Annotated in this window: 99 protein-coding genes, 1 tRNA gene and 1 riboswitch (1 of these 101 cut by a window edge); of the genes, 40 read left to right on the top strand and 60 right to left on the bottom strand. The window is 66.6% G+C overall.

Going from position 1 to position 93,246, the window contains the following annotated elements; translation table 11 throughout:
• Positions 1-168: 168 nt before the first annotated feature.
• Together zapE and MTBLM5_RS17880 are read right to left on the bottom strand one after the other, a co-directional pair.
• On the bottom strand, positions 169-1,329 hold the full coding sequence (zapE, locus tag MTBLM5_RS17885; RefSeq protein WP_173977402.1) for a cell division protein ZapE: 1,161 nt from the start codon (positions 1,327-1,329) through the stop codon (positions 169-171).
• Between the two features lie 242 nt (positions 1,330-1,571).
• The gene (locus MTBLM5_RS17880) at positions 1,572-2,504 is read right to left on the bottom strand and encodes an exopolyphosphatase (RefSeq protein WP_173977401.1); all 933 of its coding nucleotides are present in this window, start codon (positions 2,502-2,504) and stop codon (positions 1,572-1,574) included.
• A 149-nt stretch (positions 2,505-2,653) separates the two neighbouring features.
• Here MTBLM5_RS17880 and MTBLM5_RS17875 point away from each other — a divergent pair, with 149 nt between their 5' ends.
• Positions 2,654-3,256 carry a hypothetical protein gene (locus MTBLM5_RS17875; protein ID WP_173977400.1) on the top strand — a complete coding sequence of 201 codons (603 nt, stop codon included), beginning with the start codon at positions 2,654-2,656 and terminating at the stop codon, positions 3,254-3,256.
• Positions 3,257-3,334: 78 nt separating this feature from the next.
• On the opposite strand, the gene MTBLM5_RS17870 is transcribed toward MTBLM5_RS17875, so the two are convergent.
• The 8 genes from MTBLM5_RS17870 to MTBLM5_RS17835 form a co-directional block, all read right to left on the bottom strand.
• Positions 3,335-4,117 (bottom strand): succinate dehydrogenase iron-sulfur subunit, encoded by a 783-nt coding sequence (locus MTBLM5_RS17870; protein ID WP_173977399.1) that lies wholly within the window; start codon positions 4,115-4,117, stop codon positions 3,335-3,337.
• 24 nt (positions 4,118-4,141) lie between these two features.
• Positions 4,142-5,926: a succinate dehydrogenase flavoprotein subunit gene (sdhA, locus tag MTBLM5_RS17865; protein WP_173977398.1), complete on the bottom strand. Its 1,785-nt coding sequence runs from the start codon at positions 5,924-5,926 to the stop codon at positions 4,142-4,144.
• A gap of 6 nt (positions 5,927-5,932) precedes the next feature.
• Positions 5,933-6,313: a succinate dehydrogenase, hydrophobic membrane anchor protein gene (sdhD, locus tag MTBLM5_RS17860; RefSeq protein ID WP_173977397.1), complete on the bottom strand. Its 381-nt coding sequence runs from the start codon at positions 6,311-6,313 to the stop codon at positions 5,933-5,935.
• Between the two features lie 13 nt (positions 6,314-6,326).
• A complete protein-coding gene (gene sdhC, locus MTBLM5_RS17855; protein ID WP_173977396.1) occupies positions 6,327-6,698 on the bottom strand; it encodes a succinate dehydrogenase, cytochrome b556 subunit in 372 nt (123 codons plus the stop codon).
• Positions 6,699-6,848: 150 nt separating this feature from the next.
• Positions 6,849-7,457: a DUF3226 domain-containing protein gene (locus tag MTBLM5_RS17850; RefSeq protein ID WP_173977395.1), complete on the bottom strand. Its 609-nt coding sequence runs from the start codon at positions 7,455-7,457 to the stop codon at positions 6,849-6,851.
• The gene (locus MTBLM5_RS17845) at positions 7,457-8,473 is read right to left on the bottom strand and encodes an ATP/GTP-binding protein (RefSeq protein ID WP_173977394.1); all 1,017 of its coding nucleotides are present in this window, start codon (positions 8,471-8,473) and stop codon (positions 7,457-7,459) included. The genes MTBLM5_RS17850 and MTBLM5_RS17845 overlap by 1 nt, the downstream gene beginning before the upstream one ends.
• A gap of 183 nt (positions 8,474-8,656) precedes the next feature.
• Entirely contained in the window at positions 8,657-9,712 is a 1,056-nt protein-coding gene (locus tag MTBLM5_RS17840; protein WP_173977393.1) for a MaoC family dehydratase, read from the bottom strand.
• A gap of 108 nt (positions 9,713-9,820) precedes the next feature.
• A complete protein-coding gene (locus tag MTBLM5_RS17835) occupies positions 9,821-10,708 on the bottom strand; it encodes a CoA ester lyase (protein ID WP_173977392.1) in 888 nt (295 codons plus the stop codon).
• Positions 10,709-10,805: 97 nt separating this feature from the next.
• Between MTBLM5_RS17835 and pdxY the strand changes: the two genes are divergently transcribed.
• Positions 10,806-11,642 carry a pyridoxal kinase PdxY gene (gene pdxY / locus MTBLM5_RS17830; protein WP_173977391.1) on the top strand — a complete coding sequence of 279 codons (837 nt, stop codon included), beginning with the start codon at positions 10,806-10,808 and terminating at the stop codon, positions 11,640-11,642.
• A gap of 111 nt (positions 11,643-11,753) precedes the next feature.
• Positions 11,754-12,377: a LysE family translocator gene (locus MTBLM5_RS17825; RefSeq protein ID WP_173977390.1), complete on the top strand. Its 624-nt coding sequence runs from the start codon at positions 11,754-11,756 to the stop codon at positions 12,375-12,377.
• 52 nt (positions 12,378-12,429) lie between these two features.
• Here MTBLM5_RS17825 and MTBLM5_RS17820 read toward each other — a convergent pair whose 3' ends face one another.
• The 11 genes from MTBLM5_RS17820 to MTBLM5_RS17770 form a co-directional block, all read right to left on the bottom strand.
• A complete protein-coding gene (locus MTBLM5_RS17820) occupies positions 12,430-12,861 on the bottom strand; it encodes a GNAT family N-acetyltransferase (RefSeq protein ID WP_173977389.1) in 432 nt (143 codons plus the stop codon).
• Positions 12,858-13,544, bottom strand: coding sequence for a polysaccharide deacetylase family protein (locus MTBLM5_RS17815; RefSeq protein WP_173977388.1), 687 nt, complete (start codon positions 13,542-13,544; stop codon positions 12,858-12,860). Before MTBLM5_RS17815 ends, MTBLM5_RS17820 begins: the two co-directional genes overlap by 4 nt.
• Positions 13,525-14,196, bottom strand: a complete 672-nt coding sequence (locus MTBLM5_RS17810; RefSeq protein ID WP_173977387.1) for a glutathione S-transferase family protein — start codon at positions 14,194-14,196, stop codon at positions 13,525-13,527. Before MTBLM5_RS17810 ends, MTBLM5_RS17815 begins: the two co-directional genes overlap by 20 nt.
• Before the next feature lie 16 nt (positions 14,197-14,212).
• The gene (ptsN, locus tag MTBLM5_RS17805) at positions 14,213-14,677 is read right to left on the bottom strand and encodes a PTS IIA-like nitrogen regulatory protein PtsN (protein ID WP_173977386.1); all 465 of its coding nucleotides are present in this window, start codon (positions 14,675-14,677) and stop codon (positions 14,213-14,215) included.
• 132 nt (positions 14,678-14,809) lie between these two features.
• Positions 14,810-16,303 (bottom strand): RNA polymerase factor sigma-54, encoded by a 1,494-nt coding sequence (gene rpoN, locus MTBLM5_RS17800; protein WP_173977385.1) that lies wholly within the window; start codon positions 16,301-16,303, stop codon positions 14,810-14,812.
• A gap of 15 nt (positions 16,304-16,318) precedes the next feature.
• Positions 16,319-17,113, bottom strand: a complete 795-nt coding sequence (lptB, locus tag MTBLM5_RS17795; protein WP_173977384.1) for an LPS export ABC transporter ATP-binding protein — start codon at positions 17,111-17,113, stop codon at positions 16,319-16,321.
• Positions 17,110-17,991 (bottom strand): LptA/OstA family protein, encoded by an 882-nt coding sequence (locus MTBLM5_RS17790; RefSeq protein ID WP_173977383.1) that lies wholly within the window; start codon positions 17,989-17,991, stop codon positions 17,110-17,112. Before MTBLM5_RS17790 ends, lptB begins: the two co-directional genes overlap by 4 nt.
• Positions 17,988-18,653 (bottom strand): LPS export ABC transporter periplasmic protein LptC, encoded by a 666-nt coding sequence (gene lptC / locus MTBLM5_RS17785; RefSeq protein ID WP_173977382.1) that lies wholly within the window; start codon positions 18,651-18,653, stop codon positions 17,988-17,990. The genes MTBLM5_RS17790 and lptC overlap by 4 nt, the downstream gene beginning before the upstream one ends.
• A 9-nt stretch (positions 18,654-18,662) precedes the next feature.
• Positions 18,663-19,646 (bottom strand): SIS domain-containing protein, encoded by a 984-nt coding sequence (locus MTBLM5_RS17780; protein ID WP_173977381.1) that lies wholly within the window; start codon positions 19,644-19,646, stop codon positions 18,663-18,665.
• Between the two features lie 251 nt (positions 19,647-19,897).
• Positions 19,898-20,512: a ribonuclease D gene (locus MTBLM5_RS17775; protein ID WP_173977380.1), complete on the bottom strand. Its 615-nt coding sequence runs from the start codon at positions 20,510-20,512 to the stop codon at positions 19,898-19,900.
• Between the two features lie 89 nt (positions 20,513-20,601).
• A tRNA-Leu gene (locus MTBLM5_RS17770) sits at positions 20,602-20,688 on the bottom strand.
• Positions 20,689-20,865: 177 nt separating this feature from the next.
• Here MTBLM5_RS17770 and MTBLM5_RS17765 point away from each other — a divergent pair.
• Positions 20,866-21,855: a complex I NDUFA9 subunit family protein gene (locus MTBLM5_RS17765; RefSeq protein ID WP_173977379.1), complete on the top strand. Its 990-nt coding sequence runs from the start codon at positions 20,866-20,868 to the stop codon at positions 21,853-21,855.
• 181 nt (positions 21,856-22,036) lie between these two features.
• On the opposite strand, the gene MTBLM5_RS17760 is transcribed toward MTBLM5_RS17765, so the two are convergent.
• The 3 genes from MTBLM5_RS17760 to MTBLM5_RS17750 all read right to left on the bottom strand — a co-directional run bounded on the left by MTBLM5_RS17760 (position 22,037) and on the right by MTBLM5_RS17750 (position 23,827).
• Entirely contained in the window at positions 22,037-22,360 is a 324-nt protein-coding gene (locus MTBLM5_RS17760) for a YbjQ family protein (protein WP_173977378.1), read from the bottom strand.
• Positions 22,361-22,370: 10 nt separating this feature from the next.
• Complete coding sequence (locus MTBLM5_RS17755; protein ID WP_173977377.1) at positions 22,371-22,604, bottom strand: hypothetical protein; 234 nt, start codon at positions 22,602-22,604, stop codon at positions 22,371-22,373.
• Between the two features lie 65 nt (positions 22,605-22,669).
• Positions 22,670-23,827 carry a DNA polymerase IV gene (locus tag MTBLM5_RS17750; protein WP_173977376.1) on the bottom strand — a complete coding sequence of 386 codons (1,158 nt, stop codon included), beginning with the start codon at positions 23,825-23,827 and terminating at the stop codon, positions 22,670-22,672.
• Between the two features lie 40 nt (positions 23,828-23,867).
• Here MTBLM5_RS17750 and MTBLM5_RS17745 point away from each other — a divergent pair, with 40 nt between their 5' ends.
• The 3 genes from MTBLM5_RS17745 to recR all read left to right on the top strand — a co-directional run bounded on the left by MTBLM5_RS17745 (position 23,868) and on the right by recR (position 26,720).
• Positions 23,868-25,628 carry a DNA polymerase III subunit gamma/tau gene (locus MTBLM5_RS17745; protein ID WP_173977375.1) on the top strand — a complete coding sequence of 587 codons (1,761 nt, stop codon included), beginning with the start codon at positions 23,868-23,870 and terminating at the stop codon, positions 25,626-25,628.
• A complete protein-coding gene (locus MTBLM5_RS17740; RefSeq protein ID WP_068501715.1) occupies positions 25,625-25,948 on the top strand; it encodes a YbaB/EbfC family nucleoid-associated protein in 324 nt (107 codons plus the stop codon). The genes MTBLM5_RS17745 and MTBLM5_RS17740 overlap by 4 nt, the downstream gene beginning before the upstream one ends.
• A 175-nt stretch (positions 25,949-26,123) precedes the next feature.
• The gene (recR, locus tag MTBLM5_RS17735; protein ID WP_173977374.1) at positions 26,124-26,720 is read left to right on the top strand and encodes a recombination mediator RecR; all 597 of its coding nucleotides are present in this window, start codon (positions 26,124-26,126) and stop codon (positions 26,718-26,720) included.
• Positions 26,721-26,874: 154 nt separating this feature from the next.
• On the opposite strand, the gene pgk is transcribed toward recR, so the two are convergent.
• Positions 26,875-28,098 carry a phosphoglycerate kinase gene (gene pgk, locus MTBLM5_RS17730; RefSeq protein ID WP_173977373.1) on the bottom strand — a complete coding sequence of 408 codons (1,224 nt, stop codon included), beginning with the start codon at positions 28,096-28,098 and terminating at the stop codon, positions 26,875-26,877.
• A gap of 80 nt (positions 28,099-28,178) precedes the next feature.
• Positions 28,179-29,180, bottom strand: a complete 1,002-nt coding sequence (gap, locus tag MTBLM5_RS17725; protein ID WP_068501724.1) for a type I glyceraldehyde-3-phosphate dehydrogenase — start codon at positions 29,178-29,180, stop codon at positions 28,179-28,181.
• A gap of 523 nt (positions 29,181-29,703) precedes the next feature.
• On the opposite strand from gap, the gene MTBLM5_RS17720 reads away from it, so the two are divergent.
• A complete protein-coding gene (locus MTBLM5_RS17720) occupies positions 29,704-30,354 on the top strand; it encodes a response regulator transcription factor (RefSeq protein WP_173977372.1) in 651 nt (216 codons plus the stop codon).
• 51 nt (positions 30,355-30,405) lie between these two features.
• Complete coding sequence (locus MTBLM5_RS17715; RefSeq protein ID WP_173977371.1) at positions 30,406-33,096, top strand: cation-transporting P-type ATPase; 2,691 nt, start codon at positions 30,406-30,408, stop codon at positions 33,094-33,096.
• A gap of 109 nt (positions 33,097-33,205) precedes the next feature.
• Here MTBLM5_RS17715 and MTBLM5_RS17710 read toward each other — a convergent pair whose 3' ends face one another.
• The 10 genes from MTBLM5_RS17710 to MTBLM5_RS17665 all read right to left on the bottom strand — a co-directional run bounded on the left by MTBLM5_RS17710 (position 33,206) and on the right by MTBLM5_RS17665 (position 42,379).
• Positions 33,206-33,703, bottom strand: a complete 498-nt coding sequence (locus tag MTBLM5_RS17710; RefSeq protein WP_173977370.1) for a hypothetical protein — start codon at positions 33,701-33,703, stop codon at positions 33,206-33,208.
• Positions 33,704-33,802: 99 nt separating this feature from the next.
• Positions 33,803-35,194, bottom strand: a complete 1,392-nt coding sequence (gene ahcY / locus MTBLM5_RS17705) for an adenosylhomocysteinase (RefSeq protein WP_068501737.1) — start codon at positions 35,192-35,194, stop codon at positions 33,803-33,805.
• 87 nt (positions 35,195-35,281) lie between these two features.
• On the bottom strand, positions 35,282-37,084 hold the full coding sequence (gene ptsP, locus MTBLM5_RS17700; RefSeq protein ID WP_173977369.1) for a phosphoenolpyruvate--protein phosphotransferase: 1,803 nt from the start codon (positions 37,082-37,084) through the stop codon (positions 35,282-35,284).
• Between the two features lie 27 nt (positions 37,085-37,111).
• Positions 37,112-37,399 (bottom strand): HPr family phosphocarrier protein, encoded by a 288-nt coding sequence (locus tag MTBLM5_RS17695; protein ID WP_173977368.1) that lies wholly within the window; start codon positions 37,397-37,399, stop codon positions 37,112-37,114.
• Positions 37,396-37,803, bottom strand: a complete 408-nt coding sequence (locus MTBLM5_RS17690) for a PTS sugar transporter subunit IIA (RefSeq protein ID WP_173977367.1) — start codon at positions 37,801-37,803, stop codon at positions 37,396-37,398. Before MTBLM5_RS17690 ends, MTBLM5_RS17695 begins: the two co-directional genes overlap by 4 nt.
• 13 nt (positions 37,804-37,816) lie before the next feature.
• Entirely contained in the window at positions 37,817-38,728 is a 912-nt protein-coding gene (rapZ, locus tag MTBLM5_RS17685; protein ID WP_173977366.1) for an RNase adapter RapZ, read from the bottom strand.
• Complete coding sequence (locus MTBLM5_RS17680; RefSeq protein WP_173977365.1) at positions 38,728-39,159, bottom strand: HPr kinase/phosphorylase; 432 nt, start codon at positions 39,157-39,159, stop codon at positions 38,728-38,730. The genes rapZ and MTBLM5_RS17680 overlap by 1 nt, the downstream gene beginning before the upstream one ends.
• 39 nt (positions 39,160-39,198) lie before the next feature.
• Complete coding sequence (locus MTBLM5_RS17675; protein ID WP_173977364.1) at positions 39,199-39,690, bottom strand: hypothetical protein; 492 nt, start codon at positions 39,688-39,690, stop codon at positions 39,199-39,201.
• A gap of 384 nt (positions 39,691-40,074) precedes the next feature.
• Positions 40,075-41,691, bottom strand: a complete 1,617-nt coding sequence (locus tag MTBLM5_RS17670) for a stimulus-sensing domain-containing protein (protein ID WP_254431119.1) — start codon at positions 41,689-41,691, stop codon at positions 40,075-40,077.
• Entirely contained in the window at positions 41,681-42,379 is a 699-nt protein-coding gene (locus MTBLM5_RS17665; RefSeq protein ID WP_173977362.1) for a response regulator transcription factor, read from the bottom strand. The genes MTBLM5_RS17670 and MTBLM5_RS17665 overlap by 11 nt, the downstream gene beginning before the upstream one ends.
• 91 nt (positions 42,380-42,470) lie before the next feature.
• Positions 42,471-42,709: riboswitch (cobalamin riboswitch) on the top strand.
• Positions 42,710-42,803: 94 nt separating this feature from the next.
• Between MTBLM5_RS17665 and MTBLM5_RS17660 the strand changes: the two genes are divergently transcribed.
• The 5 genes from MTBLM5_RS17660 (at position 42,804) to MTBLM5_RS17640 (ending at position 45,666) form a co-directional block, all read left to right on the top strand.
• Positions 42,804-43,442 carry an energy-coupling factor ABC transporter permease gene (locus MTBLM5_RS17660; RefSeq protein ID WP_254431118.1) on the top strand — a complete coding sequence of 213 codons (639 nt, stop codon included), beginning with the start codon at positions 42,804-42,806 and terminating at the stop codon, positions 43,440-43,442.
• Entirely contained in the window at positions 43,439-43,711 is a 273-nt protein-coding gene (locus tag MTBLM5_RS17655) for an energy-coupling factor ABC transporter substrate-binding protein (protein ID WP_173977360.1), read from the top strand. Before MTBLM5_RS17660 ends, MTBLM5_RS17655 begins: the two co-directional genes overlap by 4 nt.
• Positions 43,708-44,433 (top strand): cobalt ECF transporter T component CbiQ, encoded by a 726-nt coding sequence (gene cbiQ, locus MTBLM5_RS17650; RefSeq protein WP_173977359.1) that lies wholly within the window; start codon positions 43,708-43,710, stop codon positions 44,431-44,433. The genes MTBLM5_RS17655 and cbiQ overlap by 4 nt, the downstream gene beginning before the upstream one ends.
• A complete protein-coding gene (locus MTBLM5_RS17645) occupies positions 44,427-45,263 on the top strand; it encodes an energy-coupling factor ABC transporter ATP-binding protein (protein ID WP_173977358.1) in 837 nt (278 codons plus the stop codon). The genes cbiQ and MTBLM5_RS17645 overlap by 7 nt, the downstream gene beginning before the upstream one ends.
• A gap of 118 nt (positions 45,264-45,381) precedes the next feature.
• Entirely contained in the window at positions 45,382-45,666 is a 285-nt protein-coding gene (locus tag MTBLM5_RS17640; protein WP_173977357.1) for a hypothetical protein, read from the top strand.
• Between the two features lie 84 nt (positions 45,667-45,750).
• On the opposite strand, the gene MTBLM5_RS17635 is transcribed toward MTBLM5_RS17640, so the two are convergent.
• Positions 45,751-46,323: a copper chaperone PCu(A)C gene (locus tag MTBLM5_RS17635; RefSeq protein ID WP_173977356.1), complete on the bottom strand. Its 573-nt coding sequence runs from the start codon at positions 46,321-46,323 to the stop codon at positions 45,751-45,753.
• A 46-nt stretch (positions 46,324-46,369) separates the two neighbouring features.
• On the opposite strand from MTBLM5_RS17635, the gene MTBLM5_RS17630 reads away from it, so the two are divergent.
• Together MTBLM5_RS17630 and MTBLM5_RS17625 are read left to right on the top strand one after the other, a co-directional pair.
• Positions 46,370-47,038 (top strand): HugZ family protein, encoded by a 669-nt coding sequence (locus MTBLM5_RS17630; RefSeq protein WP_173977355.1) that lies wholly within the window; start codon positions 46,370-46,372, stop codon positions 47,036-47,038.
• 193 nt (positions 47,039-47,231) lie between these two features.
• On the top strand, positions 47,232-49,076 hold the full coding sequence (locus MTBLM5_RS17625) for a phosphoenolpyruvate carboxykinase (GTP) (RefSeq protein ID WP_173977354.1): 1,845 nt from the start codon (positions 47,232-47,234) through the stop codon (positions 49,074-49,076).
• Positions 49,077-49,125: 49 nt separating this feature from the next.
• Here the strand turns inward: MTBLM5_RS17625 and MTBLM5_RS17620 are convergent, their stop codons facing one another.
• Entirely contained in the window at positions 49,126-49,413 is a 288-nt protein-coding gene (locus MTBLM5_RS17620; RefSeq protein WP_173977353.1) for an ATPase inhibitor subunit zeta, read from the bottom strand.
• Between the two features lie 147 nt (positions 49,414-49,560).
• Here MTBLM5_RS17620 and lepA point away from each other — a divergent pair, with 147 nt between their 5' ends.
• Positions 49,561-51,363 (top strand): translation elongation factor 4, encoded by a 1,803-nt coding sequence (gene lepA, locus MTBLM5_RS17615; protein ID WP_173977352.1) that lies wholly within the window; start codon positions 49,561-49,563, stop codon positions 51,361-51,363.
• A 301-nt stretch (positions 51,364-51,664) separates the two neighbouring features.
• On the opposite strand, the gene MTBLM5_RS17610 is transcribed toward lepA, so the two are convergent.
• The 6 genes from MTBLM5_RS17610 to MTBLM5_RS17585 all read right to left on the bottom strand — a co-directional run bounded on the left by MTBLM5_RS17610 (position 51,665) and on the right by MTBLM5_RS17585 (position 58,348).
• Complete coding sequence (locus tag MTBLM5_RS17610; protein ID WP_173977351.1) at positions 51,665-52,222, bottom strand: hypothetical protein; 558 nt, start codon at positions 52,220-52,222, stop codon at positions 51,665-51,667.
• 44 nt (positions 52,223-52,266) lie between these two features.
• Positions 52,267-52,953, bottom strand: coding sequence for a c-type cytochrome (locus MTBLM5_RS17605; protein WP_173977350.1), 687 nt, complete (start codon positions 52,951-52,953; stop codon positions 52,267-52,269).
• Between the two features lie 274 nt (positions 52,954-53,227).
• A complete protein-coding gene (locus MTBLM5_RS17600; RefSeq protein ID WP_173977349.1) occupies positions 53,228-54,070 on the bottom strand; it encodes a dimethyl sulfoxide reductase anchor subunit in 843 nt (280 codons plus the stop codon).
• Positions 54,067-54,720, bottom strand: coding sequence for a 4Fe-4S dicluster domain-containing protein (locus MTBLM5_RS17595; protein ID WP_173977348.1), 654 nt, complete (start codon positions 54,718-54,720; stop codon positions 54,067-54,069). The genes MTBLM5_RS17600 and MTBLM5_RS17595 overlap by 4 nt, the downstream gene beginning before the upstream one ends.
• Positions 54,717-55,589, bottom strand: coding sequence for a formate dehydrogenase accessory sulfurtransferase FdhD (gene fdhD / locus MTBLM5_RS17590; RefSeq protein WP_173977347.1), 873 nt, complete (start codon positions 55,587-55,589; stop codon positions 54,717-54,719). Before fdhD ends, MTBLM5_RS17595 begins: the two co-directional genes overlap by 4 nt.
• Positions 55,586-58,348 (bottom strand): molybdopterin-dependent oxidoreductase, encoded by a 2,763-nt coding sequence (locus MTBLM5_RS17585; RefSeq protein WP_173977346.1) that lies wholly within the window; start codon positions 58,346-58,348, stop codon positions 55,586-55,588. Before MTBLM5_RS17585 ends, fdhD begins: the two co-directional genes overlap by 4 nt.
• A 318-nt stretch (positions 58,349-58,666) precedes the next feature.
• Here MTBLM5_RS17585 and paaX point away from each other — a divergent pair, with 318 nt between their 5' ends.
• Genes paaX through MTBLM5_RS17570 form a run of 3 tightly spaced genes read left to right on the top strand, consistent with a single transcriptional unit; the run spans position 58,667 to position 60,552 of the window.
• Positions 58,667-59,587, top strand: a complete 921-nt coding sequence (gene paaX, locus MTBLM5_RS17580) for a phenylacetic acid degradation operon negative regulatory protein PaaX (protein WP_173977345.1) — start codon at positions 58,667-58,669, stop codon at positions 59,585-59,587.
• Positions 59,588-59,598: 11 nt separating this feature from the next.
• Positions 59,599-60,081, top strand: coding sequence for a DUF2478 domain-containing protein (locus tag MTBLM5_RS17575; RefSeq protein ID WP_173977344.1), 483 nt, complete (start codon positions 59,599-59,601; stop codon positions 60,079-60,081).
• 3 nt (positions 60,082-60,084) lie between these two features.
• Positions 60,085-60,552: a GNAT family N-acetyltransferase gene (locus MTBLM5_RS17570; RefSeq protein ID WP_173977343.1), complete on the top strand. Its 468-nt coding sequence runs from the start codon at positions 60,085-60,087 to the stop codon at positions 60,550-60,552.
• 15 nt (positions 60,553-60,567) lie between these two features.
• On the opposite strand, the gene MTBLM5_RS17565 is transcribed toward MTBLM5_RS17570, so the two are convergent.
• The 15 genes from MTBLM5_RS17565 to MTBLM5_RS17495 form a co-directional block, all read right to left on the bottom strand.
• A complete protein-coding gene (locus MTBLM5_RS17565; protein ID WP_173977342.1) occupies positions 60,568-61,140 on the bottom strand; it encodes a peroxidase-related enzyme in 573 nt (190 codons plus the stop codon).
• 1 nt (position 61,141) lies between these two features.
• Positions 61,142-61,600: a PaaI family thioesterase gene (locus MTBLM5_RS17560; protein ID WP_173977341.1), complete on the bottom strand. Its 459-nt coding sequence runs from the start codon at positions 61,598-61,600 to the stop codon at positions 61,142-61,144.
• 3 nt (positions 61,601-61,603) lie between these two features.
• Positions 61,604-62,422: a universal stress protein gene (locus MTBLM5_RS17555; protein WP_173977340.1), complete on the bottom strand. Its 819-nt coding sequence runs from the start codon at positions 62,420-62,422 to the stop codon at positions 61,604-61,606.
• 14 nt (positions 62,423-62,436) lie between these two features.
• Positions 62,437-63,576, bottom strand: a complete 1,140-nt coding sequence (locus MTBLM5_RS17550; protein WP_173977339.1) for an acyl-CoA dehydrogenase family protein — start codon at positions 63,574-63,576, stop codon at positions 62,437-62,439.
• Positions 63,573-64,760, bottom strand: a complete 1,188-nt coding sequence (locus tag MTBLM5_RS17545) for an acetyl-CoA C-acetyltransferase (protein WP_173977338.1) — start codon at positions 64,758-64,760, stop codon at positions 63,573-63,575. Before MTBLM5_RS17545 ends, MTBLM5_RS17550 begins: the two co-directional genes overlap by 4 nt.
• 12 nt (positions 64,761-64,772) lie before the next feature.
• Positions 64,773-66,269 carry an aldehyde dehydrogenase family protein gene (locus tag MTBLM5_RS17540; protein ID WP_173977337.1) on the bottom strand — a complete coding sequence of 499 codons (1,497 nt, stop codon included), beginning with the start codon at positions 66,267-66,269 and terminating at the stop codon, positions 64,773-64,775.
• Between the two features lie 13 nt (positions 66,270-66,282).
• The gene (locus tag MTBLM5_RS17535; RefSeq protein WP_173977336.1) at positions 66,283-67,506 is read right to left on the bottom strand and encodes a phenylacetate--CoA ligase family protein; all 1,224 of its coding nucleotides are present in this window, start codon (positions 67,504-67,506) and stop codon (positions 66,283-66,285) included.
• A complete protein-coding gene (locus MTBLM5_RS17530) occupies positions 67,506-68,330 on the bottom strand; it encodes an ABC transporter ATP-binding protein (RefSeq protein ID WP_173977335.1) in 825 nt (274 codons plus the stop codon). Before MTBLM5_RS17530 ends, MTBLM5_RS17535 begins: the two co-directional genes overlap by 1 nt.
• Positions 68,331-68,398: 68 nt before the next feature.
• Complete coding sequence (locus tag MTBLM5_RS17525) at positions 68,399-69,628, bottom strand: ABC transporter substrate-binding protein (RefSeq protein ID WP_173977334.1); 1,230 nt, start codon at positions 69,626-69,628, stop codon at positions 68,399-68,401.
• Between the two features lie 65 nt (positions 69,629-69,693).
• Positions 69,694-70,767, bottom strand: a complete 1,074-nt coding sequence (locus tag MTBLM5_RS17520) for a branched-chain amino acid ABC transporter permease (protein WP_173977333.1) — start codon at positions 70,765-70,767, stop codon at positions 69,694-69,696.
• A 4-nt stretch (positions 70,768-70,771) separates the two neighbouring features.
• Positions 70,772-71,665 (bottom strand): branched-chain amino acid ABC transporter permease, encoded by an 894-nt coding sequence (locus tag MTBLM5_RS17515; protein ID WP_068500370.1) that lies wholly within the window; start codon positions 71,663-71,665, stop codon positions 70,772-70,774.
• An 11-nt stretch (positions 71,666-71,676) separates the two neighbouring features.
• Positions 71,677-73,608 carry a long-chain fatty acid--CoA ligase gene (locus tag MTBLM5_RS17510; RefSeq protein WP_173977332.1) on the bottom strand — a complete coding sequence of 644 codons (1,932 nt, stop codon included), beginning with the start codon at positions 73,606-73,608 and terminating at the stop codon, positions 71,677-71,679.
• Positions 73,609-73,617: 9 nt separating this feature from the next.
• Positions 73,618-74,412 (bottom strand): ABC transporter ATP-binding protein, encoded by a 795-nt coding sequence (locus MTBLM5_RS17505; protein WP_173977331.1) that lies wholly within the window; start codon positions 74,410-74,412, stop codon positions 73,618-73,620.
• On the bottom strand, positions 74,412-75,302 hold the full coding sequence (mmsB, locus tag MTBLM5_RS17500; RefSeq protein ID WP_173977330.1) for a 3-hydroxyisobutyrate dehydrogenase: 891 nt from the start codon (positions 75,300-75,302) through the stop codon (positions 74,412-74,414). Before mmsB ends, MTBLM5_RS17505 begins: the two co-directional genes overlap by 1 nt.
• Positions 75,303-75,322: 20 nt before the next feature.
• Positions 75,323-76,462: an isobutyryl-CoA dehydrogenase gene (locus MTBLM5_RS17495; RefSeq protein WP_173977329.1), complete on the bottom strand. Its 1,140-nt coding sequence runs from the start codon at positions 76,460-76,462 to the stop codon at positions 75,323-75,325.
• A 265-nt stretch (positions 76,463-76,727) separates the two neighbouring features.
• On the opposite strand from MTBLM5_RS17495, the gene MTBLM5_RS17490 reads away from it, so the two are divergent.
• The 4 genes from MTBLM5_RS17490 (at position 76,728) to MTBLM5_RS17475 (ending at position 80,824) form a co-directional block, all read left to right on the top strand.
• Positions 76,728-77,387 (top strand): GntR family transcriptional regulator, encoded by a 660-nt coding sequence (locus MTBLM5_RS17490; protein WP_068500353.1) that lies wholly within the window; start codon positions 76,728-76,730, stop codon positions 77,385-77,387.
• 104 nt (positions 77,388-77,491) lie between these two features.
• Positions 77,492-79,030, top strand: coding sequence for a malonyl-CoA synthase (locus tag MTBLM5_RS17485; RefSeq protein ID WP_173977328.1), 1,539 nt, complete (start codon positions 77,492-77,494; stop codon positions 79,028-79,030).
• Positions 79,027-80,049: an enoyl-CoA hydratase/isomerase family protein gene (locus tag MTBLM5_RS17480; RefSeq protein WP_173977327.1), complete on the top strand. Its 1,023-nt coding sequence runs from the start codon at positions 79,027-79,029 to the stop codon at positions 80,047-80,049. The genes MTBLM5_RS17485 and MTBLM5_RS17480 overlap by 4 nt, the downstream gene beginning before the upstream one ends.
• A 13-nt stretch (positions 80,050-80,062) precedes the next feature.
• The gene (locus MTBLM5_RS17475; protein ID WP_173977326.1) at positions 80,063-80,824 is read left to right on the top strand and encodes an SDR family NAD(P)-dependent oxidoreductase; all 762 of its coding nucleotides are present in this window, start codon (positions 80,063-80,065) and stop codon (positions 80,822-80,824) included.
• Here the strand turns inward: MTBLM5_RS17475 and MTBLM5_RS17470 are convergent.
• Positions 80,821-83,259 (bottom strand): helicase-related protein, encoded by a 2,439-nt coding sequence (locus tag MTBLM5_RS17470; protein WP_173977325.1) that lies wholly within the window; start codon positions 83,257-83,259, stop codon positions 80,821-80,823. The two genes, MTBLM5_RS17475 and MTBLM5_RS17470, sit on opposite strands and share 4 nt — an antisense overlap.
• Before the next feature lie 123 nt (positions 83,260-83,382).
• Between MTBLM5_RS17470 and MTBLM5_RS17465 the strand changes: the two genes are divergently transcribed.
• The 16 genes from MTBLM5_RS17465 to rlmH form a co-directional block, all read left to right on the top strand.
• Entirely contained in the window at positions 83,383-84,108 is a 726-nt protein-coding gene (locus tag MTBLM5_RS17465; RefSeq protein ID WP_217425057.1) for a Bax inhibitor-1/YccA family protein, read from the top strand.
• Positions 84,109-84,183: 75 nt separating this feature from the next.
• The gene (locus tag MTBLM5_RS17460) at positions 84,184-84,846 is read left to right on the top strand and encodes a hypothetical protein (RefSeq protein ID WP_173977323.1); all 663 of its coding nucleotides are present in this window, start codon (positions 84,184-84,186) and stop codon (positions 84,844-84,846) included.
• Between the two features lie 84 nt (positions 84,847-84,930).
• Positions 84,931-85,182, top strand: coding sequence for a DUF1178 family protein (locus MTBLM5_RS17455; RefSeq protein WP_173977322.1), 252 nt, complete (start codon positions 84,931-84,933; stop codon positions 85,180-85,182).
• 1 nt (position 85,183) lies between these two features.
• Entirely contained in the window at positions 85,184-85,792 is a 609-nt protein-coding gene (gene queE, locus MTBLM5_RS17450; protein WP_173977321.1) for a 7-carboxy-7-deazaguanine synthase, read from the top strand.
• Between the two features lie 2 nt (positions 85,793-85,794).
• Positions 85,795-86,325 (top strand): 6-carboxytetrahydropterin synthase, encoded by a 531-nt coding sequence (locus MTBLM5_RS17445; RefSeq protein WP_173977320.1) that lies wholly within the window; start codon positions 85,795-85,797, stop codon positions 86,323-86,325.
• Positions 86,326-86,391: 66 nt separating this feature from the next.
• Positions 86,392-86,898 carry a hypothetical protein gene (locus MTBLM5_RS17440; RefSeq protein ID WP_173977319.1) on the top strand — a complete coding sequence of 169 codons (507 nt, stop codon included), beginning with the start codon at positions 86,392-86,394 and terminating at the stop codon, positions 86,896-86,898.
• A 107-nt stretch (positions 86,899-87,005) separates the two neighbouring features.
• Positions 87,006-87,461, top strand: a complete 456-nt coding sequence (locus MTBLM5_RS17435) for a GAF domain-containing protein (protein WP_173977318.1) — start codon at positions 87,006-87,008, stop codon at positions 87,459-87,461.
• A 94-nt stretch (positions 87,462-87,555) separates the two neighbouring features.
• Positions 87,556-87,858 carry a 50S ribosomal protein L21 gene (gene rplU / locus MTBLM5_RS17430; RefSeq protein WP_068500316.1) on the top strand — a complete coding sequence of 101 codons (303 nt, stop codon included), beginning with the start codon at positions 87,556-87,558 and terminating at the stop codon, positions 87,856-87,858.
• Between the two features lie 23 nt (positions 87,859-87,881).
• The gene (gene rpmA, locus MTBLM5_RS17425) at positions 87,882-88,148 is read left to right on the top strand and encodes a 50S ribosomal protein L27 (protein WP_068500313.1); all 267 of its coding nucleotides are present in this window, start codon (positions 87,882-87,884) and stop codon (positions 88,146-88,148) included.
• Positions 88,149-88,308: 160 nt separating this feature from the next.
• Positions 88,309-89,523, top strand: a complete 1,215-nt coding sequence (gene obgE / locus MTBLM5_RS17420; protein ID WP_173977317.1) for a GTPase ObgE — start codon at positions 88,309-88,311, stop codon at positions 89,521-89,523.
• Positions 89,489-90,619 carry a glutamate 5-kinase gene (proB, locus tag MTBLM5_RS17415; protein WP_173977316.1) on the top strand — a complete coding sequence of 377 codons (1,131 nt, stop codon included), beginning with the start codon at positions 89,489-89,491 and terminating at the stop codon, positions 90,617-90,619. The genes obgE and proB overlap by 35 nt, the downstream gene beginning before the upstream one ends.
• A gap of 14 nt (positions 90,620-90,633) precedes the next feature.
• A complete protein-coding gene (locus MTBLM5_RS17410) occupies positions 90,634-90,801 on the top strand; it encodes a type II toxin-antitoxin system CcdA family antitoxin (RefSeq protein ID WP_254431117.1) in 168 nt (55 codons plus the stop codon).
• Between the two features lie 16 nt (positions 90,802-90,817).
• Positions 90,818-92,080, top strand: a complete 1,263-nt coding sequence (locus MTBLM5_RS17405) for a glutamate-5-semialdehyde dehydrogenase (protein ID WP_173977314.1) — start codon at positions 90,818-90,820, stop codon at positions 92,078-92,080.
• Positions 92,077-92,691: a nicotinate-nucleotide adenylyltransferase gene (locus tag MTBLM5_RS17400; RefSeq protein WP_173977313.1), complete on the top strand. Its 615-nt coding sequence runs from the start codon at positions 92,077-92,079 to the stop codon at positions 92,689-92,691. The genes MTBLM5_RS17405 and MTBLM5_RS17400 overlap by 4 nt, the downstream gene beginning before the upstream one ends.
• Positions 92,682-93,101, top strand: coding sequence for a ribosome silencing factor (rsfS, locus tag MTBLM5_RS17395; RefSeq protein WP_173977312.1), 420 nt, complete (start codon positions 92,682-92,684; stop codon positions 93,099-93,101). The genes MTBLM5_RS17400 and rsfS overlap by 10 nt, the downstream gene beginning before the upstream one ends.
• On the top strand, positions 93,098-93,246 hold the start of the coding sequence (rlmH, locus tag MTBLM5_RS17390; RefSeq protein WP_173977311.1) for a 23S rRNA (pseudouridine(1915)-N(3))-methyltransferase RlmH. 310 nt of this gene lie beyond the right edge of the window; only the first 149 of its 459 coding nucleotides appear in the window; its start codon is at positions 93,098-93,100; the stop codon falls past the right edge of the window. Before rsfS ends, rlmH begins: the two co-directional genes overlap by 4 nt.

Here is a 93,246-nt window from a genome sequence, read left to right as displayed (position 1 = left end):
TCTAGACGGCGCCGCGGGGATGCCCGGATCAAGTCCGGGCATGACGAAAAGGGGCGTTCGGGGTGCCTGATTGGTGTTTTTCCGCGGCCTGCGAAATCAGCCCGGCGGCGCTTGAGCCGGCCCGGCACGGGCATGCGCTTCGCGCCAAATTCCCGGCACGGGCAAGCGTCACGCCAAATGCTGCTTCAGCACGTAATCTTCCGCCTGCATCTCCATCAGGCGCGACACCGTGCGTTGGAACTCGAAGGCGCCGATGCCGGTGGGGTACAGCGTCTCGGGCGGGGCCTCGGCCGAGCAGATCAGGGTGACCTTCTTCTCGTACAGGGCGTCAACCAGGGTGACGAAGCGCCGGGCCTGGTCCTTGTTCTCGGGACCCAGCAGCGGGATGTCGGACAGGACCAGGGTGTGGTAGCGCGCCGCCAGTTCCAGATAGTCCGACGGACCCAGTGCGGTGGCGCATAATTGCGCGAACGAAAAGCGGGCGACGCCGACGGCGGCCAGCGGCACGCGGACCTGGCGACCGTTGACGTCGATGCTGTGCGGCATCGGGGTGGCGCCCTCGGTCAGGCGGGAAAAGGCCAGTTCCAGGGCCATGTCGGCTTCGTCGTTCAGCGGGCTGTGATAGACCTGCAGCCCGCGCTTGCGGCCCAGCCGGTAGTCGCGTTCCGAATTCAGTTCCAGAAGGTCCAGCTGCTGCTCGATCAGGCCGATGAAGGGCAGGAAGCGTTCGCGCTGCAGGCCGTCCTTATAGAGGTCCTTGGGCGCGCGGTTCGAGGTGATCACCACCACCACGCCGTCATCCATCAGGCACTGGAACAGCCGGCCGACGATCATGGCGTCGGCGATGTCGGTGACCTGCAATTCATCCAGGCACAAGAGCCAGGCTTCCGAGGCGATGGTGCGGGCCAGCTTGGGGATCGGGTCGCTTTCCTTGCGGTGCGCCGCCTGGCGCCAGCGATGGATCTCGGCGTGGATGTCGCGCATGAATTCGTGGAAGTGGACCCGCTTCTTGGCGGCGATGTCGGCGGCCTCGTAGAACAGGTCCATCATCATCGATTTGCCGCGGCCGACCTCGCCGAAGATGTAAAGGCCGTGGCGGGGCGTGGTGCCGACCGCATCGCCCGGCGTCCAGTCCAGCATCGCCTTGGTGGTCTTGCCGCCCAGGCCGAATCGCGCCAGCCAGCCGCTTTCACCCTGGGACGGGCGATAGCGGGCCAGGGCGTTGTGCAGGCTTTGCAGCTTCTCGATCGCCAGTTCCTGCGCCGGATCGGGGCGCAGCTCACCGGCGTTCAGCCGCTCGCGGTAGACGAACAGAGGGCCTTTGCTCATGGCGGCGCAACATAAACGAAACAGGGGCGCGGGAAAAGCGCCTGTGGTTCATGCGCGAGGCGCGCCCGTGCCGGGTTATGCGCGAGGCGCTGCCCGTGCCGGGCCGGCTCAGACACGTTTGGCGCGAGGCGCTGCCCGTGCCGGGCCGGCTCAGACGCCGCCGGGCTTAAGGGTGGGGGCGCGCCCGGAGCCGGAGCGGCGATCAAGCCACCCGGCACGGGCGCGCCATCGGCAGAACCCAATTACCCGTCGGCGTTCAGCTTGCCGACGACTTCCTTCAGCGAATCCTGCCACGTGGCATTCTCGACCTGGCAGGTGCCGGCCTTTTCGTGACCGCCGCCGCCATAGGTCAGGCACAGGGCGCCGACATTGGTCTTCGAGGTGCGGTTGACGATGGAATGGCCGATGGCGAACACGGTGTTCTGCTGCTTCAGGCCCCACATCACGTGGATCGAGATGTTGCACTGCGGATAGAGCGCATAGATCATGAAGCGGTTGCAGGCCCAGATGGTTTCCTCGTCCTTGAGGTTGAGGACCACCACGTTGCCATAGACGGTCGAGCAGCGCTTGATCTGGTCCTTGGCCTTTTCCTCGTGCTCGAAGAACAGGTCGGTGCGCTCCTTGACGTCGGGCAGGGCCAGGATGTCGTCGATGGTGTGGTTGCGGCAATAGTCGATGAGATTCATCATCAACTGGTAGTTCGAGATGCGGAACTCGCGGAAGCGGCCCAGGCCGGTGCGGGCGTCCATGATGTAGTTCAGCACGGTCCAGCCGGTCGGCGAGATGATGTCGTCCAGCGAATACTGGGCGCTGTCGGCCTTGTCGACCTCTTCCATCATCTTGTCCCAGGCCGCCGGGAAGCGCACGGCGCCGCCGTAATAATCATAGACCACCCGGGCCGCCGACGGTGCGTCGGGGTGGATGATGTGATTGTCCTTCTTGCCGACGCGGATGGTCTCGGACAGATGGTGGTCGAAGGCGATGTGGACGCCCTCGACATACGGCAGGTTGGTGGTGATGTCGTTGGGGCCGATATCGATGACGCCGTCCTGCATATCCTTGGGATGCACGAATTTGATGTCGTCGATGATATCCAACTGCTTCAGCAGCACGGCGCACACCAGGCCGTCGAAATCGCTGCGAGTCACCAGGCGAAATTTCTTGTTCTCGGACATACTGGCCTCCTACCCACCCGAACCAAGGACGGCAATCTTATATGTGGAATTGAGTTCCGACAACGGGCCTTCACTTGATGCCGCTTTCGGATTGCAGGTCGCTGGGTTAAACAATTGGGATCGCGTCGCCGGTTTGTCGAGGGTTGGTCATGATTCGCCGTAGCTTGCTGTCGCTGGTCCTGCTGCTGGGCGGCTGTGCCGAGTCCGTTTTCGTCAACCAACCGATCGAGGTCCGCATCGACAAGGACGAAGACAAGGTCGCCAAGCACGGCCTGGTCGAGGTCTGCTACGCCAACGACACGCCGTGGAGCGAGGTCCAGGGCCTGGCCGATGAGGAATGCGGTCGTTTGGGCTGGCAGGCCACCCTTTACAAGTCGCTGAAATGGCAATGCCGGATGTCGGCCCCGCATATCGCGACCTTCCAATGTTTCGTTCCCGGCTTCGTCGACAAGAGCGGCCTGCCGATCAACCCCGCCAACAAGAAGGCCTTCCTGGCCTGGAAGAAGGCGCAAGCGGACAAGTCCGCCAAGACGGCGTCGTCGCCTGATGTCGCCGCACCCCAGGGAACCGCCCCCACCCCCGTCCCCATGATGGTGCCGTCGTCGCGGCCGCTCAGCCCCGCCGACATCGCCGGCAAGCCGGAATGGCCGGTGGCGCCGCTGAATGTCGCGCCGGCACCGGTCCAGGGCGCCTATCCGACCAACGGCTTCACCCTGACGCCCAAGGGCTGGGGTGAGCATTTCGAGGACTGATCGCCGTCGGTCCAGCCCAAAAGAAAAACGCGGACGGGTCGCCCCGTCCGCGCTGCAAGAAAGACCGGAAAGAACCGGTTAGACGCTGCGTTCCAGCAGCTTTTGCTTGATCGACCCGATGGCCTTGGCCGGGTTCAGGCCCTTGGGGCAGGTCCGGGTGCAGTTCATGATGGTGTGGCAGCGATAAAGCTTGAACGAGTCTTCCAACGCGTCCAGACGCTCGCCGGTCATCTCGTCGCGGCTATCGTGAATCCAGCGGGCCGCTTGCAGCAGCACGGCCGGGCCGAGATAGCGGTCGCCGTTCCACCAATAGCTGGGGCAGCTGGTCTGGCAGCAGAAGCACAAGATGCATTCCCACAGGCCGTCGAGCTTTTCGCGCTCTTCCGGCGATTGCAGGCGCTCGCCATCGGGCGGCGTCGGCGATTGGGTCTGCATCCACGGCTTGACCGAGGCCAACTGGGCATAAGGCAGGGTCAGGTCGGGGATCAGATCCTTGACCACCGGCATGTGCGGCAGCGGATAGATCGCCGCCTCGCCCTTGATGTCCTCGATGGGCTTCAGGCAGGCCAGCGTGTTGGTGCCATCGATGTTCATGGCGCACGAACCGCAGATGCCTTCACGGCACGAGCGGCGGAAGGTCAGGCTCGAGTCGATCTCGTTCTTGATCTTCAGCAGGGCGTCCAGGACCATCGGTCCGCAGGCATCCAGATCGATCTCGTAGGAATCCAGCCGCGGGTTGGCGCCCGAGTCGGGATCATAGCGATAGATCTTGAACACCTTGACGTTCTTGGCGCCGGCCGGGGCCTTGTGGCTCTTGCCGGGCTGAACGCGGGAATTGGCGGGCAGGGCGAATTCGACCATGGTTTTCTCTCCTTCCCCCGTGCCTTAGTACACGCGCTTCTGCGGCTTGATGTACTCGACTTCGTCGGTCAGGGTGTAGGTGTGGACCGGACGATAATCCAGGCTCACCTTGCCGTCCTTGACCAATGCCAGCGAGTGCTTCTGCCAGTTGACGTCGTCACGCTCGGGATAATCCTCGTGGGCGTGGGCACCGCGCGATTCGTGGCGGGCTTCGGCCGACACGATGGTCGCCAGCGCGCAATCCATCAGGTTCTCGAGCTCCAGGGCCTCGACCAGATCCGAGTTCCACACGGTGGAACGGTCGTTGATCTTGATCTGCGGCAGGGTCGAGGCGACCTGATCCATCTTGGCGCAGCCTTCGGCCAGCGACTTCGAGGTGCGGAACACCGCGGCGTCCATCTGCATGGTGCGCTGCATGGCGTTGCGGATCTCGCTGGTATGCATCGAGCCGTTGGCGTTGCGCAGACGATCGAAGCGCGACACCGCCAGATCGCCGCCATCCTTGGGCAGCGGCTTGTGAGCGGTCCCGGGCTTCAGGGTCTCGGCGGCGCGCAGCGCGGCGGCACGGCCGAACACCACGATGTCCAAGAGCGAGTTGGTGCCCAAGCGGTTGGCGCCGTGCACCGACACGCAGGCCGCCTCGCCGATGGCCATCAGGCCGGGCACGGTGGCGTCGGGGTCGGCGGCGGTCGGACGCAGGACCTCGCCATGGACGTTGGTGGGGATGCCGCCCATGTTGTAGTGCACGGTCGGCAGCACCGGGATCGGCTGCTTGGTGACATCGACGCCGGCGAAGATCTTCGCGGTTTCCGAGATGCCGGGCAGCCGCAGCTCCAGGGTCTCGGGCGGCAGGTGGTCGAGGTGCAGGAAGATGTGGTCCTTGTCCTTGCCCACGCCCCGTCCCTCGCGGATTTCCATGGTCATGGCGCGGCTGACGACGTCGCGGCTGGCCAGGTCCTTGGCGGTGGGGGCGTAACGCTCCATGAAGCGCTCGCCGGCCGAGTTGTAAAGGATGCCGCCTTCACCGCGGGCACCCTCGGTGATCAGGCAGCCCGAACCGTAGATGCCGGTCGGGTGGAACTGCACGAATTCCATGTCCTGCAGCGGCAGGCCGGCGCGGGCGACCATGCCGTGGCCGTCGCCGGTGCAGGTGTGCGCCGAGGTGCACGAGAAGAAGGCGCGGCCATAGCCGCCCGAGGCCAGCACCACCTTATGGGCGCGGAAGCGGTGCAGGCTGCCGTCGTCCAGGTTCCAGGCCACCACGCCGCGGCACGAGCCGTCCGCGTCCATGATCAGGTCCAGGGCGAAATATTCGACGAAGAATTCGCACGAATGCTTCAAGGACTGCGAATACAGCGTGTGCAGGATGGCGTGGCCGGTACGGTCGGCGGCGGCGCAGGCGCGCTGCACCGGCTTCTCGCCGTAATTCGACATGTGGCCGCCGAACGGACGCTGATAGATCTTGCCCTCGGGCGTGCGCGAGAAGGGCACGCCGAAATGCTCGAGTTCGTGCACGGCCGGCACCGCCTCGCGGCACATATATTCGATGGCGTCTTGGTCGCCCAGCCAGTCCGACCCCTTGACGGTGTCGTACATGTGCCACTTCCAGTTATCCTCGGCCATGTTGCCAAGGCTGGCGCCGATACCGCCCTGGGCGGCGACGGTGTGCGAGCGGGTGGGGAAAACCTTGGTGATGCAGGCGGTCTTGAAGCCCGCCATGCCCATGCCCATGGTGGCGCGCAGGCCGGCGCCACCGGCGCCGACGACAACCACGTCGTAGGTATGGTCGATGATCTTGTAGGCAGCCATGTGGGTCTAGCCTCCGACGGCGACTTTGAGGATCGACACCGTCATCCCGACGGCGAGAATGGCCCCGATCAGCTTGGTGGCGATCAGGCCGACGACTTTCTTGGCTTCGCAGGCGACATAGTCCTCGATGACCATCGAGAGGCCCAGCACCGCGTGATAGACGGTCAGCAGCAGCGTGACGATCATCAGCGCGGCATGCGAGCCCTGGCCCATCCACGCCTTGAAGGCGGCATAGTCCATGCCGGCCAGGCCCTTGACCGAGACGACGAACCACAGGGACAGCGGGATCAGGCCGACCGAGGTGACGATGATGCCCCAATGATGGGCCAGACCGTTCTTGGCGGAACCAAGGCCGCGGGCGCGGCCGATGGGGGAACGCAAGGTCATGGTCATTCCTCCCTTAAATGATCCAGGCCAGCACGGTCAGGATGGCGGTGGCGCCCAGCGCGATCCGGGCCGACAGATAGGCCTTGTCCAGCTCGAAGCCGCGGCCGGTGTCCCAGATCAGGTGACGGATGCCGTGGCAGAGATGGAAGAACAAAGCGACGGTGAAGCCGAACAGGAACAGCTTGCCGAAGAAGCCGCCGATGATGCCTTGAGCGGCGGCGAAGCCTTCCGGGCCCGAGGCGGCGGCGCACAGCCACCAAGCCAGTCCGAGCAGGCCGATCACCAGGCCGACGCCGGTGATACGATGGGTGATGGACATCAGCGCCAGCAAGGGCAGGCGATAGATCTGCAGATGCGGCGACAGCGGCCGGTTGCGCGTGGTCATGGCGAAATGCCCCCGAAAGTCCTGGTGCGGGTGGAACCCGGTTTGCGGCAATGCGGCAAGTGTTTAGACCTTGGCGCAGCCAGAGTCAACCACCCGAAGCCACACTTTCTGGCAGGGCGGGCTACCCGTGCCCTGCCCGGGCGGGTGGGCTCAGCCGAACAGGCGGCGCAGCCAGTCGGCGAAGATCGTGGCCTGCGGGCAGTCGGGGTCGAGGAAGCGCTTGGTCACCGCCTGGCCCATCGGGCGGCCCGGTTCGTCCTGCCAGGCCAGCCAGGTATGGATGGTGGCCTTGGCGGCAAGGGACGCCGTGAATTTGTCGAGGCCGACGACGGCGGCTTCGGCTCGTGGATAGAGGGCATCGCCCGCCGGAACCATGAAGGCGACGAAATCTTCCAGGATGCCGGTGGTGCGATTGTCGGGCATCAGCCACACGCCGATGCGCGGACGGCCCGGGGTGTCGATGATGGTGCCGTCGGGGTCGGGCTGCGGTGGCAGCGCGATTCCCGCCTTGGCGCAGGCATCGGCCAGCGACTGCCAACGGGCCGAGTGGTCCTGGTCGGCATCGACGACGATGCCGACAACGGCTCTGCCAGGCTCCTGAATGCGGACGGGGATGTTCTCGCGCAATAGGTCGTATCCGCCTTCCGCTCTGACGAAGGCAGGGATGCCGAGCCGATTAAGAAACGCCACCCCGACGCCCTGATCGTCCGGCCCTTCGACGATCAGCAGTCTCGCTTCGTTCCTGGGCGGGGCGGCCATCAGCGAACCTCGATGCCATTGCGAGCAGCGGTCGCCAGTAATTCTTCGCCGTAGCGAACGACCCGCATGCCCGCCACATCTCTTTCCAAACGAAACAGCTCGCGCTCGTTCGCCATCGTGCTTGCTTCCGCGAAGCCGGCGATACAATCCCAGGAATGAGTTGTTGCAAACACCTGGAAGTCCAGCTGATGCGCCCAATGCGCTAGAAACAGCCAGACATCGGACATACGGTCACGGTAAAGGCCAGATTCGATCTCATCGACCAAGAACACGCCCCCTTGTGCGCTGAGCGCGGCGATACCGAGGCCAAACAGTCGGCTCGCACCTTCTCCAAGACGTCCCAAGGGAACGGGCGACGGCGAATCCTTCAATTTCACGATTGGCTCGCCAGCTCGGCCAAGAGACACACGCTCAATTCCGGGAGAGAACTGGCGAAGCATTTCCTCCAGAACCGCTTCCTTGTCGGTTAGTGCGACCTCATACCAGAGTTCTATGGCGAGGTCATCGGCAAGCCCTGACGGAAGGAGGAATATCCCTCCATCGCGCCTTTCCTTGAACCGCCCGCGGGACCGGTCGGTGATGGCGGCGGGCAGCCGCCTGCCCATCATTTTGTGGTTATCGCGAATGGCTTTGTAAGCAATCCGGCCTTCCGAAAATTGCGAAAAATCCACGGTAATATCGAGTGTAGAGCCGTTAGCTGAGCCCTGGAGCGCCGTCAGCCAGCATTCTGCGATGGCAGATTGCTCATCCAGTGTGCCTGCAAACGAAGCCAGGGGGGATGTCATCCAGTCTCGGGATTGGGCCGAGCGCCACTTTTCGGGGGAGTGCTCGCCTCGATGCTTGAGAATATCCAGCAGAGCTTCGACATCGCCGTCATTCACCAGCAGCCACACCGCCTCCAGCAGCGCCGACTTGCCGACGCCGTTGTCGCCGACGATCAGGTTGAAGCGCTTCAGTCCTTCGACCTTGAAGTCGCGGAACTGGCGATAGTTCTGGATGTGCAGGCCGGTCAGCATGGCGGGCGTCCGGGTTGGGATTGCCCGCGAGTATGGCGGCAAGGCGCCCGCCCGTCAAACCGATGGGCAAAGGGATCGAACCACAGAGACACAGAGGCACAGAGGGTTCGCGCCAGGCTGCGCCGTCACATTCTGGCGCGGCCTCTCTGTGCCTCTGTGGTGATCCCTTTTCCTTTACCCTTCCTACCCCCGACGCGGCATCAGCACCGTATAGTCGAAATCCAGCACCACGGCCGGATCGTCCTTGCCGTCCTCGCCCTTCAGGGTGAAGGCCGCGGCCGGCTGGTTCTTCAGGGCGACCAGGCGCAACCGCAGGGCGCCGACATCCTTGCGGCCGGGGATGTCCAGCTTCTCCAGCACTTCCGACCAGGCATAGATGGTGTCGCCGGCGAAGGTGGGGTTGACGTGGCGGCCGCCATTGATGGCGACAACCTTGAAGGCGTTGGCCAGGCCGTTGAACGACAGGGCCCGCGCGATCGAGATGATGTGGCCGCCATAGATCAGGCGCCGGCCGAAGCGGCCCTGGCCCTCGGTGTGCTGGTTGAAATGGACCTTGGCGGTGTTCTGCCACAGGCGGGTGGCCATCATGTGCTCGGCTTCCTCGATGGTGGTGCCGTCCACATGGTCGATCTTCTCGCCCACCTGGTAATCGTCCCACAGATAGGGGCTGCCGGCGGCGACCACATCATAACCAGCGGTGGTCAGGCCGTTCGGGATGACCAGATCGGACGCCGCCACCGAGCCGGGCAGGTCCGGCACCTTTTGCTCAGGCACCACGGCGTCGGTGTCGCGCTTACGCACCATCACCCAGCGGACGTAATCGACGACCATCTCGGCCCGTTGGTTGGTGCCGGTCGAGCGCACATAGACCACGCCGGTCTGCTTGTTGGAATTCTCCTTCAGGCCGATGACGGTGGAGGCGGTGGAAATGGTGTCGCCGGGGAACACCGGCACGCCGAAGCGGCCGCCGGCATAGCCCAGGTTGGCCACGGCATTCAGGGAAACGTCGGGCACGGTCTTGCCGAAGGCGACGTGGAAGGCGGCCAGATCGTCCAGCGGCGCGGCCTGCAGGCCCATCTTGCGGGCGAACTCGGCCGAGGAATTGAAGGCGAAGCGCGGGCCGTAAAGGGCGGTGTAAAGGGCGATGTCGCCCTCGGTCACCGTGCGCGGCGTGGCGTGGCGGATTTCCTGGCCGATGCGGAAATCCTCGAAGAAATTGCCGGAATTGGTCTTGGTCATGACATTCCTCGAAAAAATTGAACCACAGAGGCACAGAGGCACAGAGGGGGCTTTCAGCCGGCCGGCGGCACAGCCTCTCTGTGCCTCTGTGCCTCTGTGGTGAATTTCCTACGTCGAAAGCCCGGCTTCCAGCGCGGCGATCTGGTCGGACAACGCCACGATGCGCCGGGCGTTCTCGACATGCAGGTTCTCGATCAGCTTGCCCTCGACCACCACCACGCCCTTGCCGTCCTTGGCGGCTTCGGCATGGGCGGCGATGATGGTCTTGGACCAGGTGATCTCACGATCCGACGGCGCGAACACCCGGTTGGCCGTCTCGATGGTCTTGGGGTGGATCAGGGTCTTGCCGTCGAAGCCCAGTTCCAGGCCCTGCTGGCAATGGGCCTCGAAGCCTTCATCGTCGTTCAGGTCCAGATAGACCCCGTCCAGCGCGGCCAGGCCCCAGGCGCGGGCCGCCAGCAGGCACAGGCCCAGGCTGGTGATCATCGGCAGGCGCAGGGGCGTGTGGGCGCAATGCAGGTCCTTGGCCAGGTCCGAGGTGCCCATGACGAAGCCGCCCATGCGGGGCGTCGAACCTGCGATTTCCTCGGCCTTCAGCATGCCGCGCGGGGTTTCCATCATGCACCAGATGGCCATGTCGGCGGGCGCGCCGTTGGCGACCATCAGCGCCTCGACCTGGCGGACCATGTCGGCGCTTTCGACCTTGGGGATCAAGATGCCGTGGGCGCCGCAGGTGGCCGCCGCCGCGACGTCGGCCGCGCCCCACGGCGTGGCCAGGCCGTTGACGCGCACCAACAGCTCGCGCCCGCCATAGCCGCCGGCCTTGACCGCGTCGCACACCTGTTGGCGGGCGACGTCCTTGGCGTCGGGCGACACCGCGTCCTCCAGGTCGAGGATCAGGCCGTCGGCGGCCAGCGTGCGGGCCTTTTCCAGGGCGCGGGCGTTGGAACCCGGCATGTACAGCACAGAGCGGCGGGGGCGGGCGACGGTCGCCATGGTCATTTCCTCCGAATGGGTGGGTGGCGAACCTAGCAATTTGCCTTAGGATAGGCAAGTTGCAGCGCAACAAATGAATCAAACGACCGGGTTTCGCATGACGATTCTTTCGTTCCAGTCGGCGGTGGCGGCCGGCCATGTCGGCCATTCGGCCTCGTGTTTTCCCTTGCAGCGCCTGGGACACGAGGTGATCGCCGTCGATACCGTGCAGTTCTCGAACCATCCCGGCCATGGCAGCTTCACCGGCCAGGCCCATTCGCCCGCCCATGTGGCCGAGTTGGTCGATGGCTTGCGGGCCGGCGGCTTCCTGGATGATTGCCGCGCCGTGCTGTCGGGCTATCTGGGTGAGCCGGGCACCGCCGACGTGGTGCTGAAGGCCGCCCGCGCTCGCCGAAACGGCGCACTTTATCTGTGCGACCCGGTGATGGGCGATGACGGCAAGGTCTATGTCCAGCCCGGGCTGGTGGAATTGTTCGAGCGCGCCCTGGTCGCGGCGGCCGACATCGTCACCCCCAACCGCTTCGAGCTGGAAATCCTGACCGGATTGCCGGCCGCCACGCCGGCCCAGGCGGTGGTGGCGGCAAGGCTGTTGCTGGCCAAGGGGCCGCGTCTGGTGGTGGTGACCGGGCTGAAGCTGGGCGACGGGGTCGGCTGCCTGGCGGTCGAGGCCGACGCCGCCTGGGCGGTGGTGACGCCGTGGCTGGATTTCCAGCCGCCGATCCACGGCACCGGCGACCTGTTGTCGGCCCTGTTGCTGGCCGCCCTGCTGGACGGCACCCCCATCCCGGCGGCGCTGGTCCGGGCCATGGCCCAGCTTTTCGGCGTGCTGGCCGAGACCCATCGGCTGGGTCGGCGCGAACTGGCGGTGGTGGCGGCGCAGGACCTGCTGGTGGCGCCGGTCCACGAATTCACCGCCCTTGCCGTGGCTTTGTGATTCTGCTTAATACCAGCGGTCAATAGGATTGACCGCTGCAAGCCCCTTTGCCTGAGCGCCCGCTTCCGCGGGCTTGGGCCCCGCCCCCTTTCCTGACCGGGACCCCGTCCGGTGGATGATCTGTTCCTTTTCCTGCGCGGCATCGTCATCGGCTTCGCCGTTGCCGCCCCGATCGGTCCGGTCGGGCTGATGTGCATCCGCAAGGCGCTGGGCGACGGCCGGGCGGCGGCGTGGGCGGCCGGGCTGGGCGCGGCGCTGGCCGACACCATCTTCGGCGGCATCGTCGGGCTGGGCCTGGGGGTGGTGGCGCAGTTCCTGGACCAGTTCACCAACGGATTGAAGCTGGTGGGTGGGCTGTTCATGCTGGCCCTTGGCGTCAATGCCTGGCGGGCGGCGGCCCACGAATTGGACGGGGTGCCCGGCAAGGGGCCGGGCCTGGTCAAGGATTTCCTGTCGACCTTCGCCATCACCATGACCAATCCCGGCACCATCCTGGGGGTGATGGGGGTGTTCGCCGCCTTCGGCACCGACGCCAGCCCGAAGGGCCCGTTCCAGGCGGTGGTGCTGATCGCCGGCGTCGGCTGCGGCTCGGCCCTGTGGTGGGCGGTGCTGACGGAAATGACCATCGCCGCCCGGGCTCGCTTCACGCCGGAACGCATGCGGCTGTTCAACCACATCTCGGGCGCGGCCTTGATGGCGTTCGGCGTGGCGGCGTTGCTCAGCCTGATTTTTTAGAGCGCGCCCGTCCCGGGCGGGCTCAAGCGCCGCTCGGGCTTTGGTCGGGCCATCACGGGTGGGCCCGCCTGAGCAGGATCTCGGTTTCGCCGGCGGTGACCAGGCCGGGCAGCGGAGCCACCTCGACGAAGCCCAGGCGGGCATAGAAGGCGCGGGCGGCCTTGTTGAAATCCGACACGCAGGCCCACAGATTGGCGCCGCCCAATGTTTCCGCCCATTCGACCAGGGCCCGGCCGATTCCTTGGCCCTGAGCGTCGGGCAGCACCGCCAGCAATTCGATGGAGGGCCCGCGAAGCCACGGCGAGCGCACGGCGATCACGCCCTTGCCCGGCACGGTCATGCGGGTCAGGGTCGGGTCGGGACGGTCCAGGTAATCGGCCAGCGCCAAGGGGTTGTAGCCCAGCCGCCGCCACGGATCGAGGCCGATCAGAAGGGCGGCGAAATGGTCGGGCTCGGCACCGGTCAGCGGTCGGATGGTGGTCATTTCAGCACCTCGTCCAGGCGGGCAAAGGAAAATCCGCGGCGCTTCAGCTCGGCCACCATCGCCGGCAGCGCCGCCGCGGTGGCCGGCGCCCGGCCGTTGATGTGGAAGATCAGCACGTCGCCGGGTCGGGTCTTGGACAGCACCCAGCCGGTCAGCCGCTCGGGCGTCAGGTCGCGGGCCGGATCGCCCGATTCCCAGCTCCAATGGACCGTGGTCAGCCCATGACCCTCGACCGCCGCCAGCGCCCTGGCATCGTAATGGCCGCCGGGGAAACGGAAGAAGCGGGGCTTGCGCCCGCTCACGCTCTCGATGGCGGCGTCGGTGTCGGCCAGTTGGGTGGCGATGGCGGCCGGGTCCAAATGTTCCAGGTGGCGCGGATGGTCCCAGGAATGGTTCTCGATCTCGATCAGGCCGGCGCGGGAAAGCTGGCCCAGCCGGTCGGCGTTGCGCTTGGCGAACAGGCCGGTGACGAACAAGGTGGCGGGGATGTGCTGGGCTTCCAGGAAGGCAGCGATCTTTTCGTCCAGCCAGGCCGGCTGGCCCTTGGCCTCGCAGCCATCGAAGGTCAGTGCGATGACCTTGGCGGGCTGTGCCGGCAGATGGGTGACGATGTCGGCGCGGACCGGCGCCGTCGCCGCCAGACCGGCCAGCAGGGCGAGGGTCCTAGAAATCCAGGTCGGCATAATGCCGGGGCGGCGGAACGCCGGGCAGGTGGTCGGCCAGCAGGGCGCGGAAGGACGGGCGCGACTTGACGCGGGCGTACCAATCCTTGGCGCCGTGGTGGCGGTCCCACGGCACGTCGCCGATATAATCGATGCAGGACAGCTGCGCGGCGGCGGCGATGTCGGCCATGGACAGGCTGGACCCGGCCAGGAAGGAATGGCGCTCGGTCAGCCAGCCGATATAGTCCAGATGCTCGTGGATGGCGGAAAAGGCGGCGCGGATGGCGCGCGAATCCGGCTCGGCCCGGCTTTGCGACAGGCGCTTGATGACCTTCTCGCCCAGCAGGCCGCGGGTGACCTCGTGGTGGAACTTGGCATCGAACCAGCCGACCAGGCGGCGCACCTCGGCCCGGGCCATCGGCTCGGCCGGCAAAAGCGGCGGCTCGCGGAAGGTTTCGTCAAGATACTCGCAGATGGCGGTGGAATCGGCGAGTGCGGTGCCGCCTTCCTCGACCAGCACCGGAACCTCGGCCGCCGGGTTCAGCGCGGTGAATTCGGGGCGGCATTCCCATGGCCGTTCGACATGCTCGTCGAATTCCAGCTTCTTCTCGGCCAGGACCAGGCGGACCTTGCGCGAGAACGGGCAGAGAGGGTGGTGGTAAAGGCTCCGCATCAGGCCGGCTTCGCCTTCAGGCGGCGCGGCTGGCGGGCGATTCGGTCAACAGCGCGTACAGGCCTTCGGCCTTGTCGGTGCCGCGCAGCTTCTCGCACACGCCTTTGTCGCGCAGCAGGCGCGACACCCGGGCCAGGGCCTTCAGATGGTCGGCGCCGGCCGATTCCGGGGCCAGCAGCAGGAAGATCAGATCGACCGGCTGCTCGTCGATGGAGTCGAAATTGATCGGGCGCTCCAGGCGGGCGAACAGGCCGTGCAGCTTGGTCAGGCTGGACAGCTTGCCGTGCGGGATGGCGATGCCGTTACCGACGCCGGTGGTGCCCAGGCGCTCGCGCTCCAGCAGGACGTCGAACACCGCCCGCTCGTGCAGACCGGTCAGCTCGGCGGCCTTTTTCGCCAGATCCTGCAGCGCCTGCTTCTTCGAGGTCGCGCGCAAGTTGGGAATGACGGCCGCCGGCGAAATCAGATCGGCAATGTCCATGGAAACCTACCCTCACCTTGCGATGCTGGCCCTTGCCTTGCGGTCCCGGCCAGGCCCTTGCGTGAGACCGCCCCTAAGGCGCGCGCGTCGGACCATAGGCCCGCCGCCCGGCCAAAGTCAAGTGACCCGGAATCAGCCGCCCAGCGCCTTCTCTCGCCGCCGTTGCACCGATGACGGGATGTTCATGCCTTCGCGATATTTTGCCACCGTGCGCCGGGCGATGTCGATTCCTTCGCCTTTCAGGATCTCGACCAGGCGGTCGTCGGACAGCACGTCACGACCCTCGGCATCGATCAGGCTCTTGATGCGGTGGCGCACCGATTCGGCCGAATGGGCGTCGCCGCCGTCGGCCGAGCCGATGGCCTGGGTGAAGAAATATTTCAGCTCGTAGATACCGCGCGGCGTGGCGATGTACTTGTTGGAGGTCACCCGGCTGACGGTGCTTTCGTGCATCGAGATGGCGCCGGCGATGTCGCGCAGCACCAAGGGCTTCAGATGCTGCACGCCCAGGCGGAAGAAGGCATCTTGCTGGCGGACCAGTTCGGTGGCGACCTTCAAGATGGTGGTGGCGCGCTGGTGCAGCGACTTCACCAGCCAGTTGGCCGACTGATAGCGTTCCGACAGATAGGTCTTTTCCTCGCGGCTCAGGGAATGGCCCGAGACCTTGGCGTAATAGCGCGAATTGACCAGGACGCGGGGCAAGGTGTCGGAATTCAGTTCGACCAGCCAGGCGCCGTCGGGGGTGCGGCGCATCAGCACGTCGGGGACCACGGTGTGGGTGACGGCGTGGTCGAAGCGCAGGGCCGGCTTGGGGTCCAACGCCTTGATCTCGCCGATCATCTCGGCCAGATCCTCGGAATCGATGCCGCACACCTTGATCAGTCCGGCCATGTCGCGCCGGGCCAGCATTTCCAAATTGTCCAGCAGCGCGGCCATCGCCGGGTCAAGGCGGTTCTTCTCGATCAATTGCAGCGCCAGGCATTCCTTGAGCGAGCGGGCGAAGATGCCGGCGGGGTCGAAACGCTGCACCCGTTTCAGCACCGCTTCCACCGTCTCGATCGGGCAATCCAGCTTGGCGGCGATTTCGGCGATGTCGCCGGAAAGATAGCCGGTCTCGTCCAGCATCTCGATCAGGTGCAGGCCGATCAGGCGGTCGGCGGGGTCGGCGATGTCCATGTTGAGCTGGGCGACCAGATGGTCGCGCAGCGAGATGGACTCGGCCATCATCTGGTCGAAATTGGTGTCGCCATCGTCGAAATCGTGACGCCCGCCCGAGGCGCTCCACTGGCCGAAGGCCTCGGAATCCGGCTGATCCGAGGCACTGTCGTTGTTGTAGAGGTTGTCGTAATCGACATCCATCGAGTCCTCGGCCGAACCGGCGGTCTGGCCGTCCAGCATCGGCTCGGGCTCGGAGGTCGGCGCCGCCTGTTCGGGCTCGGGGGCGTCGGGGGTGTCGGCGCGGTCGGAATCCTCGCGCTCCAGCAGCGGATTGCGCTCGAGCTCCTGGTCGATGAAGGCGTCCAGTTCCATGTTCGACAATTGCAGCAGCTTGATCGCTTGCTGCAATTGCGGCGTCATCACCAGGGACTGGCTTTGCCGAAGATCCAGACGGGGGCCAAGAGCCATCGGGGGCGGGGCTCCTTACAGGCTGAAACGTTCGCCGAGATAGACGCGGCGCACGCCTTCGTGCGCGACGATCTCGGCGGGGCGGCCCTCCATCAGGACGTGGCCGTCATGCAAGATATAGGCGCGGTCGATCAGATCCAGGGTCTCGCGCACATTGTGGTCGGTGATCAACACGCCGATGCCGCGATCCTTGAGGTGGCCGACCAGATCGCGGATGTCCGACACCGCGATGGGGTCGATGCCGGCCAACGGTTCGTCCAGCAAGATGAAATGCGGCTTGGACGCCAGGGCGCGGGCGATTTCGACGCGGCGGCGCTCGCCGCCCGACAGCGCCATGGCCGGAGCCCGGCGCAGATGCTCGATGCCGAACTCGGCCAGCAGGGATTCCAGCCGGGCCTCGCGCTCGGACCGGTCGGGCTCGACCACTTCCAGCACCGCCATGATGTTGCCCTCGACCGTCAGCCCGCGAAAGATCGAGGCCTCCTGCGGCAGATAGCCGATGCCCAGCCGGGCGCGGCGATACATCGGCAGGTCGGTGATGTCGTGGCCGTCCAGCAGGATCTGGCCCTGGTCGGGATTGATCAGGCCGGTGATGCAATAAAAGCAGGTGGTCTTGCCGGCGCCGTTGGGGCCCAGCAGGCCGACCGCCTCGCCACGCTGCACCGAGACCGAGACGTCGGCCAGCACGGTTCGGCGCTTGAAGCTTTTGCCGATGCCGCGGGCGACCAGGCCTTGATGGTCGGCGACCAGGCGCGGGCCGGGCGAGTGTCCGGTTCCAAGCGTCGGTTCGGCCGGTTCGATCGAGTTCATGGCGCGCCCTTTTCGGTCTTGTCGCCGGATTTCGCTCCGGGGCCGCGGAAGATGGCGCGGCGTTCCTTGGTGTCCTTCTTGTCCGGCGTGAAGGTGCCGCTGACGCGGCCCTCGCCCTGCCCCCCCGGCCCGGTGCCGAACAGTTTGCTGATTCCGCTATTCAGGTTGACGTGGGCGTACTCGCCGTTCAGCTCGTTGCCGGCCCTGACGATCCTAACCGAACCGGCGACGGTGGCGACACCGGTTTCCAGATTGTAGTCGCCGCGCTCGCCGAACACCTGTTCCTGCGGGGTGGTCAAGACGACGCTGCGATAGGCGTCGGCGCGGCGCATTTCAAGGTCGCCCTTGGGGTTCTCCTTGAAGTGCGAGGTCAGCACCTCGGCCTGGATCTGCTTGCCCTTCTGGGTGGCGACGGCGTCGCCGCGGGCGACGGCCATCTTCTCTTTTTCCCAATATTCGATGGTTTCCTTGGCGGTCACGGTATCGGTGGGGGTGACCAGATGGGCCGGTTGGCCGCGCAACACGAAGATCGCCTTGTCCAGGTCATAGGTCGCCTTGGTGCCGGTGGCAGTTTCGGTCGGCGTGGCGATGGTGACGTTGCCGTCGGCATCCAGGCGCCAGATTTCGTCGCCGCTGGCGCCCTTGCGATAATAGGCGGTCAGGGTGTCGGCGGTCACCGTCACCCGTCCGCGCACCGCCTTGGCGTTGGTCCGCGCGATCACCCGTTGGGCCTCGCTGATCCATTCGATGCCGCCGTCGGCATAGACCTGGATTTCTTCGTTGTTGTTGCGGCTGAGATTGAATCCCTGCGCCCATGCCGGGGCCACGCCCATCATCCAGGCCGCCAAGGCCAGTCCCGCCCGCGTTGCCCCGTTCATTTCCGCCTGGCCCCCTTCATCTGCAACACCGATCGCCCGGTCAGGTCGATCTGCCGGCCGCCTTCCCCGATCCTGAAGCCCGAACCGGACAATCGTCCGTTCGGCCCCAACCCGGTCACCGGGGCGTTGCCCTCGACCACCGAACTGTCGAGATGGACTCGTGCCGCCTCGGTATGCAACTCGTTGCCCTGGTCCTGGTACAAATTGACCTCGCCTTCCAGGTCGAGAATCTTTTCCGCCTGATAGTAGATTCCCAACTTGGCCTCGACATAGACGTTGGCGCCCGACCGCGTCATGAAGTCCGCCTTGGGATTGTCCAAGATGATGATCCCGCTGCGGGCACTGTCTTCCGTCGCCCGGTCGGCGGTCAGGGTATAAGGCCGGTTGGTGTTGTCCAGCCCCTGATAGCGGGCGTTGACCATCGACAGGGCGTCGACGGCGGTGGGCTTCAGGGCGGCGAAGCCGATCTGGAAGCTTTCGACGTCGCGCATCAATTTCGGCCACACCATCACCAGGGTCAGCAACACAAGGGTCGTGGCGGGCAGCGCCACTTTCATGACGTTGACGAACCGCGAATAGCGGCGATGCGCCGGCCCCTTCACCGGATGGACCTTGCCGCGAAGGGTGGGGGGTATCAGATCGGATTCGGCCCGAAGATCCATGATCGGCGCCTAAACCACCCCGGCGCGCAGCAGGTCGTGGACATGCAGCACACCCTGCGGCCGTCCGCCCTCGACCACGAACAGGCTGGTGATGGATTTCTCGTTCAGCACCCGCAGCGCTTCCGCCGCCAGCAGGTTGGGGGCGATGGTCTTGGGGCTTCGGGTCATCACCTGGCCGGCGGTGGCGGTCAGCAATTGGCCGCTCATGTGGCGGCGCAGGTCGCCGTCGGTGACGATGCCGGCCAGACGGCCGTCGGAATCGATGACCCCGGCGCAGCCCAGGCTTTTGGTGGTCATCACCAGCAAGGTCTCGGCCATGGGGGTGTCGAGCCCGACCAGCGGCATGGCGTCGCCGCCATGCATCAGGTCGGCGACCTTCAGCAGCCGGCGGCCCAATTGACCGCCCGGATGGAAGACGCGGAAATCGGCGGCCGAGAAGTTCTTGCGCTCCAGCAACGCGACGGCCAGCGCATCGCCCAGGGCCAGCATCATGGTGGTCGAGGTGGTGGGCGCCAGGCCGTTGGGGCAGGCCTCGGGGATCGGCGGCAGGATCAGGGCGACGTCGCTGGACTGGGCCAGGGCGCTGTCGGCCCGCGAGGTGATGCCGATCAGGCTGATGGCGAAGCGCCGCGTGAAGGCGATGATGTCGGACAGCTCGGGCGTTTCGCCGGAATTGGACAGGGCGATGACGGCGTCGTCCTTGGTGATCATGCCCAGGTCGCCGTGGCTGGCTTCGGCCGGATGGACGAAGAAGGCCGGAGTGCCGGTTGATGCCAAGGTGGCGGCGATCTTGCGCCCGACATGGCCGGATTTGCCCATGCCCGACACCACCACCCGGCCCGACGCGCCCGCCAGCGCGTCGCAGGCGGCGACGAACGGAGCCCCCAGCGAATCGCCCAGGGCGGCCAGGGCTTGGGCTTCGGTGTCAAGAACGCGGCGGGCGGCGGCGATATCGGCGGGCGCGGCGGTGCCGTCGCGAAGCACGATGGTCATGGGCGGTCTGGTCCAACTTGCAAGCGGCGCGCCAAATGCCGGCGCGGGATCATCACTATACGAATCCCGCCGTCCAGCGGAAGGTAAATCCGCATGCCGGGTGCCGATTTCAGGGGGGGGTTATGCCTTTGGCGCGCCCGGTCCCGGGCGGCTCAATCGCCGCTCGGGCTTTTTGGTGTGGTGCCATGGTCTGGCACCACACAAAGCCCGGCGGCGTCTGAGCCGGCCCGGCACGGGCAGCGCCTCGCGCATTAATGCGCGAAGATATCTTCCTCGTCCCAGCCGGCCAGGTCCAGGTCGGCGCGCGCCGGCAGGAAGGCGAAGCAGGCCTCGGCCAGCTCGCGACGGCCTTCGCGGTCCATCAGGGCTTCCAGCTTGGCCTTCAGCTGGTGCAGGTACAAGACGTCGGACGCGGCATAGGCCAACTGGTCGGCGTTCAACTCGGCCGCGCCCCAGTCCGAGGTCTGCTGCTGCTTCGACAGCTCGATTCCCAACAGGTCGCGGCACAAATCCTTCAGGCCGTGGCGGTCGGTGTTGGTGCGCACCAGCCTGGATGCGATCTTGGTGCAGAAGGCCGGCGCGCATTGGACGCCGAAATGGCGGCGGATCATCGCCAGGTCGAAGCGGCCGAAATGGAACAGCTTGACCACCGCCGGGTCGGCGAACAGCCGGACCAGATTGGGCGAGTTGCCGTATTCCGGCTTGGGGAAATGAACGACGTGGGCATTGCCGTCGCCGGCCGACAGCTGGACCACGCACAGGCGGTCGCGCACCAGCGACAGGCCCATGGTTTCGGTGTCGATAGCGACGACCGGGCCCAGGTCAAGGCCGTCCGGAAGGTCGCCGACGTGATAGGTGATGGACATGCGAACGGCCCCTCCAGGTTGTCCCTGAGGAGCCGTTTGCAAAGGGCCCCTCGGGGGGCGATCCCAAGTCTTGGTTACTTGGGAAGTGATGGTGCCCAGGAGAAGACTCGAACTTCCACGACATCGCTGCCACACGGACCTGAACCGTGCGCGTCTACCAATTCCGCCACCTGGGCAGGTGGTCAGCGAGGGTTGCCCCCGCGCCGAGGTCGAGAGGGATATCCGAGCCGATGTCCGCTGTCAACCGACTTTTTCCGATGTTTTCGTCGAAGGCGGCCTAGCGGGTGCTGACGGTTGCGCCAAGGCCCGGAAACGAATAGCCTTTGCCCAATCATAATCCAGGGGAGGTCGGCATGAACCGGCGCGTGGTCACGGTCTTCGGCGGTTCGGGTTTCATCGGGCGCCAGGTGGTGCGCAAATTGGCGGCCACCGGCTGGATCGTCCGCGCCGCCGTGCGCGATCCGGTGGCGGCGGCCTTTCTGAAGCCGATGGGCGATCCCGGCCAGGTCAACCCGGTCATGGCCGACGTCACCAAGCCGGCCAGTGTCGCCGCCGCATTGGCCGGCGCCGACGCGGTGGTCAATCTGGTCGGTATTTTGTACGAGTCGGGCAAGCGGACCTTCGACGCGGTCCACCGCCAGGGCGCCGCCAACGTCGCCGAGGCGGCCAAGGCGGCCGGAATCACGGCCATCGTCCATATGTCGGCCCTGGGGGCCGACAAGTCTTCCGCCTCGGCCTATGCCCGCAGCAAGGCCGCCGGCGAGGAAGCGGTGCAGGCTGTCTTCCCCACCGTCACCATCGTCCGTCCCTCGGTGGTGTTCGGCCCCGACGACGATTTCTTCAACCGTTTCGCCCGGCTGGCGCAAATCTCGCCGGTGCTGCCGGTCTTTACCGGCGACGGCTTCTCGGCGCGCTGCACCGAGGATGGCTGTCAGGTCGATTGGTTCGGCTCGGGCGGGCCGACCTTCCAGCCGGTCTATGTCGGCGACGTCGCCGAGGCGATCGTGCGTCCTCTGAACGATGCCCGGCTGGCCGGGCGGGTCTATGAACTGGGCGGGCCGCGCCGCTATACCCTGAAAGAGGTCATGGATCTGGTCAACGAACAGACCGAGCGCGAGCGTCTGGTGGTGCCGCTGCCCTTCGCGGTCGGCGCCGTGCAGGCCGCCTTGTTCAGCCTGCTGCCGATCGCGCCGCCCTTGACCAAGGACCAGCTGATCTTGATGCGCTCGGACAATGTGGTGCGGGGCGGCAAGCCCGGCCTGGCCGAGCTGGGGGTGGTGCCGGTGTCGTGCGAAAGCGTGCTGCCGGGCTATATGGGGCGCTATCGGCCGACCGCCGGATAGGGGGACGTGCCGTAGCGCTGCGCCATAAAGCCCGGCGGCGTCTGAGCCGGCCCGGCACGGGCAGCGCCTCGCGCCAAATACGTCTGAGCCGGCCCGGCACGGGCAGCGCTTCGCGCCAAATACGTCTGAGCCGGCCCGGCACGGGCAGCGCTTCGCGCATAAACCAGCGCTTCGCGCCACATCACCCCAATTTTACGGCGGTGCCGTTGACGCTGACCATCAGCAGGGTCTTGCTGTCGCCGCCGATCACCTCGTAATCCAGGTCCACCCCGATCACCGCGTCGGCCCCCAGGGCGCGGGCGCGCTCGACCATGTCGGCCAGGGCCAGGTCCTTGCCCTCTTGCAGCACCTTCTCGTACGAGGCCGCCCGGCCGCCGACCACGTCGCGCACCGAGGCGAACAGGTCCTTGAAGATGTTGGTGCCCAGCACCGCGTCGCCCGACACGATGCCGAGATACTGGCCGACGGACTTGCCATCGACGGAATCGGTGGTGGTGACGATCATGTCGTGGTCCTTATCCTTGCACGCCGCTGCTGATCGGGGTGAAGCAATCGGGGTCGAACAGCATCGACACCGCCACCGTCATCGCGCGGGCGCCGTTCTTCTCGACCATGCGGACATGGCGCGGAATGTCGGGATACTCGAACACGCGTTCGACCACCCATTCGCCGCCATAGGTGCCGGCCTTGCGGAAGATGTCACCGGGGGCAACGTCGTCGCCGCGGGCGCGGCGGCCAAAAAGGCTCATCGGGGTGTCTCTTATTCTAATGGCTCTATAGCCCGTCATACGCGCCTTGTGCGTGAATGTCGAGATCAGCCGAACAGATCAGGCGGATCGGCCTCGGACGGCGGGGCCAGGTCGGTGACGCCCACGCCGATCAGGCGAAAGGCGCGCCCGTCGGTCTCGCGCGCCAGAAGCGGGCGGGCGGCGGCGGCGATCACCTCGGCCCGCTGGGTCGGCGCCGGCAGCTTGTGGTTGCGGGTCAGCACCTTGAAATCCGCCGTCTTCAACTTCATGACCAGGGTGGACCCGGCCACCTGATCGCGCACCAGGCGGGCGGCGACCTTGGCGGCCAGCAGGTCCAGCGCCTGGGCCAGCGGGGCGAAATCGCGGACGTCCCTGGCGAAGGTGGTCTCGCGCGAGACGCTTTTGGCCGGGCGGTCGGGGGTGATGGCCCGGCTGTCCTCGCCCCGGGCCATCTGATGAAGGGCGCGGCCGAAGCGGCCGAAGCGGGCGATCAGGTCGGCCTCGGACGCTTCTTGCAGGTCGGCGATGGTGGAAAAGCCGGCCGCTTCCAGGCGGGCTGCGGTGGCGCGGCCGACGCCGAACAAGGTTGACACCGGCAGGGGCGCCAGCTGGCCGGCAGCCTCGGCGCGGCCGATGACGGTGAAGCCCCTTGGCTTGTTGCGGTCGCTGGCCAGCTTGGCCAGGAACTTGTTGGCCGACAGCCCGACCGAGATGGTGATGCCGACCCGGGTTTCGACCGCGCGCGCCAGCCGGGCCAGCAAGATGGCCGCCGGCTTGTCGACCAAGCGCACGCCCGGCGACAGGTCCAGATAGGCCTCGTCCAGGGACAAGGGCTCGAAGATCGGCGTCGCCTTGGCCAGCAAGTCCCGGATCTGGGCCGAGACCTGGGCGTACTTGGCGATGTCGGGGGGGATGACCACCGCGTGGGGGCACAGTTCCAGGGCCTTGAACATCGGCATGGCCGAACGCGGGCCGAATTTGCGGGCGACGTAGCAGGCGGTGGTGACCACGCCGCGCCCGCCGGGATGGCCGACGATCACCGGCCGGTCGGCCAGTTCGGGGCGGTCGCGCTTTTCCACCGAGGCGTAGAAGGCGTCGCAATCCATGTGGGCGACGGTCAGGTCGAACAATTCGGGATGGCCGACCACCCGGGCCGATCCGCAGCGCGGGCAATCGGCTCCGGACTTGAACGGCTTGCAGCAATCAAGGCACAGACTCGGCATGGTTTGATCATACCCGATTTCCTCTATATTCTCTGGCCCCATGACCGAAGCCGTCGAAGCCACCCCCTATCGCGTCCTGGCCCGCAAATACCGGCCGACCGATTTTTCCACCCTGATCGGGCAGGACGCGCTGGTGCGCACGCTGACCAACGCCATCGGCTCGGGCCGGCTGGCGCACGCCTTCGTGCTGACCGGAGTGCGGGGTGTGGGCAAGACGACGACGGCGCGCATCATCGCCCGCGCGCTCAATTGCGTCGGCCCCGATGGCCAGGGCGGCCCGACCATCGCGCCCTGCGGCGTGTGCGAACATTGCCGCGCCATCGCCGAGGACCGCCATGTCGATATCCTGGAGATGGACGCGGCGTCCAGGACGGGTGTCAACGACATCCGCGAGATCATCGAAGGCGTGCGCTATCGGCCGACCTCGGCGCGCTTCAAGGTCTACATCATCGACGAGGTGCACATGCTGTCGACGGCGGCGTTCAACGCGCTGCTGAAGACCCTCGAGGAACCGCCCGAGCATGTGAAGTTCGTCTTCGCCACCACCGAGATCCGCAAGATCCCCATCACGGTCCTGTCGCGCTGCCAGCGTTTCGACCTGCGCCGGGTCGAGGCATCGGTGCTGTCCGCCCATTTCGCCGGTATCGCCGAAAAGGAAGGGGCCGAGATCGAGCCCGAGGCGCTGGCCCTGATCGCGCGCGCCGCCGACGGATCGGTGCGCGACGGATTGTCGCTGCTGGACCAGGCCATCAGTCACGGCGCCGGCAAGGTCGGGCAGGCGCAGGTGCGCGACATGCTGGGTCTGGCCGACCGTGTGCGCGTGTTCGACCTGTTCGAGGTGGTGATGAAGGGGCAGATCGCTCCGGCGCTGGACCTGCTGGCCGAGCAATATGCCCTGGGTGCCGATCCGGCGGTGGTGCTGCAGGACCTGCTGGAGCTGACCCACTGGCTGACCCGGCTGAAGCTGGCCCCCGACGCCGAATTCGGCAATATCGCCGAGGCCGAGCGGGTCCGCGGCGCCGAGATGGCCAAGGGCCTGGGCATGGCCCATCTGGCCCGGGCCTGGCAGATGCTGCTGAAGGGCCTGCAGGAAACCCGCAGCGCGCCGCACCCGTTGCAGGCCGCCGAGATGGCCCTGGTCCGCCTGGCCTATGCCGCCGACCTGCCGACCCCGGCCGAGGCGATCGAACAGATGCGCAGCCAGCCACCGGCTCCGCGCGGTCCGTCGGGCGGCGGTGGTGGCGGTGCTCCGATCCCGTCGGCGGCCGACCGGGTGGCGACCCAGATGATCCCGTCGGGCAGCGGTGGTGGACCCTCGGCCGCCCTGCAACTGGCTCCGGCCCCGGTGGCCCAGACCGTGGCGCTGCCGGTGATGCCGGCCAGCTTCGCCGAGGTGGCGCAATTGTTCTCGGAACGGCGCGAGGGCTCGTTGGCGGTGGCGCTGCGCCGCCAGGTCAATCTGGTGCGCTTCGAGGCCGGCCGCATCGAGCTGCGCCCGCACGCCAACGCGCCATCGGACCTGTTGCCCAAGGTGTCGCGCCTGTTGACCGAATGGACCGGCCGGCGCTGGACCGTCACCGTCAACGCCACCGACCCGGCCGAGGCCACCTTGTCCGAGCAGGAGGCCCAGGCCGAGACCCGCCGGCGCGAGGATGCCGCCAACCACCCGCTGATCCGGGCGGTGATGCAAGCCTTTCCCGGAGCCATCATCGAAGCGGTGCGTGATATCGCCGCCGACGAACCCGACGAGGCCGAACTGGCCTTCGATTCCGATCTCACCCCAGCAGACGAGGAAGCATGAAGAACCTTGGCAACCTGATGAAGCAGGCCCAGCAGATGCAGACCAAGATGGCCGAGATGCAGGCCAAGCTGGCCGAGATGGAGGTCAGCGGCGCTGCCGGTGGCGGCATGCTGCGGGTCACCTTGAACGGCAAGTTCGAGCTGAAGGGCATCAAGATCGACAAGGCTTTGGTCGATCCCAACGACGTCGAGGTGCTGGAAGACCTGATCGTCGCCGCCTTCAACGACGCCAAGGTCAAGGCCGAGGCGGCGATGAACGAGGAAATGGCCAAGGTCACCGGCGGCCTGAACCTGCCGCCCGGCATCAAGCTGCCGTTTTAGGGCCGAAGGCCGCCCGTGGCCGGGCCCGCTCACACGCCGCGGGGCTTCAAGCTGCCGTTTTAAGAGTACGCATTCCCGTCATGCCCGGACGTGATCCGGGCATCCATGTGCTGTTTGGACCCCCGGATCAAGTCCGGGGGTGACGCAACGAAGGATGTCAGGAGCCTTTGTCGCCATGGTCGGACCCGAGATCGAACGGCTGATCGCGCTTCTGGCCCGCCTGCCCGGCCTGGGGCCGCGTTCGGCCCGCCGCGCCGCCCTGGCCCTGGTCGAGCGCAAGGACAGCCTGCTCGACCCCTTGGCGCGCGCGCTGGCCCAGGTGGCGCATACCGTCAAGACCTGCCCGATCTGCGGCAATTTCGACAGTTGCGAGCCCTGCGCCATCTGCGCCGATCCCACCCGCGACGAAAGCCAATTATGCGTGGTCGCCGATGTCGGCAGCCTGTGGGCGATGGAGCGGACCGGCGCCTTCAAAGGGCGCTATCACGTTTTGGGCGGCCTGTTGTCGGCGCTGGACGGAGTAGGCCCCGACGATCTGGCCATCGAGTCTTTGCGTGCCCGCGCCGCCTCGGGCAGGTTCGCCGAGATTATCCTGGCCCTGCCGGCCACCGTCGAGGCCCAGACCACTGCCCATTTCGTCCAGGACCGGCTGGCGGCCAGCGGCGCGCGCCTGTCGGCGCTGGCCCAGGGCGTGCCGGTCGGCGGCGAGTTGGATTATCTGGATGACGGCACACTGAGCGCCGCCCTGAAGGCCAGGCGGACGCTGTCATAAAAAAACGGGGCGCAGATGGCGCCCCGTTTCTGGTTTCCTCTTTCTTCGTCACCCTCGGGCTTGACCCGAGGGTCCATACTGCCGAAGGCGGTTTCGAACCATGGATGCCCGGGTCAAGCCCGGGCATGACGGAAAGGGGGAAGCGACAGCCCGATCAGCAATGGCCGCCACCGCAGCCGCAGCCGCCCGAGGCCTTGATCTCCAGGGCGGCGACGCCCGGCAGGGTCTTGCCTTCCAGCCATTCCAGGAACGCGCCGCCGGCGGTCGAGACGTACGAGAACTTGTCCTCGACGCCGGCCGCCGCCAGGGCGGCCACGGTGTCGCCGCCGCCGGCCACGGTCAGAAGCTTGCCCTGGGCGGTGCGCTGGGCCGCCGCCTGGGCCACCGCGTTGGTGGCGGCATCGAACGGCTTGATCTCGAAGGCGCCCATCGGGCCGTTCCACACCAGCGTCTTGCAGCCGCCGATGCGGTCGATGATGGCCTCGGCCGAGGCCGGACCGGCATCCAGGATCATCATGTCGTCGGGAACGGCGTTGATGCTGACCACCTTGTTGGGGGCGTTCTCGGCGAATTCGGTGGCGACCACCACGTCGACCGGCAGGACGATGTGGCAGTGCGCGGCCTTGGCCTTCTCGATGATCTCGCGGGCGGTGTCGGCCATTTCCTTTTCACACAAGGACTTGCCGACGCTCTTGCCCTGGGCGAACAGGAAGGTGTTGGCCATGCCGCCGCCGATGATCAGGTAATCGACGCGCGACACCAGATTGCCCAGCAGGTCCAGCTTGGTCGACACCTTGGCGCCGCCGACCACCGCCGCTACCGGCTTTTCCGGCGAACCCAGGGCCTTGGCCAGGGCTTCCAGCTCGGCCTGCATCAGGCGGCCGGCGGCAGAGGGCAGCAGACGGGCCAAGGCCTCGGTCGAGGCATGGGCGCGGTGGGCGGTCGAGAAGGCGTCGTTGACATAGATGTCGCCCAGGCCGGCCAGGGTCTTGGCGAAGGCCGGGTCGTTCTTTTCTTCCTCGGGGTGGAAGCGGACGTTTTCCAGCAGCAGGGTGTCGCCGTCCTTCATGGCGGCGATGGCCGCCTCGGCGGCCGGGCCGATGCAATCGTCGGCCCAGGCGACGGGCTTGCCGACGGCCTTGGCCAGCGGCTCCAGCAGCAGCTTCTGCGAATACTTGGCCTCGACCCCCTTGGGGCGGCCGAAATGGGTCAGGATGATGACCTTGGCGCCCTTGGCGGCCAGCTCGGTCAGCGTCGCCGCCGAACGGTCGATACGGGTGGTGTCGGTGACCTTGCCGTCCTTGGCCGGCACGTTGAGGTCGGCGCGGACCAGAACCCGCTTACCCTTGACGTCCAGCGCATCGATGGTGCGGAACATGGCGTTTTCCCCCTGATGATTCTTGGAATGAAAAAGGGCCGGGCGGGCAGTCGCCGCCCGGCCCCCCCGAAGACAGATGCTCAGCCCTTGGCGATGTGGGTCAGGAACCGCAGCATGTTGCAGGTGTAGCCGTATTCGTTGTCGTACCAGGTGACGACCTTGACGAAGGTGCTGTCCAGGGCGATGCCGGCATCGGCGTCGAAGATCGACGGCATGTTGCAGCCGACGAAATCGGTGGCGACCACCTTGTCCTCGGTATAGCCCAGCACGCCCTTCAGTTCGCCTTCCGACGCCTTCTTCATGGCGGCGCAGATTTCCTCGTACTTGGCGTCCTTGTTCAGCTCGACGGTCAGGTCGACCACCGAGACGTCCGAGGTCGGCACGCGGAAGGCCATACCGGTCAGCTTCTTGTTCAGCTCGGGCAGCACCTTGCCGACGGCCTTGGCGGCGCCGGTCGAGGAGGGGATGATGTTTTCCAGGATGCCGCGGCCGCCGCGCCAATCCTTCGAGGACGGGCCATCGACGGTCTTCTGGGTGGCGGTGGCGGCGTGGACGGTGGTCATCAGGCCGCGCTTGATACCCCAATTGTCGTTCAGCACCTTGGCCACCGGGGCCAGGCAGTTGGTGGTGCACGACGCGGCCGAGACGATCTTTTCCCCGGCATACTTGGTGTGGTTGACGCCATAGACGAACATCGGGGTGTCGTCCTTCGAGGGCGCGCTCATCAGCACCTTCTTGGCGCCGGCCTTCAGATGCTTTTCGGCCGAGGCGGCGTCCAGGAACAGGCCGGTCGATTCGATCACCACATCGACGTCCAGCTCGCCCCACTTCAGGTTGGCGGGGTCACGCTCGGCCGACAGCAGGACCGGCTTGTTGTTGACCGACAGAATGTTGCCGTCGACCTCGATGTTGCCGTTGAAGCGGCCATGCACCGAATCGTACTTCAGCATGTAAGCGAGGTATTCGGGATCGAGCAGGTCGTTGATGCCGACGATCTCGATCTGGGGAAATTCCTTCGCGACGGCGCGGAACACCATGCGGCCGATGCGGCCGAAGCCGTTGATGGCGACGCGAACAGTCATAGTTACCTCCACTTCGGTACGATACGGATGAATCAGGTGGCAGGACCCCACCCCAAGCTGTCCCGGTGGTGCGGTCCACTGGGCTGCGGGTGGGGCGCGTTGGCGTGCCGCCAGCCGAATTCGAACGGGCAACCATATCGCACATCAGGCCCGCGGAATCCAGTCCAGAAAGCACCAAAACCCGCCGGAAAAGCGTGAAAAATCATTACCTTTTCTTCATCCCACCCTGGGGGGTGAAGGGGCGGTACCCGATGCGGCGGGGTCGGTTGGGAAAACGGGTCGGATGGTCTTGTCCACCATCACCCTACCCAGTCAGGTGGCAGGCCTTAAGATTGGTCCGACCAGCGGCCTTTGCTTTGCGAAGGGCGGTCATATATCGTGATAAGGACAAAGGTACGGCCAGGCCTACAAACCTATTGCGTAGGGACATGCCGCGTCGATTGGAGGATAAGCGTTGCCGACATTGACGCATGAGCCGGGGGTCGGGGTGCTCGGTGGCCAATGCCGGTCATGTGGGGACGCCATGAAGATACTGATTGCCGATGACCACGAACTGTTTCGGGATGGCTTGCGCCATGTCCTGGGGCAATTGGGTGAGCAACTGACCATCGTCGAGGCCTGCGATTATGGCGATCTGTTCGCCGTCGCGCGCGGCGGTGCCGACTTCGACCTCGTCTTGCTCGACCTCACCATGCCCGGCGCCGAATGGGCCGAGGGGCTGCGCCAGGTCAAGGAGATCCTGCCCGGCACGCCGATCATCGTGCTGTCGGCCGCCGACGATCGCCGCCATGTTCTGCAGGCGGTCAACATGGGGGCGCAGGGCTTCATTCCCAAAAGTTCGCCCAGCCGGGTGATGCTGTCGGCGCTGCGCCTGGTGCTGTCGGGCGGCGTCTACCTGCCGCCGGCCTTGATCGAGCCGCAGGGGTCGGGCAGCGATTCCTTCAACCCGGTCGCCACCGAACAGGCGATTTCGTTCCTGACTCCGCGTCAGCGCGAAGTGCTGGCGCTGCTGGGCCAGGGCAAGTCGAACAAGGAAATCGCCCGCTCGCTGGAACTGGCGGAAGGCACCGTCAAGCTGCACGTCACCGCCATCTTGAAGGCCTTGGGGGTCAACAACCGCACGCGGGCGGTGGTCGCCGCCTCGCAGATGGGCCTCAACGAAACCGAGGTCTGACCCGCGTTCTTGCCGGGTTGAACCCACCCGAGATGGGCTTATCTTGGTCGGATGAGCCCAAGGATTTCCCCATCCGGCGACCGTCGCCAGCCCTGGCACGTCCTGTCCGTACAGGATGCCTGCCTGCGCCTGGATGCCGACATCGGGGCCGGACTGTCGGCGCCCGAGGCGCAAGCCCGGCTGGACCGCTTCGGCGCCAACCGGCTGCCCGAGCCGCCGCCCCGGCCGCTGTGGAAAATGGTGGTCAGCCAGTTCACCAGCCTGCTGGTGCTGGTGCTGCTGGTGGCCGGTGCGCTGGCCGGCTTCGTCGGCGACACCACCGACATGCTGGTGATCTTCGGGGTGATCCTGTTCAACGGCGCCCTGGGGTTTTATCAGGAATTCCGCGCCGAGAAGGCTCTGGACGCCTTGAAGGCGATGCTGCCGGCCCTGTGCCGGGTGCGGCGCGACGGCACCAAGCAGGAGGTGCCGGCCGCCCAGCTGGTGCCCGGCGACGTGGTGCTGCTGGAAGCCGGCGACCGCATCCCCGCCGACGGCCGGCTGGCGGTGGCCCATCAACTGGAAATCGATGAATCCTCGCTGACCGGCGAATCGCTGGCGGTGGCCAAGCAATTGGATGCGCTGTCCGACCACGATCTGCCCCTGGCCGAGCGCACCAACCTGGCCCACATGAACAGTGTGGTCACCCGCGGGCGCGGCGAGATGGTGGTGGCCGCCACCGGGGCCGCGACCGAAATGGGCCGCATCGCCGGCATGCTGCAGGCGGCCGGCGACGAAACCACCCCCTTGCAACAGCGCCTGGACCAACTGGGCCGGCGCCTGGCCCTGCTGGCCGGGCTGGTGGTGGCCTTGTATCTGGCGCTGGGGCTGATGCGCGGCGAGCCGGTCGCCCAATTGGTGCTGACCGCCATCGCCCTGGCGGTGGCCGCCATCCCCGAGGGTCTGCCGGCGGTGGTGACGGTGACGCTGGCCATCGGCATGGTGCGCATGGCCCGGAAGGGGGCCATCGTCAAGCGGCTGGCGGCGGTCGAGACCCTGGGCTCGACCACGGTGATCTGTTCCGACAAGACCGGCACCTTGACCATGAACCAGATGACGGCGGTGGCCGGCTGGGCCGCCGGCCGGCGTTTCGTCGTCGATGGCGAGGGGTATGGCCGCGAGGGCGCGGTGCGCCCGGCCGACGATGGCGGCCCGCTTCCCGATCTCGCCCCCCATCTGGCCGCCGCCCGTCTGTGCACCGAATCAATGCTGGCCGATGACGGCCAGGGCGGCCGGATGGTGGTGGGCGACGCCACCGAGGGCGCGCTGCTGGTGCTGGCCGACAAGGCCCATGCCCTTCAGGATTGGCCGCGCCTGGCGGAAGTGCCGTTCGATTCGGCGCGCAAGTTCATGGTCAGCGTGCACCGCTTGCCCGATGGCGGCCTGCGGCTGCTGGTCAAGGGCGCGCCCGACGTGGTGCTGGGCCTGTGCCGGGCAGTGCGGCTGGAAGGCGGCGAGCATGTCCTGGACCGCGAGCGGGCCGATCAGGTGGCGCGCGAGAACGAGGCGATGGCCGCCAAGGCGCTGAGGGTGCTGGCCCTGGCCGAGGCGGAGGTGGACGAAACCGCCCTGGCCGACCCGCTGGCTGCCGCGCGGGACCTGACCCTGACCGCGCTGATCGGCCTGCTGGACCCGCCGCGACCGGGTGCGCGGGCGGCGGTGGCGGCGTGCCGGACGGCGGGGATTGCCGTCAAGATGATCACCGGCGACCACCGGGTGACGGCGGCGGCCATCGGCCGCGCCTTGGGCCTGGACGGCGAGGTGGTGACCGGGGCCGAACTGGACCGCATGGACGATGCCGAACTGGCCGGGCGGATCGACGATATCGCGGTGTTCGCCCGCGTCGCCCCGGAACACAAGGTCCGCATCGTCGAGGCCCTTCGGGCGCGCGGCCATGTCGCCGCCATGACCGGCGACGGCGTCAACGACGCCGCCTCGCTGAAGGCGGCGCATATCGGGGTGGCGATGGGCCGCACCGGCTCGGACGTGACGCGCGAGGCGGCGACCATGGTGCTGACCGACGACGATTTCTCGACGGTGGTGGGCGCCGTGCGCGAGGGACGCACCATCACCGACAATATCGTCAAGTTCGTGCGCTTCCAGCTCTCGACCAATATCGGCGCCTTGCTGACTGTGCTGGCGGCGCCGATCATCGGCCTGGCCAGCCCGTTCCATCCGATCCAGATCCTGTGGGTCAACATCATCATGGACGGCCCGCCGGCTTTGGCCTTGTCGTTCGACCCGGCGCGGCCGGGCCTGATGGAGGAACCGCCCAAGGCCCAGGGCGAGGCGATCTTGTCGGTGCGCCGGCTGCTGAAGCTGGCCCTTTACGGCACCACCATGGCGGTGGGCACCTTGGCCGTGTTCGCCTGGGGCTTAAGCACGGGCGACGAGACCCAGGCCCGCACCCTGGCCTTCACCACCTTCGTCCTGTTCCAGTTCTTCAACGTCTTCAACGCCCGGGTCGGTCACGAATCGGCGCTGGGCCCGCAGATGTTCGCCAATGCCAAATTGTGGGTCGCCCTGGCCGGCGTGATCGCCCTGCAGGCGGCGGCGGTGCATTGGGGGCCGGCCCAGGCGATCTTCCACACCTCGGACCTGTCGGCGCTGCAATGGGGGGTTGCGGTGGCGGTGGCCTCGATGGTGCTGGTGCTGGACGAGGCGCGCAAGGCGATCGGGCGGTTTATACCAACCGGCCAATGAATTGGCCGGTTGTATCGCCCCTCGCCGGGCGCCCGCATCCGCGGGCTTGGCCGCCGCCGCAATGGCGGCAGGATACCGGCCAACAAGTCACATCAAAGGTTGGCCGGTATTACTTCGTGATCGGTCGGTTCAGTTCGCGGCGCACCAGGGTCAGGGTCTCGTCCAGACGTGGGCGGATGGCCGCCTGCAGGTCGGGGGTGAAGGCGCCCGGCTGCTCGGCATTCAGGAAAAGGAAGCCGCCGACCTCGTGCAAGCCCGGCACGGCGGCGGTCAGGCTGGAGCGGATGCCGGCCTCCAGCAAGGCCTGGACATGGCGGGCGCGGCTGTCGCCGACCTGGGCGATGTCGTGGATGATCCGGTACCGACCGCTGCGGGTGCCAAGGTCCAGTCCGGGCAGGTCGGACAGCGGCAGGTCCAGGCGGTCGAGATAGGGGCAGGCACGGCCGGCGAAGGCTGCCGACCACACCGTTTCGGTCGGCGGATGGTATCCCACCACCGCCGCACGGACCAGGCAATCGCCGCCGGGAACGGCGCGCACCCGCCGCAACGCCGTCTCGAGAAGCCAGGTCAGCCGGCTACTCGTCCCGATTTCCAGTGCGGCAGCCATCCGCGTCTCCCATCCTGCCCACCTCTTAACCTAGGCACCGGCCGGTCATAAGAAAAGCCCCCCGGCGGTGACCGGGGGGCTTCTTCACATCAGCCGAACTTAGTAGCGGTAGGTGTCGGGCTTGAACGGGCCTTCGACCGCGACGCCGATATACTCGGACTGCTTGGCGTTCAGCTTGGTCAGCGTGGCGCCCAGCTTGGCCAGGTGCAATGCTGCGACCTTCTCGTCCAGATGCTTGGGCAGCACATAGACCTTCTTCTCGTACTTGCCGGGATTGCAGAAGATGTCCATCTGGGCCAGCACCTGGTTGGTGAAGCTGGCGCTCATCACGAAGCTGGGATGGCCGGTGGCGCAGCCCAGATTGACCAGACGGCCCTCGGCCAGCAGCAAGATGCGGTTGCCGCCGGGGAACTTGATCTCGTCGACCTGCGGCTTGATGTTGGTCCACTGGAAGTTCTTCAGGCCGGCGACCTGGATCTCGCTGTCGAAGTGGCCGATGTTGCAGACGATGGCCCGGTCCTTCATCGCCCGCATGTGATCGACGGTGATGACGTCGACATTGCCGGTGGTGGTGACGAAGATGTCGCCGCGGGGCGCGGCCTCTTCCATGGTCAGGACCTCATAGCCTTCCATGCAGGCCTGCAGGGCGCAGATCGGGTCGATCTCGGTGACGATGACGCGGCAGCCCTGGCTGGCCAGGCTTTCGGCCGAGCCCTTGCCGACATCGCCGAAGCCGGCGACCACGGCGACCTTGCCGGCCAGCATGACGTCGGTGGCGCGGCGGATGCCGTCGACCAGGCTTTCACGGCAGCCATACTTGTTGTCGAACTTCGACTTGGTCACCGAATCGTTGACGTTGATGGCCGGCCACAGCAGGGTGCCCTTCTTCTCCATCTCGTACAGACGATGGACGCCGGTGGTGGTTTCCTCGGTCACGCCGCGGATGGCGGCGCCGTTGCGGGAATACCAGGTCTTGTCGGTTTCCAGCTTCTTCTTGATGGAGGCGAACAGGACTTCCTCTTCCTCGCAGGTGGGGTTGGCCAGGACCGACAGGTCCTTTTCCGCCCGCATGCCCAGATGGATCAGCAGCGTGGCGTCGCCGCCATCATCCAGGATCATGTTGGGGCAGCCGCCATCGGCCCAGTCGAAGATGCGGTGGGTGTAGTCCCAATATTCTTCCAGGCTCTCGCCCTTGATGGCGAAGACCGGGGTGCCGGCGGCGGCGATGGCGGCGGCGGCATGGTCCTGGGTCGAGAAGATGTTGCAAGACGCCCAGCGCACGTCGGCGCCCAGGGCCTTCAGGGTCTCGATCAGCACGCCGGTCTGAATGGTCATGTGCAGGGAACCGGCGATGCGGGCGCCCTTCAGCGGCTGGCTGGGGCCGAATTCGGCGCGGGTGGCCATCAGGCCGGGCATCTCGCTCTCGGCGATGTCCAGTTCCTTGCGGCCCCAATCGGCCAAAGCGATGTCGGCGACGACGTAATCGGTCATGGGAAAACGACCCTTCCAGCGGGAGTGTGACTGGACGGCGTTGTAGCAGGGCCGAACGGCGATTGCAAGGGTGATATAAAGATATCTTTATGTCGGCATGAGGGCGGCCGAGGCCCGGTCGGCCGCTCCGTCGGCGGACGAGAACCCGTCCACCAGGCCGGCGATGCGGGCGGCGTCGCTTTGTTCCATCACCAGGCGGGCCATGCGGCTGGCGGCCGAAAGGTCCAGTCCGCGCACGCGCTGCTTGACCACGGCGATGTTGGTGGCCGACATCGACAGGTCGCGGATGCCCAAGCCCAGCAGCAAGGCGGTATAGCGCGGATCGCCCGCCACCTCGCCGCACACCGCCACCGGGATCCGGGCGCGTTTGGCGGCTTCGGTGGTGAACTGGATCAGCCGCAGCACCGCCGGATGCAGCGGGTTGTAAAGGCTGGCGACCGCTTCATCGGCGCGGTCGATGGCCAGGGTGTACTGGGTCAGGTCGTTGGTGCCGATCGAGAAGAAATCGGAATTGAAGGCCAGCGCGTCGGCCCCCAGCGCCGCGCCCGGCACCTCGATCATCACGCCCAGCGGCGGCAGCGGGTCGGCCATCGCCACGCCGGCCCGCTTCAGGCGGCGGACCACCTTTTCCAGGGTGGCTCGCACCGCCTGGATCTCCTCGACGGTGGCGACCATCGGCACCAGGATACGCACCCGCCCGAAGGCCGAAGCCCGCAGGATCGCCGCCAGTTGCGCTTCCAGCAGTTCGGGCCGGGCCAGCGACAGCCGCACGGCGCGCAGGCCCAAGGACGGGTTGGGGCCGGGATTGACGCCCAGTCCGTGCGCCAGCTTGTCGCCGCCGACATCCAGGGTGCGGATGGTGACCTCGCGTCCGCCCATGCCCTGGATCACCGCCTGGTAGGCGGCGAACTGTTCGTCCTCGTCCGGCACGTCGTCGCGGTTCATGAACAGGAATTCCGAGCGCAACAGGCCGATGCCCTCGGCCCCGGCGGCCAGGGCCGAGGCCACTTCGCCAGGCAGTTCGATATTGGCTTCCAGTTGGACCCGCTGGCCGTCGCGGGTGGTCGCCGGCAAATCCTTCAGGCGCGACAGTTGGCGGCGGGTGCGCAGGAAGTCGGCGCGCATCTTGCGATAGGCGTCCAGCAGATCGTCCGACGGGTTCAACACCACCCGGCCGTTGCGGCCGTCGATCACCACCACGTCGCCGCTGCGGGCATGGCGCATCAGTTCGGCGACGCCCAGCACCGCCGGCAGGCCCAGCGAGCGGGCCATGATGGCGGTATGGCTTTCGGCGCCGCCCAGTTGGGTGGCGATGCCGGCCACCACCTTGGGGTCCAGCAGCGCGGTATCGGCCGGGGTCAGTTCCTCGCCCAGGATGACGCTATTCTTCGGCAGGGTCTGGAACGGCTTCCAGTCGCGGCCGATCAGGTTGCGGATCAGGCGCCGGCCCAGGTCGCGCACGTCGGCGGCGCGGCCGGACAGATAGGAATCCTCCATGGCCTCGAAGACGTGGGCGATGGAATCGATCTCGTGCTGGACGGCGGCCTCGGCATTGATGCGCTCGGACTCGATGCGGCCCTCGACGCCCCGGACCAGGCGCGAGCCGTGCAGCATCTGCTGATAGGCATCCAGCAGGTAACCCAGTTCCTCGGCGGCGGCGCCGTCCAGTCCCTCGGCCTTGGCGCGCATCTGGGCGACCTGGCCCTGCGCCGTCTCGACGGCGGCGGCGAAGCGCTTCTTCTCGGCGGCCAGGCGCGAGGCGGGAATCCGGGTCTCGGCCACCGCGACATGGTCGGAATCGTGGCGATAGACGGTGCCGATGGCGATGCCCCGGCTGACCGCCATGCCGGTCAGCACTATTTCGCGGGCAGGGGCGGCGGCGTGGGGCATCCAAAATCCTCGGGCCAGGGGTGAGGATCAGTCCTCTTCGTCGAACTTCTGGTCGATCAGGGTGCAGATGGCGTCGAGCGCCGGCCCGGCATCGGGACCCGAGGCCCGCATCTCGATCGAGCAGCCGGGAGCGGCGGCCAGCATCATCAGCCCCATGATCGACATGCCCGAGACCTCGGTGCCGCGATGGGCGACATGGACCTGGGCGTCGAAGGTGGCAACCAGCTTGACGAACTTGGCCGCCGCGCGGGCATGCAGCCCACGGCGGTTGCAGATGGTGGCGGTGCGCCGGACTTCGGTGTCGGCCGCGCTCATCGGGACCCCTGGCTCAGAAGTTTCGAGGCGACGTTGATGTATTTGCGGCCGGCTTCCTGGGCCGAGGCGACGGCGTCGCCCAGCGGCTCGGAATGGCGCACGCTGGCCAGCTTGATCAGCATCGGCAGGTTGACTCCGGCGATGACCTCGATCTTGGCCTTGTCCATGATGGAAATGGCCAGGTTCGACGGCGTGCCGCCGAACATGTCGGTCAGCACCACCACGCCGGTCCCGTCATCGCAGCGGGCGACCGATTCCATGATGTCGTTGCGGCGCCGCTCCATGTCGTCGTCCGGGCCGATGCAGACGGCGGCAACGTTTGGCTGCGGCCCGACCACGTGTTCCATGGCGGCGACAAGCTCGTCGGCCAGCTTCCCGTGGGTCACAAGTACCAGTCCGATCATCTCCAACCCCTTGTCATGTCCCGGCTGCCAACAATTCGCGGTGGCGAAGCTCGACCCGAACGTTGCGGCCGGCCAGCCACTGGGCCAGCCGCTCGGCGATGAAGACCGAACGGTGGCGTCCGCCGGTGCAGCCGACGGCAATGGTCAGATAGCTCTTACCCTCGGCAGCGAAGCGGGGCAACAGTGGAGCCAGCAAACCGGTCAAAGAGTCGAAAAAAACCGCGAAAGCGGGGTCGTTCGACACGAATTCGGCCACGCCCGGATCGCGTCCGGTCAAGGGCTTCAGATCGGGCTGGTAGTGCGGATTGGCCAGGAAGCGGGCGTCGAACACCAGATCGGCCTCGCGCGGCAGGCCTTCGCGATAGGCGAACGAGGTGACGAACACCAGCAAGCCCTGGGTCGAGGCCTGGCCGAAATGGGCCGACAGCACCTGCTTGAATTCGCCCGGCGCCAGGTTCGAGGTGTCGAACACCACGGCGGCGCGGCTTTTCAGCGGGCTGACCAGGGTGCGTTCGTGGCGGATGCCGTCGATCAGCGGCCGGTCGGCGGCCAGCGGATGGCGCCTGCGGGTCTCGGTGAAGCGGCGCCTCAGCACTTCGTCGTCGCAATCGAGGAACAGCAGGCGGACATCCTGGCCGGCTTCGGCCATCAGGCGGTCGATTTCGTGCAGCACCGGCTCGACGCCGAAATCGCGGGTGCGGATATCGATGCCCACCGCCAGCGGCCGGGCCGGGCCGTCGCGGCGGACCAGGCTGGACAGCAGCATCACCGGCAGGTTGTCGACCGCCTCGAAGCCCAGATCCTCGAGCACCTTCAGGGCCGAGGTCTTGCCGGCGCCCGACAGGCCGGTGACGATCACCACGCGACCGGCGGGCGCGCAAGGCGCAGGGGAATCGGGGGAGGTGGCTGCGGTGGCTGGGCTCATCACCGCACCATTATATCTCGCAGCGCGCCCAGCATCGCAAGGCGAACCTTGGCGGCCGCCGAGGCCTCGAACGGGGCCAGCGCCACACGTGGGACGGCCAGGCCCAGGAAACCGGCGGTTGCCGGCTCGGGGTGGCGTTCAACCTGGTCCGGCGCCACCAGATCGACCACCAGGGCCAGCGGCGCGCGTGGGCAATGGGGCAGGCGAACCACGCCCAGGCCGCGCACCTCGAACAGGCCGGCGATGGTGTCGGGCGGGCTGGCGAACAGGCGCCCGTCCTGGGCGGTCAGGGCGGTCTGGTCGTCGGCCACCAGCACCGCGCCGGCATCGATCAGCCGAAGCGCCAGATCGGACTTGCCGCCGCCCGAGGGCGCGCGCAGCAAGACGGCATGGCCGTCGATCTCGACCGTGGTGGCGTGGACCAGTTGCATGGGGGAAGGGTGATCGCGGCGCCGTCGCGAGTCAATCGGCTAGAACCTGCGGCGCAGCCGGTCCCTGGCGTATTCGCGGTACCTGGTGATACGCTCATCCACCAGTAGGGTGCGGGCTCCGAGGCTGTGGTTATGGCCCGAGGTCAGGGCGCTGACATTTTCCTTCGTCATTCGCTTGGCGGCCTCGATGCGGTTGGCAATGAGACTGCTCATGCAAAGATTGCCCTTCGGACATTCAGCGCCATCGCGGCAACGCCGGCAGCGGTCGTCATCAATCGGCAGGGACAGTGCGGCGATCCCACGCAGCATCATGCAGTAGTTGGTCACGACCACGTCGATGCCTTTAGCCTCGAAAGGAGCGCGCAACCAAACGGATGCCAGGAATGCCAATGATCTTTCCCAGCCATCAAGGTCGGCAACGTCTTGGATCATGATGCCAAGGCGAAGATCGTTTACCGAGAGATCGATGAAGTCCTTGTTCGCAATGGCTGCAATTCGGAGCGCATCAAGGTCACGTTTCAGCAAGGGCATTCCCAGCTATTCCTTGACGGCGCCCCGTCCCGTGCGAGTACGAAGGCGAGCCAAGGCATCGTCCCGGCTAAGGGTCCGCAGCTTTTTGGCGCTATGGGCCAGGGTCGCATCGATCACATCCAGATCGCCTGCTTCCGTTGCGGTAAGTGCGCGCGGATGGGGGCCACTCTCTCCGCCTCCGGCGGCGGGGATGGTGGTCCCTGGGGTGCCTGTTGTGTAGCGCCGGATACTCATACGGCGAACCTGGATTTCCGACATGCCAACCCCAGCGCTATGAATCGAACCTGCGGCCAAACAATGGCGATTCGCAAATCCTATCGAAAGAGAATGAAAGGCGCAACTATTTCCGGTTGAACCTTTTGTGCGGTCGCCACGGGCCGCGAGTCAATGGGCCGGCAGCGTCACCACGAAGCGCGCGCCGATCACCCGGCCGTCGGCATCGGTGCGATTTTCCGCGTGGATGCGGCCCTGGTGGGCATCGATGATCTGCTTGCTGATGGATAGGCCCAGGCCGGAATGGGTGCCGAACTTCTCGCCGGCCGGCCGCTCGGTGTAGAAGCGGCCGAAGATGGCGTCCAGCTTGCCCTCGGGGATGCCGGGGCCGTCATCCTCGACGGCGATGTGGATCACGCCGTCGTCGCGCCAGCCCGACAGGCGGATGGTGCCGCCGATTGGGCTGAACGACAAGGCGTTGCCGATCAGGTTGCGCAGCACCTGAACCAGACGGCCGTCGATGCCGGCCACCGTCAGGGGATCGGAGTCCGGCAGGGTCACCAGCAGGCCGGGCGCGCCCTCGGCGCCGGTGTCCTGATAGACCTGGGCCAGGGTGGCCAGCAGGGTGGCCAGCGGCACCGGCTCCATCTCGGCGCGGCTCATTTCGGCATCGACGCGCGAGGCGTCGGAAATGTCGGTGATCAGCCGGTTCAGCCGCTCGACATCGTCGCGGATGATTTCCAGCAGGCGCTTTTGCTTGTCCGGGTCGCTGATGCGGGCCGCCGTCTCGACCGCCGAGCGCACGCTGGTCAGCGGATTCTTGATCTCGTGCGAGACGTCGGCGGCGAAGCGTTCGATGGCGTCCATGCGGGTCCACAGCGCGGCGGTCATTTCCTTCAGGGCCAGCGACAATTCGCCGATTTCGTCGCCCCGGGCCGACAAATCGGGGATGCGGGCGCGCCGGCCCTGGCCGCGGCGGACCTGATGGGCGGCCATGGCCAGGCGGCGCACCGGCCGGGCGATGGTGCCGGCCAGGAAGAAAGACAGGCCGACGGTGACCGCCAGGGTGACGATGAACACCTGGGCGATGGCCAGGCGGACCTGGAACAGGCCATGGGCGACGGCGCGGCCGTCATGGGTGACCATCAAGGCGCCGACCACCTGCTTGTAGCGGCTGACCGGGACCGCCACCGACAAGACGATGCCGCCCTCGGGCGACGAGCGGATGGCGGTGCCGGTCTCGCCGGCCAGGGCGGCGACCACTTCCGGGAACTGGTCGCCCCGGCTGTCCAGCCGCTCGACATGGACCGGCAGGTCGGGGTCGGCCGGCATCCAGTGGGACAGGCGGTCCCAGCGGGCGGCCAGGTCGGACCAGAAGCCGGGCGGCGGCGGCGGGTCGAGGTCCTCGATCTGGATGTTGCCCTTGGCCGACAGCACGAATTGCGAATCGGCGGCCAGGTCGCCGACGGCGTCGAACAGGCGCGCGCGCACCTGGGCCGGCTGCGCCAGACGGCGGACCATCAATTGGGCCAGCTCGGCGTTGATTTCCAGGAAGCCCAGGCTTTGTTCGGCCACCGCGCTTTCGCCGACGGCACCGGCCACCATCTCGGCCTGGGTGGCCAGGCCCGCCAGTTCGGACTCGATCAGCGCCTGCTTGTAGCGGTCCAGGAACATCAGCCCGGCCACCAGCAGCACCGGGGCGATCAGGTTGACCGCCAGGATGCGCCGCGTCAGCGGCGAGGCCAGCGGCCGCCAGCGGCCCCGGCGCCTGACCGGTTCAGTCTTCACGGTAACGATAGCCGACGCCGTACAGGGTTTCGATATGGGCGAAGGAATCGTCGACCTCGCGGAATTTCTTGCGGACCCGCTTGATGTGGCTGTCGATGGTGCGGTCATCGACATAGATCGATTCGCCGTAGGCGGCATCGATCAATTGGTCGCGGTTCTTGACGTGGCCGGGCCGCTGGGCCAGGGCCTTGACCAGCAGGAACTCGGTGACGGTCAGGTCGACCTTGGCGCCCTTCCACACGCAGACATGCCGGCCGGGGTCCAGCACCAGTTCGCCCCGGGTGATGGCGCCGGCCGCCGGCCCGTCGCCTTCCTCGGCGGCCATGTCCAGGCGGCGCAGCAGGGCGCGGATGCGTTCGATCAGCAGCTTCTGCGAGAACGGCTTCTTGATGTAATCGTCGGCCCCCATGCGCAGGCCCATCAGCTCGTCCACCTCGTCGTCCTTCGAGGTCAGGAAGATCACCGGGATGGCCGAGTTCTTGCGCAGCCGTTGCAGCAATTCCATGCCGTCCATGCGCGGCATCTTGATGTCCAGCACCGCCAGGTCGGCCGGCTGGCTGGTCAGGCCGCGCAGCGCCTCGGCGCCGTCGGTATAGGCGCGGACCTTGTAGCCCTCGGATTCCAGGGCGATCGACACCGAGGTCAGGATATTGCGGTCGTCATCGACCAGCACGATGGTATGGCCCACGAAAGAAAACTCCCCACGAAGGTTCGCCGGCCTCAGGGTCGCGCAAACCGGCCCGGGGCGAAAGCGAAATTGACTTCCCCAATGTGGCGAAATTATAGTCCGCCCAGACGGTTCCCCCGAAGTCCGCAAGGGTGACGGGGGTGAAGATGGGAAGCCGGTGCGATTCCGGCGCTGCCCCCGCAACTGTAGGCGGAGAGGTTCCGGCCGTTCGCGATTGCCACTGACCCGTTTGCCAGGATATCCACCGGCGAACGTTTCCAAGGTCGGGAAGGCTATGCCGGAACCCTTGACCCGCGAGCCAGGAGACCTGCCGTCGAACCCGCGTACGCACGACCTTCCGGGCGGGGTGTCCTGGAACGGTGATGTCCCAAGTCGGGGCGGTGTGTTCGCTGTTCGCGGACCAAGAGGTGGATAGATGCATATCATGGAAGGATTCCTTCCCGCCGGGCATGCCCTGGCGTGGACGGCCGTTTCGGCGCCCTTCGTCGCCGTCGGCGCGGTGCGCCTGAAGCGGATTCTGGTCGAACGGCCCGAATTGCGGCTGACCTTCGGCGCCGCCGGCGCCTTCGCCTTCGTGCTGTCGGCCCTGAAGCTGCCCAGCGTCACCGGTTCGTGCTCGCATCCCACCGGCACCGGCCTGGGCGCGCTGGCGGTGGGGCCGGCCGCCACCACCATCATCGGGACCGTGGTGCTGCTGTTCCAGGCCCTGCTGCTGGCCCATGGCGGCCTGACCACCCTGGGGGCCAATGTCTTCTCGATGGCGGTGGCCGGGCCGTGGATCGCCTGGGCGGTGTGGAAGGCGGCCGGCAAGATCGGCTTGGGGCCGTCGGTGGCGGTGTTCCTGGCCGCCATGCTGGGCGATCTGGGGACCTATGTGGTGACCTCGGCCCAGCTGGCCTTGGCCTTTCCCGACGCCGCCAGCGGTTTCGCCGGCGCGTTGGCCAAGTTCGCCGGCATCTTCGCCGTGACCCAGCTGCCCCTGGCGGTGGCCGAGGGCCTGCTGACGGTGGTGGTGATGAATGCGCTGAACCAGCGCGCCCTGGTGGCCGAGGTCCGGGCATGACCATGGCGCGACAGAACATCGTGCTGCTGGGAGCGGCGATCCTGGTGGTGGCGGCGCCCTTGATCCTGGGGATCGAGGGCAGCTATGGCGGCGCCGACGGCCAGGCCCAGGCCTTGATCGAGGAATCGGGTTACCGCCCGTGGTTCTCGAACATCTGGACGCCGCCCAGCAAAGAGATCGAAAGCCTGTTGTTCGCCCTGCAGGCGGCGGCGGGGGCGGGGCTGTTGGGCTATGTGCTGGGGCGGCTGCACGGTCGGCGCCGGAAATGATTCGCACCGACCGGCTGGCCGCCGCCAGCCGCTGGAAAGACAAATCCCTGAGCGAGAAGGCGGTGACGGCGCTGGGCCTGATGGGCCTGGCGCTGGCCCTGCCGCCTTTTCCCGGCGCCCTGGCGGTGCTGGCGGCGGCCAGCCTGCTGGCCTGGCGCTCGGGCGTCGGCCCGGCCGACTGGCTGGCCCTGCTGGCCCCGCCGGCCGCCTTCATCGCCACCGGAACCATGGCGCTGGCGGTCGAGATCGATTCCGCGGGCCTGCATCTGGCCGCCGATGGCGGTCGGGCCGGACTGGCGGTGGCGCTGCGCGCCCTGGCGGCGGTGGCGGCCCTGTTACTGTTGGCGGCGACCACGTCCACGCCGGCCCTGATCGACGGCCTGAGGCGGCTGGGTCTGGCCCCGGAATTGGCCGAGGTGGCGCTGGCGATCTATCGCTTCATCTTCATCTTGCAAGACACCGCCCAGACCATGCACGCCGTCCAGGCCGCCCGGCTGGGCACGGTCGGCTGGCGTCGGCGCATCCGCTCGGCCGGGCTGTTGGCGGCCTCGCTGCTGCCCAGGGCGCTGGACCGCGCGCATCGCCAGGAAATCGGCCTGGCGGCGCGTGGCTTCGACGGGTCGTTGCGGACCTTGTCGCCCCGCCGGCCGGTCTCGGTCTGGGGACTGGCCCGTGCCGCGATCTTGCTGGTGTCTATCGCCGGGTTGGGCCTGGCATGGTGATCCTGGAAGCCTGCGGCCTTCATTACGCCTATCCCGGCGGCGCCCCGGCCCTGGCCGGGCTGGACCTGGCCGTGCGCCGGGGCCGGCGCCTCGCCATCCTGGGCCCCAACGGCGCCGGCAAGACGACGCTGCTGCTGCATCTGAACGGAACCCTGGAACCCAAATCCGGCCAGGTGCGCCTGGACGGGGCCGCCATGGCCCATGGCCGCGCCCAGCGGGCGCTGTGGCGCCGCCGCGTCGGCCTGGTGCTGCAGGACCCCGACGATCAATTGTTCGCCGGCACTGTGGCCGAGGACGTCTCGTTCGGGCCGCTGAACCTGGGACTGGACGAATCGGTCGTCGCCGCCCGCGTCGCCGAAGCGCTGGACTCCCTGCGCATCGCCGAGCTGGCCGACCGGCCGCCGCACATGCTGTCGTTCGGCCAGAAGAAGCGCGCCGCCATCGCCGGCGCGGTGGCGATGCGGCCCGACATCCTTTTGCTGGACGAACCCAGCGCCGGCCTGGACCCGTTCGGCACGGTGCATCTGCTGGCGGCGCTGGATCGGCTGTGCCAGGGCGGCACCACCTTGGTCTTCACCACCCACGACGTCGATCTGGCCTGGAGCTGGGCCGACGACGTCGCCTTGTTCGCCGCCGGCCGGGTGGTCCGCCAGGGCGAGGCCGAAGCCGTGCTGGCCGACCACCAGGCGCTGGCCGCTGCCCACCTCAAGCCGCCCTTCCTGCTGGAACTGGGGCTGAAGGCCCGCGCGCTCGGCCTGCTGGCCGCCGACGCGCCGCTGCCGCGCAAGCGCGCCGACGGACTGGCCCTGCTTGAAGGCCTGGCCCGCTGAGGTCATTCATACTTTGGTCATAGGCTGTTGTTGATGTGCTCACTCACGGCACGAACGCTGTTCGTGTTAGGGCGTTACAGTCGAATCATTCCAAGTATCACTCGCAAAGGAGTGGCCCATGAAATCTTCTCTCGCCTCTGGCGATGTCGAACGGACGCTGAGCGACAGCTACGAATCCTTGCGCGCCGAGGGATGGTTCGACACCGAGCCGGACGCCTTGTTCGCCCAGGCGGCGCAATTGATCGAGGATCTGGCCGCCACCCTGGGGGCCTGTCCCGCCCGCGACCTGCTGCTGACGCGCCGTGCGATGATGCATGGCCATGCCGGCCAGCCCGATGCGGTGATGGTCGCCGACCACCTGGCCTTCCTGCACGGCATGCTGGAATCCGGCCGGCTTCATTGAGACGGGCCGGATCGCGGCACCCCCCTGCCCCCACCGCCGCATCCGGTCTTGCGCCCCCTTCCCCACCGGGAAGGGGGCGTGATCCTATTTCCCCGGCGGATGCATGGATTCGTGCATCTTGCGGTGGTCGGGGTCCTTCATGTGGCTTTCGTGCATGGCGGGGTCGTGCTGCATCGGCATCGTGCCCATTCCCATCGAGCCCGGGCCCATCGAGCCGATTGGCTTGATCTCGGCCTCCACGGTGACCTTGCCGGCCTGGGCGAATTCCAGTTCCAGCGGCAGGGTGGCCCCTTCCTTCAGCGGCGCCTTCAGGCCGATCAGCATGACGTGCAGACCGCCGGGGGCGAACTCGATGGTGCGGCCGGCGGGGATTTCGACGCTGGACAGCGCGATCATCCGCATGGTGTCGCCTTGCGCCATGTGGGTGTGCAGCTCGGCGGTCTTGGAAATGTCGGCCTTGGCGCCGATCAGATTGTCGGCCCCGGCCCCATTGTTGACGATGGTCAGATAGGCGCCGCCGGCCGGAGCCTTCGGCGGCGTCGCCCGGGCCCAGGCGCTCTTGATCACGATGTCGCCGACCTTGGCGTCGCCGGCCAGCGCCGGGCCCGAGGCCAGCAGGGCGGCCAGGGCCAGCACGGTTCCCTTGAATGCGTTCATCTGCGATGATCCCCTTCGTCCAAAACAAGTCTGCCAGTGATGCCCGATGATCAAAGACCCGGTGAATGACGAAGGTCAACTGCCCGCCGACAACCGCCTGGCCTTGCGCCGGGTGGTGCGGGCCGGCCGCAAGGCTGCGCTGGGCACATTGATGGGCGGCGCGCCCTATTGCTCGCTGGTGACCGTGGCGGTCGACCCAATGCTGGCGCCCTTGCTGCTGCTGTCGGGTCTGTCCGACCACACCCGCAATATCCTGGCCGATTCCAGGGTGTCCTTGTTGTTCGACGGCACCGACGGGCTGGCCAATCCGCAGACCGGGCCGCGCGTCACTCTGATCGGCCGGGCCCAGCCCAGCGCCGACCCGCAGGACCGCGCCCGCTTCCTGGCCCTGCATCCCGGCGCGGCGCTTTACGCCGGCTTCGCCGATTTCGGCCTGTGGCGGGTGGTGCCCGAGCGGGTCCACTTCGTCGGCGGCTTCGGCCGGGCGGTGTGGTTCGACGCCCCGTTCGGGTTGGACCCGGACCAGGCGACGGCTGTGGCGGGATGCGAAGCCCCCACACTGGCGGATGGCTGGCAGGTGGTGGGAACCGACATCGACGGGGCCGACCTGAGACGCGGGGAATCCTTTGTCCGCCTGGCTTTCGAGCGTCCCGTGGCCACCCGCGAGCAGGCCCTTCAAGCGACCCTTGCCGGGTGGGAACGCCTGCCCCGCTAAATTGGCGGGCATCCGATACAGCATTCTCATTGCCCCTGACACGCCTTATCGCTATCTTCGCGTCCTCTTCGGGGCTAAAGGCGCGATGTAAGGCGCCCGTTTCGGGGGTCATCCCACCGACCAGGCCCGCTCTCGGGCGGACACCGGCCAGCGCGGTACGGCCTCCATCTATAAGGGATGGAGATAGGTGATCATGAGCAAACACGGTATTCCCGGCGGAACCACGATCAATGCCAGCTTGCTGGCCTGGATCGACGAAATGGCCCGGCTGTGCAAGCCGGACAGCATCCATATCTGCGACGGTTCCCAGGCGGAGTACGACGCGCTGTGCGGGCAGATGGTCGAAGCCGGAACGATGATTCGGCTGAACGACGCCAAGCGTCCCAATTCGTATCTGTGCCGGTCCGACCCGCGCGACGTCGCCCGTGTCGAGGACCGCACCTTCATCTGCTCGGCCACCAAGGCCGAGGCCGGTCCGACCAACAATTGGGTCGCGCCCGCCGAGATGAAGGAACGGATGGGCAAGCTGTATGACGGCTGCATGAAGGGCCGCACCATGTATGTGGTGCCGTTCTCGATGGGGCCGCTGGGGTCGAACATCGCCCATATCGGCGTGCAGATCACCGATTCGGCCTATGCGGTCGTCAACATGCGCATCATGACCCGCATGGGCCAGGCGGTGCTGGAGCTGCTGGGCAAGGACGGCCACTTCGTCAAGTGCCTGCACTCGGTCGGCGCGCCCTTGGCCGATGGTGCCAAGGACGTGGTTTGGCCGTGCAACCCCGAGAACATCACCATCAGCCATTTCCCGGAAGAGCGGGCGATCTGGTCCTATGGCTCGGGTTACGGCGGCAACGCGCTGTTGGGCAAGAAGTGCTTCGCGCTGCGCATCGCCTCGACCATGGGCCGTGACGAGGGCTGGCTGGCCGAGCACATGCTGATCGTCGGCGTCGAGAACCCCCAGGGCGAGAAGACCTATGTCGCCGCCGCCTTCCCGTCGGCCTGCGGCAAGACCAACTTCGCCATGCTGCAGCCCCCCAAGGGCTTCGACGGCTGGAAGATCTGGACCGTCGGTGACGACATCGCCTGGATCAAGCCCGGTGCGGACGGCAAGTTCTACGCCATCAACCCGGAAGCCGGCTTCTTCGGCGTGGCGCCCGGCACCGGTGCCGACACCAACGCCAATGCCATGGCCGCCTGCGCCGCCAACTCGATCTTCACCAACGTCGCACTCACCGACGATGGCGACGTGTGGTGGGAAGGCATGACCAAGGACAAGCCGGCCCATCTGATCGACTGGAAGGGTCGCGACTGGACCCCTGACTCGACCGAGCCGGCGGCGCATCCCAATGCCCGCTTCACCGCTCCGGTCAGCCAGTGCCCGTCGGTCGATCCCGATTGGGAAAATCCGGCCGGCGTGCCGATCTCGGCCTTCATCTTCGGCGGTCGCCTGTCGAAGACCATGCCGCTGGTCTATCAGTCGTTCAACTGGACCCACGGCGTCTATCTGGCCGCCACCATGGGTTCCGAGGCCACCGCCGCCGCCGTCGGCCAGGCCGCCATCCGCCGCGACCCCTTCGCCATGCTGCCGTTCTGCGGCTACAACATGGCGGATTATTTCACCCATTGGCTGGAAATGGGCCGCAAGGTCTCGAACCCGCCGCCGATCTTCCGCGTCAACTGGTTCCGCAAGGGTCCGGACGGCAAGTTCATGTGGCCGGGCTACGGCGACAACATGCGCGTGCTGAAGTGGATCACCGACCGCGTCAACGGCCATGCCCAGGGCGTCGAAAGCCCGTTCGGCTTCGTGCCGACCTATGACGACGTCGAATGGAACGGCCTGGACTATGCCCAGGACAAGTTCCACGACCTGATGACCATCGAGCGCGAGGATGGCGTCGCCGAGGCGCGCAGCCAGGAGGAACTGTTCGACAAGTTCCTCGATCGCCTGCCGAAGGAGTTCGTCTACGAGCGCGAGCTGCTGAAGTCGCGCCTGTGGCGGTCGCCGGCGGTGTGGCAGCTGGCTTCCGAGCTGTGATAACGAAAACCCCCGCCGGAAACGGCGGGGGTTTTTTCGTGCACGGCAGCTATTTCTTGTCGCCCTCGTGATGCAGCTGCTTCTTCGCTTCCTGCACCAGATGGGCCAGCTTGTCCTTGATCTCGTGCAGGGACACCTTGCCCTTCAGATCGGACAGAAGGTGGCGGGCCACCGGCTCGTCGTCGGGGGCGCCGTCGTGGCGGTGCGCCAGGTCGTGGGCGTAATCCTGGGCGGCCTGGCCGATCAGCCCCAGCAACTCCGCCGCCCACAGCCCGGCCATGCGGTTGCGCCGCCGGGTGACGTGCGGATCGGTCTTGGCGGTGTCGTCGGGCTGCATCGGTCGCGCTCCTTGGCCTGATACCCTGATCCTACCCCGGAAGAGGCAGCCGCGAAAGCGCGCAACCTGCATGCGCGGGCTTCCAAAACCGCCCTGCACAGACTATGGTCCCGCCCAAACCCTTGAAAGGCTGTCGAACGCCCGCCCATGACCAAGCTCTCGCACATCCGCAACTTCGCCATCATCGCCCATATCGACCACGGCAAGTCGACCCTGGCCGACCGTCTGATCCAGACCTGCGGCGCCATCGAGGCGCGCGAGATGAAGGAACAGATCCTGGACTCGATGGATATCGAGCGCGAGCGCGGCATTACCATCAAGGCCCAGACGGTGCGGCTGGATTACACCGCCAGCGACGGCAAGACCTATCAGTTGAACCTGATGGACACCCCCGGCCACGTCGATTTCGCCTATGAGGTCAGCCGCTCGCTGGCCGCCTGCGAGGGCTCGATCCTGGTGGTCGATGCATCCCAAGGCGTCGAGGCCCAGACCCTGGCCAACGTCTATCACGCCCTGGATGCCGGCCACGAGATCGTGCCGGTCCTGAACAAGATCGACCTGCCCGCCGCCGAGCCCGAGCGCATCAAGCAGCAGATCGAGGACGTCATCGGCCTGGATGCCTCGGAAGCGGTGATGATCTCGGCCAAGTCGGGCTTGGGCATCGGCGACGTGCTGGAAGCCCTGGTCAAGCGCCTGCCGGCCCCCGAGGGCGAGATCGACGCGCCCTTGCAGGCCCTGCTGGTGGATTCGTGGTACGACGCCTATCTGGGCGTCATCATCCTGGTGCGCATCAAGAACGGCGTTCTGAAGCGCGGCCAGAAGATCCGCATGATGGCGACGGGTGCTGCCTATGAAGTCGATCAGGTCGGCTATTTCACGCCGAAGATGATCCGCTGCAGCGACCTGCGCCCCGGCGAGATGGGCTTCATCACCGCCGGCATCAAGGCGGTGGCCGACACCAAGGTCGGCGACACCATCACCGACGACAAGAAGCCGGCCGCCGAGGCGCTTCCGGGCTTCAAGCCATCGATCCCGGTGGTGTGGTGCGGCCTGTTCCCCATCGACGCCGCCGATTACGAGGATCTGCGCGATTCCTTGGGCAAGCTGCGCCTGAACGACGCCAGCTTCCAGTACGAGCCCGAGACCTCGGCCGCGCTGGGTTTCGGCTTCCGCTGCGGCTTCTTGGGCCTGCTGCACCTGGAAATCATCCAGGAGCGCCTGGAGCGCGAGTTCAATCTGGACCTGATCACCACCGCGCCCAGCGTGGTCTACAAGATCTTCCTGACCGACGGCACGGTGATGGATCTGCACAATCCGGCCGACATGCCCGATGTCGGCCGCATCGACCATGTGGAAGAGCCGTGGATCAAGGCCACCATCATGGTGCCCGACGATTATCTGGGCTCGATCCTGCAATTGTGCACCGAACGGCGCGGCCAGCAGATCGACCTGACCTATGCCGGCAACCGCGCCATGGCGGTCTACAAGCTGCCGCTGAACGAGGTGGTGTTCGACTTCTACGACCGCCTGAAGTCCATCAGCCGCGGCTATGCCAGCTTCGATTACGAGATGGATTGCTATACCGAAAGCGATCTGGTCAAGACCTCGATCCTGGTCAATGCCGAGCCGGTCGACGCCCTGGCCTTCATCGTCCACCGCGCCAACGCCGAAAGCCGGGGCCGTGCCATCTGCACCCGGCTGAAGGAACTGATTCCGCGCCAGATGTTCCAGATCGCCATCCAGGCGGCGATCGGAGGCCGCATCGTCGCGCGCGAGACCATCAGCGCGCTCAGGAAGGACGTGCTGGCCAAGTGCTATGGCGGCGACGTCAGCCGCAAGCGCAAGCTGTTGGACAAGCAGAAGGAAGGCAAGAAGCGCATGCGGCAGTTCGGCAAGGTCGAAATCCCGCAATCGGCCTTCCTGGCCGCCTTGAAGATGGGTGACGATTAGGGGGGCGTGAAAAAGTCCCTCGGCTTTGCCTCGGTGTACTTTTCCCCGGTTCTTGTTGGCAAACCCGTGCTCAAGCAAGCTTTCCGCGCGGGTTCCCGTTGTTTTCCCGCCATGAAGCGAGCCTAGCTCGCATCATGGCGGCTGCGGTTTTGCCAGGCTTGCGACCCAATGGGTCGGAATCCTGACAAAACAACAAATGCGGAAAATAGGCGTAGGGCCGCCCCAAGCCTATTTTCCTCCTTATGGAATCAACGTGAAAAAGTACACCGAGCGAAGCGAGGGACTTTTTCACGAACTGTACTTACCGGCACGGCCGGTTGGGGTCCTTGGCATCGCACAGATCGACGGCGTTCATATAGGCGACCCATTCCGCCAACTCGGCCGCCGACACCGGGACGGTGCCTTGGGCGAACGGCTCGCCGCGCCAGGCCCGGCTGACCACGTAAAAGGCGTCCTTGCCCCGCACCACGAAGTAAAGGGTCATGCTGCCGCGCCCATCGCCCTTGTAGCGGCCGCAGGCGACGGTGCGGCTGCCGGCCTCGCGGCCGCCGACCATCCCTAAGCTGGACGGCCCGGCCGAGGCCTGCTCGCACACCTGGCTGGTCTTGGTGACCACGGTATCCAGGAAGGCCTGCGCCGTCAGCGGCGTGCCGCGAAAGGCCTGGATGGTGGCGCGCCGGGTCCAGGATTCGGCGGCTTCGTTTCCGGGGATCAGTTCGGTGGTTTCGCCGTTGCGGTCGGCTAGGCTGACGATCACCTTCCAGCCCGGCAATTGCGGCACCTGCAGCTTTTCCGCCGCCCCGGCGGGCAAGCTCGCTAAAGTCAGTCCCAGCACCCCGATCGACAATATGCGACGCATCAGCCGGCCCCTTTCCGTTCGGGGTCCAGTGTGGCGGCTTGGCCCTAATCGTCAAGCACCGAGATGTGGGCCCAGATGTTCTTCCAATCCTCGGCCGATTTGGGGCGGATCAGTTCGTCGACATCCTCGTGCTTGCGCATGTTCGACAGGAACAAGGTGATCTGGGCCTGCAGATACTTCATGTGCTGCTGGGCCAGGGGCGGCTTCTTCACCCGGCCCTGGCCGTCGCGGGCGTGGCATTCCAGGCAATCGGCCTCGTAAAGCTTGCGGCCCTTGTCGACGTCACCGGGCTCGCGCGGGATCTGCACCGCCTGCTTGGCCAGCTTCAGGCGCTCGAAGGCGTCCATCTTGACCTCGTCTGACGGCGGATGCTTGGGCGGCTTGATGGTCGCCAGATAGTGCGACACGTCCAGCACGTCCTTTTCCGGCAGTTCGCGGTCGTTGGCATAGGGATACATCGGGATGTTTTCGCGCGTGCGCGTCTTGAAGGCGCGCAACTGTTCGGCCAGATAGTCGGGATGCATGCCGGAAATGCGCGGATAGACGCCGCCGCCGCCGCCCTCGCCATACTCGCCGTGGCAGGCGGCGCAGGTGCGCATGATCTCGCGGCCGTTATCGATGTCGAAATTCCAGATCTTGCCGCCGGGAAGCGTCACCGGCGCCGGCGCGGTTTGCGCCGCCGCCGCGCCCGCCGCCAACGACGCCATCAAAGCCAACACAACCGCGCGCATTGCCGTACCTCGAAACGAAAAACGGGACCGGCCGAATGTCGCCGATCCCGTCTTACTCAACCTTGAGCGCGGTCAATTGCATGAATGCGGCCCGTGGCCGGGCCCGCTCAGACGCCCCCGCTCGTCATGGCCGGGCTTGGCCCGGCCATCCACGTCAATCCGCAGGAAAGGCGTTGGAAACAGGGCGCCAGGCAGCACCGCGTGGATACCCGCGTCAAGCGCGGGTATGACGAGCGAGGCGAGATGGCGTTCCCCGTGTGATTGCGTCTGTGCCCTAATGCGGCTGGACCAGGCGGCTGGAATCGCGGCCGCGGACCGGGGTGCGCGGCACCCGGGCGCCACGGTTGAAGGCCGCCTTGGTGACCATGATCACCTTCAAGCCCCAGCCGGTCAGCACCGCCAGCAGACCGCCGGCCATGGCCGCCGGGCCTGAGCCGAAGGCGCCCACCAGCAACAGCACCATCGACACCCAGCGCATCGCCTGCAGCACGCGGACCTCGGGGCGAACGAACCATTCCAGCGTGCCCTCGGGGGCACGATCGCGCTTCAGGGCCTGGCGATAGGCCTCGCGCGCCGCCTCGCGGGCGATGGCCATGGCCAGGGCCGCCGACACCATCATCGGCGCCGGCTCGCCCAGCACCAGGAACAGGCCGGTGCCCTCGGCCGCCGCCGTCATCAAGATCAGCGGCACGGTGCGGACATGCGACCAGGCCGGAATGGCTTTGGCGGCCCTTAAGATTCGCGCCTGGCAATAGACGAAGCCGATGGCGAAGAACACCGCCACCGCCAGCAGCAGCGGCTGGTCGAACCACCAGAACCCGGCGCCCGCCGCCATCAGCGGCGCCGCCAGGATGCCTTCCCGGGTCATCCACGAGGTCTGGGGATGGAAGAACACATGAAGCGCGCGCCATGGCTTGCCGATTTCCAGCCACACCATCGACAGGCCCAGCCCGACAAAGGCCAGGCCGGCCAGCAGCGGAATGGTGACGTCCAGGCCCAACAGCCAGCCCAGGCCCGAGGCGACCACCAAGCCGGTGCCGGTGCCGCCGCCGATGAAGTTGGCCGCGGCGCGCAAATCCCAATAGCGCTGCAGCCTGGCGGTGATCATCTGCTTCATGGTGCCCCCTTGTCCCAAAGATAATAGAAGCCGGGGCCGGTGCCCTCTTCCTCGTGTTGGCGGAAATATTTGTTGGTCTTGATCAGCTGCGAGACGTCGCTGTCGGGGTCGTGCAGATCGCCGAAGCGCAGCGCGCCCGAGATGCAGCCCTGGACGCAGGCCGGCGTCGCCTCCATGTCGCGGCCGGGCACCAGGCCCTTGGCCAGGCCGGCATCGATGCGGTCGATGCAGAAGGTGCATTTCGACACCACGCCATCGAACTCGGCCGGATTGCTGCGGGCCTGGTCGGCGGCATTGGCCTCGCCATAGGAATAGGCCAGATCCTCGACCTTGAAACGGGCGTCGTAGGGGCAGGCCATGATGCAGTACGAACAGCCGATGCACAGGTCGTAATCGATGGTGACCAGGCCGTCGGCCCGCTTGCCCGTCGCGGTCGAGGGACACACCTCCATGCAGGGCGGCTTGTCGCAGTGATTGCACCCCGTCGGCAGGAAGACGCGGCTGACGTCGGGATATTCGCCGGCCTCGATGTCCAGCACGCGGCGCCATTGCACGCCGACGGGAGTGCCGTTGTTCTCCTTGCAGGCGGCGGTGCAGGTCTGGCAGCCGACGCACCGGCGCAGGTCGGCGACCATCACATAGCGGGTCATCGAATTTCTCCCCGTTCAGCCGGCAGGCGCCAGGCGTGGGAATAGACGGTGTGGCGGCCCTGGCGGGCGAAGCCGACAAGGGTGACGTTCAGCTCGAGCGCGGTGCGGATGGCCAGGGCGGTGGGGGCCGACACCGCCACCAGCATGCCGCACCCCGAGGCGGCGGCCTTTTGCACCATCTCATAGCTGGCGCGGCTGGTGACCAGCATGGCGCCCTGGCCGGCATCCTGCCCGGCCTGGGCCAAGGCACCCGCCAGCTTGTCCAGGGCGTTGTGGCGGCCGACATCCTCGCGCACATGGTGCAATTGGCCCATGGCATCGATCCAGCCGGCGGCATGGGCCGCCCCGGTCATGCCCTGCAGCGATTGACGGGCGGCCAGCCGGTTCAGCGCCACCGCCAGCCGGTCGGGCCGGAAACAGGTGTCGGCGGCGACCGGCCGGATGTCACGGAACACCTGATCCAGGCTGTCGGTGCCGCACAGGCCGCAGCCGGTGCGTCCGGCCAGCGACCGGCGGCGTTCCTTCAGTCGGGCGAAGCAGCGCCCGGTAATGTCCAGGCGGACGCGGATGCCCCGCTCCACGGTCTCGATGGCGATGTCGGTGATGTCGCGCACGTGATCGACCAGCCCCTCGGTCAGCGAGAAGCCGATGGCGAAATCCTCGAGATCGGCCGGGCTGGCCAGCATCACCGCGTGGGCGAGGCCGTTATATTCCAGGCTGACCGGCACTTCTTCGGCCACCCAATCCTGGCAGGCTTCCAGGCGGCCGTCGGCCCAGCGCTCGACATCGGTCGAGGCCAGCGTCGGGGCCGGCTGCTCGGGCCCAAAGGCGGGGGGCTGGCTGGGGCGCTCGATGCGGGTCTTGATCATCGGGCGTCCTCCGCCAGCGGGCCGTCGACCTTGGTCACCGACACCCGGACCAGATCGGCGCCCGATCCGGTGGCGTCGGTCAGTTCCATCGACAGCGGGATCACCTTGTTGAGCGACGGGAAGTTCAGGTCCTTGGCGTAAGGCGTCTTCCAGTGGGCGTACTGGCCCTGGACGACGATGGTGTCGGGGCGGCAGCCCTGGACCAGGGCGGCCTTGCCTCGGGTGAAGGAAATCGGCGAGCGCACCTCGACCCAGTCGCCGGCCTTGATGCCCAGCTTCTTGGCGGCTTTGGCATTCATCACCACCGAGCCGTGGCCGCGCAGGTTCTGCGCCACCTCGTTCATCAAGGGGATGCCGGCATTATTGCCGGTGGTATAAGGCATCGATTTGGTGGTGACCGCCCAGAACGGGTAATCGTCGGGATGGCCGCCCAGGTCGCGGGTCGATTTCAGCCAATGGTGCGGCACGTCGTGCCAGGTCGGCAGCGCCTGGTATTCCTTGAGCTGGGTGTCCCACCAATGGATGTCGTGTTCGTGCAGGCGCCGGCCCAGCTCGATGCCGGCCTTCAGCAGCCGTTCCTGATAGGGCATCTCGAAGCGCAGGCCCTGGTCTTCCATGGTCGGCAGCAGGTACCAGTCCTTCTTCTCGAAGGGCACCACGAACAGGCCGTGGGTCTTCAGCCAGGCCAGATCCTTGACGTCGGCGCCGTCGGTCAGCTCGTGGGTCGCGGCCTTACACACTGCGTCCCAGATGGTATCGACGTCGTGCACCTGATCGATGGGCAGGGAATAGTCGTAATGCTCGCGCTTCAGGGGAACCAGGGCGGCGCCCCGGTTGATGGCGGTGTTATAGGCCTCCAGCAGGCCGGCGCGGCGGCAGATCTCGGTGGTGATCCAGGTGAAGTCACGGGCCTGCCCTTGCGGTTCGACCGCCGGCTGGCGCAGGATGATGCCGGCATGTTCCCAATGCTGCTCGACGAACTTGGTGCCGCCGACGCGGATGATCTGGGTGCTTTCCAGATCGGTGGCGTCGGGCAGCAAGATGTCGGCCATGTGGTTGGTTTCGTCCATGGTATAGGCGAAGGCCACCACGAACGGCATCTTGGCCATGTTCTCGATGATCTGGTCGGTGTCCCAGAACGAGATGGCCGGATTGGTGCGGAAGGCGAACCACAGATCGGGCGGGTTGGGCTTGGCCCATTCCTTCGGCGCGTCCTTCAGGAACATCCAGGCCAGGTGGGTCGGCCCCAGGGCCTGGGCCCACGACGAATCGCCGACGATGGGGATCAGCGGCTTGTGGGCGTTACGCCCGGTCGGCTTGTCGGCCCATTTCCCCTTGCCCGTGGGGTTCAGCTTGTTGGCCATGAAGCCGTCCTCGCCCGGCTTGACCGAGGCCAGGCGGTTCTCGTGCGGGCGGTTCAGCCGGACCGTGGTCCCCAGGGTGCCGCCGGGCACTTCCAGGGCTCCGACCAGGCAGGCCAGCATGGTGCGCGCCCAGCAGCATTCAAACGCGCCCCAGCCGTTATTGACGGTCTTGCCCAGCGTGATCGCCACCGGGCGGAAGGGCAGGGTGCGCCCGCCCACCACGATGGTCTCGCCGATGCAGGCATTGTCCAGGAACTCGGTGGCGACGTGGCGAATGGTGCCGGCCGGCACGTCGCACACCTCGGCCGCCCATTCCGGGGTATAGGGGCGCATGGTGTCGCCCATCACCTGGAAGGCCGAGCGGGCGGCGACGTGGTCGTAAGCGATGCGTTCGTCGTCGGGACCGTGGGCGATGACGTTTCGCACCTCGAAGGTGCCGTCCAGCGCCGGGCGGATGCCGGGGCTGTCGTGGGGCACCGCACGTTCGCAAACCTCGTCCCACACCAGCGGCTTGCCGCTTTCAAGATCGCGCAGGTACCAGCCGTCGGGGCCGACCAGATAGGGCGAGGCGGTGCGGTCACGCAGGAAGGTCAGGTCCAGCTGGTCGCGCCTGGCCTCGTGCAGCAGCACGTGGACCATCGCCAGCATGAAGGCGGCGTCGGTCTTGGGACGGATCGGCACCCATTCGGCCGAGCAGGCCCCGGTCGGCGACAGATGGGGCTCGACCTGGATGCGCTTGATGCCGCGGATGCGGGCGTCGGCATGGCGGCGCACCGCGCACGGGCCGCCCGACACCTCGACATTGGTGCCGAACGACAAGATCAGCCGGGTCTGCACGGTGTCGGCGCAGACGGTGAAGGCGCGATGCCAGAACTCGCCGTACAGATGTTCGGAATGGACGCATTTGACGCCCTGGCCCGAGCCGAAGCTGAAATCGATGGCGCCCCAGGCGGCCAGGAAGGCCGGAAAGGTGCCCATATAGCTGGCCGGGGTGCCGCCATGGCCGAAGGTGGCGGCGACGCGCGGCATGGAATTCTCGTCCAGCTTGCCGGTGGCCTCGATGTCCTTAAGCTTGGCCGCCACCGCGTCCAGCGCCTCGTCCCACGAGATGGGCTCGAACCCCGGATCCTCGTGGCGGCCCTTCTTGGGGTTGGTCCGCCTCATCGGGGTCGTCACGCGGTCGGGGTTATAGGTCTTCTGCACCAGGCCATAGGCCTTGACGCAGGGGCGCCCGTGCGCCGGGTGGATGCCGATGGCGTCGTGGTTGGGGGCGATGGCGGTGGCGACGCCATCCTCGACCCGGACGGTCATCAGATCGGGCCCCGAGACGCAATTATAGCAATAGGACGGAACCGAGGTGACCGAATCCGGCACGGCTTTCTGCTTCAAGCTCATCCGATGACTCCTGCCGCAATGCGGCATGGGGTTTCGCACTTCTTGTTGCTGCTGACCCAAGAGACGAGTCGAAAACGTATCGGGAAGCCGAGATGTATGGCCGGCGCGGCGTAACCGCCACGAAATACGGCGTTTCGTCCTCCCCGGACGCATTATCACAGGCGTCATGTTCGCGCCATTGAGTGAAATATAATACAGAATGGCGCTTCTGGTCAATCATTCTGTATCGCAATGACGATTCCGCCGGGAATTTGAGGGATTGCGCCGGGCGAAACGGTGGGTAGGATGTGCGCCGACCCGCATCCACCCGGCCTATTGATGACCCAGGATCAAGCCGCCATCGTCGCCCGATTGCTCGACCGCCTGAAGCCGAAGGCGAAGTCGCTGATCGTTACCGTCTATGGCGACGCCATCGCCCATCACGGCGGCAATGCCTGGCTGGGCAGCGTCATCTCCCTGGTCGAGCCGCTGGGCTTGAACGAGCGCATCGTGCGGACCTCGGTGTTCCGGCTGTCGAAGGAAGAATGGCTGGTGTCCAGCCAGCTGGGCCGACGATCCTATTATCGCCTGACCGAGAGCGGCCGGCGCCGCTTCGAGGCGGCGCACGAGCGGGTCTATCGCCCATCGACCCGGCCGTGGGACGGCCGCTGGACCCTGGTGATCACCTCGGGCGCGGTGCCGGCCGGCGAGGACCGCGAGGCCCTGCGCCGTGACCTGGGCTGGCTGGGCTTCGGCCAGTTGGCGCCCGGAATCAAGATCCACCCCGATCCCGATGAAACCGCGCTGCGCTTGTTGCTGGCGGATTCGCCGGCGGCCCGCAATGCGGTGGTGATGCGGGCGGAAACCTTGGCCTTGACCGCCTCGGAAGGCCTGGGCGACATCATCCGCTCGTGCTGGGACTTGGACCGCCTGGCCGCCGATTACACCGAGTTCCTGGAAACCTTCCGGCCGGTGTGGCAGTCGTTGAAGGACGATCCCGACCTTGATCCGCAGACCTGCTTCGTGGTGCGCACGCTGCTGATGCACGGCTATCGCCGGGCCCTGCTGCGCGACCCGATGCTGCCCGACGAATTGTTGGGGGCCGACTGGCCCGGTACCGCCGCCCGCCAGCTGTGCCGCAATCTTTATCGCCTGGTCCAGGCCCCGGCCGAACAGCACCTGATGGCGGTGCTGGAAACCGCCGAAGGTCCGGTGCCCGAGGCCCATCCCAGCTATTACGCCCGTTTCGGCGGCCTGTAGGGGACGGGGCCATGAATGCGCCCATCGCCGCCATCCGCCAGGGACCGGGGGCGGCGGCGCTGTTGGCGTCGTTCGCCCATGAATTGGCGGGGCGCGGCGTGGCGGTCCGGGGCCTGATCCAGAAGCCGGGCGGCCGGCTGGTCGATCTGGCCAGCGGTCAAAGCTTTCCCATCCTGCAGAATCTGGGGACGGGCTCGAAATCCTGCCGGGTCGATCCCCGAGGCGTCGCCGAGGCGTCCGAGACCTTGCGCGCCGCCATCGCCCACGGCGCCGATCTGGTGGTGGTCAACCGCTTCGGCAAGCTGGAGGCGCACGGTCAAGGCCTGGCCGCCGAGATGCTGGCGGTGATGGCGGCGGGCATTCCGCTGCTGACCCTGCTGGACCTGGCCAACCTGGCCCGCTGGCTGGATTTCACCGGCGGACTGGGCACGGTGCTGGCGCCCGAGCGCCGGTCCGTGGAACAATGGTGGCTGGAGTTCCATCTTTCGGAGTGAGCGATGCCGACCCTGGTCCGTCTGGCCCCCGACCCCGATTCGCCCGATTCCCTGCGGCTGGCCGCCGCCATGGCGGACATTCTCAATCATGATGACGGATTGCCCCCGGGCATGAAAGTGCCGGCTGGTCAGCCGCCAGAGACCGCCGAGCACGTGCTGGCCTTCACCCGCGATTGGTGCCTGGCGCGCGCCGCCCGCTATCACGCGGTGGTCGATGACGCGGGACGGGTGATCGGCGGCGCCACCTTGTCGCGCATCAATGTCGAAGCCGGCACCGCCCGGATCGGCTGGTTCCTGGCCAGCGGATACCAGGACCGGCGGACCGCAACCGTGGCCGCTTTGTTCGGTCTGGCCCGCAAGCTGGGTCTGCGCCAGGTCGCGACCACCGCCGCGGACGGGGACCTGGCGCTGTGGCAAGACGCCGGAATCGTAGCCGACATCATCGGCAAGGATCTGGTCGGGCGGTTGTGATGGCGGCGAGGGCGGTTAGCGATCCTTGGCGTGGTAGTCGCGGTTGGGGATCATGTCCAGGCCGTGGGCCAGGCGGTTGGTGTAGTTGAAGAAGCCGACCACGTCGCAGATATCGAAAATGTCGTCGTCGGAAAATCCCACCGCCCGCAAACCATCGCGGTCGGCCTGGTCCACCTCGCGCGGGGTCTCGGTCAGCTTCCAGGCGAAATCCAGCATGGCGCGGGTGCGGGCATCCAGTTCGGCGACGCGGTAGTTCATCACCATCATCTCGCCCAGTTCGGGGTCGCCCGACAGGGCGCGCACCGCCAGGCCGTGCGCCACCAGGCAGTAATAGCAGCGGTTGGCCGACGACACGACGACGGCGATCATCTCGCGGTCCAGCTTGCTCAGGCCCGATTCGCCCAGCATCAGCTCGTTATAAAAGCGCGAGAAGGTGCCAAGCTTGGCCGGCCGGCCGGTGAAGGCGGTCAGCACGTTGGGAACCAGACCCAGCTTTTCCTTGCACTTGGCAAAGTATTTTTGGGTGTCGGCATCATAGGCGGCCGGGTCGGGCAGGGCGACGCGGACGATATGGTCGGGCTGGGGCATGTCAGCGTCCTTTGTCGTCGGGGGTGTCGGCCAGACACATCATGGTGGCAAGAACAGTGGCGACGTGGCCGCGCCGGTCGCCCTGGATGGCGTAAACATCGGCCTTGACCACCGACAGGGTGCGGCCGGGCTTGACCACCTCGGCCACCGCTTCCAGCCGCTCGCCGGCCGCCGGGTTCAAAAGGTTGATCTTCAACTCGGTGGTCAGCACGCTGGCGCCCTTGGGCATCAGCGAGAAGGCGGCGTATCCGGCGGCGGTGTCGGCCAGGGCCATGGTGGTGCCGGCATGCAGGTAACCGTGCTGCTGGCACAGATCGGGCCGATGGGCCAGCGACAAGGCGCAATGGCCGGGCTCGAGGCGGTCGATGGCGGCGCCCATGGTGGCCATCAGGGCCTGGCGGGCGAAGCTGTCCTCGCAGCGCGCCCGCCAGTCCGGGTCCTTGGGGCTAAAGCCGGCCATCCCTTAGTTCCCCATCAACACCGGCAGGGTCATGTGCTTGAGGACGTAACGGGTGCCCGAGCCGCGCAGCCGGGACAGGCCGTACTGGCCGTGCGCGCCCATCACCATCAGGTCGGCGCCCAGGTCGCAAGCCCGAGACAGCAGCATGTCCATCTTGCCGATATTCTCGTCGGGCAGATGCTCGCCGTCGGCATTGATGCCGTTGGCCTTCAGGTGATCGACGATGTCGGTCGCGGGCATGGCCGACAAAGCGTCGATGGCGGCATCGGCGGATTTGGGCCGCATCGACAGCACCGTCACCGACTTGGCCGCCTGCAGCAGGGTCAGGGAATCGTGGATGGCGCGGGTGGCCTCGCGGCCGGCATTCCATGCCACCACGCAACGCTCGGCGACGCTGGCGATTGCGCCGGCATAGGGGATCACCAGCACCGGACGGCCGCCGTTCAGGATGACCTGCTCGACCAGATCGTCGCCGACATTGGACGATTGGCTGTGGTACTGCCCCATCACCACCAGATCGAAATAGCGGGCGCAGAACACCGTCTCGCCCTCGACCATGCCGGCCTCGCCGTGCGGCAATTGCCACCAGCGGGTTTCCACCCCGGCGCCCTCGGTCAACTGGGCGAACAGCTTGGCCCCGGTCTCTTGCGCCAGGCGCAGATGGTCGCTGGCCTGGCGGGCCATGGCACTGGTCCGCTGCGGGTCGTTGCGGGCGAACAGGGCGGTCAGGCGGGCGCCGTGACGCTTGGCCAGGCCGCGCGCGACCTCGATCAGGATGCGGTCGCGCTCGCCGCCGTCCAGATGAACCAGAATATCCTTCATGGCTTGCCCCTCTTCTAATCAGCCAAAATCGCGCGGGAAATCACCAGGCGCTGGATGTCGCTGGTGCCTTCATAGATCTGACAGACCCGCACGTCGCGATAAATCCGCTCGACCGGGAAGTCGGCCAGGTAACCATAACCGCCCATGGTCTGGATGGCGGCCGAGCACACGGCCTCGGCCGTCTCGCTGGCCAGCAGCTTGGCCATGCAGGCTTCCTTCAGGCAAGGCTGGCCTGCATCGCGCAAGCTTGCCACATGCAGCACCATCTGTTCGGCCGCTTCGACCCGCATGGCCATGTCGGCCAGGCGGAAGGCCACCGCCTGATGCTCGCAGATCGGCTTGCCGAACTGGCGGCGGTCCTTGGAATAGGCCACGGCGTGATCCAGCGCCGCCCTGGCCATGCCGACAGACTGCGCGGCGATGCCCAGCCGCCCGCCTTCCAGATTGGCCAGGGCGATCTTCAAGCCCTCGCCTTCCCGGCCCAGCAGGCAATCGGCCGGGATGCGCATGTCGTCGAAGGTGATGGCGCAGGTGTCCGACGAATGCTGGCCCAGCTTTTCCTCGATGCGGGCGACGGTCCAGCCGGGCGTGTCGGTCGGCACCACGAAGGCCGACAGGCCCTTCTTGCCGGCGCTGGGGTCGGTGACGGCAAAAACGATGGCCACCTTCGCGTTCTTGCCCGAGGTGATGAATTGCTTGGCGCCGTTCAGCACGTAATGGGCATTGCCGTCCTTGACGGCGCGGGTCTTGATGGACGCGGCGTCCGATCCGGCCTCGGGCTCGGTCAGGCAGAAGCAGCCGATGGCCTCGCCCCGGGCCATGGGCCGCAGGAACCGGTCCTTCTGTTCATCGGTGCCGTAATCCAGGATCGGCTTGCAGCAGACCGAATTGTGCACGCTCATGATGGTCGAGATGGGGCCGTCGCCGGCCGCCACTTCCATGATGGCGGCGGCATAGGACACGTAATCCGTGCCGGCGCCGTCCCATTCGGGCGGCACCACCATGCCCAGGAAACCCAGCTTGCCCAACTCGGCCAATTCCTCGGCCGGGAAGCGGTGCTCGCGGTCGCGGGCGGCGGCGCCGGGGGCCAGGCGTTCGCTTGCGAAGGCGCGCGCCGTCTCGCGGATCAGGGCCTGTTCCTCGGTCAGGATCATGCAACCAGCTCCAGGCCGATGGCGGTGGCCTCGCCGCCGCCGATGCACAAACTGGCGATGCCGCGCTTCAGGCCGGCATTCTTCAGGGCGGCCAGCAAGGTGACCATGACACGGGCGCCCGAGGCCCCGATTGGGTGGCCCAGGGCGCAGGCGCCGCCATTGACGTTGACCTTGTCGTGGGGCAGGTCCAGGTCGCGCATGGCGGCCATGGTCACCACCGCGAAGGCCTCGTTGATCTCGTACAGATCGACGCTGCCGGCCGACCAGGCCAGCTTGTCCAGCAGGCGTTGGATGGCGAAGACCGGGGCGGTGGTGAACAGATTGGGGGCGTGGGCGAAGGTGGCGTGCCCGCACACCATGGCCAGCGGCGTGGCCCCCAGCGTCTCGGCCTGGCTCATGCGCATCATCACCAGGGCGGCGGCGCCGTCGGAAATCGACGAGGAATTGGCCGCCGTCACCGTGCCGCCCTCGCGGAAGGCCGGCTTCAGGGTGGGGATCTTGTCGGGCCGGGCCGATTTGGGCTGTTCGTCCTCGGCGATGATGGTGTCGCCCTTGCGGGACTTGATGGCGACGGGGGCGATCTCGCCGGCGAAGCGGCCTTCCTTCATCGCCGCCAGCGACCGGTTCAGCGAGGCGATGGCGAAGGCATCCTGGGCCTCGCGGGTGAATTGATAGGACTGGGCGCATTCCTCGGCGAAGGTGCCCATCAGCCGGCCCTTGTCATAGGCGTCTTCCAGCCCGTCCAGGAACATATGATCCAGCACCTTGCCGTGGCCCATGCGATAGCCGCCGCGCGCCTTGTCCAGCAGATAGGGCGCGTTGGACATGCTTTCCATGCCGCCGGCCACCATCACCTGGGCGGAACCGGCCATCAGCAAATCGTGGGCGAACATCGCCGCCTTCATGCCGGACCCGCACATCTTGTTGATGGTGGTGGCACCCGCCGCGTCGGGGATGCCGGCGCCGCGACTGGCTTGGCGGGCCGGGGCCTGGCCCTGGCCGGCCGGCAGCACGCAGCCCATGATCACCTCGTCGATGGCGTCGGGCCGGACGCCGGCCCGTTCCAGCGCCGCCTTGATGGCGACCGCGCCCAACTGGCTGGCGGTCAGTCCGGCCAGCTCGCCCTGGAAGCCGCCCATGGGGGTGCGGGCGAAGCCTGCGATGACGATGGGATCATGGGTCATGAGCGTCGGTCCTTAAGCCATGTTGATGATGATGGTCTTCTTGTGGGTGAAATGTTCCAGCATGGATTCCAGCGACGCCTCGCGGCCCAGGCCCGAGGTCTTGACGCCGCCATAGGACAGGTTGGGCTGGACCACCAGGTTCTGGTTGACCTGCACGAAGCCGGCTTCCAGCCGCCGGGTGGCGTCCATGGCGGTCTTCAGGTCGCGGGTCCAGATGGTGGCGGCCAGGCCGTATTCGCTGTCGTTGGCCTGCTCGATGACGCTGTCGAAATCCGTCCACTTGATGACGCAGCAGACCGGCCCGAAGATTTCTTCCCGGGCGATGCGGTCGTTGTTGGTAACCCCGGTGAAGATGCGCGGCTGCACGAACAGGCCCTTTGCCAGCTTGGGGTCGGTCGGCATGGAAGAACAGGCCAGCTCGGTCGCGCCCGCCGTGTCGCGGCCCAAAGCGATATAGGACTGGACCCGGTCGAACTGGCCGCCGGAAATGATGGTGCCGATATCGGTCTTCTCGTCCAGCGGGTCGCCCATCACCATGGCATCGACCTTGGCCTTCAGGGCGGCGACGAAGGCATCGTGGATGTCTTCATGGACGAAGATGCGCGACGCGGCGGTGCAGCTTTGGCCCTGGCGGGTGAAGCGCATGCCGACGATGGCCCCGGCCAGCGCCTTGTCGAGATCGGCGTCGGCGCAGACGATCATCGGGCTCTTGCCGCCCAGTTCCAGGGTCACCGGGATCAGCTTCTCGGCCGCCGCCTTATAGACGATGCGTCCGGTCTCGACCGAGCCGGTGAAGCTGACCTTCTTGACATCCGGGTGGGCCACCAGGGGGGCGCCGCATTCCGGGCCGAAGCCGGACAGGATGTTGAAAACGCCCGCCGGCAGTACCGAATTCATGATCTGGGTCACACGCAGCACGGTCAGGGGTGATTCCTCGGCCGACTTGACCACCACCGCATTGCCGGCGACCAGGGCCGCCGCCGCCTTCATGGCCATCAGCAAAAGCGGCACGTTCCACGGGATGATGGCGGCGACCACGCCGACCGGCTCGCGCACGGTCATGGTCATCATGTCGGGATGGAAGGGCACGGTCTCGCCCTTCAACTCGCTGCCCAGGCCGCCGAAGAAGGTGAACATGTCGGCCAGCACCCCGGCCTCGACCCGGCTTTCGGTGCGAAGCGCCTTGCCGGTCTCCAGCGCGATCAGCCGGCCCAGCTCCTCGACATGATTGGCGAGCACCCGGCCGCATTCGGCCACCAGCTTGCCGCGCCCTCGTGCCGGCAGCTTGGCCCAGCCCTTCTGCGCCGCCTTGGCGGCGGCGACGGCGGCGTTGACGTCGGCTTCGTCGCCGAAGGGGGCGGCGCCGATCTCGGCCCCGGTGGCCGGGTTGTTGACCGGGAAGGTCTTGCCCGACTTACCGGCCTGGAAGGCGCCGTCATAGAAATGCTGGCCCGACAGCGCGCGAGCCAGGGCGAAGGGATCGAGATTGGGGGTCAGGTCGAGGGTCATGGTGGGTTCCTTCTTACGCTCGCTTGTCTTCGATGACCTTGCCGTCATTGGGCAGGGCGCCGGGCGGATGGAACTGCACCCGGCCCTTCAATTTGCACACCGACTGGATGGTGTCGGCGATGGCCTGGCCGTCGCCCGCGCCGTCGGCTTCGACATGCAGGGTCATGACGTCGGCATCGGCTTCCTTTTCCACCACCAGGCGGGCGCGGATGATGCCGGGATGGCGCCCCACCACGTCGGCGACCTGGCGGGGATGGACGAACATGCCCTTGATCTTGGTGGTCTGGTCGGCCCGGCCCATCCAGCCCTTCAGGCGGATGTTGGTGCGCCCGCACGGGCTTTGGCCGGCCAGCACCGCCGACAGATCGCCGGTGGCGAAGCGGATGACCGGATAATCGGGATTGAAGCTGGTGACCAGCACCTCGCCGACCTCGCCGTCGGGGACGGGGTCGCCGGTGCCGGGGCGCACGATCTCGACGATGACGCCCTCATCGACCACCAATCCCGCCATCGCCTTGGTCTCATAGGCGATCAGGCCCAGATCGGCGGTGGCATAGGCCTGCAACACATCGACGCCCAGATCCTTCAAGGCGCCGCGAAGCGGCGGCAGCAGCGCCTCGCCCGAGACGCAGGCCTTGGTCAGGCTGGAATGGTCCCAGCCCATTTCCTCGGCCTTTTCCAGGATGGTCTTCAGGAAGGACGGCGTGCCGGAATAGCCGGCCGGCTTCAGGTCGGCGACGGCGCGGGCCTGCAGCTCGGTATTGCCGATTCCGGCCGGGAAGACCGGGCAGCCCAGCGCATGCGCCGCCGTCTCGAACATCACGCCGCCGGGGGTGAAATGGTAGGAAAAGCAATTGTGCAACAGATCGCCCTGGCGAAACCCCGCGGCATAGAGGGCGCGCGCGATGCGCCACCAATCCTTGCCCTTGCCCTCGGGGTCGTAGATCGGCCCGGGCGAGGCGAACACCCGGTACAGATCGCTGGGCAGGGTCGCGGTCAGGCCGCCGAAGGGCGGCTGGGCGGTCTGGTGGTCGGTCAGGTCCGACTTGCGGGTCACCGGCAGCTTGGCCAGTTGGGCGGGCCCGGTCACCCCATCGGGGTCGATGTCGGCCAGCAGGCGGGCGAAGAAGGGGGCGCGGGCCTTGGCGTGGGCGATCTGGGCCGGCAGGCGGCCGAACAAATCGGCTGCGCGCTGGTCGGCCGAGCGGGTTTCCAGCTGGTCGTAGAAATCGCCCATCACAGCCACCGCTTCCGACGCTTGTAGGATTTCAGGTTCTTGAAGGATTTCCGTTCCTTGTCGCCGCCCAGATAGAATTCCTTGACGTCCTCGTTGCTGATCAGCTCGTCCTTGGTGCCGTCCAGCACGATCTTGCCCGATTCCATGATGTAGCCGTAATCGGCCACCTTCAGGGCCATGCGGGCATTCTGCTCGACCAGCAAGATGGTGATGCCCAGATCCTTGTTCAGCTGTTCGATGATGCCGAACACCTCTTTGACCAGCAGCGGCGACAGGCCCATGGACGGCTCGTCCAGCAAGATCATCTTGGGGCGCGCCATCAGGGCGCGGCCGATGGCCAGCATCTGCTGCTCGCCGCCCGACAGATAGCCGGCCAGGCCGGTGCGTTCCTTCAGGCGGGGGAAATAGGAATAGACCAGATCGATGTCGTCCCGGATGGCCGCCGCCCCGTCCTTGCGGGTGAAGGCGCCCAGGCGCAAATTCTCGGCCACCGTCATGTCCTCGACGATGCGCCGGCCTTCCATCACCTGGAAGATGCCGCGCCGCACGATCTCTTCGGGGGCGCGGTTGGCGATGTTCTCGCCCATGAAGCTGACGGCGCCGCGGGTGACTTCGCCGTCCTCGGTGGCCAGCAGGCCGGAAATCGCCTTCAAGGTGGTCGACTTGCCGGCGCCGTTCGGCCCCAGCAGGGTGACGATCTTGCCCTTGGGCACATCCAGGCTGACGCCGCGAAGCACCAGGATCACGTCGTCATAGACGACCTCGATGTTGTTGACCGTCAGCAGCAATTCTTCCGGCGCCAGTTTCAAAGCGGCTTCACCCATGGTGCGACCATCCTGATCAAGAAAGGAGGGGCGGCCTTCGACCGAAGGCCGCCCGGTGACAAACCCGATTACCAGCCCAGCCACTCGGTGCGGCGCGGGATATTGGCGGTGAAGATCTTCTTCATGCCGATATCGGTGCCCTTGACCGAGGCCTGGTAGACCATGACCGAGGTGGTGCCGCGATGGTCGTCTTCCTTCCAGGTCGACGGCAGGCAGACACCGTCCAGACCGGCCGGCACCCAATCCTTCTTGGTGTACATGGCCTTCTTGATGTTGGGGCCGGTGATTCCGCCGGGCATGGTGGCGGCCGCATCCATCGCTTCCTTCATGTAGAAGGCCGAGCAGACGGCGCGGATGTAATGGCCCGGGCGAGCCTCGGTGCCCGACGGGTCGCTCATCTTCGAGATTTCGCGCACCAGGTTCATGCCGGCATTGTTGTCGGCCCAGGTGGCGGCGCCGACCACCCACACCATGCCGTCGGCGGCCTCGCCGGCAGCCTTCAGCGAGGCTTCGTCCATGCCCCAGACGTTACCCATGTACTGGGTCTTGACGCCGACGGTCTCGCAGCTCTTCAGCAGGGCGATGGTCGAGCCCGAGGTGTTGGCCAGGTAGGCGTAATTGGCGCCCGATTCCTTCAAGGACAGGCACTGGGCCTTGAAGTCGCCCGGCTTCAGCGAGTACTGGATCGGATTCAGGATTTCCAGGCCCTTTTCCTTGGCATAGGCGCCGCAGGCATCCTTCGGCGCGTTCGGATAGGGGTGGTTGTCGCCCATATGGACGAACTTGGCCTTGGCCGTGCCGCCCTTCTTCTTCCAATCGTCGGCGGCCCATTCCACCAGGGCGCGGCAGCCGTCGGAATAGCTGGGGCCGTAGAAGAAGTTGTAGGGCGACGCCTTGGCCGAGGTCTTGCCCTGCGGGTCGGTCAGATGGCCGGAATAAGAGGCCGAGAAATAGGGAATGGTGTCCTTGGCCACGAACGAGACCAGCGCCTCGGTGTCGCCGGTGCCCCAGCCCTGGATCGCCACGACCTTCTGGTCCAAGAGCTTCTTGTAGTGCGCCATGGCGCGCGGCACTTCATAGGCGTAGTCGGTGGTCTCGAAGGCCAGGGTGCGGCCGCCGACGCCGCCCTTGGAATTCAGGTACTTCATCGCGTCGGCGATGCCCTGGGCATAGGGCTTGCCCACCGAACCGGTGGCGCCGGTCAAATCGGCGATATGGCCGACCGGAATCGGATCGGCGGCATGGGCCATGGTGGACGCCAGCAGGATGGCGGCGCTGGCCAGCAAGGACTTCTTCATGGTGTCTCCTCCCAGTGTTGAACTTTTCATATGGGGCGACGGGCCGTTGGCGGCCCTTGTTGTTGTCAGTACGAGAACGGGTAAAGCTTCCAATAGGACTTGATCAGCTTCCAGCGATGGACCAAGCCATCGGGCTCGAAGATCAGGAACAAGATGATCGCCAGGCCGATCGAGGCCTGCTTGGCATAGGCCAGGCCCGAGGTTACCCAGGCGACGTCGCCGGCGACGCCGCGAAGCGCGCCGAAGCCGATTTCCAGCACTTCCGGCAGCAGCACCATGAAGGCGGTGCCCATCAAGGTGCCCATCACGCTGCCCATGCCGCCGATGATGATCATGCCAAGGAACTGGATCGACAGCAGGATGGTGAAGCCCTCGGCCGAGACGAAGCCCAGATAATGGCCGTAAAGGGCGCCGCCCAGGCCGGCATAGAAGGACGAGATGCCGAACGACAAGATGCGGTACTTGGTGAGGTTGATGCCCATCACCTCGGCCGACAGATAATGGTCGCGCACGGCGACGAAGGCGCGGCCGTCGCGCGACCGCAACAGGTTCGACGCCAGCAGCACCATGGTCACCAGCCAGAACAGCACCAGATAGAAATAGCTGCGGTCGCCGGTCAGGTCGAAGCCGAACAGGCTGGCGGTGCCGGCCATGGCACCGGCCGACCCGCCCGAGAACCAGTCGGCGCGGGCGAAGAAATCTTCCAGGATGAATTGCGAGGCGAAGGTGGCGATGGCCAGGTAAAGCCCCTTCAGGCGCCCGGCCGGAATGCCGAACAACAGCCCCAGCAGGGTGGTCATGATTGCGGCCAGCGGCATCGCCAGCAGCACCGGAATGCCGAACTTGTTGTGCAGCCAGGCGCTGGCGAAGGCGCCGAAGCCGAAGAAACCGGCATGGCCCAGGCTGATCTGGCCGGTGCTGCCGACCAGGATATTCAGCCCCAGCGCAGCGATCGACAGATAGCCGATCTGGATCAGAAGCGTCAGGTGATAATTGGACAGGCCCAGCTGCGGCAGCACCAGCAACAGCACCACGCCGGCCGCGCAGAAGGCGCGGGTGACGGGGGTGTCGAACAAAGTGGTGTCCTTGGCGTACGAGGTCTTGTACTGGCCGCAGGGGATAAGGCTGGTGGAAATCATCGGCCTAGACCCTTTCGATGTTCTTGGTGCCGAACAGGCCGTACGGCTTGATCATCAAGATGACGATCAGCACGTAGAACGGCGCGACGGAATAAAGGTTGCCCAGTTGCAGCCACTGGCCATCGACATATTCGGCCATGTTTTCCAAGACGCCGATGATCAGGCCGCCGACGATGGCGCCGATCACCGAATCAAGGCCGCCGACGATCACCGCCGGGAACACCTTGATGCCGAAGAAGGACAGCGCGCCCGACACGCCGTTGACGATGCCGACCACCACGCCGGCCAGGGCCGAGACCATGGCGGAAATGGCCCAGGCCATGGCGAACACCGCCTTGACCGAGATGCCAAGGCTTTGCGCCACCTGCTGGTTGAAGGCGGTGGCCCGCATGGCCAGGCCCATGCGCGAATATTTGAAGAACCAGGCGAAGCCGGCCATGATCAGCAGCGACACCACCAGGCTCATCAGATAGGCCGGCTGGACCTGCAGGCCGAACACGTCCACCGACTTGACCGGGAAGATTTCCGGGAAGGGCTGGACGTCGGCGCCGAAGATCCACTTGGTCACCGCCTGGAAGAAGATCGACAGCCCAATGGTGACCATGATCACCGAGATGATCGGCTCGCCGATCAGGGGGCGCAGCACCACCATCTGCAAGATCACCCCGAAGGCCATCATGAAGGCGAAGGTCAGCGGGAAGGCCAGCCAGAAGGGCAAGGCCGCCTCGACCACCATCCACCAGCAGGCCCAGGCGCCGATCAGCAGGAACTCGCCCTGGGCGAAATTGACCACCTGGGTCGATTTGTAGATCAGCACGAAGCACATGGCGACGACGCCGTACAGCGTGCCGACGATCAGCCCGTTGATGAGCAGTTGCACCAGAAGGTTGCTGGTCATGGGGGCGTCTCCTATTGGGCGGCTTGGGCGACGGTGGGATCGGGCAGCAAGGTGACCACCGCCAGCTCGGTCTTGACCCGGGTGGTGGTGCCGTCCTGGAAGGTGATGACGGCATCCACCGGCACCATCTCGCGGCCGCCATACATGGAATCGATGATGTCGCCGTACTTGTCGTTGATGACGCCGCGCCGCACCTTGCGGGTGCGGGTCAGCTCGCCGTCGTCGGCGTCGAGCTCCTTATAGAGCAGCAGGAATTTGCGGATGCGCTGCGGCTCGGGCAGGGTGGCGTTGACCTTCTCGACCTCGGCCCGCAGCAGCTCATAGACCTGCGGCTGCGCCGACAGGCTGGTATAGCTGGTAAACGCGATCCCCTTCTGCTCGGCCCATTTCGACACGATCGAGTAGCGGATGCACAACAGCGCGGCCAGATAGGGCTTGTCGGCGCCCAGCGTCACCGCCTCGGCGATGAAGGGCGAGAATTTCAGCTTGTTCTCGATGAATTGCGGCGAGAAGCGCACGCCGTTCGAGGTGGTGGCCAGATCCTTGATGCGGTCGATCACCACCAGATGGCCGTTCTCTTTCTTGACGAAGCCGGCATCGCCGGTCTTCAGCCAGCCGTCTTCCATGTCGGCCACCGAGGCCTCGGGATTCTTGTAATAGCCGGCGAACATGCCGTCGGTCTTGGCGACGATCTCGCCCACCCCGTTGGCGTCGGCATTGTCGATGCGGTATTCGGCGTCGTCGAACGGAATGCCGACCGAATCGAAATCGATGTCGCCTGCGCGATGGACGGTATAGGCGCCGGCCAGCTCGGTCTGTCCATAGATCTGCCTGAGCGGCACCCCCATGGCCAGGAAGAAGCGGAAGGTGTCCGGCCCCAGGGCGGCGCCGCCGGTGGCGGCCGACTTCAGATAGCTGAACCCGATGCGGTCCCTGAGCGCCTTGAACAGGATCAGGTCGGCCAGCCAGGACCGCTTGCCCTGATCCAGCGCCTGCATGCCCAGCTTCATGCCCCAATCGAACATGAAGCGCTTGAAACGGGTCGAATCCATCATGCGCGAGCGCACTTCCGCCGCGATGGCTTCCCAGGTGCGCGGCGCCAGCAGCACGAAATGCGGGCCGATTTCGCGCATGTCGGCCATCATCGTCTCGGGTTCCTCGACGAAATTGACGATGTTGCGGCAGATCAGCGGCTGACCGACGGCGTAGATCTGTTCCATGATCCACGGCATCGGCAGCATCGAGACGTAATTGTCGCCAGCCATCTTGGGGTCGGCGCGCAAATAGGCCTTGCAATGGCGCAGGAACGGGCCGGGCTCCAGCATCGCCAGCTTGGGGTTGGACGTCGTGCCCGAGGTGGTGACCAGGACGGCGACGTCGGTGCCCTTGCCTTCGGCGACCATGCGTTCGAAGCGGCCGGGTTCGCTGGCTTCCAGGGCGGCGCCGCGGGCGCGCAGGTCGGTGGCGGAAATCAGCTTGGGGTCGCTGTATTTCCTCATGCCGCGCGGATCGAAATAGACGATGTGCTTCAGCGACGGCACCTGGTCGGCGATTTCCAGCAGCTTGTCGACCTGCTCCTCGTCCTCGGCCAGCACCACGGCGGCCTGGGTGTAGGTCAGCAGATAGGCCACCTCGGCATTCATCGAATCCTGGTAGACGCCCATGGACAGCGCGCCGACCGAATGGGCGGCCAGCTCGCCCCACAGCCATTCCGGCCGGTTCTTGCCCAGCAGCGCCACGACGTCGCCCTTTTGGACGCCGATGGCGGCCAGGCCCAGGGCCAGGCTTTTCACCTTCTCCAGGCTGTCGGCCCAGGTGAACAGGTTCCAGATACCGAATTCCTTTTCGCGGATGGCGACGTCGGCGGGGAAGCGCCGGGCGTTTTCCACCAGCAGCTTGGGAAAGGTGTCGAAGGTGTCGACGTCGTTCCAGCTCTCGCTCATATCCAACCCCTAGGCCGCGTCTTCGTCGTCATCGACGCCCAGATAGGCGACCTTGACGCGTTCGTTGTTCATCACCTCGTCGGGCAGGCCGTCGGCGATCTTGCGGCCGAATTCCAGCACGATGACCCGGTTCGAGATGTCCATCACCACGCCCATGTCGTGTTCGATCATCACCACCGTCATGCCCCATTCCTCGTTGAGGTCGACGATGTAGCGGGCCATGTCCTCTTTTTCCTCGAGGTTCATGCCGGCCATCGGCTCGTCTAGCAGGATGATCTTGGGCTCGACCGCCATGGCGCGCGCCAGCTCGACCCGCTTGCGCAAGCCATAGGGCAGGGTGCCGGCATGCGCCTTGCGGATATGGGTGATTTCCAGGAAGTCGATGATGTCCTCGACCTTGCGCCGGTGGGCCAGTTCCTCTTTCTGGGCCGCCCCCCAGTACATCGCCCCGGTCAGGAAGTTGTTCTTCAACAGGTGATGGCGGCCGACCATGATGTTTTCCAGCACGGTCATGTGGCCGAACAGGGCCAGGTTCTGGAAGGTGCGGCCGATGCCAAGGGTGGCGCGGTGATTGGGGCTGAGGCCCGTGACGTCGCGGCCTTCCAGGAACACCCGGCCGGCGGTCGGCGTGTAGCGGCCCGAGATGCAGTTCAGCATCGAGGTCTTGCCGGCGCCGTTGGGGCCGATGATCGAGAACAATTCACCCTTGTTGACGTGGAAGCTGACCTCGGTCAGGGCGCGCACGCCGCCGAAACCCAAGCTGACATCGCGGACTTCCAGCACCGGCGAGGTGGCGGCGTTCATTACTTTTCGCCCTTCAGCATGCGGATGATCCCGGAAAAATCCACCCCGGCCGAGCCCAATCCGACGAACACCGAATAAAGCTGCGCCGCCGCCGATCCCAGCGGCACCGGAGCGCCGACCCTGGCGGCGGCCTCGACTGCCAGCTTCAGATCCTTCAGCATCATCTGGGCGGTGAAGCCGGCCTGATAGTCGCGGTTGGCCGGAGAGGTCGGCACCGGGCCGGGGACCGGGCAATAGGACGTCATCGACCAGCACTGACCCGAGGATTTCGAGGCGATATCGAACAGTCTCTGGGCGTCCAGGCCCAATTCCTCGGCCAGGGCGAACGCCTCGCAGGTGCCGATCATCGAAATGCCCAGCAGCATGTTGTTGCAGATCTTGGCGGCCTGGCCATTGCCCGGCCCACCGGCATGGACGATCGTCTTGCCCATCACCTCCAAGATCGGCTGGGCACGGGCAAAGGCCTGGTCGGAGCCGCCGACCATGAAGGTCAGGGTGCCGGCCGTGGCCCCGCCCACCCCGCCCGACACCGGTGCATCGACCATCAGGTGGCCGGCCTCGGCGGCCTGGCTTTCCATGTCCCGTGCGGTCGAGACGTCGATGGTCGAGCAATCGATGAACAGGCAGCCCCGCGGCGCCTTGGCGAACAACCCGTCCTCGCCGGTCATCACCGAGCGGACATGGTCGCCGGCGGGCAGCATGCTGATGATCACCTCTGCGTCCCGGGCGACGTCTGTGTGCAGGGCGCAGCCGGTGGCGCCATCGGCCTCGACCGCCCGCTGGGCCGTGGGCGACATGTCGTAGACCTGCACCGCATGGCCGGCCTTCAGCAGGTTGCGCGCCATCGGGGCGCCCATGTTGCCCAGGCCGATGAAACCGATCTTCGCCATAAGTCTTCTCCCCTTGCTGGTCAGGCCTTGGTCAAGGCCCGGCCGACGATGACGCGCATGATTTCGTTGGTGCCCTCAAGGATGCGGTGGACGCGCAGATCGCGCAGGAACCGCTCGATGGGATATTCCTTGATGTAGCCGTAGCCGCCGAACAGCTGCAGCGCCCGATCCACCACCGAAAAACCGGTGTCGGTGGCCAGGCGCTTGGCCATGGCGCATTGCTGGGTGGCGTCGGGCGAGCCGGCATCCAGCAGGCTGGCGGCGCGGTGCAGCAACAGCCGCGCCGCCTCCAGCTCGGTGGCCATGTCGGCCAGTTGGAACTGGGTGTTCTGGAAGCTGGCGATGGTCTGGCCGAACTGGCTGCGCTGGCCGGTATAATCGATGGCCAGTTCCAGGCAGCGCCGGGCGCCGCCCAGGGAACAGGCGCCGATATTCAGGCGCCCGCCATCCAGGCCCTTCATGGCGATCTTGAAGCCGTCGCCTTCGGCGCCGATCAGGTTGGCGGCCGGCACCTGGCAATCTTCGAAGATCAGGGCGGCGGTCGGCTGGGACTTCCAGCCCAGCTTCTTTTCTTGCTTGCCGAACGACAGGCCGGGCGTGCCCTTTTCCACCACCAGGCAGGAAATGCCCTTGGGGCCGGGGCCGCCGGTGCGGGCCATCACCACATAGATGTCGGACACGCCGCCACCCGAGATGAAGGCCTTCGACCCGTTCAGCACATAATGGTCGCCATTCTTCTCGGCCCGGGTGCGCAGGCTTGCCGCGTCGGACCCCGCGCCCGGCTCGGTCAGGCAATAGCTGGCGAAGGTGCGCATCGTGGTCAAATCGGGCAGCCAACGCGTGCGCTGGTCGTCCGAGCCGAAGCGGTCGATCATCCACGCCGCCATGTTGTGGATCGAGATATAGGCGGCGGTCGAGGGGCAGGCGGCGGCCAGTTCCTCGAAGATCAGCGCCGCGTCCAGCCGGCCCAGGGCCGAGCCGCCGACATCGTCGCCGACATAGATGCCGGCAAAACCCAACTCGGCGGCGGCGCGCAAGGTGTCGGCCGGGAAAATCTCGTGCTCGTCCCAATGGGCGGCATGGGGCGCCATCTCGCCTTCGGCGAAATCACGGGCCGCCTCGCGAAACGCTTCCTGATCCTCGGTCAGACCGAACTGCATGGTTCCTCGTCATGGTGCAATGCACAAAACGAACATACGTTTCTTTTTTGGGGAAGCGCCATCGGCCGTTTTCCGGACGTTTCAGCCATTTCCCCACCCCAGACTCTCGCGGCCCGGTTGTTTGGTCAGTCAGGGGTAGCATATCGCATTCGACCCGTCCAGCGTCTGTATACGAAATTCGGTATTTTTGTGTCCGAAGAATGGCTATAGTACCGGTCACGATGGCGTCATGAATCGGCGCGCCATGGCGGGGGGGGTGAAACAGGTGAGCAAGAAGCGACAGGCGGCGACACGGGCTGATGAAATCCGCCAGGCCATCGAGTCCGACATCTTCTCGGGCGAGCTGCGCCCCGGCACCAAATTGGACGAGGAAAGCCTGGCGGCGCGCTTCAATCTGTCGCGCACGCCGGTCCGCGAGGCCATCTTGCAGCTGGTCTATTCCGGCCTGGTGGTCAAGAAGCCGCGCCAGGGTGCGGTGGTGGCGCCGCTTGACCTGCACCGCATGGTCCAGATGTTCGAGGTGATGAGCGAAGTCGAGGGTTTGTGCGCCCGCTACGCCGCCCGGCGGATGTCCGGGTCCGAGCGCGAGGCCCTGCAGGGCCTGCACGACACCTCGCGCGAGATGTGCCAGGCCCGCCGCCTGGACGAGTATTACGCCGTCAACCATTCCTTCCACGAAGCCATCTATTCCGGCAGCCACAACGAGGTGCTGAACGAGATGGCCCACTCGCTGTTCGCCCGCCTGGCCCCCTATCGCCGCTATCAGCTGAACCACCCGGCCCGGGTCGATGAATCCTTCCGCGAACATGGCGAGGTGCTCGACGCCATCCTGGCCGCCGACCCCGACCGGGCCCATGCCGCCATGCGCAAGCATGTCACCATCCAGGCCGATATCTTCTCGGAATTCGTCTCGATCATGCGCTAGCTTGTATCCAAATAGACCGATTCTTGGATACAAAACGCTGGTGGTCCGGACATCGCTGTGTTATCGCTGACGCGACCTGCTTTCACGTCCAAGGATGACCTGCGATGGGGGCCAACCTCTACGAGCTGTTTCACAGCCGCTTCCCCGCCGACCGCACCCAGCCGTTCATCGAGGTCCCGGGCGGACCGACCTGGTCCTACGGCCAGCTCGAGGCACTGTCGGCGCGTTATGCCCATGCGCTGGTCGCCGCCGGCACCGAACCGGGCGACCGCGTCGCCGTCCAGGTCGACAAGTCTCCGGAAGCGATCGTCTTGTACCTGGCCTGCCTGCGGGCCGGCGCGGTGCTGTTGCCGCTCAATACCGCCTATCAGTCGGACGAACTGGCCTATTTCCTGAAGGACGCCGCCCCTCGCGTGGTGGTGTGCCAGCCGGCCCGCTTGCCCGAACTGCAAAGGCTGGTGGGCGAGGCCGGCATCGAGGCCACGGTGCTGACCCTGGGCGCCGACGGGGGCGGCAGCCTGACCGAGCGGGCCTCGGACCAGCCGGCCAGTTTCGCCACCTGCGCCCGCACCGGCTGCGACATCGCCGCCATCCTTTATTCGTCCGGCACCACCGGGCGGCCGAAGGGCGCGATGATGAGCCACACCAATCTGGGGGCCAACGCCACCACCTTGCATAAGATCTGGGGTTTCCAGCCGGGCGACGTGCTGCTGCACGCGCTGCCGATCTTTCATACCCACGGATTGTTCGTCGCCACCAATTGCGTGCTGCTGAACGGCACCAAGATGATCTTCTGCCCCAAGTTCGAGTCCGATCAGGTGCTGGACCTTTTGCCGAAGGCCACATTGTTCATGGGGGTGCCGACCTTCTATACCCGCCTGGTGGCCAGCCCGCGCCTGACGCCCGATCTGTGCCGGACCATGCGGCTGTTCATCTCGGGCTCGGCGCCGCTGCTGGTCGAGACCTTCAATGCCTTCAAGGAAAAGGCGGGCCACACCATCCTGGAACGCTATGGCATGACCGAGGGCGGCATGTTCACCTCGAACCCGCTGGTGGGCGAGCGTAAGCCCGGCACCGTCGGCCCGGCCCTGCCCGACATGGAGATCCGCGTCGCCGATGAAGGCGGCGGCGTGCTGCCCCAGGGCGAGGTCGGCATCATCGAGGTCAAGGGCCCCAACGTCTTCCAGGGCTATTGGAACATGCCCGAGAAGACCAAGGCGGAATTCACCCCCGACGGCTTCTTCAAGACCGGCGATGTCGGCTTCATCGATGAAGACGGTTATGTCTCGATCGTCGGGCGCGCCAAGGATCTGATCATCTCGGGCGGCTACAACGTCTATCCGAAGGAAGTCGAGGACGCCATCGACCGCATGGCCGGCGTGGTGGAATCGGCGGTGGTCGGCATGCCGCACCCCGATTTCGGCGAGGCGGGCCTGGCCATCATCGTCGGCGCCAAGGATTGCGCCCTGACGCCCGAGGCGGTGATCAAGGACCTGAAGGGGCGGCTGGCCAATTACAAGGTGCCCAAGCAGGTTCTGTTCGTGCCCGACCTGCCGCGCAACGCCATGGGCAAGGTGCAAAAGAACGTGCTTCGCGAGTCCTACAAGGAATCCTGGGCCGCCCAGCTGGAGAAAGCCTCGTGACCAGCGAAATCCACTTCGAACGCCTGGGTCGCCTGGGCCGCATCGTGCTGGACCGGCCCAAGGCGCTGAACGCCCTGACGCTTGATCAGGTCCATGCCATCCATCCCCAATTGGCCGAATGGGCCGCCGATTCCATGGTCGGGGCCATCATCATCGAAGGGGCCGGCGACAAGGCGTTCTGTGCCGGCGGCGACATCCGCGCCCTGCACGATGCCTGCAAGGCCGAGGATCATCCCTTCGTCGAGGCTTTCTATCGCGACGAATACCGCCTGAACCGCCGCATCAAGACCTGCCCCAAGCCGTATGTCGCCCTGATCGACGGCATCGTCATGGGCGGCGGCGTCGGGGTGTCGGTGCATGGCGCGGCCCGGGTGGCGACCGAACGGACCTTGTTCGCCATGCCGGAAACCGGCATCGGCTTCTTCCCCGATGTCGGCGGCTCGTACTTCCTGCCCCGCCTGCCCGGTGCCATCGGCATGTATCTGGGCCTGACCGGGGCGCGCCTGAAGGCGGCCGACACCTTTTGGGCCGGCATCGCCACCCATTACGTCCCCTCGGCCCGGCTGGAGGAATTGCGCGCGGCGCTGGCCGAAGGCGGCGAGGTGGCGGCGGTGCTGGCTGCCTTCCACCAGGACCCCGGCCCGGCGCCCCTGGCCGACAAGCAAGACATCATCGATTCCTGCTTCGCCGCCGACAGCCTGGAGGCCATCCTGGCCCGCCTGGACGCCCATCGTGATCCGTGGGCGGCCGAGACCCTGGCCTTGATCCGGTCGAAATCGCCGACCGCCCTGGCGGTGGCGTTCGAGCAGATCAAGCGCGGCGCTGCCCTGGATTTCGACGGCTGCATGAATATGGAATTCCGCCTGGCCCTGCATGTGGCCCTGGCCCCCGACTTCGCCGAGGGCATCCGCGCCCTGCTGGTCGATCGCGACAACAAGCCGGCCTGGGGACCGCCGCCGGCGGACCTGGCCGCGTGGTTCGACAATCCCGCCGCTTGCGGCGACCTGACCTTCGATTGACCGGGAGAAGCAGATGAATCCGACAAGTCTGGCCGCCATCGTCACCGGCGCCGGTTCCGGCCTGGGCGCCGCCACCGCGCAAGCCCTGGCGGCCAAGGGCGCCAAGGTCGCGGTGCTGGACGTCAACATGGACACCGCCAAGGCCACCGCGGAAGGGATCGGCGGCATCGCCATTTCGTGCGACGTCACCGACCCGGCCTCGGTCGAGGCGGCCATCGCCCAGGCCCGCGCCGCCCATGGCGTGGCTCGCATCTGCGTCAATTGCGCCGGTGTGGCGACGCCCGGCAAGGTGGTCGGCCGCAAGGGGCCGCTGGCGCTGGAGAATTTCGCGAAGGTGGTCCAGATCAACCTGATCGGCACCTTCAACGTCATGCGCCTGGCGGCTGCCGACATGCTGACGCTGGACCCGCTGGAAAACGGCGAGCGCGGCGTGGTGGTCAACACCGCCTCGATCGCCGCCTTCGACGGCCAGATCGGCCAATGCGCCTATGCCGCGTCGAAGGGGGGCGTCGCCTCGCTGTCTTTGCCGGCGGCGCGCGAGTTCGCCTCCGCCGGCATCCGGGTGGTGGCGGTGGCGCCGGGCTATTTCGGCACGCCGATGGTGCTGGGCATGCCGACCGAGATCATCGAGGGACTGGTCGCCTCGACCTTGTTCCCGCACCGCCTGGGCGATCCGGCCGAATATGCCAAGATGGTGCTGGCCATCGTCGATAACGCCATGCTGAACGGCACCACCATCCGCCTGGACGGCGCCGTCCGGATGCCGCCGGGTTAAGCCCGGTTCTTCAGCACCGCGAACGGCGAGTCGGGGCGGTGGCGGTCTCGGCGCGGCGGCTTCGGCCGCGCGCCTGCCACCCACAAATCGGCTTCCTGGCGATAGCCCAAGGCCTGCAGCACCGCCGCCGCCTCGTCAGCTTTCAGCCCTAGCGGCGCGGTCAGCTCGCCGGTCAGGCGGATCGGCTCGTCGCCCTTGGCGCGCAACTGGGCGGTGAAGCGTTCCAGCAGATCGACCCGGATGGCCACCGGCCCCAGCACCGCATAACCGATGGCGCCGTAGAAGTCGGGCGGGGCCGACAGCGGCACCGACACCCGGCCGCCGGGAAGGGCGGGAAGGGGCAAGCCGGACGCGGCCGCCCACAGCCTGGCCCGCAAACCCTGCACCGGGCCTTTCAGCAGGGCCGGCATGAAGGCCCAATCATGGCCCAGCCGGATACCCAGCCGGGCCAGGGCCTGGCGGTCGGGCTGGGTCAGCGCCCGGATCATGTCGCGGGCGCCGGTCAGGGCGGCACTGCCCAAACCTTCCGCCAGATGGTGGACCAGGCCGCGCGCATGTCCCGACAAGGGCGCCGCCTGGGCGGTCAGCAGCGGCTTGAAGGCCAGGGCCAGGCTGGCCGTCAACCAGGCTGACAGGCGCTTCTTCATCCGCTCGCGCATGGCCGGCTCGAGCAGGTCCGAGGCCAGCGGCTCGACCTGCGGTCTTAACATTTCCGGGCCGGCGGTCAACCGCGCCACGGGTTGGCCCCGCCACAGCAAGCTTGCGTCCTCGGCCATCTGGAAGGCCTCGTCGGGATCGCGGCACAGCTCCTCGAGCCGGTTGCGGATCTCGGATTTCAGCGCGCGCGCCGCCGAGGCCAGCACCGCCTTGGCCGCTAGCGTGCCCTCGGTCTGGTCGGGCACGAAGCGAAAGCCGGCGAGAACGCCGACATGCTGGCCTTCCACCAGCACCTCGCCCGAGCGGGCCACCGCCGAAAGCAGATCGCCCTCGGCCTGCATGGCGCGGACCAGCACCGAGGTCCGGCGATCGACGAAGCGCTGGGTCAGGCAATGGTGCAAGGCGTCGGACAAGCGGTCCTCGATGGCCCGGGTCTGCTCTTGCCAGTGGGTCGGGTCTTTCACCCAGCCGGGGCGGTGGGCGACATAGGTCCAGGTGCGGATGGCGGCAATGCGGGCGACGATGGTGTCCAGCTCGCCGTCGGTGCGGTCCAGCCGCGCCACCTGGCCCGCCAGCCAGTCGGTGGGAATCTTGCGGCCCGGCCCGATCAGGTGGCGGAACAACTGGGCCAGCAGCCGGCTGTGATTCTCGGTCATCACCTTGCGGAAGTCGGGGACCTGGCAGACGTCCCACAGCAGCTTGACCCGCTCGGGGTGGTTGACCTTGGCCATCAGCTCGGCATCATGGGCCAGTTGCGCCAGGGCCAGATGGTCATCGGCCTCACGCGCGCGGATCAGGCCGGGGCCGGGCGGGGCCTTGTCCAGCGAGGCCAGCAGCGCCGCCACCGAGGCGAAGCGCAAATCGGAATTGCGCCACGACAAGGCGCGAAGCGCCGGAAAACGGTGGGCCTCGACCGCCTGGGCCAGTTCGTCGGGCAGGGCGGCGATGTCGGCGGTGGTGCCGAAGGTGCCGTCATTCATGTGCCGCCCGGCGCGGCCGGCGATCTGGGCGATCTCGGCCGGTTCCAGGTCGCGCGGCACCCGGCCGTCGAACTTGCGCAACTGGGCGAAGGCGACATGGTCGACATCCATGTTCAGCTCCATGCCGATGGCGTCGGTGGCGATGATGAAATCGACCTCGCCGGCCTGGTACATGCCGACCTGGGCGTTGCGGGTGCGGGGGGATAGCGCGCCCAGCACCACGGCGGCCCCGCCTTTCTGGCGGCGGACATATTCGGCGGTGGCATAGACCTCGGCGGCCGAGAAGGCCACCACCGCCGACCGGGGCGGCAACCGGTTCAGCTTGGTATGGCCGGCATGGGTCAGGCTGGAGAGGCGCGGCCTTGTCTGGAACTCGATGCCGGGCACCAGCTTGCGGATCAGCGGCTTGATGGTCTCGGCCCCCAGGAACAATGTTTCCTCGGAGCCGCGCGCATGCAAAAGCCGGTCGGTGAAGATGTGGCCGCGATCGGGGTCGGCGCACAGTTGGATCTCGTCGATGGCCAGGAAGGCGACGGGGCGGTCCAGCGGCATCGATTCGACGGTGCAGACGAACCATCGCGGCCGGGGCGGGACGATCTTTTCCTCGCCGGTGATCAAGGCCACGGATGCCGCGCCCTTGGCCTTGACGATGCGGTCGTAATTCTCGCGCGCCAGCAGGCGCAGCGGAAAGCCGATCATGCCGCTGGCGTGACCCAGCATGCGGTCCAGGGCGAAATGGGTCTTGCCGGTGTTGGTGGGGCCCAGGACGGCCAGCACCCGGCCCGAAGGAGTGGTCATTGCCCGTCCAGGGTCGCAAGGATTCCCGCCCTTTGGCAAGAGCCGGCTTGCTTTGCTTGATTTGCCCGTATAACGCGCCATATTGGGTTCACCCGTATTCAACCCGAACCCTAGAGGATTGCTATGGCCTTCGGTTCCGATCGCAAATATATGACCCCCGCGCAAGCCGAGGCCGCCGAGATCGATGTCGGCCTGCGCAAGTACATGCTGGGGGTTTACAATTACATGGCCTCGGGCGTTGCCCTGACCGGCATCGTCGCCCTGCTGGTCGCTTCCAGCCCTGCCGCCCTGCAGCTGATCTTCGGCACCCCCTTGAAGTGGGTGGTGCTGCTGGCCCCGGTCGGCCTGGTGCTGTTCTTGTCGTTTAGGGTCCACGCCATGCAGTCCTCGACCGCCAAGGTGCTGTTCTGGCTGTATGCCGGTCTGATGGGCGCCTCGCTGGCCTCGATCTTCGTGGTCTATACCGACACCTCGATCGCCCGGACCTTCTTCGTCTCGGCCGCCGCCTTCGCCGGCCTCAGCTTGTGGGGCTACACCACCAAGAAGGACCTGTCGGGCTTCGGCACCTTCCTGGTCATGGGCCTGATCGGTCTGATCATCGCGTCGCTGGTCAACATCTTCCTGCAAAGCTCGATGATGCAGTTCGTCATCTCTGCCGCGGGTGTGCTGATCTTCGCCGGCCTGACCGCCTTCGACACCCAGAAGATCAAGGAGATGTACTGGGAAGGCGATGACGGCGAGACCGCCGCCAAGAAGTCGGTGATGGGCGCGCTGACCCTTTACATGGACTTCATCAACCTCTTCCTGTTCATGCTGCGCTTCCTGGGCGTGATGCGCGGCGAGGAATAACCAGACCATCGTCAAGGCTAGGGTTGGGCCGCGGAGGGTAACCTTCGCGGCCCAGACCTTTTCAGGATGCCTCGCATGCGCCTTTTCGCCGCGTTCCTTGTGATCACGCCCTTGTTGGCGGGGTGTGCCGAAGCGCCGCCGCCGCCGCCCGATCGCCCGTCGGCCCAGATCACCTATCCGACCCGCTGCGACGCGCTGCGCTTCACCCAGGACGGGCGAGACATCGCCGAGACCGCCGGCATGATCCGCCTGGCCCGCGCGCCGTTCACCGTCACCTATCACGGCCCCGACAGCCAGCCCGCCATCGCCCTGTTCCTGACCGACGATGTCAATCTGGGGCTGACGCGACTGGAGCGGGCCCAGCTGTGGGGCAGTGCCGGCGATTTCATGGCCCATGCGCCCGATGACGTGCCGATGGGCCGCACGCCCCGCCTGTACCGGGGCGAGGCCGGGCTGGCCGCCTTCGCCCGTCCGATCGGCCACGAAACACCCGCCCTGCTGCGCCGGCTGGCGGCCGAAATTCCCGCCCACGACACCGCCATCGCCGCGCCCCGGGCCGGCGGTGGCTTCGAGCCGGTTCCCGGCGGGCAGGCCGCCACGGTCAAAAGCATCAGCGGCCGCGCCCTGGCCAGCTTTCCGCCGATGATCCTGCATCTGGCCCTGTTCACCACCGCCAAGCGGGTGAATGACGGGCTGCTGTTGATGAATTGGGGCACCTGCCGGCTGTCGTTTGGGTAAGGGGTGGCGGCGGGTTCTTTTGACTTCCGCCCGCGCTCTCCCATATAACGCGGCAAGACTTGGCCCAACCGACGGGACGAACCGATGATCCTCTATACGCTGCGCTGCTCGAAGGACCACCATTTCGAACAATGGTTCGACAATTCCGGCGATTACGATGCCAAGAAGCAGGGTGGCGCGCTGGTCTGCCCGGAATGCGGCGATACCCATGTCGGCAAGGCGATCATGGCCCCCAACGTCGCCAAGACGGTGGCGGCGGCTGCGCCGATGGCAGCCTGCCCGTCCAACCCGATGGGTGGCGGCTGCGGCGGCTGCGCCTTCGCCGGCCAGCACTGATTTGGCCTATACGGTCAAGGAACTGTTCTACACCCTGCAGGGCGAGGGCGGCCAGGCGGGCCGCGCCGCCGTGTTCATCCGTCTGGCCGGCTGTAATCTGTGGTCGGGGCGCGAGGAAGACCGCGCAGGCGCCGCCTGCCGGTTCTGCGACACCGATTTCGTCGGCGGCCAGCGTTATGGCGATGCCGTCGCCTTGGCGCGGGCGGCGGCGGATTTGTGGCCGGGCGGCGGTTTCCCGCTGGCGGTGGTCACCGGCGGCGAGCCCGGCCTGCAACTGGACGATGCCCTGGTCCGCGCCTTGCACGATCTGGGCTTCGAGGTGGCCATCGAGACCAACGGCACCGTCGCCTTGCCGGCGGGCCTGGACTGGGTCTGCGTCAGCCCCAAGGCCGGCACCGAATTGACTGTGATGGCGGGGGAAGAGATCAAGCTGGTGTGGCCGCAAGACGGAATCGACCCGCAAGCCCTGCTGCGCCTGCCGTTTCGCCATTTCTTCCTGCAGCCCAGGGACGGCGCCGCCGGCTCGGTGCAGGAATGCGTATCCTATTGCTTGACGCATCCGGGCTGGCGGCTCAGCCTGCAGACCCATAAGTTGCTGGGAATTCCCTGACCATGAATGCGCCCTACCGCATCACCCGCCGCATCGAGATCGACGCCGGCCACCGCATCATGACCCATGGCTCGAAGTGCCGACACCTGCACGGTCATCGCTATGCCATCGAGGCGGTATGCGAGGCGGCCGACCTGCATCATGGCGGCGAGCAGACCGACATGGTGCTGGATTTCGGCTTCCTGAAGGACGAGATGCTGGCGGCCATCGACGGCCCTTGCGATCACGGCTTCATCGCCGCCCTGGCCGACCGCGAGTTGCTGGCGATGTTCTGCCCGATGGGGCGCGATGTCGATGGCTGGCTGAACAGCCTGGAAACCCAGCTGCGCGCCCACGGCGAGGCGACCACCACCGACACCCGCTTAGGGACCAAGCTGACCGTGGTGCCGTTCCAGCCGACCGCCGAATGCCTGGCGCGCCACTGGTTCACCCGGCTGGCCGAGCCGGTCGGGCGCCGTTCCGACGGCCAGGCCCGGCTGGTTTCGGTCAAGGTGTGGGAAACGCCCAACTGCACCGCCGAATTCAGCGGCTGATCACCTGGGGTCCTTTAAATTCTCCGCCACATGATATATATCCTTCGTATTTGATCGAAGGATTCCATGATTATCACCCCCTCGCGGCAACGCCGCCAACGCACGGCGTGGATATTGAATACGGCGCTGGCGCGCATCCGGCGCCATGCCGAATGCCAATCGATCTGCCGGATGGCGGTGGCCCATTACGATGCCATCAGCGGCTTGGTCTCGGCCATGGCCCATGCCGGCGAGGGTGATTCCTTGCTCGATACCTACCAGCAGCCGTTGGCGGCGATGCCGGGTCTGGTGCTGCTGGCCGCCGGGCCGGGCGAACGGATCATCCACGACATTCCGCGCTTCGCCATCGACAGGGCGCCCCACCATTCGGCCTTGCGCCTGGCGGGGTTTCGCAGCAGCCTGACCATGTCGATCCCCGGAGCGGTCTTCGGGGCCGACGAGGTGGCCGGCTTCCTGTTCGTCAATTCCAAGGCCGAAGGCGCCTTCACCGAGACCGCGCTCCAGCGTCTGTCCCCCCTGCTGGGCGAACTGACCGGGCATCTGGGCCGCGAGTTGACGCGGTCTGCGCTCTGACCAGACTTTGGTCAGGGGTTCCGTCGCGCGGGCTGCGCTGCTATCTGTGCGTAACGCGGTGGTGGAGGAACTGTGTGCTGAGGTCGACGACAAAGCGCGAGGCGCGCGTGACGTGGCTGCTGGAGGCGGCCCTGGCGCAGGCGCAGCGTTTGACCGGCGACGCCACCTTGTGCCGGGTGTCGATGGCGGTCTACGATTCCGGCACGTCAATGGCGGCCGCATTCGCCCAGGTCGGCGAACCGCATACCATCCTCGACCGTTACCAATGGGATTTGCGCGACACCCCGCTGCTGGCGGCCGCCGCCCGTGACGGCCAGGCCCGCACCATCGGCGACCTGCGCGACTATTCCGATCCCGACGCCGATTATCTGGGGGCGTTGCGCGGCGCCGGCTATCTGTCGGCGCTGACCGTGCCGATGGTCCGCGGTCACCAAATATCGGGATTCGTGTTCTTCCATGCGCGCGCCGCGTTCTTCTTCACCCCCGACGTGGTGACACGTCTGACCGCCTTCATCGCCGACATGCCGCGCTTCCTGATGCGCGAATTGGAACGGGATTTGTGACGCTTGACTCTTGGAAGGGCCTGAGTATAGTTGCGCCCTCTCGCGCCGGGCTTATCCCTTGGCGCGCAAGTTCATTTTTGCGTAGGACAAACCGATGTTCGCAGTCATCCAGACCGGCGGTAAGCAGTACAAGGTGGCCAAGGACGACGTGATTCGCGTCGAGAAGCTGGCTGGCGATGAGGGTGCCCAGGTGGTGCTCGACCAGGTGCTCATGGTGGGCGACAAGATCGGCGCTCCGCTGGTCGCCGGCGCCACCGTCACCGCCCAGGTCGTCGCCCAGGCGCGCGGCCCCAAGCTGATCGTCTTCAAGAAGCGCCGCCGCCAGAGCTCGCGCCGCAAGAACGGCCACCGCCAGGACATCACCATCCTGCGCATCACCGACATCACCGCCGGTTAAGCGGTAAGGCAAGGAGAAGACCCATGGCTCATAAAAAGGCTGGTGGTTCGTCCCGCAACGGCCGCGATTCCGCGGGCCAGCGACTGGGCGTCAAGAAGTTCGGCGGCGAGATCGTCGTGCCGGGCAACATCATCGTCCGTCAGCGCGGCACCAAGTTCTATCCGGGCGTCAATGTCGGCATCGGCAAGGATCACACCTTGTTCGCGACCGGCGTCGGCAAGGTGACCTTCCGCCATCGCGGCGAGCGCACCTTCATCGACATCGCTCCGCTGCCGGAAGCCGCTGAATAATCAGCCGTTTCCCGGTTATGGATTGCGCGAAGGGGAACGGTCCGCCGTTCCCCTTTTCGCGTTTCCACGGACGTCCGGGGCAGGCAGTACAATGGAGCGAGCGTAAGCGAGCGAAAGCCAAGCCGCCGGAGGCGGCGCCCGGCGACTGAGGCGATATAAAATGAAGTTCCTCGATCAGGCCAAGATTTTCGTCAAAAGCGGTGATGGCGGCGCCGGTGCGGTGTCGTTTCGGCGCGAAAAGCACATCGAGTTCGGCGGTCCCGACGGCGGCGACGGCGGGCGCGGCGGCGACGTGATCATCGAATGCGTCGATAATCTCAACACCCTGATCGATTATCGCTACCAGCAGCATTTCAAGGCGGCCAAGGGCCATCACGGCCAGGGCCGCAACTGCACCGGCGGCAAGGGGGCCGACGTGGTCCTGAAGGTGCCGGTCGGCACCCAGCTGCTGGCCGAGGACAAGGACGTGGTGCTGGCCGACATGACCGAGGCCGGCACCCGCGTCGTCCTGCTGCGGGGCGGCGACGGCGGTTTCGGCAATCTGCATTACAAGACCAGCACCAACCAGGCGCCGCGCCGCGCCGATGTCGGCTGGCCCGGCCAGGAAATGTGGATCTGGCTGAAGCTCAAGATGATCGCCGACGCTGGATTGGTCGGTCTGCCCAATGCCGGCAAGTCGACCTTTTTGGCCGCCGTCACCCGGGCGCGCCCGAAGATCGCCGATTATCCCTTCACCACGCTGCATCCCAATCTGGGCGTGGTCTATCTGTCGGGCGACGAGTTCGTGCTGGCCGACATTCCCGGCCTGATCGAGGGCGCCCATGAAGGCGCCGGCATCGGCGACCGCTTCCTTGGCCACATCGAGCGCTGCCGCGTCCTGCTGCACCTGATCGACGGCACCGCCGACGACGTCGCCGAATCCTATCGCATCGTGCGCGAGGAATTGCGGGCCTATGGCGGCGGGCTTGACGAGAAGCCCGAGGTGGTGGCCTTGAACAAGTGCGACGCCATCGTCGCCGACGAGATCAAGGACAAGCTGGCCGCCCTGGAAGCGGCCTGCGGCCACAAGGTCTATCCGCTGTCCGGCGTCGCCGGCATCGGCCTGAAAGAGATTCTGGGCGCGTTGTTCACCCATATCCGCGACGCCAAGGAAGCCGAGCCGGGCATCGTCGCGGCCTCGGCGGCGATCGGCGTCGCCAAGCGCGGCAATGAAGGCTTCTATCGCCGCATGAAGGACGCCGAATCCGAGTTCGACGACGGGTATTATGGCCCCGATGGCGAATGGATCTGGTACGACGACGAGTCGGAAGACGATGGGGACCTCGAACAGGAACAGGGCGATGACGGGGACGAGGACGAACAATCCGATCGCTGAGTCCCGGCGGCTGATCGTCAAGATCGGCTCGTCGCTGCTGGTCGATGCCGCCACCGGCCATATCCGCCGCGCCTGGCTGGAAAGCCTGTGCGACGACGTCGCCCGGGTGCGGGCGCGCGGCCAAGAGGTGATCTTGGTGTCGTCGGGCGCCGTCGCCGTCGGTCGGCGCCATCTGAACCTGACGCCGCCGCTCCGGCTGGAAGAAAAGCAGGCCGCCGCCGCCACCGGCCAGATCCGTCTGGCCCACGCCTATCAGGAAGCCTTGGCCAAGCACGGCGTCACCGTCGCCCAGGTGCTGCTGACCCTGGACGATTCCGAGGATCGCCAGCGTTACCTCAACGCCCGCTCGACGCTGGAAACCCTGTTGCGGCTGGGCGCGGTGCCGGTGATCAACGAGAACGACACCGTGGCGACGGCGGAAATCCGCTTCGGCGACAATGACCGCCTGGCCGCCCGCGTCGCCCAGATGACGGGTTCCGACGCCTTGGTGCTGTTTTCCGACATCGACGGGCTTTACACCGCCGATCCCCGCAAGGACCCGACCGCCCGCCACCTGCCGGTGATCGACGACATCACCCCCGAGATCGAGGCCATGGCCGGCGACCCCGGCACCGGTTACGGCTCGGGCGGCATGGTCACCAAGCTGGCGGCCGCCAAGATCTGCCTGTCGGCCGGCTGCCGCATGGCCATCTGCAAGGGCGACCCGTTGCATCCGTTGGCGGCGCTGGAAGCCGGCGCCATGGCCAGCTGGTTCATCCCCACCACCGGGGCGCGGACCGCCCGCAAGCAATGGATCTTCGGCTCGATGAATCCGGTCGGTCGGCTGACCCTGGATGCCGGTGCGGTGCGCGCCTTGGCGAGCGGCAAAAGCCTGCTGCCGGCCGGGGTGGTGGCCATCGACGGCGAGTTCCGCCAGGGCGATTGCGTCCAGGTGGTCGATTCGAGCGGCCGGGTGCTGGCGCGCGGCCTGGCGGCCTATGATTCCGCCGACGCGGCGCGCATCATCGGCCACAAATCGGCCGATATCGAGACGATCCTGGGCTGGCACGGCCGCGATGAACTGATCCACCGCGACGATCTGGTGATGGAGGGGTAGCGATGGTTCCAGCCATGACGTCTTTGGTTCCCGAGCGTGACGGCGAGGTCGATGCCGGGCGGACCTTGCCCCCGGAGCAGGACAGCCGCCGCTGGCAGGAAGACAACCGTGAGGCACTGTTGTCGTCGAATGCCTATGTCGCTCGCTACGGGCTGCCGTTGGCCCGCTTTCGCCAGTTCTGACCCCAAGGGTGCGACCATGACCGAGATCCATTCCCTGATGACCGAACTGGGCCATGCCGCCCGCGCCGCCGGCCGGGTGCTGGCGCTGACGCCGGATCAGGCCCGGAACGACGCGCTGAAGGCCGCCGCCGCCCACCTGCGCGCCCAGGCCGACACCATCAAGGCGGCCAACGGGCGCGACATGGAGGCCGGCCGGGCCAAGGGCCTCAGCGATGCCATGCTCGACCGCCTGATGCTGGACGACAAGCGCATCCAGGCCATGGCCAGGGGGCTGGAGGATATCGCCCAACTGCCCGACCCGGTCGGGCGCGTGCTGGCCGACTGGACCCGGCCCAACGGCCTGCGCATCCAGCGGGTCGCCGTGCCCTTGGGGGTCATCGGCATCATCTATGAAAGCCGGCCCAACGTCACCGCCGACGCCGCCGGCCTGTGCCTGAAGTCGGGCAATGCCGCCATCTTGCGTGGCGGCTCGGAAAGCTTCCATTCCTCGCACGCCATCATGGCGGCGCTGGCCCAGGGCATCACGGACGCCGGCCTGCCGGCCAATAGCGTGCAGATGGTGCCGACCACCGACCGCGCGGCGGTGGGCGAGATGCTGACCATGACCGATTTCATCGACGTCATCGTGCCCCGGGGCGGCAAAAGCCTGGTGGCCCGCGTGCGGGAAGAAAGCAAGGTGCCGCTGTTCCAGCATCTGGAGGGCATCTGCCACACCTATGTCGATGGCGCCGCCGACATCGAGATGGCCCGGTCCGTGGTGCTGAACGCCAAGATGCGCCGCACCGGCATCTGCGGCTCGACCGAGACGCTGCTGGTCGATCGCCGCCTGGCCTCGACCGGCCTGGCGCTTCTGGTGTCGGACCTGCTGGCCGCCGGCTGCGAGGTCCGGGGCGACGGGCTGACGCAAGAGGTCGATGACCGCGTCGTCGCCGCCACCGAGGAAGATTGGCGCACCGAATATCTGGACAAGATCATCTCGGTCAGGGTGGTCGATGGGGTCCAGGCCGCCATCGACCACATCAACACCTATGGCAGCCAGCACACCGAGGCCATCGTCACCGAGGACCCCGACGCCGCCGAGGCCTTCCTGAATTGCTGCGATTCGGCCATCGTCTGCTGGAACGCCTCGACCCAGTTCGCCGATGGCGGCGAGTTCGGCATGGGCGCCGAGATCGGCATCTCGACGGGCCGCATGCATGCGCGCGGCCCCGTCGGCATCGAGCAATTGTGCACCTTCAAGTACAAGGTGCTGGGCAGCGGCCAGGTGCGCCCGTCATGAGCCGTTTCGCCCCCAATCCGTGGGGCGACGGGCGCCGTGCCCGTATCGGTTTGCTGGGCGGTTCGTTCAATCCGGCCCATGACGGCCACCGTCACGTCGCCGAACTGGCGCTGAAATTGCTGCGCCTCGATCAGGTGTGGCTGCTGGTCAGTCCGCAAAATCCGTTGAAGCCGGCGGCGGGCATGGCGGCGCTGGCCGATCGGTTGGCCTCGGCCCGCGCGGTGATCGGCGGCCATCCGCGCCTGATCGCCACCGATATCGAGCGGTTCTTGCGCACCCGGGTCACGGTGGCGACGCTTGCCGCCTTGCGCACGCGCTTTCGCCAGGCCGCGTTCGTCTGGCTGATGGGGGCCGACAATCTGGTCCAGGTCAGCCGCTGGGCGCGCTGGCCGAAATTGTTCCAGGCGGTGCCGGTTGCGATTCTGGCCCGCGCTCCCTATTCTTGGAATTCCAGTTCCGCCAAGGCGGCGCGACGGTTCGGGCCCTATCGCCTGCCCGACGCCCGGTCTCGCGGGCTGGTGACAAAGCGGCCGCCGGCCTGGGTGTTCCTGCACACCCGCTTGCATCCGGCCTCGGCGACCGCCATTCGTAACGAAAGGACATGGCCATAGCCCCCCGTTCCCGTTCCGCCTTCAAAAGCGCGGAAGAACTCGTCGATCTCGTTGTCGCCACCCTGGATGACGGCAAGGCCGAGGACATCACCATCATCGACCTGCGCGGCAAATCCAGCATGGCCGACCACATGGTCATCGCCACCGGCGGCTCGAACCGCCATGTCGGCGCCCTGGCCGACCACGCGGCGGACGCCTTGAAGAATGCCGGCCAGAAGCTGGCGATCGAGGGCGTGCCGCAATGCGACTGGGTGCTGATCGACGGGGGCGACATCATCGTCCACCTGTTCCGCCCGGAAGTGCGCGCCTTCTACAATCTGGAAAAGATGTGGGGCGCCGGGTTTCGGCCCGAACTGCCGGGCCGGCCGGCCGCTCATCCGGCGATGGCCCAGCAGGTGACGACGGCGTGAAGCTGTGGCTGGCTGCGGTCGGCCGGGCCAAGCCCGGCCCCGAGCAGGATCTGTACCAGCAATATGTCCGCCGCCTGGCGGCCCCCATCACCTTGCGTGAAGTCGAGGAGAAGCGGCCGCTGCCCATGGCGGCCCGCATGGCCCG

Origin of the sequence: Magnetospirillum sp. LM-5, from assembly GCF_902729445.1 — a bacterium.
Taxonomy (GTDB): Bacteria; Pseudomonadota; Alphaproteobacteria; order Rhodospirillales; family Magnetospirillaceae; genus Magnetospirillum.
This window is presented reverse-complemented; position numbering and strand designations above follow the sequence as displayed.

Coding starts and splice junctions, on each gene's coding strand:
- zapE (WP_173977402.1), bottom strand. CDS start 1,329: ATGAGCAAAGGCCCTCTGTTCGTCTACCGCGAGCGGCTGAACGCCGGT.
- MTBLM5_RS17880 (WP_173977401.1), bottom strand. CDS start 2,504: ATGTCCGAGAACAAGAAATTTCGCCTGGTGACTCGCAGCGATTTCGAC.
- MTBLM5_RS17875 (WP_173977400.1), top strand. CDS start 2,654: ATGATTCGCCGTAGCTTGCTGTCGCTGGTCCTGCTGCTGGGCGGCTGT.
- MTBLM5_RS17870 (WP_173977399.1), bottom strand. CDS start 4,117: ATGGTCGAATTCGCCCTGCCCGCCAATTCCCGCGTTCAGCCCGGCAAG.
- sdhA (WP_173977398.1), bottom strand. CDS start 5,926: ATGGCTGCCTACAAGATCATCGACCATACCTACGACGTGGTTGTCGTC.
- sdhD (WP_173977397.1), bottom strand. CDS start 6,313: ATGACCTTGCGTTCCCCCATCGGCCGCGCCCGCGGCCTTGGTTCCGCC.
- sdhC (WP_173977396.1), bottom strand. CDS start 6,698: ATGACCACGCGCAACCGGCCGCTGTCGCCGCATCTGCAGATCTATCGC.
- MTBLM5_RS17850 (WP_173977395.1), bottom strand. CDS start 7,457: ATGGCCGCCCCGCCCAGGAACGAAGCGAGACTGCTGATCGTCGAAGGG.
- MTBLM5_RS17845 (WP_173977394.1), bottom strand. CDS start 8,473: ATGCTGACCGGCCTGCACATCCAGAACTATCGCCAGTTCCGCGACTTC.
- MTBLM5_RS17840 (WP_173977393.1), bottom strand. CDS start 9,712: ATGACCAAGACCAATTCCGGCAATTTCTTCGAGGATTTCCGCATCGGC.
- MTBLM5_RS17835 (WP_173977392.1), bottom strand. CDS start 10,708: ATGGCGACCGTCGCCCGCCCCCGCCGCTCTGTGCTGTACATGCCGGGT.
- pdxY (WP_173977391.1), top strand. CDS start 10,806: ATGACGATTCTTTCGTTCCAGTCGGCGGTGGCGGCCGGCCATGTCGGC.
- MTBLM5_RS17820 (WP_173977389.1), bottom strand. CDS start 12,861: ATGACCACCATCCGACCGCTGACCGGTGCCGAGCCCGACCATTTCGCC.
- MTBLM5_RS17815 (WP_173977388.1), bottom strand. CDS start 13,544: ATGCCGACCTGGATTTCTAGGACCCTCGCCCTGCTGGCCGGTCTGGCG.
- MTBLM5_RS17810 (WP_173977387.1), bottom strand. CDS start 14,196: ATGCGGAGCCTTTACCACCACCCTCTCTGCCCGTTCTCGCGCAAGGTC.
- ptsN (WP_173977386.1), bottom strand. CDS start 14,677: ATGGACATTGCCGATCTGATTTCGCCGGCGGCCGTCATTCCCAACTTG.
- rpoN (WP_173977385.1), bottom strand. CDS start 16,303: ATGGCTCTTGGCCCCCGTCTGGATCTTCGGCAAAGCCAGTCCCTGGTG.
- lptB (WP_173977384.1), bottom strand. CDS start 17,113: ATGAACTCGATCGAACCGGCCGAACCGACGCTTGGAACCGGACACTCG.
- MTBLM5_RS17790 (WP_173977383.1), bottom strand. CDS start 17,991: ATGAACGGGGCAACGCGGGCGGGACTGGCCTTGGCGGCCTGGATGATG.
- lptC (WP_173977382.1), bottom strand. CDS start 18,653: ATGGATCTTCGGGCCGAATCCGATCTGATACCCCCCACCCTTCGCGGC.
- MTBLM5_RS17780 (WP_173977381.1), bottom strand. CDS start 19,646: ATGACCATCGTGCTTCGCGACGGCACCGCCGCGCCCGCCGATATCGCC.
- MTBLM5_RS17775 (WP_173977380.1), bottom strand. CDS start 20,512: ATGTCCATCACCTATCACGTCGGCGACCTTCCGGACGGCCTTGACCTG.
- MTBLM5_RS17765 (WP_173977379.1), top strand. CDS start 20,866: ATGAACCGGCGCGTGGTCACGGTCTTCGGCGGTTCGGGTTTCATCGGG.
- MTBLM5_RS17760 (WP_173977378.1), bottom strand. CDS start 22,360: ATGATCGTCACCACCACCGATTCCGTCGATGGCAAGTCCGTCGGCCAG.
- MTBLM5_RS17755 (WP_173977377.1), bottom strand. CDS start 22,604: ATGAGCCTTTTTGGCCGCCGCGCCCGCGGCGACGACGTTGCCCCCGGT.
- MTBLM5_RS17750 (WP_173977376.1), bottom strand. CDS start 23,827: ATGCCGAGTCTGTGCCTTGATTGCTGCAAGCCGTTCAAGTCCGGAGCC.
- MTBLM5_RS17745 (WP_173977375.1), top strand. CDS start 23,868: ATGACCGAAGCCGTCGAAGCCACCCCCTATCGCGTCCTGGCCCGCAAA.
- MTBLM5_RS17740 (WP_068501715.1), top strand. CDS start 25,625: ATGAAGAACCTTGGCAACCTGATGAAGCAGGCCCAGCAGATGCAGACC.
- recR (WP_173977374.1), top strand. CDS start 26,124: ATGGTCGGACCCGAGATCGAACGGCTGATCGCGCTTCTGGCCCGCCTG.
- pgk (WP_173977373.1), bottom strand. CDS start 28,098: ATGTTCCGCACCATCGATGCGCTGGACGTCAAGGGTAAGCGGGTTCTG.
- gap (WP_068501724.1), bottom strand. CDS start 29,180: ATGACTGTTCGCGTCGCCATCAACGGCTTCGGCCGCATCGGCCGCATG.
- MTBLM5_RS17720 (WP_173977372.1), top strand. CDS start 29,704: ATGAAGATACTGATTGCCGATGACCACGAACTGTTTCGGGATGGCTTG.
- MTBLM5_RS17715 (WP_173977371.1), top strand. CDS start 30,406: ATGAGCCCAAGGATTTCCCCATCCGGCGACCGTCGCCAGCCCTGGCAC.
- MTBLM5_RS17710 (WP_173977370.1), bottom strand. CDS start 33,703: ATGGCTGCCGCACTGGAAATCGGGACGAGTAGCCGGCTGACCTGGCTT.
- ahcY (WP_068501737.1), bottom strand. CDS start 35,194: ATGACCGATTACGTCGTCGCCGACATCGCTTTGGCCGATTGGGGCCGC.
- ptsP (WP_173977369.1), bottom strand. CDS start 37,084: ATGCCCCACGCCGCCGCCCCTGCCCGCGAAATAGTGCTGACCGGCATG.
- MTBLM5_RS17695 (WP_173977368.1), bottom strand. CDS start 37,399: ATGAGCGCGGCCGACACCGAAGTCCGGCGCACCGCCACCATCTGCAAC.
- MTBLM5_RS17690 (WP_173977367.1), bottom strand. CDS start 37,803: ATGATCGGACTGGTACTTGTGACCCACGGGAAGCTGGCCGACGAGCTT.
- rapZ (WP_173977366.1), bottom strand. CDS start 38,728: ATGAGCCCAGCCACCGCAGCCACCTCCCCCGATTCCCCTGCGCCTTGC.
- MTBLM5_RS17680 (WP_173977365.1), bottom strand. CDS start 39,159: ATGCAACTGGTCCACGCCACCACGGTCGAGATCGACGGCCATGCCGTC.
- MTBLM5_RS17675 (WP_173977364.1), bottom strand. CDS start 39,690: ATGCCCTTGCTGAAACGTGACCTTGATGCGCTCCGAATTGCAGCCATT.
- MTBLM5_RS17660 (WP_254431118.1), top strand. CDS start 42,804: ATGGAAGGATTCCTTCCCGCCGGGCATGCCCTGGCGTGGACGGCCGTT.
- MTBLM5_RS17655 (WP_173977360.1), top strand. CDS start 43,439: ATGACCATGGCGCGACAGAACATCGTGCTGCTGGGAGCGGCGATCCTG.
- cbiQ (WP_173977359.1), top strand. CDS start 43,708: ATGATTCGCACCGACCGGCTGGCCGCCGCCAGCCGCTGGAAAGACAAA.
- MTBLM5_RS17645 (WP_173977358.1), top strand. CDS start 44,427: ATGGTGATCCTGGAAGCCTGCGGCCTTCATTACGCCTATCCCGGCGGC.
- MTBLM5_RS17640 (WP_173977357.1), top strand. CDS start 45,382: ATGAAATCTTCTCTCGCCTCTGGCGATGTCGAACGGACGCTGAGCGAC.
- MTBLM5_RS17635 (WP_173977356.1), bottom strand. CDS start 46,323: ATGAACGCATTCAAGGGAACCGTGCTGGCCCTGGCCGCCCTGCTGGCC.
- MTBLM5_RS17630 (WP_173977355.1), top strand. CDS start 46,370: ATGATCAAAGACCCGGTGAATGACGAAGGTCAACTGCCCGCCGACAAC.
- MTBLM5_RS17625 (WP_173977354.1), top strand. CDS start 47,232: ATGAGCAAACACGGTATTCCCGGCGGAACCACGATCAATGCCAGCTTG.
- MTBLM5_RS17620 (WP_173977353.1), bottom strand. CDS start 49,413: ATGCAGCCCGACGACACCGCCAAGACCGATCCGCACGTCACCCGGCGG.
- lepA (WP_173977352.1), top strand. CDS start 49,561: ATGACCAAGCTCTCGCACATCCGCAACTTCGCCATCATCGCCCATATC.
- MTBLM5_RS17610 (WP_173977351.1), bottom strand. CDS start 52,222: ATGCGTCGCATATTGTCGATCGGGGTGCTGGGACTGACTTTAGCGAGC.
- MTBLM5_RS17605 (WP_173977350.1), bottom strand. CDS start 52,953: ATGCGCGCGGTTGTGTTGGCTTTGATGGCGTCGTTGGCGGCGGGCGCG.
- MTBLM5_RS17600 (WP_173977349.1), bottom strand. CDS start 54,070: ATGAAGCAGATGATCACCGCCAGGCTGCAGCGCTATTGGGATTTGCGC.
- MTBLM5_RS17595 (WP_173977348.1), bottom strand. CDS start 54,720: ATGACCCGCTATGTGATGGTCGCCGACCTGCGCCGGTGCGTCGGCTGC.
- fdhD (WP_173977347.1), bottom strand. CDS start 55,589: ATGATCAAGACCCGCATCGAGCGCCCCAGCCAGCCCCCCGCCTTTGGG.
- MTBLM5_RS17585 (WP_173977346.1), bottom strand. CDS start 58,348: ATGAGCTTGAAGCAGAAAGCCGTGCCGGATTCGGTCACCTCGGTTCCG.
- paaX (WP_173977345.1), top strand. CDS start 58,667: ATGACCCAGGATCAAGCCGCCATCGTCGCCCGATTGCTCGACCGCCTG.
- MTBLM5_RS17575 (WP_173977344.1), top strand. CDS start 59,599: ATGAATGCGCCCATCGCCGCCATCCGCCAGGGACCGGGGGCGGCGGCG.
- MTBLM5_RS17570 (WP_173977343.1), top strand. CDS start 60,085: ATGCCGACCCTGGTCCGTCTGGCCCCCGACCCCGATTCGCCCGATTCC.
- MTBLM5_RS17565 (WP_173977342.1), bottom strand. CDS start 61,140: ATGCCCCAGCCCGACCATATCGTCCGCGTCGCCCTGCCCGACCCGGCC.
- MTBLM5_RS17560 (WP_173977341.1), bottom strand. CDS start 61,600: ATGGCCGGCTTTAGCCCCAAGGACCCGGACTGGCGGGCGCGCTGCGAG.
- MTBLM5_RS17555 (WP_173977340.1), bottom strand. CDS start 62,422: ATGAAGGATATTCTGGTTCATCTGGACGGCGGCGAGCGCGACCGCATC.
- MTBLM5_RS17550 (WP_173977339.1), bottom strand. CDS start 63,576: ATGATCCTGACCGAGGAACAGGCCCTGATCCGCGAGACGGCGCGCGCC.
- MTBLM5_RS17545 (WP_173977338.1), bottom strand. CDS start 64,760: ATGACCCATGATCCCATCGTCATCGCAGGCTTCGCCCGCACCCCCATG.
- MTBLM5_RS17540 (WP_173977337.1), bottom strand. CDS start 66,269: ATGACCCTCGACCTGACCCCCAATCTCGATCCCTTCGCCCTGGCTCGC.
- MTBLM5_RS17535 (WP_173977336.1), bottom strand. CDS start 67,506: ATGGGCGATTTCTACGACCAGCTGGAAACCCGCTCGGCCGACCAGCGC.
- MTBLM5_RS17530 (WP_173977335.1), bottom strand. CDS start 68,330: ATGGGTGAAGCCGCTTTGAAACTGGCGCCGGAAGAATTGCTGCTGACG.
- MTBLM5_RS17525 (WP_173977334.1), bottom strand. CDS start 69,628: ATGAAGAAGTCCTTGCTGGCCAGCGCCGCCATCCTGCTGGCGTCCACC.
- MTBLM5_RS17520 (WP_173977333.1), bottom strand. CDS start 70,767: ATGATTTCCACCAGCCTTATCCCCTGCGGCCAGTACAAGACCTCGTAC.
- MTBLM5_RS17515 (WP_068500370.1), bottom strand. CDS start 71,665: ATGACCAGCAACCTTCTGGTGCAACTGCTCATCAACGGGCTGATCGTC.
- MTBLM5_RS17510 (WP_173977332.1), bottom strand. CDS start 73,608: ATGAGCGAGAGCTGGAACGACGTCGACACCTTCGACACCTTTCCCAAG.
- MTBLM5_RS17505 (WP_173977331.1), bottom strand. CDS start 74,412: ATGAACGCCGCCACCTCGCCGGTGCTGGAAGTCCGCGATGTCAGCTTG.
- mmsB (WP_173977330.1), bottom strand. CDS start 75,302: ATGGCGAAGATCGGTTTCATCGGCCTGGGCAACATGGGCGCCCCGATG.
- MTBLM5_RS17495 (WP_173977329.1), bottom strand. CDS start 76,462: ATGCAGTTCGGTCTGACCGAGGATCAGGAAGCGTTTCGCGAGGCGGCC.
- MTBLM5_RS17485 (WP_173977328.1), top strand. CDS start 77,492: ATGGGGGCCAACCTCTACGAGCTGTTTCACAGCCGCTTCCCCGCCGAC.
- MTBLM5_RS17475 (WP_173977326.1), top strand. CDS start 80,063: ATGAATCCGACAAGTCTGGCCGCCATCGTCACCGGCGCCGGTTCCGGC.
- MTBLM5_RS17470 (WP_173977325.1), bottom strand. CDS start 83,259: ATGACCACTCCTTCGGGCCGGGTGCTGGCCGTCCTGGGCCCCACCAAC.
- MTBLM5_RS17465 (WP_217425057.1), top strand. CDS start 83,383: ATGGCCTTCGGTTCCGATCGCAAATATATGACCCCCGCGCAAGCCGAG.
- MTBLM5_RS17460 (WP_173977323.1), top strand. CDS start 84,184: ATGCGCCTTTTCGCCGCGTTCCTTGTGATCACGCCCTTGTTGGCGGGG.
- MTBLM5_RS17455 (WP_173977322.1), top strand. CDS start 84,931: ATGATCCTCTATACGCTGCGCTGCTCGAAGGACCACCATTTCGAACAA.
- MTBLM5_RS17445 (WP_173977320.1), top strand. CDS start 85,795: ATGAATGCGCCCTACCGCATCACCCGCCGCATCGAGATCGACGCCGGC.
- MTBLM5_RS17440 (WP_173977319.1), top strand. CDS start 86,392: ATGATTATCACCCCCTCGCGGCAACGCCGCCAACGCACGGCGTGGATA.
- rplU (WP_068500316.1), top strand. CDS start 87,556: ATGTTCGCAGTCATCCAGACCGGCGGTAAGCAGTACAAGGTGGCCAAG.
- rpmA (WP_068500313.1), top strand. CDS start 87,882: ATGGCTCATAAAAAGGCTGGTGGTTCGTCCCGCAACGGCCGCGATTCC.
- obgE (WP_173977317.1), top strand. CDS start 88,309: ATGAAGTTCCTCGATCAGGCCAAGATTTTCGTCAAAAGCGGTGATGGC.
- proB (WP_173977316.1), top strand. CDS start 89,489: ATGACGGGGACGAGGACGAACAATCCGATCGCTGAGTCCCGGCGGCTG.
- MTBLM5_RS17410 (WP_254431117.1), top strand. CDS start 90,634: ATGACGTCTTTGGTTCCCGAGCGTGACGGCGAGGTCGATGCCGGGCGG.
- MTBLM5_RS17405 (WP_173977314.1), top strand. CDS start 90,818: ATGACCGAGATCCATTCCCTGATGACCGAACTGGGCCATGCCGCCCGC.
- MTBLM5_RS17400 (WP_173977313.1), top strand. CDS start 92,077: ATGAGCCGTTTCGCCCCCAATCCGTGGGGCGACGGGCGCCGTGCCCGT.
- rsfS (WP_173977312.1), top strand. CDS start 92,682: ATGGCCATAGCCCCCCGTTCCCGTTCCGCCTTCAAAAGCGCGGAAGAA.